At 66.9% G+C, this 110,408-nt stretch carries 111 protein-coding genes, 4 tRNA genes and 1 other RNA gene (2 of these 116 cut by a window edge); 50 read left to right on the top strand and 66 right to left on the bottom strand.

The genetic code is table 11. The features are described from left to right. Both K4G53_RS09545 and K4G53_RS09540 read left to right on the top strand, forming a co-directional pair. Nucleotides 1-679 carry the 3' portion of a DsbA family oxidoreductase gene (locus tag K4G53_RS09545; protein ID WP_221385454.1) on the top strand. 20 nt of this gene lie to the left of the window's left edge, so the window shows 679 of its 699 coding nt (coding positions 21-699); its start codon lies off the left edge, out of view; its stop codon occupies nt 677-679. A 31-nt stretch (nt 680-710) separates the two neighbouring features. Beyond that, nucleotides 711-1,361 (top strand): TetR/AcrR family transcriptional regulator, encoded by a 651-nt coding sequence (locus tag K4G53_RS09540; RefSeq protein WP_221385453.1) that lies wholly within the window; start codon nt 711-713, stop codon nt 1,359-1,361. Nucleotides 1,362-1,388: 27 nt separating this feature from the next. On the opposite strand, the gene K4G53_RS09535 is transcribed toward K4G53_RS09540, so the two are convergent. Then, entirely contained in the window at nt 1,389-2,045 is a 657-nt protein-coding gene (locus K4G53_RS09535) for a LytR C-terminal domain-containing protein (protein ID WP_260323456.1), read from the bottom strand. A 10-nt stretch (nt 2,046-2,055) separates the two neighbouring features. Beyond that, nucleotides 2,056-2,355, bottom strand: coding sequence for a type II toxin-antitoxin system VapB family antitoxin (locus K4G53_RS09530; RefSeq protein ID WP_221385451.1), 300 nt, complete (start codon nt 2,353-2,355; stop codon nt 2,056-2,058). Between the two features lie 148 nt (nt 2,356-2,503). Between K4G53_RS09530 and K4G53_RS09525 the strand changes: the two genes are divergently transcribed. After that, nucleotides 2,504-3,433, top strand: a complete 930-nt coding sequence (locus K4G53_RS09525; RefSeq protein WP_221385450.1) for a hypothetical protein — start codon at nt 2,504-2,506, stop codon at nt 3,431-3,433. 104 nt (nt 3,434-3,537) lie between these two features. Then, complete coding sequence (locus K4G53_RS09520) at nt 3,538-5,175, top strand: stealth family protein (protein WP_221385449.1); 1,638 nt, start codon at nt 3,538-3,540, stop codon at nt 5,173-5,175. Between the two features lie 128 nt (nt 5,176-5,303). Here K4G53_RS09520 and K4G53_RS09515 read toward each other — a convergent pair whose 3' ends face one another. The 3 genes from K4G53_RS09515 to K4G53_RS09505 all read right to left on the bottom strand — a co-directional run bounded on the left by K4G53_RS09515 (nt 5,304) and on the right by K4G53_RS09505 (nt 8,058). Beyond that, nucleotides 5,304-6,233, bottom strand: coding sequence for a phosphodiesterase (locus K4G53_RS09515; protein WP_221385448.1), 930 nt, complete (start codon nt 6,231-6,233; stop codon nt 5,304-5,306). Nucleotides 6,234-6,395: 162 nt separating this feature from the next. After that, on the bottom strand, nt 6,396-6,908 hold the full coding sequence (locus K4G53_RS09510; RefSeq protein ID WP_221385447.1) for a glutathione peroxidase: 513 nt from the start codon (nt 6,906-6,908) through the stop codon (nt 6,396-6,398). Next, a complete protein-coding gene (locus tag K4G53_RS09505; RefSeq protein ID WP_260323491.1) occupies nt 6,844-8,058 on the bottom strand; it encodes a M23 family metallopeptidase in 1,215 nt (404 codons plus the stop codon). The genes K4G53_RS09510 and K4G53_RS09505 overlap by 65 nt, the downstream gene beginning before the upstream one ends. Nucleotides 8,059-8,680: 622 nt before the next feature. Here K4G53_RS09505 and K4G53_RS09500 point away from each other — a divergent pair. Then, nucleotides 8,681-9,604 (top strand): oxygenase MpaB family protein, encoded by a 924-nt coding sequence (locus K4G53_RS09500; protein ID WP_221385445.1) that lies wholly within the window; start codon nt 8,681-8,683, stop codon nt 9,602-9,604. A 91-nt stretch (nt 9,605-9,695) separates the two neighbouring features. Here the strand turns inward: K4G53_RS09500 and K4G53_RS09495 are convergent. Next, nucleotides 9,696-9,780, bottom strand: a tRNA-Ser gene (locus K4G53_RS09495). A 312-nt stretch (nt 9,781-10,092) separates the two neighbouring features. On the opposite strand from K4G53_RS09495, the gene K4G53_RS09490 reads away from it, so the two are divergent. The 5 genes from K4G53_RS09490 (at nt 10,093) to K4G53_RS09470 (ending at nt 16,418) form a co-directional block, all read left to right on the top strand. Next, nucleotides 10,093-10,416 carry a hypothetical protein gene (locus tag K4G53_RS09490; RefSeq protein WP_221385444.1) on the top strand — a complete coding sequence of 108 codons (324 nt, stop codon included), beginning with the start codon at nt 10,093-10,095 and terminating at the stop codon, nt 10,414-10,416. A gap of 44 nt (nt 10,417-10,460) precedes the next feature. Beyond that, an RNA gene (gene ffs, locus K4G53_RS09485) (signal recognition particle sRNA small type) lies at nt 10,461-10,557 on the top strand. A gap of 21 nt (nt 10,558-10,578) precedes the next feature. Beyond that, nucleotides 10,579-14,232: a DNA polymerase III subunit gamma and tau gene (locus K4G53_RS09480; RefSeq protein WP_221385443.1), complete on the top strand. Its 3,654-nt coding sequence runs from the start codon at nt 10,579-10,581 to the stop codon at nt 14,230-14,232. 68 nt (nt 14,233-14,300) lie between these two features. After that, nucleotides 14,301-14,900, top strand: coding sequence for a recombination mediator RecR (recR, locus tag K4G53_RS09475; RefSeq protein WP_221385442.1), 600 nt, complete (start codon nt 14,301-14,303; stop codon nt 14,898-14,900). A 159-nt stretch (nt 14,901-15,059) separates the two neighbouring features. Next, complete coding sequence (locus K4G53_RS09470) at nt 15,060-16,418, top strand: aspartate kinase (RefSeq protein ID WP_221385441.1); 1,359 nt, start codon at nt 15,060-15,062, stop codon at nt 16,416-16,418. 87 nt (nt 16,419-16,505) lie between these two features. On the opposite strand, the gene K4G53_RS09465 is transcribed toward K4G53_RS09470, so the two are convergent. Continuing rightward, nucleotides 16,506-16,721, bottom strand: a complete 216-nt coding sequence (locus K4G53_RS09465) for a hypothetical protein (protein ID WP_221385440.1) — start codon at nt 16,719-16,721, stop codon at nt 16,506-16,508. A 172-nt stretch (nt 16,722-16,893) separates the two neighbouring features. Next, nucleotides 16,894-17,136 carry a hypothetical protein gene (locus K4G53_RS09460; protein WP_221385439.1) on the bottom strand — a complete coding sequence of 81 codons (243 nt, stop codon included), beginning with the start codon at nt 17,134-17,136 and terminating at the stop codon, nt 16,894-16,896. A 79-nt stretch (nt 17,137-17,215) separates the two neighbouring features. Here K4G53_RS09460 and K4G53_RS09455 point away from each other — a divergent pair, with 79 nt between their 5' ends. The 4 genes from K4G53_RS09455 to K4G53_RS09440 all read left to right on the top strand — a co-directional run bounded on the left by K4G53_RS09455 (nt 17,216) and on the right by K4G53_RS09440 (nt 19,587). Then, a complete protein-coding gene (locus tag K4G53_RS09455; RefSeq protein WP_221385438.1) occupies nt 17,216-17,680 on the top strand; it encodes a MarR family winged helix-turn-helix transcriptional regulator in 465 nt (154 codons plus the stop codon). 95 nt (nt 17,681-17,775) lie between these two features. Beyond that, nucleotides 17,776-18,345 carry an SSI family serine proteinase inhibitor gene (locus K4G53_RS09450; RefSeq protein ID WP_221385437.1) on the top strand — a complete coding sequence of 190 codons (570 nt, stop codon included), beginning with the start codon at nt 17,776-17,778 and terminating at the stop codon, nt 18,343-18,345. After that, nucleotides 18,332-19,255, top strand: coding sequence for a 3-methyladenine DNA glycosylase (locus tag K4G53_RS09445; protein ID WP_221385436.1), 924 nt, complete (start codon nt 18,332-18,334; stop codon nt 19,253-19,255). Before K4G53_RS09450 ends, K4G53_RS09445 begins: the two co-directional genes overlap by 14 nt. Further along, nucleotides 19,252-19,587 carry a serine protease inhibitor gene (locus tag K4G53_RS09440; protein ID WP_221385435.1) on the top strand — a complete coding sequence of 112 codons (336 nt, stop codon included), beginning with the start codon at nt 19,252-19,254 and terminating at the stop codon, nt 19,585-19,587. The genes K4G53_RS09445 and K4G53_RS09440 overlap by 4 nt, the downstream gene beginning before the upstream one ends. A gap of 102 nt (nt 19,588-19,689) precedes the next feature. Here K4G53_RS09440 and K4G53_RS09435 read toward each other — a convergent pair whose 3' ends face one another. Both K4G53_RS09435 and K4G53_RS09430 read right to left on the bottom strand, forming a co-directional pair. Beyond that, a complete protein-coding gene (locus K4G53_RS09435; protein WP_308287856.1) occupies nt 19,690-22,821 on the bottom strand; it encodes a S8 family serine peptidase in 3,132 nt (1,043 codons plus the stop codon). Nucleotides 22,822-23,069: 248 nt separating this feature from the next. Continuing rightward, nucleotides 23,070-23,255: a hypothetical protein gene (locus K4G53_RS09430; protein ID WP_221385434.1), complete on the bottom strand. Its 186-nt coding sequence runs from the start codon at nt 23,253-23,255 to the stop codon at nt 23,070-23,072. 265 nt (nt 23,256-23,520) lie between these two features. On the opposite strand from K4G53_RS09430, the gene purS reads away from it, so the two are divergent. The 3 genes from purS to purL are packed head-to-tail and all read left to right on the top strand — an operon-like array spanning nt 23,521 to nt 26,853. Beyond that, nucleotides 23,521-23,772, top strand: a complete 252-nt coding sequence (gene purS / locus K4G53_RS09425) for a phosphoribosylformylglycinamidine synthase subunit PurS (protein WP_221385433.1) — start codon at nt 23,521-23,523, stop codon at nt 23,770-23,772. A gap of 1 nt (nt 23,773) precedes the next feature. After that, the gene (purQ, locus tag K4G53_RS09420; RefSeq protein ID WP_221385432.1) at nt 23,774-24,547 is read left to right on the top strand and encodes a phosphoribosylformylglycinamidine synthase subunit PurQ; all 774 of its coding nucleotides are present in this window, start codon (nt 23,774-23,776) and stop codon (nt 24,545-24,547) included. Next, on the top strand, nt 24,544-26,853 hold the full coding sequence (purL, locus tag K4G53_RS09415) for a phosphoribosylformylglycinamidine synthase subunit PurL (RefSeq protein WP_221385431.1): 2,310 nt from the start codon (nt 24,544-24,546) through the stop codon (nt 26,851-26,853). Before purQ ends, purL begins: the two co-directional genes overlap by 4 nt. 72 nt (nt 26,854-26,925) lie before the next feature. Here the strand turns inward: purL and K4G53_RS09410 are convergent, their stop codons facing one another. The 5 genes from K4G53_RS09410 to K4G53_RS09390 all read right to left on the bottom strand — a co-directional run bounded on the left by K4G53_RS09410 (nt 26,926) and on the right by K4G53_RS09390 (nt 29,569). Further along, entirely contained in the window at nt 26,926-27,753 is an 828-nt protein-coding gene (locus K4G53_RS09410) for a hypothetical protein (RefSeq protein WP_221385430.1), read from the bottom strand. Nucleotides 27,754-27,985: 232 nt separating this feature from the next. Then, nucleotides 27,986-28,279: a DUF503 domain-containing protein gene (locus K4G53_RS09405; protein WP_221385429.1), complete on the bottom strand. Its 294-nt coding sequence runs from the start codon at nt 28,277-28,279 to the stop codon at nt 27,986-27,988. Between the two features lie 16 nt (nt 28,280-28,295). Next, complete coding sequence (locus tag K4G53_RS09400) at nt 28,296-28,613, bottom strand: putative quinol monooxygenase (RefSeq protein ID WP_221385428.1); 318 nt, start codon at nt 28,611-28,613, stop codon at nt 28,296-28,298. Next, complete coding sequence (locus K4G53_RS09395) at nt 28,610-29,119, bottom strand: DUF1990 domain-containing protein (protein WP_308287855.1); 510 nt, start codon at nt 29,117-29,119, stop codon at nt 28,610-28,612. The genes K4G53_RS09400 and K4G53_RS09395 overlap by 4 nt, the downstream gene beginning before the upstream one ends. 36 nt (nt 29,120-29,155) lie before the next feature. After that, the gene (locus K4G53_RS09390) at nt 29,156-29,569 is read right to left on the bottom strand and encodes an MmcQ/YjbR family DNA-binding protein (protein ID WP_221385426.1); all 414 of its coding nucleotides are present in this window, start codon (nt 29,567-29,569) and stop codon (nt 29,156-29,158) included. A 45-nt stretch (nt 29,570-29,614) separates the two neighbouring features. Between K4G53_RS09390 and K4G53_RS09385 the strand changes: the two genes are divergently transcribed. Beyond that, complete coding sequence (locus K4G53_RS09385; RefSeq protein WP_221385425.1) at nt 29,615-30,643, top strand: isopenicillin N synthase family oxygenase; 1,029 nt, start codon at nt 29,615-29,617, stop codon at nt 30,641-30,643. On the opposite strand, the gene K4G53_RS09380 is transcribed toward K4G53_RS09385, so the two are convergent. The 4 genes from K4G53_RS09380 to K4G53_RS09365 form a co-directional block, all read right to left on the bottom strand. Next, nucleotides 30,640-31,065 (bottom strand): CoA-binding protein, encoded by a 426-nt coding sequence (locus K4G53_RS09380; RefSeq protein ID WP_221385424.1) that lies wholly within the window; start codon nt 31,063-31,065, stop codon nt 30,640-30,642. The genes K4G53_RS09385 and K4G53_RS09380 overlap by 4 nt on opposite strands. Before the next feature lie 199 nt (nt 31,066-31,264). Then, complete coding sequence (locus K4G53_RS09375) at nt 31,265-31,624, bottom strand: YegP family protein (protein WP_221385423.1); 360 nt, start codon at nt 31,622-31,624, stop codon at nt 31,265-31,267. A 259-nt stretch (nt 31,625-31,883) separates the two neighbouring features. Then, nucleotides 31,884-33,173, bottom strand: a complete 1,290-nt coding sequence (locus K4G53_RS09370) for an adenylosuccinate synthase (protein WP_221385422.1) — start codon at nt 33,171-33,173, stop codon at nt 31,884-31,886. 247 nt (nt 33,174-33,420) lie between these two features. After that, nucleotides 33,421-34,485: a M14 family zinc carboxypeptidase gene (locus K4G53_RS09365; protein WP_221385421.1), complete on the bottom strand. Its 1,065-nt coding sequence runs from the start codon at nt 34,483-34,485 to the stop codon at nt 33,421-33,423. Between the two features lie 293 nt (nt 34,486-34,778). On the opposite strand from K4G53_RS09365, the gene K4G53_RS09360 reads away from it, so the two are divergent. Continuing rightward, nucleotides 34,779-35,411, top strand: coding sequence for a uracil-DNA glycosylase (locus K4G53_RS09360; RefSeq protein ID WP_221385420.1), 633 nt, complete (start codon nt 34,779-34,781; stop codon nt 35,409-35,411). Nucleotides 35,412-35,509: 98 nt separating this feature from the next. Here K4G53_RS09360 and K4G53_RS09355 read toward each other — a convergent pair whose 3' ends face one another. The 3 genes from K4G53_RS09355 to K4G53_RS09345 form a co-directional block, all read right to left on the bottom strand. After that, nucleotides 35,510-35,932: a DUF3151 domain-containing protein gene (locus tag K4G53_RS09355; RefSeq protein ID WP_221385419.1), complete on the bottom strand. Its 423-nt coding sequence runs from the start codon at nt 35,930-35,932 to the stop codon at nt 35,510-35,512. Beyond that, a complete protein-coding gene (fbaA, locus tag K4G53_RS09350; RefSeq protein ID WP_221385418.1) occupies nt 35,933-36,952 on the bottom strand; it encodes a class II fructose-bisphosphate aldolase in 1,020 nt (339 codons plus the stop codon). Nucleotides 36,953-37,074: 122 nt separating this feature from the next. Next, nucleotides 37,075-37,731, bottom strand: coding sequence for a TrmH family RNA methyltransferase (locus K4G53_RS09345; protein WP_221385417.1), 657 nt, complete (start codon nt 37,729-37,731; stop codon nt 37,075-37,077). An 84-nt stretch (nt 37,732-37,815) separates the two neighbouring features. Here K4G53_RS09345 and K4G53_RS09340 point away from each other — a divergent pair, with 84 nt between their 5' ends. Continuing rightward, complete coding sequence (locus K4G53_RS09340; RefSeq protein WP_188571777.1) at nt 37,816-38,652, top strand: HAD-IIA family hydrolase; 837 nt, start codon at nt 37,816-37,818, stop codon at nt 38,650-38,652. Here the strand turns inward: K4G53_RS09340 and K4G53_RS09335 are convergent. The 4 genes from K4G53_RS09335 to K4G53_RS09320 form a co-directional block, all read right to left on the bottom strand. Further along, nucleotides 38,649-39,689, bottom strand: a complete 1,041-nt coding sequence (locus tag K4G53_RS09335; RefSeq protein WP_221385416.1) for an alpha/beta hydrolase — start codon at nt 39,687-39,689, stop codon at nt 38,649-38,651. The two genes, K4G53_RS09340 and K4G53_RS09335, sit on opposite strands and share 4 nt — an antisense overlap. A gap of 69 nt (nt 39,690-39,758) precedes the next feature. Then, nucleotides 39,759-40,379 carry a hypothetical protein gene (locus K4G53_RS09330; protein ID WP_221385415.1) on the bottom strand — a complete coding sequence of 207 codons (621 nt, stop codon included), beginning with the start codon at nt 40,377-40,379 and terminating at the stop codon, nt 39,759-39,761. A gap of 81 nt (nt 40,380-40,460) precedes the next feature. Further along, nucleotides 40,461-41,207, bottom strand: a complete 747-nt coding sequence (locus tag K4G53_RS09325) for a GAF and ANTAR domain-containing protein (protein WP_260323453.1) — start codon at nt 41,205-41,207, stop codon at nt 40,461-40,463. Nucleotides 41,208-41,268: 61 nt separating this feature from the next. Next, on the bottom strand, nt 41,269-41,982 hold the full coding sequence (locus tag K4G53_RS09320) for a helix-turn-helix transcriptional regulator (RefSeq protein ID WP_221385413.1): 714 nt from the start codon (nt 41,980-41,982) through the stop codon (nt 41,269-41,271). A gap of 64 nt (nt 41,983-42,046) precedes the next feature. On the opposite strand from K4G53_RS09320, the gene K4G53_RS09315 reads away from it, so the two are divergent. Further along, nucleotides 42,047-42,700 (top strand): flavin reductase family protein, encoded by a 654-nt coding sequence (locus K4G53_RS09315; protein ID WP_221385412.1) that lies wholly within the window; start codon nt 42,047-42,049, stop codon nt 42,698-42,700. Here K4G53_RS09315 and pyrE read toward each other — a convergent pair. Beyond that, nucleotides 42,697-44,589, bottom strand: a complete 1,893-nt coding sequence (pyrE, locus tag K4G53_RS09305) for an orotate phosphoribosyltransferase (protein ID WP_374226155.1) — start codon at nt 44,587-44,589, stop codon at nt 42,697-42,699. The genes K4G53_RS09315 and pyrE overlap by 4 nt on opposite strands. A 75-nt stretch (nt 44,590-44,664) precedes the next feature. Between pyrE and nadE the strand changes: the two genes are divergently transcribed. Further along, nucleotides 44,665-45,519, top strand: coding sequence for an ammonia-dependent NAD(+) synthetase (gene nadE / locus K4G53_RS09300; protein WP_221385411.1), 855 nt, complete (start codon nt 44,665-44,667; stop codon nt 45,517-45,519). Nucleotides 45,520-45,608: 89 nt separating this feature from the next. Here nadE and K4G53_RS09295 read toward each other — a convergent pair whose 3' ends face one another. After that, the gene (locus K4G53_RS09295; RefSeq protein WP_221385410.1) at nt 45,609-46,397 is read right to left on the bottom strand and encodes an IclR family transcriptional regulator; all 789 of its coding nucleotides are present in this window, start codon (nt 46,395-46,397) and stop codon (nt 45,609-45,611) included. A gap of 168 nt (nt 46,398-46,565) precedes the next feature. Here K4G53_RS09295 and K4G53_RS09290 point away from each other — a divergent pair, with 168 nt between their 5' ends. Genes K4G53_RS09290 through K4G53_RS09275 form a run of 4 tightly spaced genes read left to right on the top strand, consistent with a single transcriptional unit; the run spans nt 46,566 to nt 50,680 of the window. Beyond that, nucleotides 46,566-47,282, top strand: a complete 717-nt coding sequence (locus tag K4G53_RS09290; RefSeq protein ID WP_221385409.1) for a CoA transferase subunit A — start codon at nt 46,566-46,568, stop codon at nt 47,280-47,282. A 50-nt stretch (nt 47,283-47,332) separates the two neighbouring features. Next, nucleotides 47,333-48,772 (top strand): short-chain fatty acid transporter, encoded by a 1,440-nt coding sequence (locus tag K4G53_RS09285; RefSeq protein ID WP_221385408.1) that lies wholly within the window; start codon nt 47,333-47,335, stop codon nt 48,770-48,772. Nucleotides 48,773-48,815: 43 nt separating this feature from the next. Beyond that, nucleotides 48,816-49,487, top strand: a complete 672-nt coding sequence (locus K4G53_RS09280; protein WP_221385407.1) for a CoA transferase subunit B — start codon at nt 48,816-48,818, stop codon at nt 49,485-49,487. Continuing rightward, nucleotides 49,484-50,680: an acetyl-CoA acetyltransferase gene (locus K4G53_RS09275; protein WP_221385406.1), complete on the top strand. Its 1,197-nt coding sequence runs from the start codon at nt 49,484-49,486 to the stop codon at nt 50,678-50,680. Before K4G53_RS09280 ends, K4G53_RS09275 begins: the two co-directional genes overlap by 4 nt. A gap of 150 nt (nt 50,681-50,830) precedes the next feature. Here K4G53_RS09275 and K4G53_RS09270 read toward each other — a convergent pair whose 3' ends face one another. Together K4G53_RS09270 and K4G53_RS09265 are read right to left on the bottom strand one after the other, a co-directional pair. Then, complete coding sequence (locus K4G53_RS09270; RefSeq protein ID WP_260323452.1) at nt 50,831-51,532, bottom strand: ankyrin repeat domain-containing protein; 702 nt, start codon at nt 51,530-51,532, stop codon at nt 50,831-50,833. A gap of 9 nt (nt 51,533-51,541) precedes the next feature. Beyond that, nucleotides 51,542-52,120, bottom strand: coding sequence for a heme-binding protein (locus K4G53_RS09265; RefSeq protein ID WP_221385405.1), 579 nt, complete (start codon nt 52,118-52,120; stop codon nt 51,542-51,544). A gap of 185 nt (nt 52,121-52,305) precedes the next feature. On the opposite strand from K4G53_RS09265, the gene K4G53_RS09260 reads away from it, so the two are divergent. The 5 genes from K4G53_RS09260 (at nt 52,306) to K4G53_RS09240 (ending at nt 55,794) form a co-directional block, all read left to right on the top strand. Then, the gene (locus K4G53_RS09260; RefSeq protein ID WP_374226154.1) at nt 52,306-53,532 is read left to right on the top strand and encodes a sensor histidine kinase; all 1,227 of its coding nucleotides are present in this window, start codon (nt 52,306-52,308) and stop codon (nt 53,530-53,532) included. After that, nucleotides 53,529-54,155, top strand: coding sequence for a response regulator transcription factor (locus tag K4G53_RS09255; RefSeq protein ID WP_221385404.1), 627 nt, complete (start codon nt 53,529-53,531; stop codon nt 54,153-54,155). Before K4G53_RS09260 ends, K4G53_RS09255 begins: the two co-directional genes overlap by 4 nt. A 131-nt stretch (nt 54,156-54,286) precedes the next feature. Further along, nucleotides 54,287-54,490, top strand: a complete 204-nt coding sequence (locus tag K4G53_RS09250; protein WP_009357211.1) for a cold-shock protein — start codon at nt 54,287-54,289, stop codon at nt 54,488-54,490. Between the two features lie 133 nt (nt 54,491-54,623). Further along, the gene (locus K4G53_RS09245; protein WP_221385403.1) at nt 54,624-54,953 is read left to right on the top strand and encodes a hypothetical protein; all 330 of its coding nucleotides are present in this window, start codon (nt 54,624-54,626) and stop codon (nt 54,951-54,953) included. Between the two features lie 58 nt (nt 54,954-55,011). Continuing rightward, nucleotides 55,012-55,794: a MerR family transcriptional regulator gene (locus tag K4G53_RS09240; protein WP_221385402.1), complete on the top strand. Its 783-nt coding sequence runs from the start codon at nt 55,012-55,014 to the stop codon at nt 55,792-55,794. A 6-nt stretch (nt 55,795-55,800) separates the two neighbouring features. On the opposite strand, the gene K4G53_RS09235 is transcribed toward K4G53_RS09240, so the two are convergent. The 6 genes from K4G53_RS09235 to K4G53_RS09210 all read right to left on the bottom strand — a co-directional run bounded on the left by K4G53_RS09235 (nt 55,801) and on the right by K4G53_RS09210 (nt 62,151). Next, nucleotides 55,801-56,985: an acyl-CoA dehydrogenase family protein gene (locus tag K4G53_RS09235; RefSeq protein WP_221385401.1), complete on the bottom strand. Its 1,185-nt coding sequence runs from the start codon at nt 56,983-56,985 to the stop codon at nt 55,801-55,803. A 14-nt stretch (nt 56,986-56,999) separates the two neighbouring features. After that, nucleotides 57,000-57,653, bottom strand: coding sequence for a DedA family protein (locus tag K4G53_RS09230; RefSeq protein WP_221385400.1), 654 nt, complete (start codon nt 57,651-57,653; stop codon nt 57,000-57,002). Nucleotides 57,654-57,796: 143 nt separating this feature from the next. Further along, the gene (locus tag K4G53_RS09225) at nt 57,797-58,573 is read right to left on the bottom strand and encodes an enoyl-CoA hydratase (protein ID WP_221385399.1); all 777 of its coding nucleotides are present in this window, start codon (nt 58,571-58,573) and stop codon (nt 57,797-57,799) included. Continuing rightward, nucleotides 58,570-59,562 (bottom strand): 3-hydroxyisobutyrate dehydrogenase, encoded by a 993-nt coding sequence (gene mmsB, locus K4G53_RS09220; RefSeq protein ID WP_221385398.1) that lies wholly within the window; start codon nt 59,560-59,562, stop codon nt 58,570-58,572. Before mmsB ends, K4G53_RS09225 begins: the two co-directional genes overlap by 4 nt. Beyond that, on the bottom strand, nt 59,555-60,655 hold the full coding sequence (locus tag K4G53_RS09215; protein ID WP_221385397.1) for an enoyl-CoA hydratase/isomerase family protein: 1,101 nt from the start codon (nt 60,653-60,655) through the stop codon (nt 59,555-59,557). Before K4G53_RS09215 ends, mmsB begins: the two co-directional genes overlap by 8 nt. Then, complete coding sequence (locus K4G53_RS09210) at nt 60,655-62,151, bottom strand: CoA-acylating methylmalonate-semialdehyde dehydrogenase (protein WP_221385396.1); 1,497 nt, start codon at nt 62,149-62,151, stop codon at nt 60,655-60,657. The genes K4G53_RS09215 and K4G53_RS09210 overlap by 1 nt, the downstream gene beginning before the upstream one ends. A 159-nt stretch (nt 62,152-62,310) precedes the next feature. Between K4G53_RS09210 and K4G53_RS09205 the strand changes: the two genes are divergently transcribed. Together K4G53_RS09205 and K4G53_RS09200 are read left to right on the top strand one after the other, a co-directional pair. Beyond that, the gene (locus K4G53_RS09205) at nt 62,311-63,117 is read left to right on the top strand and encodes an exodeoxyribonuclease III (protein ID WP_221385395.1); all 807 of its coding nucleotides are present in this window, start codon (nt 62,311-62,313) and stop codon (nt 63,115-63,117) included. A 34-nt stretch (nt 63,118-63,151) separates the two neighbouring features. Next, nucleotides 63,152-64,036, top strand: coding sequence for a hypothetical protein (locus K4G53_RS09200; protein ID WP_221385394.1), 885 nt, complete (start codon nt 63,152-63,154; stop codon nt 64,034-64,036). Between the two features lie 37 nt (nt 64,037-64,073). Here the strand turns inward: K4G53_RS09200 and K4G53_RS09195 are convergent, their stop codons facing one another. From K4G53_RS09195 to K4G53_RS09175, 5 genes are all read right to left on the bottom strand, one after another. Continuing rightward, a complete protein-coding gene (locus K4G53_RS09195; RefSeq protein WP_221385393.1) occupies nt 64,074-65,126 on the bottom strand; it encodes a LacI family DNA-binding transcriptional regulator in 1,053 nt (350 codons plus the stop codon). Between the two features lie 175 nt (nt 65,127-65,301). Beyond that, the gene (locus K4G53_RS09190; RefSeq protein ID WP_221385392.1) at nt 65,302-65,550 is read right to left on the bottom strand and encodes a hypothetical protein; all 249 of its coding nucleotides are present in this window, start codon (nt 65,548-65,550) and stop codon (nt 65,302-65,304) included. Then, nucleotides 65,547-66,446 carry a carbohydrate ABC transporter permease gene (locus tag K4G53_RS09185; protein ID WP_221385391.1) on the bottom strand — a complete coding sequence of 300 codons (900 nt, stop codon included), beginning with the start codon at nt 66,444-66,446 and terminating at the stop codon, nt 65,547-65,549. Before K4G53_RS09185 ends, K4G53_RS09190 begins: the two co-directional genes overlap by 4 nt. Next, nucleotides 66,443-67,480, bottom strand: coding sequence for a carbohydrate ABC transporter permease (locus tag K4G53_RS09180; protein ID WP_221385390.1), 1,038 nt, complete (start codon nt 67,478-67,480; stop codon nt 66,443-66,445). Before K4G53_RS09180 ends, K4G53_RS09185 begins: the two co-directional genes overlap by 4 nt. 7 nt (nt 67,481-67,487) lie before the next feature. Next, the gene (locus K4G53_RS09175) at nt 67,488-68,780 is read right to left on the bottom strand and encodes an ABC transporter substrate-binding protein (RefSeq protein ID WP_221385389.1); all 1,293 of its coding nucleotides are present in this window, start codon (nt 68,778-68,780) and stop codon (nt 67,488-67,490) included. Between the two features lie 140 nt (nt 68,781-68,920). Between K4G53_RS09175 and K4G53_RS09170 the strand changes: the two genes are divergently transcribed. Next, the gene (locus K4G53_RS09170; protein WP_221385388.1) at nt 68,921-70,726 is read left to right on the top strand and encodes a glycoside hydrolase family 13 protein; all 1,806 of its coding nucleotides are present in this window, start codon (nt 68,921-68,923) and stop codon (nt 70,724-70,726) included. A gap of 60 nt (nt 70,727-70,786) precedes the next feature. On the opposite strand, the gene K4G53_RS09165 is transcribed toward K4G53_RS09170, so the two are convergent. The 9 genes from K4G53_RS09165 to K4G53_RS09125 all read right to left on the bottom strand — a co-directional run bounded on the left by K4G53_RS09165 (nt 70,787) and on the right by K4G53_RS09125 (nt 75,791). Further along, complete coding sequence (locus K4G53_RS09165) at nt 70,787-71,398, bottom strand: hypothetical protein (RefSeq protein ID WP_221385387.1); 612 nt, start codon at nt 71,396-71,398, stop codon at nt 70,787-70,789. Then, nucleotides 71,395-72,033 (bottom strand): hypothetical protein, encoded by a 639-nt coding sequence (locus K4G53_RS09160; RefSeq protein ID WP_221385386.1) that lies wholly within the window; start codon nt 72,031-72,033, stop codon nt 71,395-71,397. The genes K4G53_RS09165 and K4G53_RS09160 overlap by 4 nt, the downstream gene beginning before the upstream one ends. Beyond that, nucleotides 72,030-72,410 carry a hypothetical protein gene (locus K4G53_RS09155; protein WP_221385385.1) on the bottom strand — a complete coding sequence of 127 codons (381 nt, stop codon included), beginning with the start codon at nt 72,408-72,410 and terminating at the stop codon, nt 72,030-72,032. The genes K4G53_RS09160 and K4G53_RS09155 overlap by 4 nt, the downstream gene beginning before the upstream one ends. Next, nucleotides 72,407-72,598: a hypothetical protein gene (locus K4G53_RS09150; protein WP_221385384.1), complete on the bottom strand. Its 192-nt coding sequence runs from the start codon at nt 72,596-72,598 to the stop codon at nt 72,407-72,409. Before K4G53_RS09150 ends, K4G53_RS09155 begins: the two co-directional genes overlap by 4 nt. Then, complete coding sequence (locus K4G53_RS09145) at nt 72,595-73,050, bottom strand: Asp23/Gls24 family envelope stress response protein (RefSeq protein WP_221385383.1); 456 nt, start codon at nt 73,048-73,050, stop codon at nt 72,595-72,597. The genes K4G53_RS09150 and K4G53_RS09145 overlap by 4 nt, the downstream gene beginning before the upstream one ends. Nucleotides 73,051-73,222: 172 nt before the next feature. Further along, complete coding sequence (locus tag K4G53_RS09140; protein WP_221385382.1) at nt 73,223-74,818, bottom strand: glycoside hydrolase family 68 protein; 1,596 nt, start codon at nt 74,816-74,818, stop codon at nt 73,223-73,225. 611 nt (nt 74,819-75,429) lie between these two features. Further along, nucleotides 75,430-75,505: transfer RNA gene (locus tag K4G53_RS09135), tRNA-Phe, on the bottom strand. 48 nt (nt 75,506-75,553) lie between these two features. Next, nucleotides 75,554-75,627: transfer RNA gene (locus tag K4G53_RS09130), tRNA-Asp, on the bottom strand. A 91-nt stretch (nt 75,628-75,718) separates the two neighbouring features. Next, nucleotides 75,719-75,791 (bottom strand) — tRNA-Glu (locus K4G53_RS09125). A 163-nt stretch (nt 75,792-75,954) separates the two neighbouring features. On the opposite strand from K4G53_RS09125, the gene K4G53_RS09120 reads away from it, so the two are divergent. The 5 genes from K4G53_RS09120 (at nt 75,955) to K4G53_RS09100 (ending at nt 81,048) form a co-directional block, all read left to right on the top strand. Further along, nucleotides 75,955-76,971 (top strand): PHP domain-containing protein, encoded by a 1,017-nt coding sequence (locus K4G53_RS09120; protein WP_221385381.1) that lies wholly within the window; start codon nt 75,955-75,957, stop codon nt 76,969-76,971. Nucleotides 76,972-77,145: 174 nt separating this feature from the next. Then, nucleotides 77,146-78,036 carry a DMT family transporter gene (locus K4G53_RS09115; protein WP_374226159.1) on the top strand — a complete coding sequence of 297 codons (891 nt, stop codon included), beginning with the start codon at nt 77,146-77,148 and terminating at the stop codon, nt 78,034-78,036. Nucleotides 78,037-78,045: 9 nt separating this feature from the next. Further along, a complete protein-coding gene (locus K4G53_RS09110) occupies nt 78,046-78,474 on the top strand; it encodes a metallopeptidase family protein (RefSeq protein ID WP_221385379.1) in 429 nt (142 codons plus the stop codon). 10 nt (nt 78,475-78,484) lie between these two features. Next, entirely contained in the window at nt 78,485-79,405 is a 921-nt protein-coding gene (locus K4G53_RS09105) for a cation diffusion facilitator family transporter (RefSeq protein ID WP_221385378.1), read from the top strand. 179 nt (nt 79,406-79,584) lie between these two features. Further along, nucleotides 79,585-81,048 carry a C40 family peptidase gene (locus tag K4G53_RS09100; protein WP_221385377.1) on the top strand — a complete coding sequence of 488 codons (1,464 nt, stop codon included), beginning with the start codon at nt 79,585-79,587 and terminating at the stop codon, nt 81,046-81,048. A gap of 51 nt (nt 81,049-81,099) precedes the next feature. Here the strand turns inward: K4G53_RS09100 and K4G53_RS09095 are convergent, their stop codons facing one another. The 5 genes from K4G53_RS09095 to K4G53_RS09075 all read right to left on the bottom strand — a co-directional run bounded on the left by K4G53_RS09095 (nt 81,100) and on the right by K4G53_RS09075 (nt 88,206). Next, nucleotides 81,100-81,990 carry an ABC transporter permease gene (locus K4G53_RS09095; protein WP_260323451.1) on the bottom strand — a complete coding sequence of 297 codons (891 nt, stop codon included), beginning with the start codon at nt 81,988-81,990 and terminating at the stop codon, nt 81,100-81,102. Then, a complete protein-coding gene (locus tag K4G53_RS09090; RefSeq protein WP_308287854.1) occupies nt 81,980-83,047 on the bottom strand; it encodes an ATP-binding cassette domain-containing protein in 1,068 nt (355 codons plus the stop codon). Before K4G53_RS09090 ends, K4G53_RS09095 begins: the two co-directional genes overlap by 11 nt. Nucleotides 83,048-83,071: 24 nt before the next feature. Continuing rightward, nucleotides 83,072-84,166, bottom strand: a complete 1,095-nt coding sequence (locus tag K4G53_RS09085) for a hypothetical protein (RefSeq protein ID WP_221385376.1) — start codon at nt 84,164-84,166, stop codon at nt 83,072-83,074. A 149-nt stretch (nt 84,167-84,315) separates the two neighbouring features. Next, the gene (locus K4G53_RS09080; protein WP_221385375.1) at nt 84,316-87,132 is read right to left on the bottom strand and encodes a PEP/pyruvate-binding domain-containing protein; all 2,817 of its coding nucleotides are present in this window, start codon (nt 87,130-87,132) and stop codon (nt 84,316-84,318) included. A gap of 33 nt (nt 87,133-87,165) precedes the next feature. Continuing rightward, nucleotides 87,166-88,206 carry a universal stress protein gene (locus tag K4G53_RS09075; RefSeq protein ID WP_221385374.1) on the bottom strand — a complete coding sequence of 347 codons (1,041 nt, stop codon included), beginning with the start codon at nt 88,204-88,206 and terminating at the stop codon, nt 87,166-87,168. Nucleotides 88,207-88,631: 425 nt separating this feature from the next. Between K4G53_RS09075 and K4G53_RS09070 the strand changes: the two genes are divergently transcribed. Continuing rightward, the gene (locus K4G53_RS09070) at nt 88,632-89,255 is read left to right on the top strand and encodes an FAD-dependent monooxygenase (RefSeq protein ID WP_221385605.1); all 624 of its coding nucleotides are present in this window, start codon (nt 88,632-88,634) and stop codon (nt 89,253-89,255) included. Between the two features lie 28 nt (nt 89,256-89,283). Here the strand turns inward: K4G53_RS09070 and K4G53_RS09065 are convergent, their stop codons facing one another. After that, the gene (locus tag K4G53_RS09065) at nt 89,284-89,922 is read right to left on the bottom strand and encodes a copper resistance CopC family protein (protein ID WP_221385373.1); all 639 of its coding nucleotides are present in this window, start codon (nt 89,920-89,922) and stop codon (nt 89,284-89,286) included. 110 nt (nt 89,923-90,032) lie between these two features. Here K4G53_RS09065 and K4G53_RS09060 point away from each other — a divergent pair, with 110 nt between their 5' ends. Beyond that, nucleotides 90,033-91,472: an NCS2 family permease gene (locus K4G53_RS09060; RefSeq protein WP_221385372.1), complete on the top strand. Its 1,440-nt coding sequence runs from the start codon at nt 90,033-90,035 to the stop codon at nt 91,470-91,472. Nucleotides 91,473-91,539: 67 nt separating this feature from the next. Here K4G53_RS09060 and K4G53_RS09055 read toward each other — a convergent pair whose 3' ends face one another. Further along, nucleotides 91,540-92,844: a sodium:proton antiporter gene (locus K4G53_RS09055; RefSeq protein ID WP_221385371.1), complete on the bottom strand. Its 1,305-nt coding sequence runs from the start codon at nt 92,842-92,844 to the stop codon at nt 91,540-91,542. A gap of 202 nt (nt 92,845-93,046) precedes the next feature. Here K4G53_RS09055 and hutG point away from each other — a divergent pair, with 202 nt between their 5' ends. Beyond that, nucleotides 93,047-94,000, top strand: coding sequence for a formimidoylglutamase (gene hutG, locus K4G53_RS09050; protein WP_221385370.1), 954 nt, complete (start codon nt 93,047-93,049; stop codon nt 93,998-94,000). A gap of 38 nt (nt 94,001-94,038) precedes the next feature. On the opposite strand, the gene K4G53_RS09045 is transcribed toward hutG, so the two are convergent. Beyond that, nucleotides 94,039-94,707: a response regulator gene (locus K4G53_RS09045; protein WP_221385369.1), complete on the bottom strand. Its 669-nt coding sequence runs from the start codon at nt 94,705-94,707 to the stop codon at nt 94,039-94,041. Then, entirely contained in the window at nt 94,704-96,284 is a 1,581-nt protein-coding gene (locus tag K4G53_RS09040) for a sensor histidine kinase (RefSeq protein WP_221385604.1), read from the bottom strand. Before K4G53_RS09040 ends, K4G53_RS09045 begins: the two co-directional genes overlap by 4 nt. 243 nt (nt 96,285-96,527) lie before the next feature. Between K4G53_RS09040 and K4G53_RS09035 the strand changes: the two genes are divergently transcribed. Genes K4G53_RS09035 through K4G53_RS09020 form a run of 4 tightly spaced genes read left to right on the top strand, consistent with a single transcriptional unit; the run spans nt 96,528 to nt 100,008 of the window. Further along, nucleotides 96,528-97,538, top strand: coding sequence for a tripartite tricarboxylate transporter substrate binding protein (locus K4G53_RS09035; protein WP_221385368.1), 1,011 nt, complete (start codon nt 96,528-96,530; stop codon nt 97,536-97,538). Next, nucleotides 97,535-98,038 carry a tripartite tricarboxylate transporter TctB family protein gene (locus K4G53_RS09030; protein WP_221385367.1) on the top strand — a complete coding sequence of 168 codons (504 nt, stop codon included), beginning with the start codon at nt 97,535-97,537 and terminating at the stop codon, nt 98,036-98,038. Before K4G53_RS09035 ends, K4G53_RS09030 begins: the two co-directional genes overlap by 4 nt. After that, the gene (locus tag K4G53_RS09025; RefSeq protein ID WP_221385366.1) at nt 98,038-99,576 is read left to right on the top strand and encodes a tripartite tricarboxylate transporter permease; all 1,539 of its coding nucleotides are present in this window, start codon (nt 98,038-98,040) and stop codon (nt 99,574-99,576) included. Before K4G53_RS09030 ends, K4G53_RS09025 begins: the two co-directional genes overlap by 1 nt. Before the next feature lie 39 nt (nt 99,577-99,615). Beyond that, entirely contained in the window at nt 99,616-100,008 is a 393-nt protein-coding gene (locus K4G53_RS09020; RefSeq protein WP_221385365.1) for a universal stress protein, read from the top strand. Between the two features lie 12 nt (nt 100,009-100,020). Here the strand turns inward: K4G53_RS09020 and K4G53_RS09015 are convergent, their stop codons facing one another. Next, nucleotides 100,021-100,902 carry a fumarylacetoacetate hydrolase family protein gene (locus tag K4G53_RS09015; RefSeq protein WP_221385364.1) on the bottom strand — a complete coding sequence of 294 codons (882 nt, stop codon included), beginning with the start codon at nt 100,900-100,902 and terminating at the stop codon, nt 100,021-100,023. Nucleotides 100,903-101,114: 212 nt separating this feature from the next. Between K4G53_RS09015 and K4G53_RS09010 the strand changes: the two genes are divergently transcribed. Next, nucleotides 101,115-101,375, top strand: coding sequence for a hypothetical protein (locus K4G53_RS09010; protein ID WP_221385363.1), 261 nt, complete (start codon nt 101,115-101,117; stop codon nt 101,373-101,375). A gap of 112 nt (nt 101,376-101,487) precedes the next feature. Here K4G53_RS09010 and K4G53_RS09005 read toward each other — a convergent pair whose 3' ends face one another. The 4 genes from K4G53_RS09005 to K4G53_RS08990 form a co-directional block, all read right to left on the bottom strand. Beyond that, nucleotides 101,488-101,733, bottom strand: coding sequence for a hypothetical protein (locus K4G53_RS09005; protein WP_221385362.1), 246 nt, complete (start codon nt 101,731-101,733; stop codon nt 101,488-101,490). A 162-nt stretch (nt 101,734-101,895) separates the two neighbouring features. Continuing rightward, the gene (gene hutH, locus K4G53_RS09000; RefSeq protein WP_221385361.1) at nt 101,896-103,488 is read right to left on the bottom strand and encodes a histidine ammonia-lyase; all 1,593 of its coding nucleotides are present in this window, start codon (nt 103,486-103,488) and stop codon (nt 101,896-101,898) included. 3 nt (nt 103,489-103,491) lie between these two features. Next, nucleotides 103,492-105,189, bottom strand: coding sequence for a urocanate hydratase (locus tag K4G53_RS08995; protein ID WP_221385360.1), 1,698 nt, complete (start codon nt 105,187-105,189; stop codon nt 103,492-103,494). 129 nt (nt 105,190-105,318) lie between these two features. Beyond that, nucleotides 105,319-106,161 carry an IclR family transcriptional regulator gene (locus K4G53_RS08990; protein WP_221385359.1) on the bottom strand — a complete coding sequence of 281 codons (843 nt, stop codon included), beginning with the start codon at nt 106,159-106,161 and terminating at the stop codon, nt 105,319-105,321. Between the two features lie 239 nt (nt 106,162-106,400). Here K4G53_RS08990 and K4G53_RS08985 point away from each other — a divergent pair, with 239 nt between their 5' ends. Further along, on the top strand, nt 106,401-107,888 hold the full coding sequence (locus K4G53_RS08985) for an amino acid permease (protein WP_221385358.1): 1,488 nt from the start codon (nt 106,401-106,403) through the stop codon (nt 107,886-107,888). Nucleotides 107,889-107,963: 75 nt separating this feature from the next. Here the strand turns inward: K4G53_RS08985 and K4G53_RS08980 are convergent, their stop codons facing one another. After that, nucleotides 107,964-108,827, bottom strand: coding sequence for an SDR family oxidoreductase (locus K4G53_RS08980; protein WP_221385357.1), 864 nt, complete (start codon nt 108,825-108,827; stop codon nt 107,964-107,966). Between the two features lie 122 nt (nt 108,828-108,949). Here K4G53_RS08980 and K4G53_RS08975 point away from each other — a divergent pair, with 122 nt between their 5' ends. Together K4G53_RS08975 and K4G53_RS08970 are read left to right on the top strand one after the other, a co-directional pair. Next, nucleotides 108,950-109,342: a helix-turn-helix domain-containing protein gene (locus tag K4G53_RS08975; RefSeq protein WP_221385356.1), complete on the top strand. Its 393-nt coding sequence runs from the start codon at nt 108,950-108,952 to the stop codon at nt 109,340-109,342. A gap of 169 nt (nt 109,343-109,511) precedes the next feature. Next, nucleotides 109,512-109,775, top strand: a complete 264-nt coding sequence (locus K4G53_RS08970; RefSeq protein WP_221385355.1) for a hypothetical protein — start codon at nt 109,512-109,514, stop codon at nt 109,773-109,775. Between the two features lie 11 nt (nt 109,776-109,786). Here the strand turns inward: K4G53_RS08970 and K4G53_RS08965 are convergent, their stop codons facing one another. Beyond that, nucleotides 109,787-110,408 carry the 3' portion of a 3-hydroxybutyrate dehydrogenase gene (locus tag K4G53_RS08965; protein ID WP_221385354.1) on the bottom strand. It continues 128 nt past the right edge of the window, so the window shows 622 of its 750 coding nt (coding positions 129-750); its start codon lies off the right edge, out of view; its stop codon occupies nt 109,787-109,789.

Genomic DNA, 110,408 nt, shown 5'->3' with positions numbered 1-110,408 from the left:
TGACGTTGCCTGCCCCTGGTGCTTCATTGGAAAGCGCCGTTTCGAGTCGGCGCTGGCGGACTTCCCGCACCGGGACGCCGTCGAGGTGGTGTGGCGCAGCTACCAGCTGGACCCCACCCTGCCGGAGCACTACGACGGCACCGAACTGGAGTACCTGAGCACCCGCAAGGGGATGGCGCCCCAGCAGGTCTCGCAGATGTTCGACCACGTGGCCCAGCAGGCCAAGGGCGAAGGCCTGGACTACCACTTCGACAAGGTGGTGGTGGCCAACAGCTTCACCGCCCACCGCCTGATCCATCTTGCCGCCGCACACGCGAAGCAGGACGCAGCCAAGGAACGCCTGCTGAGCGACCACTTCGAGCACGGCGAGGACATCGGCAGCCGGGACTACCTGTCGGCGCTCGGCAAGGACCTCGGACTCCCGGCCCGCGAGGTGGAGGAGCTCTTCACCACGGACAACTATGCGGAGGACGTGCGCAACGACTTCCGCGAGGGCCAGGCCCTGGGCATCAGCGGCGTGCCTTTCTTCGTCATCGACCGCAAGTTCGGCCTGTCCGGCGCGCAGCCCGTCCAGACCTTCACCGCAGCCCTGAACCAGGCATGGCAGGACGCCAACCCCCTGGTGCTGGTCAACTCCGGTGAGGCGGAAGTATGCGGCCCGGAGGGGTGTTCCGTCTAGGTTTACTGACACATCGCGGTAAAGTGTCTGTATGCCCAGGATTTCAGCCGCCAGCAACGCCGAGCAGCGCGCGGGCACCCAGCGCCGGATCTTGACCGCTTTCGGCGAGCTGCTGTTCTCGCACGGCCTTCCCGGACTGACCATGACCGACGTGGCGCGGCACGCGGGCGTGGGCCGGACCGCCGTATACAACTACTACGCGGACATCGAAGAGCTGCTGATTTCCTACGCGCTCGACGAGACGGAGAAATTCCTCTCCGACCTTCGCGACGCGCTGGGCCGGCTGGAGAATCCGGTGGACCGCCTGGCCCTGTACGTCCGTGCCCAGGTGGTGGACCTCAGCCGCCGCCACCTTCCCCCGGGACCTGCCATGGGTGCGGTGCTGTCGCCGTCGTCCTTTGCCAAACTGTCCGACCATGTGGGCGAGCTCAGCCTCCTGCTCCAGGACATTCTTCGCGACGGCATGGAGCAGGGCTACCTGCCCGTGGCGGACGTCGGGCAGCAGTCGCAGCTGATCCTCGGCACGCTGTCCTCAAGCGCGGCCCGGGGCAGCGACGAGCCGTCGGAGCTGGAGGCGCGCGTGGCCCGGACGGTGCGCTTCATCCAGCTCGGCGCCGGCGCCAGGTTCGACGACGGCGGGCGGCCCGTCCGGGTCGGCCCCCTTCCAGCAGCGGCCGGCTGAGCCCGCAGCCAGGCGGGGCGGAGGGCATCAGGAGGTGGGCGCCGCCGTCGGCATGACCGGCCACTTGTCGCTGTCCGCTATCCGCCGACTTTCCCGGGGGCAGCTGAGCTTGCCGGGTGTCTGGTCCACCAGCTCCGGCGGGACGAGCGCCTTGTAATCATGGGCGAGGATGAGGTCGACGCTGGCGTCCGTCCGGCCGTCCTGGAAGTAGTCCGAACCCGGGATATTGCGCTGCACGCTGAAGGCCGCCGCCTGCCCGGCAGCCCCGGACACCACGGCTGCCGCACCCCGATAGCCGGCGTTGATGTTGCCCACCGCCCCCACCACGAACTTCCGGGCCAGGAGCTCGTCCGCCACGGTGCGGGCCAGGCCGGGCCGGCTGGTGGAGTTGTAGACGTTGAGGTTGATCTTGTCGTTCGGCGTGTAGTCGAACATGGACGCCGGGCAGGATGAGACCGGCGTTGGAGCCGTTTCCGCAGCCGGGATCTTGAACCGCCCGTTGATGATGGCGAGCGCCAGGATGATGGCGGCCGCAATCAGGCCGATCAGCAGGACCAGGACCACGCCATGCAGCACGCGGCGGCGCACCCGGACGGTTTCATCGGCATCCCGGGCCGCCTCCATGGCCGCCCGCAGTTCCGGCCCGCTGACTACGTGGTGGCCGTGCAGGATGTCCGGATCCATGGGCCGCCGCCTAGCCATCGAGCACCAGGACGCGGGCGTGGATTGCGGTGCGCTGGTGCAGGGCGGTCCGGACGGCGCGGTGCAGTCCGTCCTCCAGGTACATCGTTCCCCGGTACTGCACCACGTGCGGGAACAGGTCCCCGAAAAACGTGGAATCCTCGGCGAGCAGTGCCTCCAGGTCCAGGGTCCGCTTGGTGGTGACCAGTTCGTCCAGCCGGACCGGACGCGGCGGAAGGGACGCCCACTGCTTCGGGGTGTTGTAACCATGGTCGGGGTAAGGGCGGCCCTCGCCCACAGCTTTGAATATCACCCTGCCACACTAGGCACCGAGCAGCCGCAGGGAAAGTAGCAGGGCGTGCCCGCCGGAGGTTGTAGCCAAACAGTGACCATGCGTCATCCAGGGCCGCTTTCGCGATGGCCCACCGGGCACCTGCGGTTGCTGCTGACAGAATGGACCCATGACAGCCTCCGAGTCCCCCGCCGTGCCCGCGCCCGGAACCCGCCTGCCCTCGACGCCCCCGCTGGCACTCCTGCTGGATGTGGACGGGCCGGTGGCAAGCCCCGTGACCAGGGACGTCAAACCGGACATCATTGCGGACCTCGTGGCCCTCGCCGCAGCCGGCATTCCCGTCATCTTCAACACCGGCCGCTCGGACGCGTTCATCCGCGAGCAGGTCATGGAGCCGATGATCGCGGCAGGGATCCCGGCCGGGACCGTCATCCATGCCATCTGCGAAAAGGGCGCCGTGTGGTTCAGCTACACCTCCACCGGCCCCGGCCCGGTCCACGTTGACCGGGAGCTGGCCGTGCCGGCCGCTTACGGTGACGACATCCGCCGCCTGGTGGCGGAGGACTACTCGGCCCACATGTTCTTCGACGAAACCAAGCGGGCCATGGTGTCCGTGGAGCAGCACATCGGCGTGCCCAGCGCCGAGTACCTCGCCGAGCAGAAGCTGTTCGACGCGGACGCCATGGAGCTGATGGGCCGCCATGGGCTGGGCGTGGTCCGGCTGGACCACCACGCACCGAATTCCGACGACGACGTGGACTACCGCGTGGACCCCACCATCATCTCCACGGACATTGAGTCGGTGCGGCTGGGCAAGGACCTCGGCGCCAGCCGGGCGGTGGAACTGCTGGCCGCGCAGGGCATCACCCCGCAGGCCTGGCGGACGGTGGGAGACTCCCGCACGGATTATGCGATGGCCGACTGGCTGCACCACAACGACCATGCCGTGAAGCACGTGGACGTCCGCCCGGCGGACGGCGTGCCCAGCAAGCCGTACCAGGTGCTGACGGCGGCGGACCTTGGGCTGGAGGCCTCGGTGATCCATGACGACGCCGGAGGGGCCTTCCTGCGCGGCTGGCGGGAAGCGCTGGGCATCTAAGCCGCCGCCCGCCGTCGTACGTTTCTCCTGCCGGCCGGTGGGCCGGCACCTGCGGCTGGTCCCGGACAGCGCCCGAAACCTGCCGTTATCCGGGCAGGACTATCATGCAGGTAAGAATGAACACTTCCACCAGCACGGAGAATCCCATTACAGAAGCACCTGTCCAGGACGAAGTCTATTACGGCGGCCAAGCGTCCGTAGAGGAACAATTCCATTCCGAGATCACCTCGGCGGCCGCTGAGCAGCGCCTGAAGCACCGCCCCGATGTTGTGCGGCACAAGGGCCGCTATGCCCTGATCAACGACACCAGGACCCCCTACCAGGCCATGGTGGAAGACCTGCTGTTCGTGCGCAACATCCTGGTGAACGCGGAGCTGGCATACCTGTTGGTGCGCGGCAACAACGACCGGCCGGTCATCGCCCTGGACTGGAAGGACCGGAAGAAGCTCCGCGCAGCCCTGGTGGAAGCCTGCCGGGACGAACCCTTCTATTCCATGACGGTGGACGCCAAGAAGAAGACGTCCGTCCTGGTGGCCGACGGCGAGCTGTCCTCCAACCGGCAGGCACGCATCTTCCGCCTCTACCGTCCCCGCGTGGAACCGGTGGGCGGCTTTGAGTTCGGCGCCTCAGCCGGCGTCCAGATCGAGCTGTGGTCCTTCGAAGGTGAACAGCTGATCCTCCCCATCGAGAACTCCCTGACCCGCCGCACCCTGCTGCGGCAGGACGCCGTCCGCGGCACCGTGGAGCGCTACGGCCACACCTGGCCCACCATCGAGAACATGTTCGCCGACCACGCCAGCGATATCAGCTTCGACATCGACCTGGTGTTCTCCTGGGTGGACGGCAGCTCCCCGGAATATATTGCCGCGCGCCGCGCCCAGCAGCAGGGCGTGGTCCTGGGCGAGGGCGACGACCATGAAGCCCGGTTCCGGCAGATCAACGAACTCAAGTACGCGCTCCGGTCCGTGTACATGTTCGCCCCCTGGATCCGCCGCATCTTCATCGCCACGGACTCCCCCGCGCCGGCCTGGCTGGCGGAACACCCTTCGGTCACCATTGTGCGCAGCGAGGAGTTCTTCGCCGACCCCTCCGTGCTGCCCACGCACAACTCCCAGGCCGTGGAGTGCCAGCTGCACCACATCGAAGGCCTGTCCGAGCACTTCCTGTACTCCAACGACGACATGTTTTTCGGCCGTCCCGTCAGCCCCGACATGTTCTTCACCCCCGGCGGCATCACCAAGTTCATCGAGGCGGAGACCCGGATCGGCCTGGGCGAGAACGACGCCGAACGCAGCGGCTTCGAGAACGCTGCCCGGGTGAACCGCAAGCTCCTGTGGAACCGGTTCGGCCGGATCACCACCCGCCACCTGGAACACACCGCCGCCCCCCTGCGGCGCAGCCTGGTGGCCCAGATGGAGGAGGAATTCCCGGAGGAGTTCCGGAAGACGGCCGCCAGCCGCTTCCGTGCAGCGGACAACATCTCCGTCACCAATTCCTTCTACCACTACTACGCGCTGCTCACCGGCCGGGCCGTCACGCAGACGGCGGCGAAGGTCCGCTACGTTGACACCACCATGCGGGCCGGGCTGAAGTACCTGCCCAAGCTGCTGGCCAAGCGGAACATGGACTTCTTCTGCCTCAACGACGGCAGCTTCCCGGAGGTCAGTGCCGACGAGCGCGCCGAAGTGGTGACCGACTTCCTGGAGAAGTACTTCCCGATCAAGGCGCCCTGGGAGAAGTAACCGGATCGCCGGCACAACAGCGCGGCGCGCCTCCCTGGCGCGCCGCACTGTCCTGTGTGGTTAGTCTCCAGCGCCGGGTTTAGCGCCCGGTTTCACTGGCGCCTGTTTTTCGCTGGCGCCCGGTTTCGCTAGCGCCTCGTGGGCGCGCCGAGCCGGGCGCCGCCGCGCTGCTTGGTGGTCTCCGGAATCTGGATCCCCGCAGCTTCCAGGCGTGCCGCCGTTTCCTCCGGTGACACGTACTCGCCAACAGTGGGCGAAGTGCCGAGCGGAACCACGGAGTGCACGATCGTGTGCTCGTACACGTGCACCAGGTTGAAGGCCTGCCCGCCGTCCTGCCCGCGGGTACCTCCGACCGGAACATTGAGGTCCTGGGTGTAGCAGGAGGCCGAGGCGACCGAGACGGGAACACCGGCAAACATGGCCGTGGTGGAGTAGTGCAGGTGGCCGGCCAGGATGGTGCGGACGTCGGAGTCCCGCACTACGGCGGCCAGCGACGCCTGGTCCCGCAGTTCCACCAGCACCGAAAGGTCCAGCACGGAGGGCACGGGCGGGTGGTGGAGGGCCAGGATCGTGCCGTCCGGGGCTGGAGTTTCCAGCTGCCGGGCCAGCCAGTCCAGCTGTTCCGGGCTCACCTCGCCGTGATGGAAGCCCGGAACGGTCGTGTCCAGGGTGATGACGCGCAGCCCGTTGATGAAGTAACTGTGGTCCACGGGTTCGGCGGTGCCGGGCTGGTCCAGCAGGCCCATGCGGAAGTTGGCGCGGTCGTCGTGGTTGCCCATGGCCCAGATGACCTCTGCACCCAGGTCCCGGCAGGCGGGCTCCACGATGGCCCGCAGCTTGACGTAGGCCTGGGGGTCGCCCTTGTCCGCGAGGTCTCCGGTGAAGATCACGGCTTCCGGCCGCGCGCCGGAGGCCTTCACTTCGTCAAAGAGCTGGATGAGCCGCGCTTCACTGTCGACGGTTCCGTAGAGGGGTTCTGCACCTCCCAACAAGTGGGGGTCGCTCAGGTGGAGTAGGAAGTGGCGTGGCCGGGGATGTTCGGCCTCGATGTGCTCCATTGCTGCCTCTGTGGTCGGTGGGAAGCCGTTCTTCCCTTCTACCCTTCAGTAATCTTTATCCAATCAGACATTTGGCAAACTTGGGGTAAATCGCCGGAGCTGATGTGGAAAAAGTTCGTAAAACTGCGCATATTCATACTTGATTCGGCGTAGTCGTTTTTATCAGCAGAGTAATTCCTCGATCGCTGCCAGCACCTTGGGCGAGTCCGGTTGCACTGCCGGGGCAAACCTTGCCGCCACCTCGCCGTCGCGGCTCACCAGGAACTTTTCGAAGTTCCACTTCACCAGGCCGGGCAGCAGGCCGGCCTTGAACTTCGTAAGCTCGCCATACAACGGGTGCTGGTTCCTGCCCCGCACATCCGCCTTGGCCGTCAGCGGGAATGTGACCCCGTAATTGCGCTCGCAGAACCCGGCGATCTCGCTGTCCGTACCGGGCTCCTGCCCCGCGAACTGGTTGCAGGGTACGCCCAGGATCTCGAAGCCGCGGTCGCGGAACCTGGCGTAGAGCGACTCAAGGGTTGCGTACTGCGGAGTGAATCCACAGTTGGACGCCACGTTGACCACCATCACCACCTTTCCCCTGAACTGTCCGAACTCAGTCCCCGTGCCGTCATTGAGTGTTAGTGGAATCGGGTACAGGGGTGACGAGCGTCGTGTCTCCGGCAGGTTCTTCATACGTGCTGTTCGTTGCCGTGGCGTCTACGTACGGGTCCGGGCTGGAAGTTTCCTGGCTGGGCGCTGTTTGGGTCACCGTCTCTGTGGGCGTCGCTGTCTCTATGGGGCTGGCTGTCTCTATGGGCGTGGCCGTTTCGATAGGCGCGGGGGCAGGGGCCGGCTCTTCGGTGGTGGGCAACGGCGCAGGCTCACTGGGCGCCGGGGCCGGTTCCTCAGTGGTAGGCGCTGGGGCCGGTTCCTCAGTGGTGGGCAAGGGCGCCGGCTCTTCAGTGGTAGGCGCCGGCGCCGGTTCCTCAGTGGTAGGCGACGGCGCCGGTTCCTCAGTGGTAGGCGACGGGGCCGGCTCCTCAGTGGTAGGCGACGGCGCCGGTTCCTCAGTGGTAGGCGACGGCGCCGGTTCCTCAGTGGTAGGCGCCGGCGGCTCGGACGGCTCAGTTGGTGAAGGCGAAGGCTCAGTGGGCGTGGGCGATGGCCATGGGTCGCTGGTTGAAGGAGATGGTTCAGTTGGCGAGGGTGAGGGCGACGGCGAGGGCTCAGCCGCCCACGGACTGCTGGGCGAGGGCGTCGGGGACGGGAACGCCATGCCCGTCGCCGGAGGTGGTGCCGCCGTCGAATCCCACATGTGGGAATCCACAGCCCGGGATCCAACGTCCGGCAACATCGGCAGTGGGATGGTCCAGCTGACCCTGCCGTCGGAGAGGGAATTTCCACCGGGCCCGTACGCAACCAGATGGTCTGGCAGCAACTGTCCCACGGCCCGCAGCGTGAGGAAGCTCCAGCCCAAGGGATTCGTATACCGGCCCTTGACGATGGTCTCGAAGTGCAGATGGCAGCCCGTGGACCAGCCCGTGGAACCCACCTGTGCGATGGCCTGCCCGACCTGCACCTTGTCACCCGTACGTACGCCAATCGATTCCAGGTGGTTGTAGGTGGTGACGAGGCCATCGCCGTGGTCAATCTCCACCCGGTTGCCGCCTCCCCAGGGGTGCCAGCCCGCCGCCCTGACGACGCCCGAATCCGCCGCGTAAACCGTGGCCCCGCATGGCGCGGCATAGTCCTGTCCCAGGTGGAAGTCTCCCGCAAATCCGCTCAGCGGGCTGATCCGGAATCCGAACGGCGAACTCGGGTAAAGGACCTGCAACGGTGCCATCAGGAACCCGGTGGGAGGCCTGCCAACCCCGGCCGGGCCCACCGCCAGTCCTGGGAATCCGCCATCCCCGAAGGTGCCGACCGTCGGGTGGGGAAAGGAAAGGACCGCGTGGGGGTCGGACAGGACGGGCGCCGCCAACTGTCCCGCTCCCACCTGGTCCGATCCCATGGGGGCAGCTTCAGAGGGCTGCAGCAAATTCGATTCCGGGGCGCTGGCTGATTCCTGCGCTGTGGCGCCTGCCGGGGCCGCGGCGGCACGGCTTGTTCCGGCGCGGGAAACAGAACCCGCCGCCTGGCCGGCTCCTTCCGGACCTGCCGCGAGGTTGACTGCGGCCACCGATGCGGCCAGCACGCCCGCGGCGGCCACTGCACGCGCGACAGGGGGAAAAGAACCCTGTTCCGGCTTGCCCCTGCCCGGCGCCCAATGCTTGCCCAATTGACTGACTCCACCACGTGGCTGACCGCGCGTTGTCTCGACGGTATGTCCCATGGGACCACAGGCCCCCAGGCCTGTGAACCCTGCTGCCGCACAATGCGGGTTTTTTTGCGGGCGTTAGGGGTTCAGCATCCCCTTGGACCTGCGAGAGCCCTTCCGGCGCCGGAAAAATGGGCAACAATAGGTCATGCGCAATGTCCTTCGCATCTGGCAGGACGAACTGAGAAAGACCTTCTCAGGCAAGGCAGACGGTCCACCTGAATGGTCGCTGCGCCTGGCGGAAGGCAATGACGCCGGATACCACCTGCCCGGGTCGGCAGTGTGGGCGGTCCACGGCTCCATGACGCCCATCGTGGCCGGTATCCGCGCTTTGCTCATGCAGTCGCTGCACCCCGGCGCTCTGGCCGGTGTGCACGAACACTCCAACTTCCGTGAAGACCCCCTCCGGCGCCTGGCCAACACCATCCGCTGGATCTTCACCGTCACCTACGGCTCCAAGGCCGCTGCTGAAGACTCGTCCGAACGCGTCCGCCACCTGCACGTGCCTGTCCAGGGGACGTACCGGGACAACGCGGGCGGCCTGCGAACCTACAGCGCCAACGATCCCGGCCTCGCGCGCTGGATCCACGTCGCCTTCACGGACGCTTTCCTCACGGCCCACAAGGTGTACGGACGTCCCATCCCGGGCGGCCCTGACGCCTATGTGCGGGAGTGGGCCCAGGCCGGCAGGCTGATGGGAGTGGAGGATCCACCGCTTACGGAAGCGGAAATGCGAAATGAGTTGGATCGCTGGTACGCACAGGACCAGCTGCGGACGGACGAAAGGGTGGCTGAAACCGTGCAATTCATCCGCAATCCACCGTTGCACCCCCTGCTTCGTCCCGGCTACCGGGTGCTGTTCGCCAGTGCCGTCTACACCCTGGAGCCCAGGTACCGCAGCATGCTTGGACTCTCCGTTCCACGGCTCGGCCCATTCCCCCTCCCGGTGCGGGCGGCAACCAAGGCGGTGCTCGGCGTCGTCCGTCTCGCCTTGGGCCGCAGAAGGCCCAGCGAAAATGCGGCAAGGGAACGCCTGCGGCGGTTGGGTGAGCCCTCGGCCGGCCTTGCGTGACCGTCGCTGCCTGATCATCGCCGCCACCGCGGGCACGCGGGAAAACGAAAGAACCCGGCCCCGGTGTTACCGGGGCCGGGTTCTTGACCGGCGGAGAATGGGGGATTTGAACCCCCGAGGGCGTTAACCCAACACGCGTTCCAGGCGTGCGCCATAGGCCGCTAGGCGAATTCTCCAACTGCTTCTGAATCAAAAGCAGGTACTAGACTACCTGAACTTTCCCGCAACGCCCAATTGAGCGCCGGGAGGGGCGTTTTCGACGCCGGCAGGTGCCGAATGCTGCCTTAAACTGGAAAATGGGCGCCCCCAACGCGCCCATTCCCGCGGGTACGCCGTTGAACCGCTTGGTCCGGCACCGCAAAGCCAGGCCACACAGCTCACAATCTCGAGATTGCCCCAATCGGTGTACATTTCCATGATCGTGCGTCCCGCCGGGATAAGCAATGGAAACCGCAGCGATTGGGGCATCATCGTGCACTATAGGTTCCATGGCTGAGCTGCACGCGCTGGTGGTTTATGTCCCTGCGTCGCACACCGGGCAGGTTCTGGATGCCATCGGCGACGCCGGAGCGGGCCACTTGGGAAACTACTCCCATTGCTCCTTCGTCACGGCGGGGACCGGGAGGTTCACTCCGCACGAGGGCGCCCAGCCCTACCTCGGCCGGCCCGGCAGGCCGGAAACCGTGGCTGAAGAACGCGTCGAATGCATCGTGGAGGAACGAGTGCTGGCCGCCGTGGTGGCTGCGCTGCGGACTGCCCACCCCTACGAGGAGCCAGCCTTCATGACCTGGCCTGTGGAGGGCTGGCGGTAAGGACGCCCGATTCGAGTCGCGCCGAATGTTCGGGTAAAGTATCTGACGGCCCCTCATGTGGCGTCATCCTGTTGAACTCCCCCAGGACCGGAAGGTAGCAAGGGTAGACGGGCTCTGGCGGGTGCATGGGGGGTCTTTACTATTCCCCCACAGGGCGGCATGATGTCAGCCCGGATTGGTAGGGTTTTCTCTGTGACAGTTACTACCGCCCTGTACCGCAGATACCGTCCCGACTCGTTCGCCGACGTTATCGGTCAGGAGCACGTCACCGAGCCGCTGATGACGGCCCTGCGGAAGAACCGCGTCAACCACGCCTACCTTTTTTCCGGCCCCAGGGGCTGTGGCAAGACCACCTCCGCCCGCATCCTGGCCCGCTGCCTCAACTGCGCGCAGGGCCCCACGGATACCCCTTGCGGCACCTGCCCCAGCTGCGTGGAGCTGGCCCGCGGCGGCTCCGGATCGCTGGACGTCATCGAGATCGACGCTGCCAGCCACGGCGGCGTCGACGACGCACGGGACCTCCGCGAACGCGCCACGTTCGCTCCCGTGCGGGACCGCTACAAGATCTTCATCATCGACGAAGCCCACATGGTCACCTCAGCGGGGTTCAACGCCCTACTGAAGATCGTGGAGGAACCGCCGGAACACATCAAGTTCATCTTTGCCACCACCGAGCCGGACAAGGTCATCGGAACCATCCGCTCCCGGACGCACCACTATCCGTTCCGGCTGGTGCCGCCGGAACCGCTGATGGCCTACCTCGAACTTTTGTGCCAGCAGGAAAACGTTCCGGTGGCTCCCGGCGTGCTGTCATTGGTCATCCGGGCCGGCGGCGGTTCGGTCCGTGACTCGCTTTCCGTACTGGACCAGCTCATGGCCGGCGCCGGGCCCAACGGTCTGGACTACGAGCTTGCGGTGGCCCTGCTCGGCTACACCCATGCATCGCTGCTGGACGACGTCGTGGAAGCGGTCGCCGCTTCCGATGCCGCAACGGTCTTCCGTGCTGTGGACCGGGTCATCCAGACGGGCCACGACCCGCGCCGGTTCGTCGAGGACCTGCTGGAGCGCTTCCGGGACCTGATCATCGTCCAGGCCATGCCTGAGAGCGCCCACGTCATCCTGCGCGGGATGCCGGCGGACCAGATCGCCCGCCTGCAGAACCAGGCCCACAACCTGGGGGCTGCGGAACTTTCCCGCGCTGCGGATGTCACCAACACCGCCCTGACCGAAATGACGGGCGCAACATCCCCTCGGCTGCACCTCGAACTGCTGTGTGCCCGGATCCTGCTCCCCAGCGCCGAACAGAATGAGCGCGGGATGGCTGCGCGGATTGACCGCGTTGAACGGCGCCTCAACTATGCAGGCAATGACGTCGGCGCCCCGGCCCTGTCTCCGAACCAGGCCCAGGCAACGCAGGCACCATCGCCCCAGCCCGTGCAGCAAGCGGCTGGCCCCCTCCCTGCAGCAGGCCCGGTTCAACAGGAAGGCCGCGCCGCCGTGACACCGGAGCAACAGCTGCCCGGCCGCACCTCCAACGCGCGCCCGGATAGCAACGCGCGCCCGGAAAGCCGCTCGGAAATCCACCGCTCCGAAACCAGCGGCGCAGAAAATCCCCCGGTTGCCGCTGCGCCCGCGCCCTTGGATGCCCAGGGCGCTCAGGCTCCTGCGGGCCTGCGTACCCCGCTGACGCCGCCGCGGGTGAGCACGAACGATTGGCCGGTTGATGAAACCGCTGCCGGCCATGCACCCACCGCGGAACGGTCGGCCGCCCCTGCCGCGCCGCATGCGCCCGCTGACGGACCGCAGGTTCCGGAAACCCCGCCCCGGCAAGCCCCGGCCCCGGAAACTCAACCCCGGCAGGCCACGGACAGGCACACCCCGGCCCCGGAAACCAGGGATCGGGAAACCCCGGCCCCGGAAACCAGGGAACGGGAAACCCCGGCTCCTGCGACCCAAGCCCACGGAAGCCCGGCCACCGTCAACCCGCAGGCCCAGGACGGACACCGGGAGCAACCCGCCGGTTCCGCGCCTGCCGCACCGTCGGCGATGGGTGATGTGGAAGTCCTGCGCAGGGCCTGGCCTGACGTCCTGCAGACGCTGTCCAAGATCAAGCGCAGCACGTGGGCCCTTGTTGAGCCCAATGCCCAGGTCAGCTCCTTTGACGGCAGCGTCCTGACGCTGTCCTTCACCACCCAGGGACTTGCCGGCGCTTTCGGCCGCGCGGACCACTCGGAGAACCTGCGGCAGGCCATCCACAAGACGGTGGGGATTGACTGCCAGATCAATGCCGTGGCGGGCGGCGCCAGCCAATCGAACGGCCCAAGCCAAACGAACGGCGCCAGCCAACCGGGCGGCGCCGGCCAGCAACGCGGCGCCGGCCAATCGAGCTCTGACCCAAACCCAAAAGCGCCGGCCAGCCCGGTGGTTCCCGCCACTTCAGCTGACGTCGCGTGGGGACTGGCTCCGGCGCCCTCCGCCATGGACACCCCTCGCCGCCCAGGCACCGGCCCGGATGCCGGGGTCCAGGACCTTGGGACTCAACCCGGTGGAGACCGGAGCTTTGGCGAACAGGCCGGCAGTGCGGCTGCCAGCGGCCGGCCCGGCCACCCGGAGGCCCGGGCACATGCCGGGGCGCCCGGCGGCGGACCCCGCGGTTCCGGCAGTTCCGCTGCAGCCCCCGCCCCTGCAGAAGCCACCACGGCCGTCCATGCCGCGGCATCCCAGGCAGCGACATCCCAGGCAGCGACATCCGCCCATGCAGCGCCATCTATCCAGGCAGCACCGGCCAACCCTCCGGCTTCCCACACGCCCGCTGCCCCGGCAACGGCGAACGCGGGAACCTCCAGCCCGGCATCCTCTCCTGCGCACGCAGGTGGGTCGCCGCCCGGCGACGCTTCCAGCGCCGCGCAGCCTGCGCCGGCCGCCGCATACCCCGATGCCGGCGGTGACTACTCCTACTCGGACGATGACTGGGGACCCGCTCGGGACGAGGACGCTCCCCCGCTGGACGAGGAACCTCCCATGGACTGGGAACCGTCACCACGTCCGGGCAGCCGTGCCACCCCACCAAATGCTGCACGGGAAACCCCCCAGCAGTCCGCCGGCGGGGCCAAGGATTCCGTTGAGGCACCTTCCCATGGGGCAGGAATCACCACCGGCACACGGGGTGCAGGCGGCACAGGACAGCCCGCCGCACACGACCCCTGGACACGGGCTGTGGAGCAGGCCCCAGGCGTGTGGGTGGTCGGAGATAAGAGCAACGTGGGGGCAGCTGTCCCTGCTGCGGGCCAGCCCGAATCAAGCGGACCTGTCCAGATTCCCCGCTACGAGCCGGCCACCGCACAGGTTCCTCCATCCATTCCCGTGACTGCGCCCGCTGCTGCGTCTGGAACTGGCTGGGCGTCGCCGGGCCAGCCCACCGCAGCCTCTGCCGACGGCACCCAGGGGTCCCGTCCGCCGTCGACGTCCCAGCCTGCCCCGGCCCCGGAATTTGCGATGGCCTCCGCCGGGTCCGCACCCGCCGTCGCTCCCATACGTCCCGCAACTCCCGGCAGTGCACCCGCTGCGACACGCACGGAAACCCGGCAAAGCCTCTACCAGCGGCTGTCCAACAGCCCGGAGGCTGCTGCGGGCCGCGCCAAGGCGCCCTCCAGCACTGCAGCGTCAACTGCATACGTCCAGGACATACCGAGCGCCGACGACGAAACCATTGAGGAGTCGGGGGTGTTCGGCCGGGCCGCGGTGGAACGCATCCTGGGCGGGAAACTGATCGAGGAGCGGTCCTTGGACGGAAGCCCGGTGCCGCCACGGTACTGACGCCAGGCACGCACGGCTGAACTGCCGATCCATTTACCCGCCATCCATACCAAGCTAAAGAGGGAAACGTGTACGAAGGTGCTGTCCAGGAGCTGATCGATGAGCTCGGACGCCTTCCAGGGGTGGGCCCCAAGTCCGCACAGCGGCTGGCGTTCCACATCCTCGAAGCGGACCCCCAGGACATGAAGCGGCTGGTCGAGGCCATCACCACGGTGAAGGAGCGGGTCAAGTTCTGCACGGTCTGCGGCAACGTTACCGAGCAGGAAAAGTGCAACATCTGCCGGGACCCCCGCCGCGACCCTTCAGTCATCTGCGTGGTTGAGGAGTCCAAGGACGTCCTCGCTGTCGAACGCACCCGATCATTCCGCGGCCGGTACCACGTGCTGGGCGGCGCAATCAATCCCATTGCCGGCGTTGGTCCCGAGCAGCTGCGGATCCGCGAACTACTCACCAGGCTGAACGACGGCGAGATCCAGGAAGTCATCATCGCCACCGACCCGAACCTGGAGGGTGAGGCAACGGCCACCTACCTGGCCCGCATGCTCAAGACGATCGGCATCACCGTCACCCGCCTGGCATCCGGGCTGCCGGTGGGTGGGGACCTGGAGTACGCCGACGAGGTCACGCTCGGACGGGCCTTCGAGGGACGCCGAAACGCACTGGGCTGACGGCTGCCCCCGCCCGTGCGCCTCGGGCGGGTACCGGCATGCGGTCACAATTCAGCGCCGCTCTTCGCACGGCGATAAACTGTCGAAAGGAAGTCGCGCCGGCCCGGCGTCAGGCTGCCAAGCCTCCAGAACTCCACTTGATCCAATGAAGGTATGCGCATGAGTACGCCCACCACCGAAGTGCACAACGCAACACAGCCGCAGGTGCCGTCCGCCGGCAAAGCGGTGACCAAACAGCTCATCGTGCAGAAATTCGGTGGCTCCTCCGTGGCGGACGCGGACGGCATCAAGCGCGTTGCCAAGCGCGTCGTTGACGCCCAGCAGGCCGGCAACGAGGTTGTAGTGGTCGTTTCGGCCATGGGCGATACGACGGATGAACTGCTGGACCTCGCCGCACAGGTCACCGATTCCGCACCTGCCCGGGAAATGGACATGCTGCTCTCGGCCGGCGAACGCATCTCCATGGCCCTGCTGGCCATGGCCATCAACAAGCTCGGCGCGTCCGCACAGTCCTTTACCGGATCCCAGGCCGGCATGATCACGGATGGGATCCACGGCAAGGCCCGGATCATCGACGTCGACCCGCACCGGATCCGCACGGCCCTGGACAAGGGGAACATCGCCATCGTTGCAGGGTTCCAGGGCATGACCCGGGCCACCAACGAAATCACCACCCTGGGCCGCGGTGGCTCCGACACCACGGCGGTGGCGCTGGCAGCCGCCCTGGAAGCGGACGTCTGCGAAATCTACACGGACGTTGACGGCATCTTCACCGCCGATCCCCGCGTTGTCCCTTCGGCCCAGAAAATCGACACCATCTCCAGCGAGGAGATGCTGGAGCTCGCGGCCTCGGGAGCCAAGATCCTGCACCTGCGCTGCGTCGAATACGCCCGCCGGTTCGGTGTCCCGCTGCACGTCCGTTCCTCATTCAGCCAGCACGAAGGCACCTGGGTCATCCCCAGCGCCGAAGACAAGATCACCACTCAAGAGGGAGTTGCCTTGGAGCAGCCAATCATCTCCGGCGTTGCCCATGACCGTTCAGAAGCCAAGGTCACCGTGGTCGGCGTCCCCGACATTCCCGGCAAGGCTGCCGCGATCTTCCAGGTCATTGCGGACGCGCACTCCAACATCGACATGATCGTCCAGAACGTGTCCACCCACGGCACGGGCAAGACCGATATCTCCTTCACCCTGCCGATCGTTGAAGGTGCCGATGCCCTGGCTGCACTGCACGCCGCCCAGGACCAGATCGGCTTCGAGTCGATCGAGTACAACGAGCAGATCGGCAAGCTGTCACTGATCGGTGCCGGCATGCGGTCCCACCCCGGTGTTTCGGCCACGTTCTTCAAGGCGCTGTCGGACGCCGGCATCAACATCAACATGATCTCCACCTCCGAGATCCGCATCTCCGTGGTAACGCATGCGGACCTGCTGGACGAGGCCGTCCGGGTGATCCACAAGGCATTTGGGCTGGACAGCGAGAGCGAAGCCACCGTCTACGGCGGGACCGGCCGCTAAGCCAGGCAGCAAAAAGCCGGGCCGTCCTTTCGTTCCATTGGAAGGACGGCCCGGCTTTTGTGTACTTAAGGGGCCTGGATAAGGATGTCAGCCTTCGTTTTCCAGGTCTTCGCGGCGCACGGCGTAGTGGTGGCCGGATGAGTCGGTTTCAACCACGAAGTGCGAGAGCTCCTCTTCGGAGGCCTGCTCGAATTCGTCGTGCTTGTGTACGACGGGCGTGTCGGCGTCCAGTCGGGTAGCAGGACCGAAGAAGAAACGGAGCCTTTCAGTCAGGCCCATGAAACCACTGAGGACATGTGCCACTGTTTTCCACCCCCTTCCCGAGCCTCGGGCGAAAGTGCCGCTGCCTCCGGCGGGAGCCAGTGCCCCCAGTTTAAACCCGCCGTGGGAAAAAGGCGCCGGCAGGCCGGGGGAAGAATGGCGTCCGCCACGCCCGTCCGCGGTGTTGCAGGGCGGGACGGTCAGCCCGTGCGGATCAGCGCAGGGACCGGTCTTCCGGGTTCCTCGGCACGACGTACGTGCTGCCGTCCGGCCTGGTGACGGTCTCCCACTGCTGGGTTTCGGCCTGCCGCTGGGCCAGCAGCCTGCGGTTCTCCTCCGTCATGTCATGCGCCAGCGAGGTTCGGCTTGCCGGACCGAAGATGGCCCTCAGCTTCCCCGTCGCCCGCATGAAGCGCTGGGAGGCGTTGCCCTTCTGCCCTGATCTGGCCCTGTCCATGAAGCGGTTCCTTCCACTTACTGCGTTTCCTGCTTAGAAATGTACACTAACTATTAGCGCACTAACAATTGGAGGATCAATGACGACGAGCGTCGACACGGCACAGGATGAAGACCTGCTGCTGGAACACCAGCTCTGCTTCGCCCTTACGGTAGCTGCGCGCAGCGTTGTGGGCGCCTACAAGCCCGTGCTGGAGAAGCTCAACCTGACGCATCCGCAGTACCTGGTGATGCTCTGCCTTTGGGAAACAAGCCCGCGGACAGTGAAGAACATCAGTGCAGCCCTTGCCCAGGAACCGGCCACCATCTCTCCCCTGCTCCGCAGGCTGGAAGCAGCCGGGCTGATCACCCGGCGCCGCGCGGACGGAAACGAGCGGGCCCTCGCCGTCGAACTGACTCCCGAAGGCGCCGCGCTGAGGCAGCAGGCGCTCAACGTGCCCGGCACCATGATGGAGCGGCTGGGGCTGAGCCGGGAACAGGTCACCGAACTGCATGCTTCCATGATGGGGTTGATCGCTGCCACATCGGGAGGGAGCGCTTCCTAGCGGGCGCCGGCGCTTGTCGCGGCCGCAGTGGCCCCGGGCGCGCAAATGACTAGAATTAGCGGACGAAAATTATCGCGTGCGGGAGAGGTGGCCTGATGCATAAAGTGCGGCTGTTCGCTGCAGTCCTGGCGCTTGGTGCCGGGCTGGTCTCCGGCTGTTCCGGCACCCCGGAAGGCTCGTCGTCGGGCCCATCTTCCCCGGCCCCCTCCGGTTCTTCCCCTGCCACCCCGCCATCCACCCCTGGCACCCCGTCCCCCGACACCGAGACCTCGGCGCCGGCCCCGGCACCGCCCACGTCCCGGCCGTCGCCCGGACCGGGCCAGGGAAATGCCGAACTGGCCATCACCGTCGTGCCGTCCGAAGGCGCAGCCCAACTCGACTACACCTTGGTCTGCACCGCCGGAACGCCGGCCGCGGAAAGCAGCCACCCCAACGCGGCCGCAGCCTGCGCGGCGGTGAAGGCGAACCCTGCCATCCTGGCGCCAGCCACCCAAGGGAGCGCCCAGGCCTGCACGCAGCAGTACGGCGGCCCGCAGAAGGCGACCGTGACAGGAGTGGTGGACGGAGTTGCCGTTGATGCCTCCTTTGCACGGACCGACGGGTGTGAAATCAGCGCATGGGAAGCCGCCAAGGACGTGTTGGGTACCGCGGGTGGAGCCTCTTAGCCTCCTGGCGGCGGACATCGGGCGGAGCAGGGAGGAAGCCCACCTGCAACGTGTCAGCCGCTACGCCGATCCCTACCTTGCCCGCCGGTCCGCGGGACAAAAGCATCCCGTGGAAGACTTCCTGTTCACCTACTACACGCAAAAGCCGGGCCAGCTGAGGCGCTGGCACCCGGGGGCCGGGACGGTCCTGACCGATGAGCAGGCGGCGCTGCGGCGCAGTTGGAAGCATTACCGGACGCTCGACGACGGCGAGCTTGCCTTCCTGGGGCTGCCGGCGGGAAGCACCGCTGTCACCTTCGACCGGGCGGCCTTCCTGGCCGACCGGAAGGATGCGGTGGCCTTTGCCGGCATCATCCTCCGCGGTACCGCTGCACGTCCGGCCCAGTTTGGCTGCTTCGGCCTGCATGAGTGGGCCATGGTGTACCGCCAGGACAAGTTCGACCTTCGCCACGAATACCTGCAGCTGAGGCTGGGAGCGGCCGGCACCGACAAGGTGGTGGAGGACAACAAAATCCGGTGCACCCACTTCGACGCGTTCCGCTTCTACACTCCGGACGCGCTCCCGCTGAACGAGCTCACACCCACCCGGGAGAGCCAGCGCCACCTGGAGCAGCCGGGCTGCCTGCACGCCAACATGGACCTGTACAAGTGGGCCTACAAGCTGCTGCCGGCGCTGCCAAGCGAACTGGTCATGGACTGTTTCGAGTTGTCGTGGCGCATCCGGGCCATGGACATGCAGGCGTCACCGTACGACCTTGCGGAATGGGGATACCCTGCGATTCCCATCGAAACGCCGCAGGGCAAGGCTGTGTATGTCGAGCACCAGCGGGCATTCGCCGCAGAGGCCTCGGTGCTGCGGGAAAGGCTGGCCCGGGAACTCAACGCGGTCACGGCCTGGCAGCATTCGTGATCGACCTGACTGTCAGCGTCCGGCCGGATGCCGACTCCCCCGAATACGTCTTCCGCCTGGTGGCCAGGGATGGCCGCCCGGCCGACGGCACCACCGTGCCGGATCCGGAAGCGGCACTCGCCGCCGTGGAACAGTTCGGCGAAGCCATCTTTTTCCCGGTGCCGGGTCCTCCGAAGCTGTGCACCCAGCAGTACGGCGGTCCGCAGGTCGCGATGGTCACCGGCACCATCGACGGCCGCCCCGTGGACTCTGTCTTCAGCCGCACGGACGGCTGCGAGATTGCCCGCTGGAACGCCATGGCTCCGCTGTTGGGAGGCGGCACGTCCGCCTGAGTGCATTGCCGCACGCTGCGAAGCCAACACGGGGCCGCAGGGATGAAAAAGGTCCCGGGCGGTTGTCGACCGCCCGGGACCTTCCCCCCAGATCCTGGCGCGTCAGCTGGCGGGCACCGCCTGTGCCAGGCCAAGCTGCGGAGCGCCGGCCGGGGCCGCGGCAGAGCCAGGCCCCACCTGCACGTTCACCCAGGTCCTGACGCCGTTCCCGCCCAGGCTCAGCCGTGAGAGGTAGGATCCCTCGGACAGGCCGGTCCAAGCCAGGGTTGCCGATGTTGCTGTTCCGTTCGGAGCCACGATGGGGTTCGGATCGACGGTGAGGTTGCCGGCATCCCCGGCGAACGTCACCGCCTGGACGGAAGCCGTGGCCGGCCCGTTGTCCGGCGTGGAGTACAGGTTTGCCACCACGTAGTAGGTGCCCGCCCGGGGCGAGTCAATGTCCAGGAACTCGCTGGCGGAGGCCGTCGCCACCTGGGTTGCCGTCAGCCCGCCCGAAGCGTTCGGTGCGTACACCACCATGTCCCAGTCGACGTCGTCCGATTGTGCCTGGACGCCCATCCGGGCAAAGGAGGCGCCGGCCGGCACCTTCACCTGCAGCAGGGCATTGTGCGCGTCGTTCGTCGGAGCATATTCGCCCGGCGTCTTGGTGATGGCCGTCTGGCTCAGCGGTGCCAGGCCCTCCACGCCCACCGCGATGGGGCTGTCCGAGCCGGATACCAGTTCCATGGAACCGCTGCCGGTCCCGGTGGGCGAACTGAAGGAGAACGACGGCGCAACCTGGGCATCAACGGGGCGTACGGCGATCGGTGAGGACACCGTCCTCGGCCCCTTCCAGGTCAGGGTTCCGGTGCTGAACTTGCCCATCGGAGCGCTGGCGTTACGGATGGTGAGGGTCACCTCGCGGGTCTGGCCGGCCTTGGCGAAGTTCAACGCCTGGGGTTCCACCGTCACGTTGAAGCCCGGCATGTTCACCTCAGGGCGGTACAGGCCCGGGACCAGTGCCGTGAGCTTCCGCTTCACCTGGACTTCCCCCACCAGGCTGCCCAGCGCGATCGACGGCAGGTTGAGGTCGCGGGCTGGGATGGAGCCCGCCTGCGGAGCTCCCGTTTCAACACCCTGGCCGTTGAGGAATGCCAGCCAGTCCTGGACGCCCGAGTTGTACACCAGGCCGGGATCGAGCACGCGGGTGGAATCGATGTGGCCCGCTCCGCCCTGGAAGGGATCGGTGTTGGCCGAGCCGTCAGCGTTGACCAGCGGGTAGGCGGTGGTCATCATCGCGGACTTGACCATCGCGGGACCCCATGACGGCTGCTTGCCCAGCACCAGGGCACCGAAGCCGGAAATGTGCGGGGCCGCCATGGACGTGCCGGACATGAATCCGAACTGGTCACCGTCGTTGCCGATGGTGGAGACGCCGGCAAGGACGTTGACGCCCGGCGCGGCGATGTCCGGCTTGAGCAGGTCGCCGCCGGAGGCAAGGGTGGGGCCGCGGGACGAGAATCCTGCGATCTGCGGTGCGGGAGCCGGCGGCAGCCCGGTCAAGTCGCCCTTCACCAGGCTGACGGTCAGCGCCGGGTTTCCTTCCAGCTTGGACTTAAGTTCTAGGCTCTTGGGCGCATTGACGTGGACGGTCGGCAGCACGTGGTTGTCCGCGTCCTCGGAGCTGCTGGTGAGGTTCACCAGGATCATGCCCACGCCGCCTTTGTCCAGGACCTCTTGGCTCTTGGCGGTCCGGTCCACGACACCGCGGTCGCAGACCACCACCTTGCCTGCCACCTTCGCCGGATCCAGTGAGCCCGGGGCACAGAGGTTGGCATTGGTGGCGCCTGCGGCAGCGGCCGCCGCAGCAATGACCGTGGGCTTGTCAGCCACTTCCGTCTTCATGATGGATGCCCCGCGGTACAGCGAACCGTCAGAGACCTTGACGGTTCCGAGCAGGTCGCTGGGGAAAGTGGAAGCAGCCACAGTGGTGAGCCAGGGCGAGGCGTGGTTGACAGTGGAAGCCGCAGGGCCGGAGTTGCCTGCCGAGGCGGAGACGAAGACGCCGGCAGCGGCGGCATTGAGGAATGCCAGCGCCACAGGATCAGTGGTGTTGTTGTTGTTTCCCGAAATGGAGTAATTCAGGACGTCCACGCCGTCCTTGAGGGCTGCATCCACGGCCTCTACTGAAGCAGAGGAGTAGCAACCGCCGGTATCCGGGTTGGTGTCCTCCCAGCAGACTTTGTAGACGGAGACCTTCGCGGCGGGTGCCACGCCCGAGCTCTTGCCGAAGCTGGCGCCGTCGATCACCTGTTCGACATTGGCGTTGCCGGCGGCGGTGGTGGCGGTGTGCGTGCCGTGGCTGCCCACGTCCACGGGGGAAATGAGTTCTTCCGGCGCCCGGTTCTCCGGGGCCACGTACTGGAGGAAGGAATCAGCGAAGTAGCGGGCGCTAACGACTTTTGAGTTGCACAGTGAGCCATCAAACGCCGCCCCGCTTCCTTGGCCCTTTTGGCATTCGCCCTCGAAGGTGGTGCCGTCCGCCTTCAGCATGGCGATCCTGCCTTCGGCGGTGCGGTAAGGGACCCCCACTTGCGGCTTGCCCTGCAGGGGTGCCACAGGTTCACCCTGGAGGAAAGGGTTGTCCGGAGCGTAGCCGGAGTCGATGACACCGACCACCACGCCCTTTCCGGCATTTGCCTCCCCGCCGAACTGCGTTGCCCACATGCCCTCAGGGCCGGTGAGCTTGAGGAAGTCGGTGGTGGTGTAGTCCGGCTTGTTCTCGACGTCGGGCGCCACCACCAGGACCCGGCTGTCCTTCGACAGCGCGGCGGCCTGCGCCGCCGTCAATGCTGCGGTGAACCCGTTCAGCGCAGCGGTGTACTGCTTGGCAGGGGTCACTCCTTGACCGGCAGCGACGTCACGCTGCTGCTGGCGCAGGTGGGCGTCGTAGGCCTTGAAGTTGGCGCTGCCCGCATCCAGCTTCCTGCCCTGCTGCGGCTTGGTTGCTCCAAGCCCCGGGGTCTGGCCTTCATAAGCAGCAGCTGCCGGTCCGGCCAGCACCACAATGTACCGGCCGTCCTTGAACTGAGTGCCCTGGGCGCCGGCGGCCGTATCCCCTTGCCCCCGGCCTTCCGGTGCCGCCGATGCGGGGCCAGCCACCAACGACCCAAGGAGAAGGGGCAGCCCGACGGCAAGCGCCGCAGCCTTCCGGAGTCCCCCAGCCCGCAAGGGGCTCTTTCCAGTTGAATTCACGCGCAACCCTTTCACGAGGTGCCGCCCAGTCAATGAGGGGCGGCCGAACGACTGGCACGCCAGAGGAAATTACAGATCTTGTAATTTGGTGAGACCAGACTGCTCAAAGATTACAGACTGATAGCAAGATATGACATAGGAAACAGAGAACTATCTCTGATTGTCATACGACCCGGCAGCAGCCTCGGCAGGGCACGAAAAAGGGCGCCCCGAAGGGCGCCCGGAAGGGACCGCTACGACTGTTCGCGCTAGGGCCGCGGCGTACGCACTACCTCACTGATCCATTGCCTGGTCTTCTCATCCACCGGCCCGGCTACCTTGCTCTGGCGGGCCACACGGTCAGCTTTGACCTTCTGGAACACCATCCGGCCCAGCCCGGCGAACACAGCCGCGGCAACCATTGGCAACAGGAGGGACTTGGAATTCTCAGCCATGCCGCAATCCTAATGAAGGCAGGCGGGCAACTCCAGAACTCCACCGGCGGCACCAGGCAGGGAGGGTTCCCGCCGTCTCCCGGCCCCGATTTCATGGAATACAAAGGGGTCCGCGCCGCCCGGTAGAATAGGAGGGCAAGCTCGCGGAGCGCCCCACCTCATCGTTGACCACGGCAGTTGCCCAACTGTCCCCAAGATCCTGGTAGGCGTGAGACGGCACCACTCCGCTGCGCCCTTACCCAAGCTCACGCACAGGAGTTACCGGATGCCCCGGATCGTTGTTGACGTCATGCCCAAGCCCGAGATTCTGGACCCGCAGGGGAAGGCAATCGTTGGCGCTCTGCCCCGGCTGGGCTTCACCAGCTTCAGCGCTGTCCGCCAGGGCAAGCGTTTTGAACTGACTGTCGACGGCGAGGTGACGGAGGACATCCTGGCCCAGGCCCGCGACGCCGCCGAAACCCTCCTGTCCAACCCGGTCATCGAGGACGTCGTCAACGTCGAGGTCGTCGAGGCCTGACATGACTGAACTTCCCCTGATCGGCGAGGCCGTGGCCGTCGCGGCGCAACCGCGCCTGGCCGGCGCGCGCATCGGCGTCGTGACCTTCCCCGGCACCCTGGATGACCGCGACGCCGCCCGCGCCGTCCGCCTGGCCGGTGGCACCGCCGTCGAACTCTGGCACGGTGACTCCCAGCTTGGTGACGTGGACGCCGTCATCATTCCCGGCGGATTCTCCTACGGCGACTACCTGCGCGCCGGCGCCATTGCCCGCTTCGCACCCCTGATGTCGAAGATCATCGACGCCGCCAACAGCGACGCGAAGCTTCCCGTCCTGGGCATCTGCAATGGATTCCAGATCCTCACCGAGTCGCACCTGCTGCCCGGTTCGATGATCAAGAACGACCACCTGAAGTTCCTGTGCCGCGACCAGGTGCTGCGTGTTGAGAACAGCAACACTGCCTGGACGCTGGACTATGAGGCGGGCCAGGAGATCACCATCCCGCTGAAGAACCAGGACGGCCAGTACATCGCGGACGAGAAGACCCTGGACGCCCTTGAGGCCGAAGGCCGCGTGGTGTTCCGCTACGTGGGCTTCAACCCGAACGGTTCGCGGCGCGACATCGCCGGCATCTCCAACGCCGCCGGCAACGTGGTGGGCCTCATGCCGCACCCCGAGCATGCAGTGGAACCCGGTTTTGGACCGGAATCCCTCGACGGGATCGGCGGTTCCGACACCGACGGCCTCGGATTCTTCACCTCCGTCCTGAACAAGATTGTGGGAGGCGACAAGTGACCACCGAAACCACCAAGAAGTTCAATATCGACACCGTCGAGAACGCCGCCAAGACCCCGGACACCGAACTGCCCTGGGCCGAGCTGGGCCTGAAGCGGAACGAGTTCGACGAGATCGTCAAGGTCCTGGGCCGCCGCCCCACCGGCGCCGAACTGGCCATGTACTCCGTGATGTGGAGCGAGCACTGCTCCTACAAGTCCTCCAAGAACCACCTGCGCCAGTTCGGCCAGAAGGTCACCGAGGAAATGAAGAAGGACATGCTGGTGGGCATCGGCGAAAACGCCGGCGTCACCAACCTGGGGGACGGCTGGGCCGTGACCTTCAAGATCGAATCGCACAACTCGCCGTCGTTCGTTGAGCCCTACCAGGGTGCGGCGACCGGCATTGGCGGCATCGTCCGCGACATCATCTCCATGGGCGCCCGCCCGGTGGCCGTGATGGACCCGCTGCGCTTCGGCGCGATCGACCACCCGGACACCGCGCGCGTCATGCACGGTGCGGTGGCCGGCATCGGCGGCTACGGCAACTCCCTGGGCCTGCCCAACATCGGTGGCGAGATGGTGTTCGATTCCGTCTACCAGGGCAACCCGCTGGTCAACGCCCTCGCCGTGGGCGTCATGCGCCACGAGGACATCCGACTGGCCAACGCGTCCGGCAAGGGCAACAAGGTGGTCCTGTTCGGTGCGCGCACCGGCGGCGACGGCATCGGCGGCGCCTCGGTGCTTGCCTCCGAGTCCTTTGACGACACCAAGCCGTCCAAGCGCCCCGCCGTGCAGGTGGGCGACCCGTTCGCCGAGAAGGTCCTCATCGAGTGCTGCCTGGAGCTCTTCAAGGGCTCCTTGGTGGAAGGCATCCAGGACCTCGGTGCCGCTGGCATCTCCTGCGCCACGTCCGAGCTGGCTTCCAACGGCGACGGCGGCATGCAGGTTGAGCTGACCTCGGTCCTGCTGCGCGACCCCACGCTGACCCCGGGCGAGATCCTGATGTCCGAGTCGCAGGAACGCATGATGGCCGTTGTCACGCCGGAGAACGTGGAAGCGTTCGAGGCCGTGATGGACAAGTGGGCCGTGGAGTACTCCTGGCTGGGCGAGGTGACCGACACCGGCCGCCTCATCATCACCTGGGAAGGCGACGTGATTGTCGACGTCGATCCCCGCACCGTGGCGCACGACGGCCCGGTCTACGACCGCCCGTTCGCCCGCCCCGAGTGGCAGGACGCCGTCCAGGCCGACACCTTCACCGGCTCCGTGCAGGACGCCGGGCGCCCGGCCAGCCCGGCCTCGCTGGCTGCCGCCGTGACTGAACTCGTGGCGTCGCCGAACATGTGCTCCAAGTCCTGGATCACCAACCAGTACGACCGGTACGTCGGCGGCAACACCTCCATGGCGTTCCCCGACGACGCCGGCGTGGTCCGCGTGGATGAGGAAACCGGCCTGGGCGTTGCCCTGGCCACCGACGCCAACGGCCGCTACACCTACCTGGACCCGTACCACGGCGCCCAGCTGGCACTGGCCGAGGCCTACCGCAACGTCGCCACCGCCGGCGCCATCCCCATGGCCGTCAGCGACTGCCTGAACTTCGGCTCCCCCGAGGACCCGGACGTCATGTGGCAGCTGGCCGAAGCCATCCGCGGCCTGTCCGACGCCTGCATGGTGCTGGGCATCCCGGTCACCGGCGGCAACGTCTCGCTCTACAACCAGACGGGCACCACGCCCATCCACCCCTCCCCCGTGGTGGCAGTGCTGGGCAAGCTCGACGACGTCGCGCGCCGCACGCCGTCGGGTTGGCGCGAGGACGGCCAGGCGATCTACCTGCTGGGCACCACGGCCGCCGAGCTGGACGGTTCCGAGTGGGCGAACATGCGTGGCCACCTGGGCGGCCAGCCGCCGAAGGTTGACCTTGAGGCTGAGCGTGCCTTGGGCGAGATCCTGATCAACGCCTCGCGCGACGGCATGATCGACTCCGCCCACGACCTCTCCGAAGGCGGCCTCGCGGCAGCGCTCGTGGAGTCGTCGCTGCGTTACGGCGTGGGTGCCCGGATCGCCCTGCAGGACGTTATGGACCGGGACGGCGTGGACCTGTTCACGGCGCTCTTCTCCGAATCCCAGGGCCGCGCTGTTGTGGGTGTTCCCCGTTCCGAGGAAGTCCGCTTCACCGACATGTGCACCGCCCGCGGCTTCGCCCACACCCGCATTGGCGTGGTGGACGCAGCCAGCGGCACGCTGGAGATCAACGGCGTGGAGAGCCTGTCCCTTGACGCCCTCCGCGATGCCCACGAGGGAACCCTGCCGAAGTACTTCGGCTAATACCCCCGCCTATCGATTGCTCCGCAGCTGCCCTTTTGAGCCTTCAAAACGGCCGCTGCGGAGCAATCGTTTTTAAGAACCCCGCCGCCAGCCGGCCTGCGCCAACGCAACCAAGACTTTGGCCGCGGCCGGTTTGGCGTCATTGAGCATGTGTCGTTTGGAAATCCTGACCTCCGTCCAGCCCAAGGCGGTGTACCGTTCCGAGCGCGCTATGTCCCTGGCGATCTGGCTTTCCTCACCGTGGTGTTCGCCCTCGTACTCAATGCCGATCTTGTATTTGCGGTACGACAAGTCCGGCTCATGATGCCTGACGCCGTCCCCGGTAATGATCGGAACATTCAGCTCGGGTTCCGGCAGGCCCGCGCGGACGATGGCTAGCCGCAGCATGGTTTCCTGCGGCGAATCCGATCCGACCCGGATGAGTTTCAGAGCCTCCTTCGCCTTCAGGAGCCCCCGCTTCCCCCGGTGCCTGTCGACAACCCCCTGCAGGTCCCTTACGCTGCACAGCGGCGTGTCCCGGCCTTCAAACTCCATCCTGGGCACGCGGACGCAGCTGTCCCCCATCGCTACGAGCTCGTCGACGGACAGCAGCTCAGCCATATCGAGCCAGGTCCGGGTCGGCGTCGTCACCGGAACACCGTCAATTGTGGTGACTTCGTCCTCGTAGAGCTTCATGCGGTGCACGATGACGTGCGGCCTGTCCAGGTGGGCTGCGCCCGCGGGACGGATGATGTGGTAGACGTCCAGGGTCTCGTCCCGGCGCCGTTGCGGCAGCGAGTGAAGCCGCGCAGCCGTAACGTGCGAGGCAGCACAAAGCTGGTTGATTTCAATGAAAGGCCGGACCCGTGCGCTCAGCGGAAGCTCCGCCGTCGGACATCCCGATCTGATGCCCTTCCCCATGCGACGCAACTGACGGTGCCGCAGTTGCTTGGGTGATATCCCGGCGCGGATTGCCTCGCCTGTAGTGAATGGACGGCCCTGAAAATCGTCCGGAAGTGGGCGTGGGGTCTTCATCGGTCCATGACACCAGAAGGGGCCAGAACCCGCAGAAGTTATCCACACCTCTCATCCGCTGCTCCGTAAGCGCCCTTTTGGTGTCTCAAAAGGGCGTCCACGGAGCAATCGATGGGGGTCAGTCCTCGCTGTGGAGCTCCCGCTGGCGCACGCTGAGCAGCTCGATCTCCGGCCGGCCCGCCACGAAACGTTCGACGGCGGCCAGCACCTCCACGAGGTGGGGCCGGTCCGCTGCCACGAGGCCAACGCCAAGCTGCGTGCGCCGGTACTGGCTGTGGTCCCCGACCTCGGCGACGGAGATCTCGAAGCGGCGCTTAAGTTCGGCCAGGAGGGGCCTGACAACGGAGCGTTTCTCCTTCAGGCTGTGCACGTCCCCGAGGAGGATGTCGAACTCACTCCAGCCGATCCACATGCTCCAGGCCTTCCTGCTAGATGGTGAATTCGCCCATCAGGTCCCAGCCTTCGCCCTCGAGTTGCCGGCTGATGATCCGGGGTGTTTCGGCGAGCGCCTGGGGCATGTCGGCCATGGCCTGTTTGAAGTGGCGGCTGTTAACGTGGTCGCCGGCGGCGTCGTCCTTGAACGCCTCCACCAGGACGAACTCGTTCGGGTCATCCACGCTGCGGGACCAGTCGAACCACAGGTTGCCCGGCTCCTGCCGCGTCGCCTTGGTGAAGTCGTCCACCAGGTCCAGCCAGCGCTCCGACCAGTCGGGCTTTACCTTGAACTTAACGACGATAAAAATCATTGGGCGGATCCTTCCTGGGCGAGTCTGCGTGCCCCTTCAATGTACCGGCCCGTCACGAGGCGTTGCGCCGCACGGGTCACCATTCCGCCGGCCGCGTAGAACCAGTTTGCGGGCCGGCTGAAGGCGCGGATCCGGAGCCGGACCTCCCCTTGGCTGTTGATCTCCACTTCGAAGGACTCTTCGCCCCGGGCGGGGTGGCCAGGCAGCGTCCCGTAGCCGAACCCCGCCGACTGCGGCACACCGTCCGGCATGGGCTCGTGGACCCACACCACCTCACAGGGCGCGTTCAGGCGGAGGGGCCCCACGCCGAAGCCGCTCACCACCCGCGCCCCGGGTACCGCCGTGGGTGAATCCGCGCTGACCCGAAGTCCGGCCCGGCGCTGCAGCTCCCAGGCCAGGATGCCCTCTGCCACCCGCCGGTAGACCGCGAGGCCGCTGCCCAGCCGGGCCTCTTCCAGGACACGGTCGAACCCGTCCGGGGCGGTCCCCTGTTCGGTACCTCCCACTCCGGGATAATTCAGTGCACCCAAAACCTGCCCCTGTCAGTCATCCGTTCCTGCCCCGCCCAGGCGTGCCCAGCCCAGCTGCTCCTGCTGTTTCCTGCTCAAACCGGAAACCACCAGGTCGTAGGAGTCTTCCACCATGTCACGGACCATGTCGTCCGGCAGCGACCCGTCCAGGCGGATGCCGTTCCAGTGCGTCTTGTTCATGTGCCACGCCCCCGTGATTTCGGGGTGTGCCGCACGCAGCTGGACTGCCAGGGCGGGCTCGCACTTCAGATTGACGTAGAAGTCGCGCACGTCCATCGACGACAGCGCGAAGAGTTTGGCCTCATGCCTGGCCCCGCCGGAAACCTGGGCACGGACCTTGAACACCGATGTTTCCGGGCCGAAGGGGAAGTCCTCATAGGCGCCGGGAAAGGAAAGACAGATTCTCCTCAAGGCGGCGGGGTCCATGAAGGAAGCCTATAAAGCCCGGCCCCGCGGTGCTAGTCTGCGAGGATGTCACATGACCAGGGAGCCATACCTGTTCTGGATCTGAGTAGCGCACGGCAGCCCTACGGCTCGTTCCGCCCCGAGTTCATCGAGCAGCTGCGGCACGCCACCCATGATGTGGGGTTCTTCCAGGTCACCGGGTACGGCGGATCACCCGGCCAGGCCGAGCACCTCCTGGATGTGGTCCGGCGCTTTTTCGACCTGCCCCTCGAGGAGCGGATGAAGCTGGACAACCGCCTCTCGCCGCACTTCCGCGGCTACACCCGGATGGGAACCGAGGTGACGCAGGGCAGGGCGGACGCGCGCGAACAGATCGACTACTCCCCCGAACGCGCCCCCGTGAAGGACTATCCGGCCGACCAGCCGTACTGGCTGCTGCAGGGCCCCAACCTCTGGCCGGACGAGTCCTTTCCGGAACTCAAGCCGGCGGCGATGGCCTGGGCAGAGCTGATGTCAGAGGTGGGCATGGAACTCCTGAGGGCCATCGCAGTGTCCCTGCAGCTGCCCGAAGACTACTTCGATGAGCCGTTCCGGGACACCCCGGCATGGATGGGCAAGCTCGTGCACTACGTCGGCGGCGTGGTGGAAGCGGCCGGCGACCAGGGCGTGGGTTCGCACGCCGACTATGGCTTCGTCACCCTCCTGCTCCAGGACGACGTCGGCGGCCTTGAAGTCCTGCCTCCGGGCACCACCGAATGGTTGCCCGTGGAGCCCCTTCGCGGTGCCCTCGTGGTGAACCTCGGGGAGATGCTGGAAGTGGCCACCGAGGGCTACCTGGCGGCCACCATCCACCGCGTCCAGGCTCCGCCGCCGGGCGTGGACCGCTACTCGGTCCCGTTTTTCTGGTCTCCGCGCCTCGATGCCGAGATCGGCCCCGTGCCCCTGCCGCCGGAGTTGAAAGCCCAGGCGCGCGGCATCACCGATGATCCGGGCAATCCGCTGCTGTCCACCTTCGGGCTCAACATGCTCAAAGGCCGGATGCGCGCGCATCCCGACGTCACGGAGCGGCACTATCCCCAACTGATGATCCGCTAGAGGTTGTACTTCCACGCGAGCTGGGCGGGGCAGGCGTTCATTACCACGTCCAGGCCGGCTGCCTTGGCGCGCTCTGCGGCGGCTTCGTCAATGACTCCCAGCTGCAGCCATACGGCCTTGGCACCGACGGCAATGGCCTGGTCCACCACATCGCCCACCTTCTGCGAGTTCACAAAGCAGTCGACGACGTCGATGGGCCGCTTTTCCGCCGGAATGTCACCGAGCGTGCGGTAGCCGGTCTCCCCGTGCACCGCATCCCCGGGCAGGTTGACGGGGATGATTTCCATGCCCATCCGGTCCCGGATGAACAGGGACGTGTCGTAGGCGGCACGCCATTCGTTGGTGGACAAGCCGACGATGGCCCACCTCCCCTTGGTGCGCATGAGTCGTTCAATGACTGCGGGATCGTTTGTGTGGCCCATGCGATTAGCCTACGCGGCAGGGAGGGCGGCCCACGGCCCGCGCCGAAAGTGCGTCGCCGAAACCGGCAAAAAGGAAGAGCCGGCCTGGAACGTGATGGGGGACATGTTCCAGGCCGGCGCTACACAGGGGTAATCGTTGGCACCCCCAAAAGGGTTACGCCTTTTCAAAAGTTTTTTAAAAACTTTTTTCCTCCGGCCCTCAGCGGACCGCTGCCCTGGTCCAGCGGGGCAGCGTCGCCTGACGGCGCGGCCCTTTGGCCGGTGCAAAAGCGTGCAGTCGTGAGGGCAGGCGCTGATCGTCGCAGGCAGGAACGACGACGGCGGGCGGCTCCGCGGGAATACCGGCACCGCCGGCCGCCGGACGGGCTACGGCTCCCGGCGGGCATAAGTCGGTGACCAAGCCCGTACCCGCACATTCACGCACCGCAGCGATGCCTGCTGCCACACCCCTTTTATCCTCGAACGCACCGGACACGGCCATCACCGTACCGTCGGGCGCCAGCAGGCGGAACCTGTACAGCGACTCCGGGTCAAGGAAGACTTCGAAATTTCCTGCCACGATGGTTTCCTTCCGGTCTGCGCGGTCCTGCCGGCGGCGGCCCATCCGGGGCGCGCACCGCTGCGCCGTCCATTGGGAGTCTGCTGGAACCGTCTGCTGATCAGTTCAAATGGTGCTAAAAATTCTGGCGCCCCAGCGTGCAGGCTTACAAGACCATGCGGGTTAAGCCTGTGTAAATTGCTGCCCACCGTGGAAACAGCGGCGGCGGCCCACCCGCCAAGGTGCGCCGCCGCCGTCGTGAATCCCTTAAGGGCGGGGATCAGTCGTTGATGAGGTCGTTGACCACGATCGTCTGGTCCCGGTCGGGCCCGACCCCAATGGCAGAGAAGCGGGTTCCGGAGAGCTTCTCCAGGGCCAGCACGTAGTTGCGGGCGTTCTCCGGCAGGTCCGCGAGGGTGCGGGCGCCGGTGATGTCCTCGGTCCAGCCGTCGAAGTACTCGAAGATCGGCTTCGCGTGGTGGAACTCGGTCTGGGTCATGGGCATCTCGTCATGGCGGACGCCGTCCACGTCGTAGGCCACGCACACCGGGATCTGTTCAATGCCGGTCAGCACGTCCAACTTGGTGACGAAGTAGTCCGTGAAGCCGTTGACGCGGGAGGCGTGGCGGGCCAGGACGGCGTCGTACCAGCCGCAGCGGCGCGGCCGGCCGGTGTTGACGCCGAACTCACCGCCGGTCTTCTGCAGGTAGACGCCCATCTCATCGAAGAGCTCCGTGGGGAACGGACCTGCCCCAACGCGCGTGGTGTAGGCCTTGATGATGCCGATGGAGCGCGAGATGCGGGTGGGGCCGATGCCGGAACCCACCGACGCACCGCCGGCAGTGGGGTTGGAGGAGGTCACGAACGGGTAGGTGCCGTGGTCGACGTCCAGGAAGGTTGCCTGGCCGCCTTCCATCAGGACCACCTTGCCCTCGTCCAGCGCGGAGTTGAGGACCAGGGTGCTGTCGATGACCAGCGGGCGGAGCCGTTCGGCGAAGGACAGGAAGTAGTCGACGATCTCGTCCACCACTACGCTGCGGCGGTTGTAGACCTTGACCAGGAGTTCGTTCTTCTGGCGCAGCGAGCCTTCCACCTTCTGGCGGAGGATGGATTCGTCGAAGACGTCCTGGACGCGGATGCCGAGACGGGCCACCTTGTCCATGTAGGCGGGGCCGATGCCGCGGCCGGTGGTGCCGATGGCACGCTTGCCAAGGAAGCGTTCGGTGACCTTGTCCAGGACCTGGTGGTATGGGGCCACGAGGTGCGCGTTGGCCGAGACGCGGAGCTTCGAGGTGTCGGCGCCGCGGGCCTGCAGGCCGTCAATCTCCTGGAAGAGTGCCTCGAGGTTCACCACGCAGCCGTTGCCGATAATGGGGACTGCGTTGGGGCTGAGAATGCCTGCGGGCAGCAGTTTGAGTTCGTACTTTTCACCGCCTACGACGACGGTGTGCCCGGCGTTGTTGCCGCCGTTGGGCTTGACGACGTAGTCAACACGGCCGCCCAGCAGGTCGGTGGCCTTGCCTTTACCTTCGTCGCCCCACTGGGCTCCTACGATCACAATTGCTGGCATGGGATCCTCCCCCATTCGTTCGGGCTGCCCGGGGCCGGCCACGGAGGTGGCGGACCAGACACAGCGCCGTTCATGAGAATGCCCCGAGTGGACCGGCCTCCGCCGTTTCCGCAGCACGGATCGGCGAACGCATTGGCCCCGGGGCTCTTACCACCCAAGTTTAGCCGATGGCGCACTTTGTCCACTTGTTGGGCCGCCGCGGTTCTTGATGCAGGGTAAAGGACCGCGGCGGCCTCCCAGTGGCTGGTTATTCGTCGTCGGCTTCCCCGGCTGGCCGGGACGTCTGTTCGGCGAGGGTGTCCCAGAAGGTGGTGTCGGCGTCGGCAATGGACCCGTCCGCGATGGCTGCGGCCGTGGACGTCAGGGTGGTGACCGTCTGCTTGATCAGGTAGCCGTTGCTGCGCTGCCCCAGCGCATAGCCGTCCAGGTAGTGGTCCGACATGCCCCGCATCTCGAAGAGCAGCGTGGCGATCCCGTACTCCACCGAAATGCCGTTGCGGCTGATGGTCTCGGCGCTGCCGCCCTGGTACTTGCCCAGATGGCCCCAGCCCGTGGAGTCGACGTTGTTGAAGACCACGGCGCCGAGCTGCTTGGACTTTTCGACGACGGCGGGGTCGGCGTTCGGCGTGGTGGGGTACAGGATGGAACCTGACACCAGCTTGCCGTCGCGCTCGGCGCGGGTGCCCTGGTGGTGCAGGTCGATCATGTAGTCGATCCGGTACTTGCGCATCACGTTGTTGTGCAGTGCCTGGGTTTCGGGCTGGATCTTGGCCACGTGGTCGCGGTTCAGGTCCACGCCCTCGGCGTTGTAGCGGGTGAGGTGGCGGTCGCCCTTGGCGAGGTAGTCATCCAGGGAGAAGTTCACGTCCCCCATGGCGCCGTCCGCGTTCAGCATCGGAAGGATGAGGATGTTCACGCCCTTCAGGATGTCCGCCGATTTGCCGGTTCCCAGGTGCTTGACGAACTCCAGCGCACCCTCCGTGGTGAGCTGCTCGTTGCCGTGCTGCTGGGTCAGGTACAGGATGGTGGGCTTGGCCGGGTCCGAGATGTACTTGACCAGGTGGATGTCCCGGCCTTTGACGGTCTGGCCGATGACTTCCAGCTCCATGGCCGGCTGCTTGGCGTCCTGGTCCTTCAGGAACGAGACCATCTGGTCATAGGTTGCCAGTTTTGTGGTGGTGATCTGGCCGTTGCCGTCGTAGGTGGGCCCCTCGCCCACGGCGTGTGCCAAGGGGGCGGGGCCGGCCACGACGGCGAGCGCGAGGGCTCCGGTCAGGGCCAGGTTCCTGAAGGTTGCCAGGGATTTCTTCACGGTGCGGTTTCCTCTTCTTCGAGTGCGGTGGTGCAGGCAGCCGCAATGTCCCTCATTCGGCTGTGACTCGAGCCAACCAAGCTGGACGGATTCTGTCAATCAAATCGACAAACCCTGTAAGTCCATTTTCGGTCGTCCACACCGGCACGTCGCTTCCCGGGGGCTTGGTAAACTGGACGAGGCCGACCAGGAGTTGGTCCACCCCCAATTAACCGCCGCTGACCAGTCGCGCCCCCGCGTGCCGTTTTCGGCGGCGGAAGCAACGCCAATCCCCGCAGGAGAACCAGCACTTCATGACCGCCCTGGCCCCCGAAACATTCCACGAACAGCTCCTGAACCGCCGCTACGAACCCAGCGTCGCAGCCATCAACGAACTGTGCGATTCCCTGCAGGAAGGCCGCCCCGGGACGGTAGTGCCCTACGTCGACCCCATGCATGACGTGGAGGAATGCCGCATTATCAGCCTGTTCTCCAACATCGGCGAGGCCGACAAGTCGGGCTTCATCACCGCCGGCGACCAGGACGCCGCCACCCGCATGCTCGGCATCCAGTGGAAGCTGGGCCTGCGCCCCGAGTTCGTGATGCCATGGAACGTCCACCCCTGGCACGTCCCGGGCGAACCCAACGGAAAGTTCACCCCTGATCAGGTGCAGGCCGGCCTCAAGCCCCTGCTTAAGTTCCTGGCACTGGTCCCGCGCGCCTCGGTGATCGTGGCGCACGGCACCGAAGCCAACCGCCTGGCCAACCTGCTGCTCAAGACCGAAGTTCCCCTGCTGTGGCGCCGCGGCCTGAAGACCTACAAGGTCCGGTCCCTCAGCGGCCGCGCCTTCGCCGGCTCCCCCGCGCGCCAGGAGGAGTACCTCGAGGACATGCGTGCGGCCTACGCCGACGCAATGGCCCGTACCGGTATCGCCAACAAAGCCTAGCCTGAAGAGGTCCAGCCTTAAGAGGTAACGACGGCGGGTGGCCACCTTTCATGCGAAAGGTGGCCACCCGCCGTCGTCCGTTTTAAGTCCCTGTGGCGTCAGGAGCCTTCCATGGCTGCCTTCGCCGTGGGGTCGGAGTCATTGAGGAACTTCTCGATCCGCTCCGGCTCCTCCGCCTCGCCGATGGCCGATGAAGCCCGGCCGAGGGAGTACAGCGCACGCAGGAATCCGCGGTTCGGCTCGTGCTCCCACGGGATGGGCCCCACGCCGCGCCAGCCGTTGCGGCGCAGCGAGTCCAGTCCGCGGTGGTAGCCCACCCGGGCGTAGGCGTAGGAGTCGATAGTGCGGCCCTCCTTCCAGGCTTCCTCGGCCAGGATGGCCCAGAGCAGCGAGGAGGTGGGGTGCTTTGCCACCAGGTCCAGGGCCTCGTGCCCGGCGTCCAGCTGGCCGTAGACCTCGGTTTCCGCAGGCAGGAGCGTGGGCTCGGGGCCCATCAGGTTCCTGCGGAATTCGTCCGACACCTAGAAGGTCTTTCCGGCCGAGCCAAGCTGCTTGGTGGCTTCCACCACGCGGGCTGCCAGGCCGGCTTCGGCGGAGGCGCCCCAGACGCGGGGGTCGTAGGTCTTCTTGTTGCCCACTTCGCCGTCAACCTTGAGCACGCCGTCGTAGTTCTTGAACATGTGGTGCGCCACCGGACGCGTGTAGGCGTACTGGGTGTCGGTGTCGATGTTCATCTTGATCACGCCGAAGGAGACTGCGTCCGCGATTTCCTGGTCCGAGGAGCCGGAACCGCCGTGGAAGACGAGGTCGAACGGGTTGTCCTTGCCGATCTTGGCGCCGACCTGTGCCTGGATGTCCTTGAGGATTTCCGGGCGCAGCTTCACGCCGCCAGGCTTGTAGACGCCGTGCACGTTGCCGAAGGTCAGCGCGGTGATGTAGCGGCCGTTCTCGCCGGAGCCCAGCGCCTCCACGGTGGCCAGGGCGTCCTCAACGGTGGTGTAGAGCTTTTCGTTGATCTCGTTCTCGACGCCGTCCTCTTCACCGCCCACCGTGCCGATTTCGACCTCGAGGATCATCTTCGCGGCGGCGGTGCGCTGCAGCAGCTCGCGGGCGATGCGGAGGTTGTCCTGCAGCGTCTCGGCGGAGCCGTCCCACATGTGGGAGTTGAACAGCGGGTTGCGGCCAGCCTTGACCTCGGCCTCGGAGGCGGCCAGCAGGGGCAGGACGAAGCCGTCCAGCTTGTCCTTGGGGCAGTGGTCGGTGTGCAGCGCGATGTTGACGTTGTAGTTCTTGGCCACTTCGCGGGCGAAGGCTGCGAAGCCCAGGGAACCGGCAACCATGTCCTTGGTGGAGGCGCCCGACCAGTAGGCTGCACCGCCGGTGGAAACCTGAACGATGCCGTCGGACTCGGCGTCGGCGAAACCGCGCAGCGCGGCATTCAGCGTCTGCGAGGACGTGACGTTAACGGCCGGGAACGCGAAGCCGCCCGCCTTCGCACGGTCGATCATCTCGGAGTAGATCTCTGGGGTTGCAATGGGCATGCTGGCTCCTCTGCTGAGTTTCGTCTGTGGGTGGATGACCCTCAAGTAGACCGCTTACGGCTTGGCACCATCCTAGCCATTTCCGCGCCGGGAGAGTGTTTCGGGTCACCGCTCAGTAATACTCAGACGTGCTGGTTGAAGACATGCCGGCGCACCCACGCGTGCATGGCGATGGCGGCGGCGGAAGCGGCATTGATGGACCGGGTGGAGCCGAACTGCTCGATGGACAAGGTGGCGACGGCGGCCTGGTGGACCTCCGGCGTCAGGCCCGGACCCTCCTGGCCGAAGACCAGCACGCAGTCCCGGGGCAGGTCGTACGTCTCCAGCGGCACCGAGTCCGGGAAGATGTCGACCCCGATGATCGCCAGCCCCTCCCCCTGGGCCCACCGGACGAAGTCCTCAACGGTGGGGTGGTGGCGGATGTGCTGGTAGCGGTCGGTGACCATCGCGCCCCGCCGGTTCCACCGGCGCCGGCCGATGATATGCACCTCTTTGGCAAGGAACGCGTTGGCGGTGCGCACCACGGTTCCGATATTCAGGTCATGTTGCCAGTTCTCGATGGCCACGTGGAAGTTGTGCCGGCGCGAATCCAGCTCCGCCACGATTGCCTCGTGCTTCCAGTAGCGGTACTTGTCCAGGACGTTCCGCCGGTCGCCGTCCGCCAGGAGGTCAGGGTCCCAATGGTCGCCTTCCGGCAGTTCCCCTTCCCAGGGCCCGACGCCGACCTCCGCCTTTTCCGGCGCACCCTCCCCGGGTGCGTGGTCGGGTTCGTCTGTCATGGCGGGCGTCTGGTTCACCCCTCAACACTAGACTGGTCCTTTCGGGCTTTCAGCACAGGCGCATTCATCACGTGGAGGACAGGCATGGCAGAAGCAGACCAGGTGGCAGGCAACCCGGCGGTGTACCGCAGCGGCCAGGAAATCGAGTGCTGGCTGACGGACATGGACGGCGTGCTGGTCCACGAGAACCAGCCGATTCCGGGTGCCGCGGAACTGATCCAGCGCTGGGTGGACACCTCCAAGCGCTTCCTGGTGCTGACCAACAACTCCATCTTCACCCCGCGTGACCTGGCCGCCCGCCTGCGCGCCTCCGGTCTGGAGATCCCGGAAGAGAACATCTGGACCTCCGCCCTGGCCACGGCACAGTTCCTGAAGGACCAGGTGTCCGCGGGGGGTTCGGAATCAGGCAACCGCGCGTACACCATCGGTGAGGCAGGGCTGACGACGGCGCTGCATGAGGCAGGCTTCATCCTCACCGACCAGAACCCGGACTTCGTCGTGCTCGGCGAGACGCGCACGTACTCTTTCGAGGCGATCACCATGGCCATCCGCCTGATCCTCGCCGGTGCCCGCTTCATCGCCACCAACCCCGATGCCACGGGACCGTCAAAGGACGGCCCCATGCCCGCCACCGGCGCCATCGCCGCGCTGATCACCAAGGCCACCGGCCGTGAACCGTACATTGTGGGCAAACCGAATCCCATGATGTTCCGCAGCGCGATGAACCAGATCGACGCCCACTCCGAGACCACCGCCATGATCGGGGACCGGATGGACACCGACATCATCGCCGGCATGGAAGCGGGGCTGCACACGGTCCTGGTCCTGAGCGGCATCACCCACAAGGACGACATTGCTGCCTACCCGTTCCGGCCAAACCAGGTCCTGAACTCAGTGGCGGACCTGAAGAACCAAATCTAGAAAATACTCACCCGGGAACCGCCCCGGGGCAGCGGGAAGTACTCGTCCAGCAGGTCCGTCAGGAGCGGCCGGTAGACCTGGGGGTTCCAGCCCGGGCTGGCGTGGGCCGGGGCGGCGCCGGTGGTCTGCAGGTTGCTGGAGACCATGTTGTCCTTGAACACCACAGCCCAGGTTTCCACAGCGGTTTCATAGGCCACCGTCTGGTCCTTCGGATTACCCAGGTAGGCCATCTTGGCCGCGCCGAGCTTGCCGGCAAACTGGCTTCCGTCGAAGTGGTAGATGTATGCGGACTCGGTCTGGACCAGCACGTTCGACGGGGCGATCGGGGACAGCTGCTCCAGGGTCTGGTCCAGGATCTGCCGCCAGCTCCGTTCGTCCTTGTGGATGATCCGCTCCCCCAGCTCGTACCCGCCGCGGAGCGTGGACGGGAACCGGAAGCCGCGCTCGTAGAGGAACACCACGCCGTCGAACCAGCTCTGGTCCAGCACGTCATGTGCGCTGTAGGGGCTGGAATCCAGGAGGATGAACTGCACCTGGATGCCGTTCAGCGCAAGCAGCCGTGCGGCCACCTGGGTGGCGAGCATGCCGCCGAAACTGTGGCCGTAAAAGAACAGCTTGGTGATCTTCTCGGCGGCCACGTAGTCGGTAACCGCGTTGACCACCTCGGTGATGTTCAGCCCCAGGTTGGAATAGCCGACGGCGGCAAGCCGGGCGCGCTTGTTAAGCGCGCCGCGGAGGGTGTTGAGGATCCACTGCGCTTCTTCCCAGCTGGTCTTGTACCCCGGGAACAGGAACCAGCTGGCGTCCGGGTAGTAGGCGTCAGCGAAATCGTCGGCAACCTGCAGGATCCTGGTCGTGCGCCGCTGAGACTGCACTTCACGGGTGAGCAGCATGTCCGCGGCGAGCAGGGAGGCTGCGCCCGCCCCGCCGAGGAAGGAACGGCGCGAGAAGCGTTTCAGGGCAGCCGACTCCGCCAGCAGCCGGGCCTGGGGAGTCCCGCGCCGGTCCTGCGGATTCACTTCTCCCTCAAACGGCACACCACTACCGTAGGCACACCGGAAGTTACCGCCGCAAGGAGCGGGACGTAACCTTTCGGCGACGCCGGGTCAGCTGGCGGCCTGGCCCTCCGCGGCCGGGTAAGGCGCCTGGGGGGTCTGCCGACGGCGGAGGATTTCGAGGCCGATATCGTTGTAGCGGCCCAGCAGGTCAGCGCCGTCGAGCGCCTCCGGGTTGTCCAGCAGTGCAAAGAGGGAGTCGCTGGCCTGGAGCAGTTCCTCGTCCGTGTAGGCGGTCAGGGGGCGGCCGTACAGTTCCTCGATCCACATCACGGGGAGTTGGGGGAATTCACCTGCGAACTCACCCCCGGGGAACAGCTCCCTGACGTCGTCGTCCACCAGGAGCGGTTGGCGGCTGGACTCGTCCTGCAGGCCCCGGTCATGTGAGGAGGGCGCCAGCTGAAGGCCGACCCCGGCGGAAGGAACACCCAGCAAGGAGTTGGCGGCAATGGCGTTCAGGTCTGCGCGCAGCCCGGCCAGAGCGGAGGATTCGACGAGCGCAGCACGGGAGAGGTCAACACAGATACGGCAGCGGATGCCCATCCTCCGGACCCGGCGGATGATGTGGACCAGTTCGGCACGGGAATCGTTGTGAAGGGTCCCCCGGACTTCAATCCGGACGATGTCAGCAGGGACATCAAGGTTAACGAGAGCGTCTAACGCGTGGTCCATAGGTACTCCAAAAGAGGTCTATGGCCGACGGCTCAACCTCGGCAAGCGTAACCCGCGGGAAGGCACCACACAAGCCACACCTCAGGCGGCGCCGCCTGGCCGCGTCTTGGAAGGTTCCTGGTAGTGCGTCCGCGCGCCGGCGCCGCCCACGGAATCCACCAGCGACTTGGCGATGTCCCGCAGCTTCGTGTTGCTGTTGCTGGACGCCTCGGTGAGGATTTCGACGGCGGCTTCCTGGCTGCAGCGGTTCTGCGCCATGACGATTCCCACTGCAATGTCGATGATGGTCCGCGACTCCAGGGTGGCACGAAGGTTGGTGGCGCTGTCAGCGTGCAGCGAGAACCGTACGGCCAGCCGCAGAGCCTGCGAAATTTCCCGGGTGAAGTCCCTGGCCCTCGCGGCAGCGGGCCCGTCGAACTTATGCGGAAAATCGGAATAGAGGTTCAGTGCTGCCTTGGCTTCGCCCTGCAGGTTGAAGGGCAGGGAAAAGACTGACCGCAGCCCATATGAGGCAACCGCGGCGGCGTAGTCCGGTCCCCACCGGTCCTCCTGCAGCAAATCCGGAACGTAGACTTCGCGCTCATCCTTGGCGGCGGTGAGGCACGGACCCTGCGAAAGGGAGTACTGGATTTCGTCCACTTCCCGGGCGACGGCACTGCTCCAGCCAATGGTGGCGGCCTTTCGGTCGCGGAGCAATGTGATGCCGCACAGGGCATCGTCGCCGTCCCCTGCCATCTGGTGGGCAGAGAAGCGGGCGAGTTCGTTGAGGAATTCCTCGAAATCGGCGCTTTCCAGAATAAGGTTCTGGACCTGGTCGGTTGCGCTCAAGGGCTGTTCTGGGGGGAGCAAGATGCATGGTCTCCAAGCAACTGAAAAGTATTACCGCATATCATAATTCAGCGTCAACCGGCGCTCCAAGTACCAACTCCAGCCCACAGCCAGCCAGCTGCCGGCCACCCAGCGGTGTCAGGACGACTGAGCGGGGATGCGATCCGCGTTTGAGCCACCCGCACGACAAGGCGTGTTGAGCGAAGAGGTCGGGCAGCACGCCGGCCGCATGGTCCACCCGTTCGGTCCAGTCCAAGCAAGGCCGGACCAGCGGGCGTGCCGGCTCCTGGGGCAACCGCAGGCCGATCGATTCCGCCCAGTCAAACCCGGCCCCGCTCACGTCCCAGGCCGGGGTGATGAACCCTTGGGTTTGCCAGAAGACGGCCAGTTTGACCCCCATTGCCCCGGCCAAATGCTGGTAGCAGGTGCGGCCGTGTTGCAGTTCCTGCTTATGCTTGCCGCCGCGGTAGGTCGAGGGAACTCCACGGCCGGGCGAAGGACTGAGTCGGACCAGGGCTTCGACAGCGTCTGCTACGTCCTGGTTCTTCAGCCGTACATACCGGTGCCGCCCCTGGCGTACTTCATCCAGCAGGCCGACATCCACGAGATGGTTCAGGTGCGTGGTGGCCGTACCCTTGCTGATCCCTGCACAGCCGGCGAGTTCCGAGGCTGTCCAGGCTCGGGCATCCATGAGGGCGACCAGAATCCGCGCCCGCGAAGCTTCCCCCATCGCCCTGGCTATCAGGGCGAGGTCCTCCGCCCAATACGCGCTCATGTAGCCATTTTGCCCGGCGGACGGTTTGTCCGCCCTCAAACCTTCCACCGGGAAAGATGAATGCATGTTCACCACGATTTCCCCAAGCGTCCACTACTTCGGATCGCTGGTGGCCCTGCTGACCACCAGCAACCCGAATGGAACCACCAACATCACGCCCATCTCTTCCGCTTGGTCGCTGGGCGACCACTACGTCCTGGGGCTGAGCTCCCATCACCAGGGTTACCGCAACCTGATCCGCACCGGAGAAGTGGTACTCAATCTTCCTGAGGAATGCATGGCACCGGCCATCGAACGGATCTCCATGACCACCGGCAGTGAACCGGTGCCGGCCGCGAAGGGCAGCAGCTACCGCACCGAGCACGACAAATGGGCCGTAGCGGGCTGGGACCCGTTGCCGGGCCTGCGCACCGCTCCGCAACGGATTGTGCAATGTCCCGTCCATATCGAGGCGACGCTGGACAACTCGTGGTCACTGGAAGCCGACCTGCATGCAGTCCATGTGCGCGTCCGTCACGTGCATGTCCGTGACGACTTGGTGCTGGATTCTTCGCACGTGGACGTTCGGACCTGGCGGCCCATGTTCTATACATTTCGCCACTATTTCGGCAAAGGGGGCCATCTGGGCCAGAACGCGAGGGCTGAACAGCAGCTTGTGGGCCGGACCGGTAACCAAGCGGACTGTCCCCTTGAGGCTCCGGCCGGCCGCGGAGGCTAGGCGAGTCCCAGCTCGTCCTTGCCGAAGGCGTACAGGTAGGGAACGCCGGTTTCGGCTTCGATCTTTTCCTTGGCCCCGGTATCGCGGTCCACAATCACTGCCACCGCCACCACGTTGCCGCCGGCTTTCCGGACGCCCTCCACGGCTGTCAGCGCCGAGCCGCCCGTGGTGGAGGTGTCCTCAAGGACCAGCACCTTGCGCCCCTCGACGGACGGCCCCTCCACCTGGCGCCCCATGCCGTAGGACTTCTGTGCCTTCCGCACCACGAACGCGTCAACGCTGCGGCCGGCGTAAACGGCTGCGTGCATGACGGCAGTGCCAACCGGGTCTGCACCCATGGTGAGCCCGCCGGCGCATTCGAAATCGATACCGGCCTCGTCTGCCAGTGCCAGCATGACCTGCCCCACCAGCCTGGAGGCTTCGTGATGCAGCGTGATGCGGCGCAGGTCGATGTAATAGTCCGCCTCGGCCCCGCTGGAAAGGATCACCTTGCCGCGGACCACGGCGAGTTCCTTGATCAGTTCGAGCAGTCGGGCGCGGGCAGCGGCCGTGTCTACAGCCGTGTCAGTGGGGGAAGTCATGGACTCCAGTTTAGTGGGTGGCGGAATGGCAGCGGGGCGGGCGAACGCGGGCGCGTGCTCGGGGCGCGGTCCGAAGCCGATAAGCCGGGGCAGGAGGCGCCGCACCACAGGGTTGTGGCGCAGGAAGAAGAAAAGCAGCCGCTGCCAGCTGAACGACGCGCCGGGCCTCTTCCCTGCCAGCATGTCGCCGGACAATGTCCCGGCAAACAGGGGAACGAAGATCACGCGGTGCATCAGCCGCTGCACCGCTTGGACGGCAACCGTGGGCATCCGGCGGCGCCGTTGCACGGCAGCCAGGGTCTTCGCTCTCACGTGACCCCGGAGCAGGTCCGGTGCCAGCCGCGCCGCTGCGGCCACCGCGTCCTGGATGGCGAGGTTGATCCCCACCCCGCCGGCGGGCGACATCGCGTGGGCGGCGTCACCGATGCACAGGAACCCGTCCACGTACCACCGCGGAAGCCGGTCCAACCGGACGTCCAGCCAGTGCAGGTCCTCAAGGGACTGGATGGAGTCCACCCTGTCGGCAAGGTCCGGGCGAAGTGCCGCCACGCGCTGCCTGAACCGCTCCACGCCGCCCGCACGAATCCTGGCATCGGCTCCCTTCGGTGCCAAGTAGCCCATCTGGTAGTAGTCGGTGCGGTTGAGGGCGATCATCGCGTCGCGGTCCCCCAGCGACGGGACCACTCCGGCGATCTCACCCGATTCGGACGCGCGGCGCGGCAGTTTGAACCACCAGGTATCGAAGGGCACCGGATATTCCCTGGGGTGCAGCCCAGCGGCCCGGCGGAGCACCGATTTGCGGCCGTCCGCCGCCACCACGACGTCGGCGGACAGCACCGATTCCCCGGCCGGCCCAGCTGTCCCTGCCGTCCGGTAGCGCACCCCGGTGACGCGTCCGCCGTCGAACGCCAAACCCGTGGCCTCATGGTCCATGAGGAGCGTAAAGCCCGGCTCGGCGGCGGCCTTTGAGGCGAGGAAATCGAGGAGGTCCCACTGGGGCATCATCGCGATGTAGTCGTAGGGAGGCTTCAAGGACGAGAAATCGGCCAGCGTGACCATGCCTTTGCCGGGGACGGGGACCGCGACTCCCCGCAGCCGGCTCTGCGGCAGTTTGCGGAACCCATCGCCCAGGCCAAGTTCGTCAATCAGCCGGATGGTGGACGGGTGCACTGTGTCGCCGCGGAAATCGCGGAGGAAGTCGCTGTGCTTCTCCAGGACCGCGACCTGCACGCCCGCCCTTGCCAGCAGCAGGCCAAGCACCATGCCTGCCGGACCGCCGCCCACAACAGCACACCCCGTCGGTTCCATGCCTGTACGGTACGCCGCCCAACGCCCGGCCGGAACAGTTGAGGGTTGTTGACAGCGCTGGCTAGGCTGGACCACATGCGCGAACTCCAGGCCAAGATCATTGAAGAAATGGGCGTCCAGCCCCGGATCGACCCCGCAGGGGAGGTGCGCAAGCGCGTCGCGTTCCTCAAGGAATACCTGAAGGCCACTGGCACCAAGGGCTTTGTCCTGGGCATTTCCGGCGGCCTGGATTCTTCCCTCGCCGGGAAGCTGGCGCAGCTGGCCGTGGATGAGCTCGAAGCCGAGGGTGTGGACGCCAATTTCGTGGCAGTCCGCCTGCCCTACGGCGTGCAGCATGATGAAGAGGACGCCCAGGCGGCCCTGGACTTCATCAAGGCCAAGACGGAATGGACGTTCAATATCTCGGCTGCCGTGGACGGTTTCGAGGATGAGTTCGAAAAGACCGTGGGCTCGGAGATTTCCGACTTCCACAAAGGGAACACCAAGGCCCGCACCCGCATGATCGCCCAGTATGCGCTGGCTGGCGAGCACAACTACCTGGTCATCGGAACCGACCACGGCGCCGAGTCGGTGACGGGGTTCTTCACCAAGTACGGCGACGGCGGCGCGGACATCCTGCCCCTGTTCGGCCTGAACAAGCGGCAGAACCGTGCCCTGCTGGCTGAGCTCGGCGCGCCCGAGCGGGTCTGGGGGAAGGTACCCACCGCCGACCTGCTCGACGACCGGCCGGGCCGCACAGACGAGGACGAGCTGGGCCTGACGTATGACCAGATCGACGACTACCTGGAGGGCCGCGACGTTCCTGGGTCCGTCGCCGAATCGATCGAACAGAAGTACCTGCGCACCCGCCACAAGCGCACCGTTCCGGTCACCATTTTCGATACCTGGTGGAAGCACGAGGGCCCGGAGGAGCCCCGCGCGGGCCTCTAACGAGCCGAAGCAGCCCACTTTTGGGAAGCACGACGGCGCGGCGCACCGTAAAGGGCGGCGCGCCGTCGTCGTTTCCGGGCAAAGCCGGGCTACTTCGGCGGGGCTGCCTCGCCGCCCAGCTGCTGCGTGATCCGGTGCGCTTCCGCCATCAGGAGCGCGCCCAGTTCGGGCTGCCGCCCAGGCTTGAAGCGCGGTTCGATGCCGGTCAGGGACAGCGCCCAGGCCGGCTTTCCGGACCGGTCAAACACCGCGGCCCCCATGCCCCAGCTGCCTTCCAGCACCATCCCGGGATTCACCGAGTAACCTGCCAGCCTGGTGCGGACAAGGTTCTCCCGCACCCGCGCCGGGGTGTGGTTCGCTGCGAAGCCTCCCGCGTGCTCCGGCCACCGGGCCAGCAGTTCCTCCTGCTCATCCTCCGGCAGGAAGGCCATGATGGCCGTCCCCGCCGACGCCACGCCCAGGGGAAACCGGACGCCTTCGTGCAGCACGAAGGACCGCACCGGAAAGCTGCCCTCCTCCCGCAGCAGGCAGACCGTCTCCCCGCCGCGCCGGATGGAAAAGAAGGCGCTCTCCCCCGTCGCTTCGGCAAGCCGGCGCAGGCTGGGGCGGGCGATGTCCTCCAGCGGAAAGCGGGCGGACGCCACCGAACCCATCAGGAGGACTTCCGGCCCAAGCACCCAGTTGCCGGTGATGGGGTCGTGGTCCAGCAGCCCCTCGGAGGCGAGTGAGGACAGGAGCCGGTGGACGGTGGGCCGCGTCAGCCCTGATTCCCGGACCAGGCCGGCAAGCGGCATGCCCTCGGGGCTGCGGCCCACCAGCCGCAGCAGTCCTGCGACGCGGGCCACTACCTGGGCCCCCTGCACCGGCGCCGACGTCATGAAAACCTCCCTGATTGTCCATATTGTGGATGCATTCAATCCTACCGTCCACACTGTAAAAACCGGGCATTCGCCCGCTTGACAGCGGAATCAGGGCACCCGTAGTCTCCACGTGCAGAAACCATCGTCCATAAAATGGACTGGCCCATCGCTCAACGAGGAGTCGACATGAAGAAACTGCAGCCCTCCGCCGCCGCCGCCCTGGAAGGGGCCCTGCGGGACGGCATTACCCTCGCCGTGGGCGGGTTCGGCCTCAGCGGCATTCCTGCCGACCTGATCGAAGCCGTCCGCGATTCAGGCGTCAAGGACCTCACCGTGGTGTCCAACAACATGGGCGTGGACGGCAAGGGCCTGGGAGTCCTGATCGAGGCCGGCCAGGTCCGCAAGGTCATCGCCTCCTACGTGGGCGAGAACAAGCTCTTCGCCGAACAGTACCTCGCCGGAAAGCTTGAGGTGGAGTTCACGCCGCAGGGCACCCTCGCCGAACGCCTCCGCGCCGGCGGCGCCGGCATTCCCGCCTTCTACACGAAAACCGGGGTGGGCACCCTCGTGGCCGAAGGCAAGCCGCACGAGGTGTTCGACGGCGAAACGTACGTCCAGGAGCGGGCCATCCGGGCCGACGTCGCGCTGGTCCACGCCCACACCGCGGACACTGACGGCAACCTCATCTACCGCTACACCGCCCGGAACTTCAACCCCGTGGTGGCCACGGCAGGTCAGCTGACCATCGCCGAGGCCGAGGTGATCGTGCAGCCCGGCGACCTGGACCCGAACCACATCGTGACCCCGGGCGTCTTTGTCCAGCGGCTGGTGCGGGCCACGGACCGCGTCAAGGACATCGAACAGCGGACCGTCCGGCAGCGTCCCGACCTCGTTTCCGCCTAGGCCGCATCCAGCGCCACCGTTCCGATTACTCAATGGAGAGAAACGCCCTCATGACCACCGCGCAACTCAACCGCCAGGATGTCCCGCAAAAAGGCCTGGCCCGGATGGCGGAGAAGCTGGCCGGATGGACCCAGAAATGGTTCCCGGACGCCTACATCTTCGCCTTGGCCGGGGTGCTGCTGGTGGCCATTGCGGCGCTAGCCATCGGCGCTTCACCCAAGGCCGTGGTGGATTCCTTCGGCAACGGCTTCTGGGACCTCACGGCCTTTACCCTGCAGATGGCGATGGTGGTGCTGACCGGCTACGTGGTGGCCACCGCACCCCCGGTGGCCCGTTTGATCGAGCGGCTGGCACAGGTGCCGGGCTCCGCGCGCACTGCCGTGAGCTTTGTGGCCGTCATGTCCATGTCGGTGTCCTTCGTGAACTGGGGGCTGAGCCTGATCTTCGGCGGACTCCTGGCACGCGCCATAGCGCGCCGCCGGGACCTCCAGGTGGACTACCGGGCCCTGGGCGCAGCGGCTTTCATGGGGCTGGGAGCCGTATGGGCGCTGGGCATGTCCTCCTCGGCTGCCCAGCTGCAGGCAACAAAGGCGTCCATTCCCCCGGCGCTGCTGAAGATCACCGGCGTCCTGGACTTCGGCACCACCATCTTCACCTGGCAGTCCCTGCTGACGCTGGCCATCCTCATGCTGCTGACAACGGTCATAGCGCACTTTTCGGCCCCCACGGGCAGCGCGATCAGGACCGCTGCCGATCTGGGCGTGGACCTCAATGACCAGCCCGAACCTCCGGCGGAACAGTCCCGTCCAGGCGAATGGCTCGAATACAGCCGCGTGCTGCCCGTACTCGCCGGCGTCCTGACCCTGGGCTGGCTGGTGTCCCAGCTTCTGACGCTGCCCATTTTGAGCGTGGTCAGCTCGCTCAACGGGTACCTGCTGGTCTTCCTCATGCTGGGGCTCGTGCTGCACGGGACGCCGCGCCGGTTCCTGCAGTCAGTCAGCAAGGCTGTCCCCGCCACAGCGGGAATCCTGGTGCAGTTCCCCCTGTATGCGGCGATGGCAGCGATCCTGACCAAAGCCGCCGGCGCAGGCGGCCTCTCGGTGTCCGAGCACCTCGCACACTTCTTCACCAGCATCGGCGGCAACGGCGCGTTCGCCGTCATCATCGCCCTCTACACGGCGTTCCTCGGCATGTTCGTGCCGTCGGGCGGCGGCAAATGGCTGGTGGAGGCGCCTTACGTGATGCAGTCCGCCACGGACGTGAACATGAACCTTGGCTGGACCGTGCAGATCTACAACATGGCTGAAGCGCTGCCCAACCTCATCAACCCGTTCTTCATGCTGCCCCTGCTGGCGGTGCTGGGCCTGCGCGCCCGGGACCTGGTGGGCTTCACCTTCCAGCAGTTCCTGTTCCACCTGCCGGTGGTCCTCCTGCTGGCCTGGCTGCTGGGAATGACCTTCGACTTCGTGCCACCGGTTATACCGAACTGACCTCAACGAATACTGCGGTAAACAAGACAAAAGGAGAAACCCCATGGCATGGACCAGGGACCAGATGGCTGCGATCGCCGCCGAGGAACTGAACGACGGCGACTACGTGAACCTGGGCATCGGCATCCCCACGCTGGTGGCCAACAACCTGCCCGAGGGCGTGCGGGTTGTCCTGCAGAGCGAGAACGGGCTGCTGGGCATGGGCCCGTTCCCGTACGAGGGCGAGGAGGATGCCGACCTCATCAATGCGGGCAAGCAGACCGTGACGGTCCTGCCCGGCGGCAGCATCTTCGACTCCGCCACTTCCTTCGGCATGATCCGCGGCGGCCACGTCAAGGTGGCCATCCTCGGTGCCATGCAGGTCTCCGGCAACGGCGACCTGGCCAACTGGACCATCCCGGGAAAGATGGTCAAGGGCATGGGCGGGGCCATGGACCTGGTGGCCGGCACGCCGCGGGTGGTGGTCCTCACCGAGCACAATGCCAAGGACGGCACCTCCAAGATCGTGCGCGAGTGCACCCTCCCCCTGACCGGGCTCAGCTGCGTGGACCGGATCATCAGCGACCTGGCGGTCTTTGACCTGGTGAAGGAGTACGACGGCGGGCGGCGGCTCACGCTGACCCGGCTTGCCCCAGGGGTCACCGTAGAGGACATCCAGAGCAAAACCGAAGCCGACTTTACGGTCCGGCTCGAGAACGAGGAAGTGGCAGCATGAGCTTGAAGGAACAGTTCGGCAAGGACGTCCTGATCACCGGTTGGGGGCACAGCAAGTTCGGCAAGCTGACAGAGGAGACCCTTGAGTCCCTCATCGTCCAGGTGGCCACGGATGCCATCAACACTGCGGGCGTGGAGCCGGGCCAGATCGACGAGATCTACGTGGGACAGTTCAACTCCGGGATGATGCCGTTGGCCTTCCCGTCCTCGCTGGCGCTGCAGGTTTCACCGGACCTGGCCAACGTCCCCTCCACCCGGGTGGAAAACGCCTGCGCTTCCGGCTCCGCGGCATTCCAGCAGGGCACCAAGTCGCTGCTGGCCGGCACCGCAAAGACTGTCCTGGTCATTGGCGCCGAGAAGATGACCCACGCCGGCGCCGACGTCGTGGGTGCCGCCCTGCTCGGTGCTGACTACGACATGGCCGGCAAGCCCTCCACCACCGGCTTCACGGGCCTCTTCGCCGAGGTCGCCAAGCACTACGAGAAGCGCTATGGCGCCCGCGCAGGGAACCTCTCCGACGTGCTGGGCACCATCGCAGCGAAGAACCACCGCAACGGCGTGGACAACCCCTATGCCCAGCTCCGGAAGGACCTTGGCGAGGAGTTCTGCCAGACCGTCTCGGACAAGAACCCCATGGTCGCGGACCCGCTGCGCCGCACCGACTGCTCCCCGGTCTCCGATGGTGCCGCCGCCGTCGTGCTGTCTGTGGCCCCAACCGGCGGAGCCACCGCGCCGGTCCGGCTGGCCGGTTTCGGCCAGGCCAACGATTTCTTCCCCACCGATCGCCGGGACCCCACCGCCTTCGCCGCAACCCGGGCCTCCTGGCAGCGCGCCATGGCAATGGCCGGTGTGGGACTGGAGGACCTTGACTTCGCCGAGGTCCATGACTGCTTCACCATCGCCGAACTGCTCATGTACGAAGCCATCGGGCTGACCGAACCGGGCCAGGGCGCCCGCGCGGTGAAGGAAGGCTGGGTCTTCAGGGACGGCAGGCTTCCCATCAACGTATCGGGAGGCCTCAAGGCCAAGGGCCACCCGGTGGGAGCCACCGGCGTCTCCCAGCACGTCATCACCGCGATGCAGCTCACCGGAACCGCCGGCGACATGCAGCTGGCCGGCCCCCGCCGCGCGGCTGTGCAAAACATGGGCGGCGTGGGCATCGCCAACTACGTGAGCGTGCTTGAAGCCGTCTAGCTGGCACCCGGACGGTGGCACCCGGGGCGGTGCCGCCGTCGTGGGGCGCTTTGAAGCCGTCCGGAGCCGTCTCGGGGGATGACGACGGCGTGTCCGCGCCAAAGTGCCCCGGGACGGCCGCGCATGGTGATTGCGGAGGCACGGGCAGGATCAGCCGGCACCCCGGAGGAGGGCCGCGATGTCCCCAAATCCCAGCCGCTCAGCATTCTGCAGTGCGGTTCTGCCTTCCGGATCTCGGATGCCGGGGTCGGCACCGGCGTCCAGCAGCAGCCGCACGACCTCCTGCTGGCGCGGGCCGCCGTCGTTCAGCAGGATGGCCTCCTGCATGGCGGTCCAGCCCAGGTGGTTGACGTGGTTTACCGGGACACCGGCTGCGATGAGGATCTTCACGGTCTCCACGTGGCCGTGCTCGCTGGCTGGGATGAGCGCCGTGCCGCCATAACGGTTGGTGCTGGTGACGTCAGCCCCGGCAGCCAGCGTCAACTGCAGCACCTCGTTGAACCCCTCCGCCCCGCTGTAGAGGAACGCCGAGTCCTGGATGGAGTCCTTGGCGTTGACGTTGCCGCCGCGGCCGATCAGTCCGGCAACCCTGGGCGCGTCGTTGGCCTTGGCCGCCGCGATCAGTTCCTGGTCGAGCCGCGCCTGTGCCTCCGGGCTCAACGGGAGTGCCGGTGCTGCCGGGCTGGAGGGGGCAGCGGGGCTTGCTTGCGGGGAGCCGGTTTCCCCGCCCGGGCCGACGGATGAAACAGGCGGCGGGGAACCAACTTCCTGCGGCTCCCCTGGCCTTGCCTGGCACGCAGCGAGGAGTATTCCGGCTACGGCCATCAGGGCTGCTGTGCCGCCACGCCTCATGCCTGAACCCTACTTCGTGGCTGCTGCGATAGCCTCGGCGCCGGCGGTGGCGCAGGCCTCATCGAGTGCGCCGTCGGGGGCGCCGCCCACGCCGATGCCGGCCACCGAAACACCGTTGACCTTCAGCGGTACCCCGCCGGCCAGGAACAGGGTGCCGGGGAGGTCGGCGATGGAAGGACCGTTTCCGTTAATCCGCTTCGCCAGCTCACTGGTGGGGGCGCCAAAGGCTGCCGCCGTGTAAGCCTTCTGCTTGGCTGCCTCGATGGTGTGTTCGGCGGCATTGTCGCCGCGGAGCAGCGCCTGGACCGTGCCAAACCTGTCCACGAGCGCAACGGTGACGAACGGCAGCTTGTCCGCCTGGCACTTGGCGAGCGCCGCGCTGACGGCCTGCGCCGATGCCCCTACAGTGATGCGGTTCTGCTGCACCACGGTTTCCGGGGCCGGCTGCACGTCCACGGCAGGCATGACTGCGGGTGCCTGCGTGCCACTTGCGCCAGCCGTTCCAGCGTTCGCGGCGGCGGTTGCCCCGGCAGTGACCAGGAGGGCTCCGGCGGCCGCGGCGGCAAATACCTTGTGGGACTTCTTCATGACGTTTCCTTCGCTTGGTCGGGATTGCTGTTTCCATCCTTCCCGGCAGTACGGTGCCTGGCATCGGGCGTTTGGCGGATCCCTGCTCCATCAAAAGGCCGGCCATATCAGCCAAAAGGCTGAGGGACGGGACAGTGCGGGAGCCCTAGCATGGAAGGCAGCGTTCCCCACCAGACCCGGATGCCATGCCCGCCACAGACACCAGTACAAACCCCGGCCCCGCGGTACCCCCTGCCGGCGGCAGCCGCCGCCTTGGCATGGATCCGCTGACCCGGGCCGGCCCCCTGGGCAGTATCGGATTGACTGTCCACGCGGGCTTCGCCCTGCTCCTGGTGGCGTCGGCTGTCCGTTACGTCATGCGCCACAGCCCCGCGGACAACCTGGTGGTCCTGGGACTTGCCGCTGCGGCGTGCCTGCTCTACGCCGTCGTAGCCCTGCTGTCCGCACGGGACCGGGCCGGGGTGCCGTGGGTCGTCGTCCTCGTAGCTGTGTGGGCGGTGCTGGTGGTGGCAGCGCCAAGCTTCGCGTGGTGTTCCTTCGCCCTGTTCTTCCTGTGCCGCAGCGCCCTGCGAGGTACGACAGCGTACGTCCTGGCTGCTGCCATCACGCTCGCCACCGCCGTCGGACTGTTCCGCCTGGGCAGCGGCACCGACGTGGCGATGCTCCTGGGACCGCTGGCGGTAGGCACCATGCTGACGCTCATCTACGACCGCATACAGCGTGACGCCGAAGAACAGCGCCGCCTGCACGCGGAAGTCAGCAGCGCGCAGGGGCAGCTGGCGGCCAGTGAACGGCGGGCCGGCACCATCGCGGAACGCGAGCGGGTCTCCCGGGAAATCCACGACACCGTCACACAGGGCCTGGCAAGCAGCCTGCTCCTGCTCGAAGCCGCGGACCGGGCGTGGCCGGATACTGCAGCACGCGATGATGTCCGCCAGGCCACGAGCCTGCTCCGTGCCAGCCTGTCGGAGACCCGCAGCCTGGTCCACGAACTGGCGTCCCCCGGGCTGGACGCCGCACCCCTGCCCGAGGCGGTGCTGCTTGCCGCACGGCAGTACGTGCCCGAAGCCCGCCTCATGGTGACCGGTGAGCCGCGTACCGTGTCCCCGGAGGTCCGGCATGCCCTGCTACGGGTGGCGCAGAGCGCGGCTTCCAATATCCGGCTGCATGCCTCCGCGTCGGTGGCCACCGTGACGCTGGGTTTCCTTCCGGACGCCGTCACCTTGGACATTTACGACGACGGCGCCGGCTTTGATCCGGCGGCGGCAGCACCGCCGTCGGACGCCGGCGGGTACGGACTGCGGGCCATGCGGCAGCGGGTGGAGCAGCTGGGCGGCCTGTTTTCGGTGGAGAGCGCTCCAGGGGAAGGGACTGTCGTGGCGGCGCAACTGCCCCTGGAGGCGGAGACATGACCCCCGTCACCGTGCTCCTCGTTGACGACCATCTGGTGGTCCGGAGCGGATTGCGCGCACTGCTGGGCACACAGCCGGACATCGAGGTGGTGGCCGAGGCGTCCTCCGGCGAGGAGGCGCTCCAGCTGGTCCGGCAGCATAGCCCTGCAGTGGTGGTCATGGACCTCGCCATGGGGCCGGGAATGGACGGAATCGAGGCGATCAGGCGGCTTCGGGAAAGCGACGGCAGCCAGGCGATCCTGGTGTTCACCACGTACGACTCCGACGCCGACATTGTCCGCGCGGTGGATGCCGGCGCCATGGGCTACCTGCTGAAGGACGCTGCCCCGGAGGAGATCTTCACGGCGATCCGGGGCGCTGTCCAAGGCAAGAGCGTCATGAGCCCGCCAGTTGCATCCAGGCTCTTCCAGCAGCTGCGGAACCCGGACGCCATCCTGACGCCACGGGAAGCGGAGCTGCTCAGCCTGCTGACCGAAGGACTCAGCAACCGCGAGCTCGGGAGGCGGCTGTTCATCTCCGAGGCCACGGTCAAGACCCACCTGGCGCACATCTACGCCAAGCTGGGAGTCGACACCCGGGCCGCCGCGATTGCCACTGCCATACGCCGGGAGGGCATGCGATGACCGTGTTTATGGCGCTTACCCTTGCACAGCGGCCCCGCGCCCCGTACTTTGGGGACAGTGGGGGACGAACTCCTGCGCACTCCGGGATGATTCCTGGGGAGAGAATCAGAGTCACATGAAGGAATGCAGCCATGGCAACAGGCACAGTTAAATGGTTCAACGCCGAAAAGGGTTTTGGCTTCATTGCCCCCGATGACGGGTCCGCTGACGTTTTCGCCCACTACTCGGCAATCGCCACCAGCGGCTACCGCTCATTGGACGAGAACCAGAAGGTCGAATTCGATGTGACCCAGGGCCCGAAGGGTCCGCAGGCAGAGAACATCCGCCCGCTCTAAGTCTTCGGCGGCCTCCGGCCCATGCCGGGACCCCAAACAGCGGCTCCTCCAACCTTGTTGGAGGGGCCGCTCTTTTTATGTCCCGCGCAGCCCGTCCCACCCGCCGCAAGCTGCTTTTCGGGATAATTGACTTATGACCGGACAGGACCAGGACCCGTGGGAGGAGTTCGACAGGCTTGGGCCCGCCGCACCTGACCGTGTGCCCGGGCAACCCGGCGGTGAACCCCACGGATTCGGCTTCCGCACCGGCGTCCGCAGTGCGCGCGTCGCCGCTGGCTTCGCCATCTACGCCCTGGCCTTGGGAACCATCCTGGCGATGACGGGGTGCATTGTCTTCATCACCCGGCAGCAGTGGCTCCTGGTCGGCCTGATGCTGCTGTTCGAGGCCGGCTTTATTTTCGCGTTCCTCCGGCTGCTGGCACAGGCCCGCAACCGCAGGCCCCACAACCGTCCCGCCCGCTGAACCAAGGCCGTCGGCCTGCCCTTGACCTTGACGCTGCGTCAACCCTTACGCTCGGGGCATGGAAGAAATCCGGGGCGACGGGAGGATCTGGTCCATCCAGGACGTGGCCAGGATCGCCGGCACCACCAGCCGCACGCTGCGGCACTACGACGACATCGGACTGCTGAGACCCACCCGGGTGGGCAGCAACGGCTACCGATATTACGACGGCGCCGCCCTCCTGCAGCTGCAGCGCATCCTCCTCCTCCGGGAGCTGGGCCTGGGATTGCCCGCCATCGCGGAGGTCTTCCAGCGTCAATCGGACCCGGTCGACGCACTCACCCGCCACCTGCGGTGGCTGGAACAGGAACAACGCCGGCTGACGGTCCAGATGGAATCCGTCCGCCACACTATCCAAACGGTAAAGGCAGGAGGCCACCTCATGGCAGAGGACATGTTCGCCGGCTTCGACCACACCCGGTACAAGGACGAGGTCGAGGAACGGTGGGGCAAGGACGCGTACGCAAAGGGCGACGCGTGGTGGCGCGGCATGGATGCGCGGGCGCGGAAGGAATGGCAGTCACGGGCAGCGCAACTGGGCCGGGACTGGATCGAGGCCGCCGGTGCAGGAGTCCCGGCCGATGGACCCCAGGCGCAGGACCTGGCCAGGCGGCACGTCGACTGGCTCCGCTCCATTCCCGGCACCCCGGCTTCCGGAACCGGCGGCGATATCAAGGGATACGTCGTTGGCCTCGCGGACATATACGTAGCCGATCCCCGGTTTGCTGCCAACTATGGAGGTGATGGCGGCGCCCGCTTCGTGCGGGACGCCCTGCTCAGCTTCGCCGACAAACACCTATAACCAGGGTCAGGGGAAGGCGGAGATGCCGGTGACAGCGCGGCCCACGAGCAACGAGTTGATCTCGAAGGTGCCCTCATAGGTGTAAAGGATCTCGGCGTCGCCAAACAGCTTGGCCATTCCATAATCGGTGCTGATGCCATTGCCGCCGAGGAGGGACCGGCCCATTGCCACCGAAGCACGGGCCAGGCGCGTGGTGGTGGCCTTGGCCATGGCCGCCTGCGCCATCTCCAGTTTTCCCGACTCCTGGATGCGCGCCAGTTCCACCATCAGCGCGAGCGAGGCCGAGGCATTACCCAACATGTCGGCCAACTGCTGCTGGACCAGTTGGAAACCGGCAAGCCTGCGGCCGAACTGGCTCCGGGCCAGGGAATAGCCTCGCGCCACGTCGAATGCGGCCAGCTGGATGCCCGCCGCCTGCCAGCCCACCCAGGCGCGGGAGTCCCGGAGCAAGTCGTTTGCAGCCGCGAAGCGGTCCGCCCCGGGCAGCAGGTTGCCGGCGGGAATGCGGACGTCCGACAAGGTGATGTCGGCGTTCTGCATGATCCGCAGGCCGATCTTGTTGGATATTTTGGTGGCCTCGTAGCCCGGCCGGTCCGTCTCCACCAGAAAGCCCTTGATCCCGCCATCTGCAGTGTCCCGCGCCCAGACCAGGGCAAAGTCGGCAATGGTTCCAGCACCGATCCAGCGCTTGGCGCCGTTGAGCACCCAATGGGCGCCGTCCCGGGTGGCAGTGGTCCCGAGGGCACGGGAAATGTCCGAGCCGTGGTCCGGCTCCGTCAGGGCAAAAGCTCCCAACGTGCTGAAATTCCGCAGGCCCGGCAGCCACCGCCGCTTCTGCTCATCGGATCCCAGCTGGCTGACCATGCCCACGATCAGCTCGTTGTGGATCCCTGCCAGGGCGGACAGGGAGACGTCTGCCCTGGCGAGCTCCACATACATCAGTCCCTTGAACAGGATGGAACTGCCGTCCAGCTGCAGCGCTCCCAGCCCCTGCTTGCCCATTTCGGCCACCAGGTCGAAAGGGAACTCCTCCCGGTTCCAGTACCCCACGGACTGGTCCCGGACGGAGGATTGCAGGAATTGCCGGGTCCGTATGTACCGTTCCCGTTCAGGCGCGGCCAGGAGGTCGGTGACGTGCATCAGGTCGGCATCCTTGAAGGCCGGCCCGCCGGCGGATTCCTGGTCATTCATTGTTGCCGCCTCCGTCAGCGACGCGCCTTCGCGCGCCTGGCCCGCCGGACGATGAGCAGTGCCAGCGCGACAGCGAGGGCCGCGTACACCGCGTAGTTGAGGAACCGTGAGTATTCCTCGATGAGCCGGTACTGGGTGCCCAGGGCATATCCCAGTCCGATCAATGCAGCGTTCCACAGGCCGCTTCCGGCCAGCGTGAACAGGGTGAAGGTGCCAATCGGCATGGATGCAGCGCCCGCCGGGAGTGAGATCAGGCTCCGCACCCCCGGCAGGAGCCGGCCGAAGAAGATGGAGGACCTGCCGTGGCGGCGGAACCAGGTGGCGGCGTGCTCGAAGTCCTCCCGGTCCACCAAGGGAAGTTTGGACAGCCCCCGGATGGAACGTTCGAGACCGAGTTTGGCCCCCAGCCAGTACAGGAACAGTGCACCCAGGTAGGCGCCCAGGGTGCTGGTGGCAAAGACGAAGACCAGACTCAGCGACCCCTGCTTGGCCAGGTAGCCCGCAAGGGGCAGGATCACCTCACTCGGGACGGGGGGCACCACGGTTTCCGCCAGCGTGAAGGCCCCCACGCCCCACTCGCCCAGGGTGTCGATGGCCCTTGCCGCCACCCCCACGATCCCGGTCAGGCCCTCGGTGGGGTTCGCCGCACCGGCCATTGATGTCCACATAAGCCCGTCCCATTCCGCTGCTTGCGCCGTTCATTGGCCGGTCTTTGTCCACCTTACGGGGCCTGGCGGGCTTCCGTGGCAGGACAGGCTTCCGTGGCAGCACAGGCTTCCGTGGAAGGGCAGGGGCGCCGCTGCCCTGCGGCTTACCGGTGCTTGAACTCGGGCTCCCGCTTTTCCGTGAAGGCAGCCATGCCTTCCTTCTGGTCCTCGGTGGCGAACAGGGAATGGAAAAGCCTGCGCTCGAACAGGACGCCCTGGGCCAGCCCGGTTTCAAAGGCGGCATTCACGGCTTCCTTGGCTGCCATCGCCACGGGTTTCGACTTGCCGGCAATAACCGCGGCGGCTTTGAGGGCCTCGTCCACCACGGCCTCTGCCGGAACCACCCGGGACACCAGGCCGCACCGGTCTGCTTCCTCGGCGCCGATAAACCGGCCGGTGAGGATCAGGTCCATGGCTTTCGCCTTGCCCACGGCCCGTGTGAGCCGCTGGGATCCACCCATGCCCGGGAGCACGCCCAGGTTGATTTCCGGCTGGCCGAACTTGGCGTTGTCACCGGCGATGATGAGGTCGCACATCATGGCCAGTTCGCAGCCGCCGCCGAGGGCAAACCCGGCCACCGCGGCTACAGTGGGTATGCGCAGGCGGGTGAAATCCTCCCAGCCCCGGAACCAGTCCGCAGCGTACATATCCATGTAGCCCTGGTCCGCCATCTCCTTGATGTCGGCTCCCGCGGCGAACGCCTTGCCCGAACCGGTAATCACCACCGCTCCCACCCCGGGATCGGCATCCATGGCGGTAACGGCGGACACCACCTCTTCCATGGTGGCCTTGTTCAGCGCATTCAAGGCTGCGGGGCGGTTCAGTGTCACCAGCCCCACTCTGTCCCGTTGCTCCACCAGGATGTTGGTGTATTCGGTCATTCGGGGCTCCCGTCGTCGTGTGCCAGTGTGGGCGCAGGGCCGGCGTTTGAGGCCTCCCCTGCTGCCGCCGCGGCCTGCTGCCCGGATTTGTTCCGGATATCGGTGATAATCGCGGAAAAATCCCGGCCGGCGCCGCCTTCCGCGGCAAACCTATCGTAGATTTCGGCTGCCAGCGGACCCATCCGCGCGGCTACATGGGTGGTCCGCAGGGCGTTGGCGGCGAGGTTGAGGTCCTTGGCCATGAGCGCCCCCGCGAATCCCGGCTGGTAATCCCGGTTGGCGGGGCTGCCGGGAACGGGTCCCGGCACGGGACAGTTGGTGGTCAAGGCCCAGCACTGGCCCGAGGCGGCCGACGCCACGTCGAACAGGGCCTGGTGGCTCAGGCCCAGTTTTTCGCCGAGCACGAAGGCTTCACTGACCGCAATCATGGAGACGCCCAGGATGAGGTTGTTGCAGACCTTGGCGGCCTGGCCCGCACCGTGTGCACCACAATGGACCACCCGTTTACCCATTGCTTCCAGGAGCGGCAGGACCTTCTGGAAGTCCTCCGCATCACCGCCCACCATGAACGTGAGGGTGCCCGCTTCGGCGCCCACCACGCCACCGGAAACGGGGGCATCCACAGAACGGTGGCCGGCCTCCACCGCAAGGTTGGCAGCTTCGCGCGCTTCCTCCACATTGATGGTGGAGCAATCCAGGAACATCGTCCCGGGAGCGGCAGCCTGCAGCAGCCCCGGCTGGCCATCCCGGCCGCTGTAGGCGTCGAGCACCTGCCGGCCGGTCTGGAACATCGTCAGGACGACGTCGGCGCCGGCCGCCGCGTCAAGCGCACCTCCGGCCACCGGCACGCCCCGCTCCCGGGCCGCTTCCACGGCTGCAGGCACCACGTCGAAACCAGTCACCCGATGGCCCGCCCACACCAGGTTCAGGGCCATGGGCGCACCCATGTGCCCCAGCCCCAGGAAGGCTACTGTCAGCATGTCAGGCATGGCCTGCCTCCTTCTCCAATAGTTCCGGGCCAGGCTGCAGGTCCAGCTCTGCGCCGTCCAGCGGTAGGAAGAACCGGTCCACCTGGGACGGAAGGACCTCCCCCAGCGTGGCTGGTTTCCACTTCGGGTTCCGGTCCTTGTCCACCACCTGCGCCCTGATGCCTTCACGGAAGTCCGGGCCAGCCAGGAAACGCAGCCCTGCGCGGTACTCCTGGGCCAGGGCTTCGTCCAGGGTCAGGTTTTTGGCCCGGCGCAGGGATGCCAGGGTGACCTTGACCGACGTCGGCGACTTGGCTTCGATCGTGTCCGCCGCGGCGGCTGCCTCGCTGCTCCCCGGGCCCTTCCAGGCGCGGAGCCGGCGGACGATGTCTTCGGCGTCGTCGGAGGCGTAGCAGGCGTCGATCCACTCCTGCTGCCCGGCCAGGACCGAGGCGGGAGCCTGTGCCGTGTAACGCGCGACGGCGTCTTCCGGGCTTTCGTCTTCCAGCGTGCCCACCAGCCGCGGCAGCGCCTGGGACGGGACATAGTGGTCCGCGAGGCCCAGGAACAGGGCGTCCGCGGCATCCAGGTGTGCCCCGGTGAGGGCGGCATGGGTTCCGGTTTCCCCGGGTGCGCGCGAGAGCAGGTAGGTTCCGCCGACGTCGGGCGCGAACCCGATGGTGGTTTCCGGCATTCCCGTGCGGGTCCGCTCGGTGACAACGCGGACATCCCCGTGCGCGGAAATCCCCACCCCTCCGCCCAGGACCAGCCCGTCCATGAGGGCCACATAGGGCTTGGGATACCGGGCGATCAAGGCGTTGACGCGGTATTCGGTCTGCCAGAAATCCGCCGTCGCGCTCCCGCCGTGCAGCATGTCCTGGTAGATGGCCACGATGTCTCCACCCGCGCAGAGGCCCCGCTCCCCGGCGCCCTGGACCAGGACGGCGGAGACGCCGTCGTCCTGTGCCCACGCGGTGAGCTGCTCCAGGAGCATCCCCACCATCCCGGCGGTGAGGGCGTTGACCGCCTTGGGCCTGTTGAGGGTGCACACTCCAAGCCGGCCACGGCGTTCAAAGAGTACTTCGGTGGTCCCGTTGCTTTGTCCTGCGCCCATCAGCTTCCTTCCGGCATCACGAAGCTCGCTCCGTGGCGTATTCCCGAGGGCCACCGGGTGGTGACCGTCTTGGTCTTGGTGTAAAAACGGAAGGCATCGGCGCCGTGCTGGTTCAGGTCGCCGAAGCCGGACGCCTTCCAGCCGCCAAAGGTGTAGTAGGCCAACGGCACCGGGATGGGTACGTTGATGCCCACCATGCCCACGTCCACCCGGGTGGCAAAGTCCCGGGCGGCGTCGCCGTCGCGGGTGAAGATCGCCACGCCGTTGCCGAAGGGATTGTCGCTGCAGAGCCGGAGCGCTTCGTCGTAGTCGGCGGCGCGGACCACCACCAGGACAGGTCCGAAGATCTCGTCGCGGTAGATGGCCATGTCCGGGGTGACGTGGTCGAAAAGGGTGGGCCCCAGCCAGAACCCGTCCGCGTGGCCGTCCACTGCCAGGCCCCGGCCGTCCGCCAGGAGGGTGGCTCCCGCCTCCGCGCCGGCCTCGATATAGCCCTCGATCCGCTGCTTGGCAGCCGCGGTAACCACTGGGCCGAAGTCCACCCCGGGGTCCAGGCTGGGTCCCACCTTCAGTGCTTTGATCCGCTCCTGTAGCCTGGCCACCAACTGGTCCGCCGTCTCCTGGCCCACGGGCACAGCCACGGAAACAGCCATGCACCGCTCCCCCGCTGACCCGTAGCCGGAACCGATGAGGGCGTCCGCCGCCTGGTCCAGGTCGGCGTCGGGCATGACGACCATGTGGTTCTTGGCCCCGCCAAAGCACTGCGCCCGCTTTCCGGCGGCCGCCGCTGTGGCGTAGATGTACTCGGCGATGGGCGTGGACCCAACAAAGCCCACTGCTTTGACCGCCGGGTCCACCAGCAGGGCGTCCACCGCTTCCTTGTCCCCGTTGACCACGTTGAATACCCCGTCCGGAACGCCGGCCTCGCTGTACAGTTCGGCCAGCCGCAACGGCACCGACGGGTCCCGTTCGGAGGGCTTGAGGATGAACGCATTGCCGGCCGCGAGCGCCGGCCCCGATTTCCACAGCGGAATCATGGCGGGGAAGTTAAAAGGAGTGATGCCTGCCACCACGCCCAGCGGCTGGCGCAGCGAATGAATGTCGACTCCCGGGCCGGCCTCGCTGGAGAACTCTCCCTTGAGCAGGTGTGGCGCCGCGGCAGAGAACTCCACCACCTCCAGGCCCCGCTGGATGTCGCCCCTGGAGTCTGCGAGCGTCTTTCCGTGTTCGGATGACAACAGCCGGGCAAGGTCATCCATGGTGCGGTTCACCAGGTCCACGAACCGCAGCAGGACCCGCGCCCGGCGCTGCGGGTTCATGGCGGCCCATTCCGGCTGGGCCTTCGCCGCCGTGGCAACAGCGTCCGCCACCTCGGTGCCACTGGCCAGCGGCACCCGTGCCTGGACCCGGCCGGTACAGGGATCGAAGACATCGGAGAAGCGGCCGGACGTTCCCTGCACGTGGTGTCCGCCGACATAGTGGGAGAGTTCGCGCATGGCTGGTGCTCCTTTGCATGCCCGGGTGGGTGGTCCAGGTCATTGTGGTTGCGAATATACCCGCCCTGTCCGCCGAAGTCCTCCCCGTCCCGGCCCACTTCGGGCGAGGGTTCCGGGAGGCTTTACCCGCCGACCGGCTGCCAAGGTAAGTTAGAAACCGTGAAGATAGCTACGTGGAACGTGAACTCCCTCCGCGCACGCGCCGACCGCGTGGAGGCCTGGCTGCAGCGCAGTGACTGCGACGTCCTGGCCATCCAGGAAACCAAGTGCAAGGACGACAACTTCCCGTGGGAGCTCTTCGAGCGGATGGGATACGAGGTTGCCCACTTCGGCGTGAACCAGTGGAACGGCGTCGCCATCGCCTCCCGCGTTGGGCTTGAGGACGTTGAGCGGACGTTCCTGGACCAGCCTTCCTTTGGCAAAGCGGGGAAGGACCCCGTACAGGAGGCCCGGGCCATGGCCGCCACCTGCGCCGGCATCCGGATCTGGAGCCTGTACGTCCCCAACGGACGGTCCCTGGATGACGAGCACATGCCCTACAAGCTCAAGTGGTTGGAAAGCCTCAAAACACACGCGCAGGGACTCGTGGCGGAGGACCCGCAGGCGCAGGTGGCGCTGATGGGCGACTGGAACATCGCGCCCTTCGATGAGGACGTCTGGGACATCGACCTTTTCATCGCCAACCGGTCCACGCACGTCAGCCCGCCCGAGCGGGCCGCGTTCCATGCCTTCGAATCCGCCGGCTTCACGGACGTGGTCCGTCCCTACACCCCCGGGCCCGGCGTCTACACCTACTGGGACTACACGCAGCTGCGCTTCCCCAAGAGGGAAGGCATGCGGATCGACTTCGTCCTGGCCTCCCCCGCCCTGGCCGCCCGGGTCACGGGCGCCTCGATCGACCGCGAGGAACGCAAGGGCAAGGGCGCCTCGGACCACGCCCCCGTGCTGGTGGAACTGGCGGACTGATGAAAACGACCTGGACCCATCCAAGGAGACCGTGATGACGGGCAACCTCTACCGGGGCCAGGCCGGCCTGCCTTTTTCCTCCACGCTGCGCGTCTACGAACCCCTGGAAGCCTTCCCGGAGGAGCAGCGAGCCGCGATCCAGGCGGCGGGGGCCCGCGCAGCCTCGCGTGCCGCCGTCGAAAATGCCGAACTGCTGGCTTCGCTGGGACGCATTACCCGCTCCGGTGGAGACCCGTTCCCCACCGGCCGTACCGACCTGGTGCGCGTCACCACCGCCCCGGCCCCCGAAGCTGGAGCGGCCGACGCCGGCGCTGACGCCGGGCAGGTGCTGCTGTACTGTCCCAGCCAGCTGGTCCTGCGCGCCGGGCTGGCAGCCAACGCCCTGATGGAGGGCATCCACGGACCACTGGCGGAACTGCTCATCCCCGAGGAGCAGCGCGACCGGCACCAGGAACGGATCGACCTGGTGAAGGCCCGGGACGGTTCCATCCGCGTCCACACGCGGGCGTCCACCTGGGGAATCCCGTTCAGCTGGTTTTCCCTGTTCATGGAATCCGACCGCAAGGACGTGGTGGAGGCCGCCGGGCGGATCCTCACGGTGCGCGTCTGGGCTCCCATCACCGATGCGCTGGAGCGGGCCCGGTATGCGGTGGCGAACCTGGCGCTGGCCGCGCCCGACCTGGACATGCTCGATGACCTGGCGCAGCTGACGGAATGGCTGGAGCTGTTCCACGTGGACTCGATGGTGGAACTGGACTACGGCGCCGTGGCGGACAAGGTCTATCCGGACGAGTCCCCCATGGACATCAGGCTGGGCATCGAGTGCCTTGCCGAGGGCGACATGACCGGGGCCGCGGCCGCATACCGGCGGCTTGCCTCGCGTTGGATTCCCATCCGCCAGCTGGCCCGGGCATCCTGAACCGCCTGCCTGCAGTCGTCGGTTTAGCCCAGCCGTTTTAATGCGTCGGAGGTGCTGTGCTGCGGCGGACAATGAGTTCGTGGGGCGCGACGGCGGAATGCACGGCCCCGATTTGGCCGTCCAGTTCGTCAAGGAGCATCTTGGTGGCCAGCTCGGCCTGATCATCCGGCCGCTGGCCGACTGTGGTCAGTCCCATGGCTTCGGCAAAGTCGTGGTTGTCGATGCCCACCACGGACAGGTCCTCCGGAACCCGGATGCCAAGGCGGTTGGCCTCAAAGATCACACCCATCGCCATCTCATCGGACGCGCAGAAAATCGCGGTCGGCTTTTCCCCCTCCCGCGACCACAGCCGGCGCAGGGCTTCCTGGCCGCTGCGGACGGTGAAGTCGCCCCATTCGTCCCATTCAGGGCGGGTGGGGAGACCCGCCGCAGCCATGACGTCCTTGAAGGCCAGGATCCGCACCCGCGGAACATCGAAGTTCAGGTCGGTCTCGTCATCGCCGTGCAGCAGGGCGATCTTCTTATGGCCGAGGTCGATCAGGTGCCGCACCGCGGTTGAGGCGGCTGCGTAATCGTCGATGCCGATGTACGAGCACTCCTCGACGTGGCCGCCCACGACGACGAGGGGGATGTCGATCTTCTGGAGATGGTCCAGTTCGTCATGGCTGAGCGCCATGCACAGGACCAGGAGGGCGTCGATCTGCTTGTAGACCATCGTCTTGCTGAAGAGCCGCTCCCGGTTGCTGCCGTGGCCCCCGAGGTTGAAAAGGGACAGGTTGTAATTGCGGGCATGCAGTTCCCGGTCCGCCCCCTCGATGGCCTTCGAGAAGAACCACCGGCTGACGAACGGCGCCAACACTCCGATGGTCCTGGTGCGGCCGGTGGCAAGACCGGAGGCAGATGAGGATGCAACGTAGCCCAGGTTCCCGGCCACCTCAAGGATCTTCTCCCGCGTGGCCGGCGACACCCTGGGCAGCCCACGTACGGCCCGGGACACAGTGGCGGTCGATACTCCAGCGGCTGCCGCCACGTCCTCGATGCTGACGCCGGTATGGCCTCCCCGCTGGGACCTTTCTGTTGTCCGTGCCACCGTGTCCCCTCATCCGCTCCCTTGCCGCGCGGGGAACAAGCCCCGCGATACCCCCAAACCCTGTATCTTTTCATTCCGCAGCCGCGCAGTGATAACTGTGGCACGCGAACAACTGCGGCGTGCCCAGCACCCTGCCGGGCGCCCTTCACGGGACAGTCTTGACCACCGCGGGCAGCTACCTGCGGGCGGGGAGTTTCCGCCGGAGCCGCACCATGCCGTACAGCGCCAGCAGTGTGGCCAGCAGTCCCAGCGCCCAGCCGAGGGCTGGCTGGGCCGTCACTTCCATCCAGACGGTCACCACCAGGAGGACAACCGCCCAAAAGCCGAGGAACCCGATGATGATGTCAAAATCCTCGCCGGACCGGACCAGCCGGCTCCGGTTTCCCGCCCCCTTGGCCTGGGGGCGGGAACCGTTCGCCGTCACTTGACTGCACCTGCCGTGAGGCCGGCGACAATCTTGCGCTGGAACACCAGCACCAGGATCACCAAGGGAATGGTGACGATGGTGCCGGCGGCCATGATGGCCGTGTAGGGAATCTGGTTGGGCTGGGCACCGGCGAAGTTCGCGATGGCCACGGTCACCGGCTGCGTCGCGTCGCTGGACAGCTGGCTGGCGATCAGGAACTCATTCCAGGAGGAAATGAATGCCAGGATGGCGGTGGTGAAGATCGCCGGCGCTGCCAGCGGCATGATCACCTTCCGGAATGCCTGGCCCTGGGTGCAGCCGTCCACCCTGGCCGATTCCTCCAGTTCCCATGGCATCTCGCGGAAGAACGAGGTCATGGTGTAGACGGTCAGCGGGAGCACGAACGAAATGTTTGGAATGATCAGCGCCTGGTAGGTGCCCATCCAGCCGATGTTGGTGAACAGCTGGAACAGCGGGGTGATCAGGGCAACGCCGGGGAACATCGAGGCTCCCAGGATGAAGCCAAGTACCAGGTACTTGAACCGGAAGTTCAAACGGGCCAGGGCATAGGCTGCGAACACACCGATCAGCAGCGACACGATCGTCACCACACCACCGATGAACACACTGTTACCCAGTGCCTGGCCAAACCTGTTGCCGAATGACGTGTCAAAGGCGGTCCTGAAGTTGTCCAGGGTCACGTGGGTGGGGAGGATCGAGGTGTCGTAGGTGAAGCCGACCTCGCGGAAGGCGGTCACCACCATCCAGTAGGCCGGTGCCAGGCACCAGATCAGGATGACGATGGCACTGATGTAGGTTCTGCCCTGCGCCCATTTTTCCCGGTTCTGGGCAGCCTTGCGGCCCTTGTCCTGGCGGGCACGAAGCGCTGCGGCGTCAGCCGTTGCCGAGGTCATTTCTTCCCCTTTCCTGTGGCGCCGCTCTGTTCAACCACGTTTGCCCCAAGGAAGCGGACGAAGATGAAGGCGACGAGGAAGATGATGATGAAGGTAATGGTGGACAGCGCGGCCGCAGAGTTGAAGCCTTGCCTGATTTGGTTGATGACCAGGATGGACAGCGTGGTGGTGTTGTTCGCGCCGCCGGTCAGGATGTACGGCAGGTCGAACATCCGCAGCGCATCCAGGGTGCGGAAGAGGATCGCCACCATCAGCGCCGGCTTGACCAGCGGCAGGGTGATCATCCTGAACCGCTGCCACGCGGTGGCGCCGTCCACCTTGGCCGCTTCATAGACGTCCGCCGGGATCATCTGCAGGCCGGCGAGGATCAGCAACGCCATGAACGGCGTGGTCTTCCAGACGTCGGCGATGATCACAGCCCACTTGGCCGGCCACTCGCTGCCCGTCCACAGGATGGTGGTGTTGAACAGCTTGTTGGCGATGCCCTCGAAGGCGAAGATGAAGAACCAGAGCTTGGCCGTGACGGCGGTGGGGATGGCCCACGGCACCAGGACAGCTGCCCGGACCATGCTGCGGCCGCGGAATTCGCGGGCCATGATCATGGCCATCCAGAAACCGAGGACGGACTCCAAGGCGACCGTCACGATGGTGAAGAAGAACGTCGTGGCGGTGGCGGACCAGAACTGGCCACCCAGCGTGCCCGGCGGGCAGGCGACGGTTCCGCCGTCCGGCGCCGCACATTGCTGCGCCAGCCAGTTCACGTAGTTCTGGATGCCTGCCGAGCCGCCTGCGGTGAAGAGGCCGGTGGCCGGATCCAGGCCGGCGTCCTTCTGGAAGGACATGACGATGGCGCTGATGATCGGGTAAACGATCACAATACCCAGGGCGACGACGGTCGGGGCGAGCAGCCAGGCCGCCCAGCGTCCCTGGCTGGCGATCCTGTTGTCCTCCCCAACACCCTTGGGGCCGTGATGGACGGGGGTGCCGCCCGACGCCGGTGCTTTGACCGGCGTCGGGCCTAGTTCGGTTGCCATGGCAGAACTACGATCCCGCACCGGCGGATTCGATGGACTTCTGCATGTCGGAAAGTGCTGATTCCACTGACTTCTCTCCCTTGATAGCGGAGTATGCGTTGTCTTGGATTGCCTTGGTGACAGCCGGGTAGAAAGGCGTTACCGGACGCGGAACCGCGTTCTCGATGGACGTCTTCAGGACCGGCAGGTAGGGCAGCTTGGCTACCAGTTCCTGGTCCTCGTAGAGCTTGCCCAGGACCGGAGCAAGGGAACCCTGCGTAGCGTAGAACTTCTCAGTTTCCTCGGAGGTCATGAACTTCAGGAAGTCCAGGGCCGTGGCCTTGTTCTTGGAGTAGACGCTGACCGCCAGGTTGTGGCCGCCGAGCGACGATGCACCGGGGCCATCCTTGCCCGGCAGGGCCGCCAGGCCGGTCTTGTCCTTCACCGCGGACGAACCTTCAGTGGTGATCAGGTTGAAGGCGTAGGGCCAGTTGCGCAGGAACAGGAGCTTGCCGCTCTGGAATGCCTGGCGGCTGTCCTCTTCCTTGTAGGTGATGGCTTCCTTGGGGATGTTGCCGTCAGCGTAGGCCTTCGCCAGGTTCCCGAGGCCGGCCTTGGCCTCGGCCGTGTTCAGGTTGGGCTTGCCATCCTTGTTAAGGACGGAGCCGCCGGCCGAGTTGATGGCTTCGGAGGCGTTCACGGTGAGGCCTTCGTACTTGCTGAACTGGCCCGCGTAGCACCCGATGTTGTTCGCCTGGGCAATGGAGCACATGCCCATCATCTCGTCCCAGGTCTTGGGCGGGGTGGGGACCAGGTCCTTGCGGTAGTAGAGGATGCCGCCGTCGGAGGTCTGCGGGGCAGCGTACAGGGTGCCCTTGTAGGTTGCGCTGTCCACGGTCGGCTTGAGCATGGCGCTGGTGTCGATCGCCATCTTGTCCTTCAGAGGCTGCAGCCAGCCCTTGGCTGCAAACTCCGCGGTCCACACGACGTCCACATCCACAACGTCGTAGTCGGACTGCTTGGCCTGGAAGTGCTGGACGATGTCGTCGTGCTGCTGGTCTGCCTGGTCGGTCTGTTCCTTGAAGGTGACCTTTTCATTGGGGTGGGCGGCGTTCCACTTATCCACGAGGGGCCGGACGACGTTGCTGTTGTCTTTGCCCTGGACGTAGGTGATGGGCCCGCGGCCGTCGAGGTTGGCGTCAGCGTCGCTGCCTCCACCGCCACCGCTGGTGCCCCCTCCACCTCCGCCGCCACAGGCGGACAACGTCAGGGCCAGAATGCCGGCAGTGGCAGCCGGAAGCAGGAATCTAGGGGTTTTCATTAGCTTGAAGCTCCTCGCTGAGTGACAAGTAAGTCGACAGTGCGCTTGCTAGGTGAGGTTGATGTGGTGACCATCACACTAGTAAGGTTGCTGTGACCAATGCAAGCGTTTACATCAAAAAGTTATCTGAGGGGAACCAAATGTCCAACCCGCCCGTTCCCGCAGCGTCCGGGGCGTCGAGCCCCTGGTGGGCCGACGCCGTCGTCTACCAGATCTACCCCCGTTCCTTCGCGGACGGTAACGGTGACGGGATGGGCGATCTGCGCGGGGTGATGGACCGGCTCCCCTACCTCGAGCAACTGGGAGTCGACGCCATCTGGCTGTCCCCGTTCTACCAGTCGCCGCAGGCCGACGGCGGATACGACGTTGCGGACTACCGCCAGGTGGACCTCCTCTTCGGTTCGCTGGCCGACTTCGATGCGATGTTGCAGGATGCCCACCGCCGCGGGATGAAGGTCATTGTGGACCTGGTGCCAAATCACACTTCCGACGAGCATGCATGGTTCCAGGCAGCCCTCGGTGCACTCCCGGGGAGCCCGGAACGGGACCGCTACATCTTCCGGGAAGGCAGGGACGAAGTTTCGGGCTCCGGGGATGGGAAGCGGGCGCCAAACAACTGGAAGTCCGTGTTTGGCGGCCCTGCCTGGAGCCGCGTGACCGAAGCTGACGGCTCCCCCGGCCAGTGGTACCTCCACCTCTTCGATACCAGGCAGCCGGACCTGAACTGGGAGAACCCCGACGTCCAGGAGGAGATGCGGGCCGTGCTGCGCTTCTGGCTGGACCGTGGCGCGGATGGGTTCAGGGTGGACGTCGCCCACGGCCTGGTGAAGGAGGCAGGGCTTCCCGACTGGGAAGGGGTAGCCGCGATGGTGGAAGGCACCGCCGGGCCCCGCCCGGACGGCCACCTGCCCGGTGACGCCCCCGGCGCCCACACCGATGCCGAGGAACCGCACCGTGCCGTTTCCCCGATGTATCCCCCCTCGCCGTTCTTCGACCAGGACGGCGTTCACGACATCTACCGGGACTGGCACCGTGTCCTGGACGAATACGGCGGCGACCGGATGATGGTGGCAGAGGCGTGGGTGGAACCGGCCGAACGCCTGGCCCGGTACGTCCGTCCGGACGAGATGCAGCAGGCCTTCAACTTCGACTTCCTGCTGGCAGGCTGGGATGCCGAACGCATGTCCGAAGCCATTGAAGCGTCCTTGGCGGCGGCAGCGTCGGTGGGTGCTCCCAGCACCTGGGTGCTGAGCAACCATGACACCGTCCGGCACGCCTCCCGGTTCGGGCTCAAGGACCCCACCACCTTTCCCAAGGGCATAGCGGCCGACGACGAACAGCCAGATGCCGCCCTGGGCCTGGCACGGGCCCGCGCCGCCACCCTGGTTGCGCTCGCGCTCCCCGGGTCTGCGTACATATACCAGGGCGAAGAACTGGGGCTGCCGGAGCACACCACGCTCCCGGCCGAGGCGAGGCAGGACCCCACCTTCTTCCGCACGCGGGGCGCGGAAACCGGACGGGACGGATGCCGGGTCCCGCTGCCCTGGGCAGAGGGCCAGCCCGGATTTGGCTTCTCCATCACGCACGGCGGCCCTGCCGCCGAGCCGTGGCTTCCGCAGCCGGAAAGCTTCGGCCCGCTCGCCGCCGACCAGCAGGACGGCGAGGAAGGCTCAACCCTGGAGCTGTACCGGGCCGCGATCAGGTTCCGGTCAGCCAGGCGCCTGGGCCTGGGATCCCTGGAGTGGACGGACGAGCATGCCCCGGACAGCGGCCTGCTGGCGTTCCGGAACGGGGACGTCCTGGTGGTGGCCAACATGGGGTTCGCTTCGGCTCCGGTGCCCGAGGGATACTCGGTGGCGCTCTCCAGCGGTCCCGAACCCGCCGAAGACTGGGCGGGGATGCGGGAGGTTCCCGTGGACTGCACTGTCTATCTGCAGCCGGAGTAGCTGGCCGAGGCGGCACAGCCGGGTGAGGCCACCGGAGGCTGCACAGCGGAAGTAACCCGCTCAGCGCACGCGCTCGGCCCGGCCGAAGCGGGTCCGGGCACCGGCTCCGATATGGATCAGGACGGGTGTCTCCTTGCCCACGACGGATTCCAGGGCATCCAGGAGCCCGGACACCTCGGCGGCGAGCAGGTGCGGCGCCACCCCCTGCCGCGGCATCAGCCGGACTTTCAGCGCGGGCGAGCCCTTGACTTCGTAGGTGGTAACGGCAGCGCCGGCGAGGTCAGGGCGCCCTTCCAGGGCGTGCTTGAGGGCCTGTTCCGCCACCCCGCCGCCGATCCGGACGTCGCCGGGAATGTCACCTGGATCGTATTCGGCGGCGAGCAGGTTGGATCGGCCCTTGCCCTGCTGGGCCACCCAGGCAACCATCAGCCCGATCAGCACCAGCAGCGCCAGCGCAATGACGATCCACAGCCAACTCTCGCTCCGCCCCGGGAACCGGGTTGAGTTAAAGGCCTGGCTGGCTCCGCTCCACAGGCCACCCGACCAGTCATGCCACCAGGGGCCCACCGCCGGTACGGTGGCCAGCAGCACCAACAGGACGCCGGCCGCCAGCAGGATCAGGCCCAAAACAGCGAGCAGGATGCGGTTAAGCAGTGCGGGTGTGCTGTTCATGCCCCGATCACCCCGGACGACGTCACGTTAACCTGGACTTCGGGATCGGGATCGAGCATCATGTGGTCCAGTTCCTCGCGGACAGCCGCCAGCACCACGTCCTGGTTCACCGGAACGCCGGACGTGGGGCGGACATTCACCAGCACCGTACGCTGGGAGACCACCACCATGACCTGTTCCGGGGTGACGTTGGCCGCCAGCCGCGCCCGGCGGGCCAGCGAGGACGCGATGACTTCATCATCCACGACTACGGCCGGAAGGCCCTCCCCCTCCGCGCCCAGCAACCGGTGGCGGGCACGCCTTCCGGGCAGGATGCCGTTGAGGAGGAATATCAGTCCGAGCATGGCCAACACCGCGCCGATGGCGGCCAGCAGCAGCGACGGCATACCTGCTGGAAGATCCACGATGCGCTGAGCAGCCACCTGGGGCTCGATCAGCCAGGCCGGCTGGCCCACGGCGTGCACTCCGGCCTCAAGAACCCCGTAGGCGGCCAGCACCATGACCAGGATGGCAGCAGCCGTTGCTACCGCCGCCCGTGACGAGTGGGTTTCGCGGTACAGGATCCGGCGCATGTCCGGCCCCTGGCCTTTCCGGTGACGGGTGTCCTGCGGGCGGTTTTCGACGCTGCTGCTCACTGCACCCTTCCTCCGTGGCTGATCCTTGCTCCGCTGATGCGGATGTCCACCCGGCTCAACCGGGAACCGCTGAGTTCCGAGACGGTTGCCAGGATGCGCGCTTTGGCCGCAACCGTGCGGTCCCAAATGGAACCTCCGGCCGCCGTGACTTTTGACGGATCAAGCTGCACGGACGGCAGCGGCGGGATGCTGATGGGCATGACGAGGGACAAGGCCAGCAGGCCGTCGTCGTCCGACCACTCGGCCCGCACGTCCTGTGGCTCGACGCCAAGTGCGTGGGCAGCGGCCACCTTGGCGAGGCTGGTAAGTGCCTGGGTGCTGATCCGGTTGTGGCCGCTGAACGCCTGCCCCCCGGCAGCCGGCGCGGGCGCGCTCATGAGGACGAGCGCCGGCCGGTGATGGCGTCGAACACGCCGCGCAGGTCCAGCTTCCCTTCCGCAGCGCGGCCCAGGAGGGCGCCGATGGCCATGAAGAGCAACGAAACGAGGAAGCCCCAGAGCCCGAACTGCAGGGACATGAATGCCACGAAGGCCCCCAGCGCGGTGCCGGCCACAGTGAGGTTCACAGCAGCGCCTCCCTTTCGGAAGCACCGGAGGCGGTGGTTTTGACCGGGGGCGGCACGTAGACATCGGTAATTTCGACGTTCACCTCGATGACCTGCAGCCCCACCAGTTCCTCAACGGCACGGTAGACGGCGGCACGGACCTCGTTGGCCAGTGAGTGCAGGGGCGTGCCGTAGCTTGCCACCAGGCTGATGTCCACGGCCACCTGGGTTTCGCCGACCTCGGCGTGGACCCCGGCGGCGTGGTCCGAGCTTCCGACGGCGTCGCGGATCGCTCCCAGCGCACGCGACGGCCCCGAGCCCAGGGAGTAGACGCCGGGAACGGCCCGGGCCGCGATCCCTGCCACCTTGGCGACGGCTGTCTCGGAGATGACGGTGCGGCCCAGGCCAGGCACCGGGTTGCCGGCAGGACGGCGCTGCACCACGGCATCGGGTTGTGGGTTCTGGTATTCCATCAGGCACTCCCCCTTCTGTTGCTTCCACCCTATCCCTAGCCTGCGACAGATGTGCTGGAAACTCAGACGGCGTGGCAACGGGAAGCGCAGCTGCCGCTTTAAAATGACCCAGGCGGGGAAGCCCCCAAGGACATCCCCGCCTGGGCGGTGTGTTGCAGCAATCAGTGGCAGCCTACTTGTAGTGGCCTTCGCCGCCGACCCTGACGTTGGTGGGCAGGTAGCCGAACGGGCCGAGGCCGTTCTGGCCGAAGCTGCGGTCAACCTGGGTCACACCGTTTTTGAAGTTGATCTTCACGGTCGGGGACAGCGACCCGCCGCGCACGCCGTTGACGTTGTCGATGAACGACTGCACCAGGCCGCCCGGCTGCACGTAGTGCGAGTAGGCCTGGAACTGGCGTCCGTTCTGCTGGCCCGAGATGGTCCCGCTCGGGTTGTTCGCGGGCAGGTTCAGGTCCGTCGGGGAACCGAGGGCCAGGCCGGAGTTGTTGACGGGCTGGAAGTCGGAGCGGACGCCGTCGCCAACGAAGCCGTAGACGCCGTCGGGGCCGCGCATGCCTGCCGCGTAGGTGAACTGGTGGCTGATCGTGTACAGGTAGTACTTGTTCTTGCCGTTTTCGTTCTGGATGAAGATCTGCGGACGCTCGGTCTGGTCGTTCACGCAGTTGGCGGAGAGGATCGGCGGCAGGAAGGACCATTTGGTCAGGTCCTTGTTGTCAGCCACTGCCAGGCCCACGTTCGCAGTCTGGTAGTGCGCGCCGCTGTTCTGGACGTCGGTGACGCTCTCAGCGTGGGGGTCGCCCGGCCGGTAGCCCAGGTCCTCGCCCTTGCACTGGTAGTCGCCGCGGTTGCCGGCGGTGTTGCCCTCGAAGACCATGAAGGTCTTGCCCGGGTGGGCGGGGTCGGCAAAGGTGTACGGGTCGCGGAACGCGAAGCCCGGGTTCTGCGCCTTGGTCTGGTACATCTTTCCGTCCGGCTCCAGCAGCTTGGTGTGCTCGAAGCCGTCGAAGGTCACACCGTTCTGGTCGGCGTGGATGTTGCCCAGGGCCTTGGCAATGGCTGCGTCCGGGGCGATGCCGCCGCCGCCTGCGTTGCGCTCAGCCACGTCGTAGAAGGTGGTGGCGGTGTAGAAGACGTTGACGTGGTTGCCCTGCATCAGGCGGGTGGAACCGGACCACTCCGTGTTGCCGATGGAGGTGTTGTCAAGGAACAGGTGTCCGCCGTAGTTCCACTTGTCCTTGGCCGGATCGGCGTTGGTCTTGCGGAAGAAGTAGCCGATCCGGGCATTCCAGTGGCGCTGGTCGAAGCCGTATCCGGCGTGGCGGTCAGCGACGAGGGAGAAGACGACGTCCCAGCCCTTGTAGCTGATCTGGTTGGCGTTCTCGTCCGTCAGGGACCAGGTGTCCCAGACCCAGACGTCGTCATTCATGGCCGGGAAGTCCTCGGGGATTTCCGGCATGGAGACATCCGGGCTCATCGAGTTCTGGCCCGGCGCGACATTGGGGTTGCTCTGCGCCATGATCTGCTTGGCATCCGCGCGGGTCCACTTGGAAGTGAAGTCCGACGCCGGATCGAAGGCCTGCTGCGTGTGTTCGGTGGGGAGCGCGAACCCTGGAGTGGGCGCCGGCAGCTCCTGGCTGGCCGGCGGATCCGCCGGCTCATTGGCCTGGGCGGAGGGGACGGCCAGGAAGGCGGAGGCCGCTACGGCCGCTGCCAGTGCTGCGGCGGCAGGGCGCCACCGCAGCATCCGGTTGTGGGGGTGCTTGTGCATTATTGCTCTTCTCGCGGAGTGGTAACTGTTCGGGGAAGACGGGCGGATGCCCTTGGCCCTCGGCCACTCCGGCGGCCCCAACACCGCAGGCGGCATCGGGGACGCCGTTGTGTGTCGAGGAAGCAGGGCCTGGGTAGGACCCTGGGAACACCCGGGAAGGACAAGCCATCCCGGGCCGCGATCCACGCTAGGCGGCCTCCGGTGGGCATTTCAAACCGTGTTTCGACGGGCAAAACCAGCTACCCACCAGTAGCGTGCAAGCGCTTACGCAAGCCAACACGTGCGCGTGCCACAACGGTTTGGCATGAGTCAAATGTTTCGTGGGCGTTCAAATTTTTTAGTCAGCAAGCGATGGATTGTTGCGTTGGCCACTTCCGGATCATGCTGCCGGCGGCGTTGCGGCGCATCATCAGAAGCTTGTTCGCAGGGCCGGACATTCAAGATTCTGACTGGCGAACGGGCTTAGGATTCAGGGTTTTGGCCAGGGGGGCCGGCCGCACGCACCATGTCGTCAGCCGCATTGGCGGGGCGCCTCGTCCCACGCCCCGCGATGGAGGGGATTCTGGTTAAAAGAAGAAAAGCACCAGTTCCGAAGAACTGATGCTTCCCAGTGGTGGCTCCGACCGGCGTCGATCCGGTGACCTTTCGATTTTCAGTCGAACGCTCTACCAACTGAGCTACAGAGCCTAGGTGACTAGTCACCATGAGAGCCGGAATTGCTTCCAACAATCAGAGCGACCCTGACGGGACTTGAACCCGCGACCTCCGCCGTGACAGGGCGGCGCGCTAACCAACTGCGCTACAGGGCCTTGCGTTTCTTGCTTCAGCAGTATCTCTACCGCTTTTTTCAAGGCTTCCAGCCTACCAGACTTTTTTAGCCTGTTTGACCAGTTCCTTGCGTACCCCCAACGGGATTCGAACCCGTGCCGCCGCCGTGAAAGGGCGGTGTCCTAGGCCGCTAGACGATGGGGGCCAGAACCGTTCGGAACAAAATAAAAGGCGTAAAGCGGGGCTTTGCGTCTTTGTCCTTTGCGTTTCTCCGAACTGGACTCAACAACTATAGGGGCTAACGGGGAATAATCCAAAATCGGCCGAAAACACCGCCAACAGGCCGGCCCGAGGGTGAAGATGGACGGATGGATGCCGTTGCAGCGCTCAATGAGATTGCTTTCTGGCTGGAGCGCGGACGCGCCGCCACGTTCAAGGTCCAGGCCTTCCGGAAGGCGGCGGCGGCCATCAGTGCCCTGTCCCCTGACGAGGTGGCCGAACGCGCCCGGACGGGCCGGTTGAAATCCATGAAGGGCATCGGGGACCGGACGTTCGCGGTGATCCGGCAGGCAGTGGACGGGCAGGTCCCGGACTATCTGGCCGACCTCCGCGAAAAAGGTGCCCAGCCGCTGGCCTCCGGCGGAACCGGCATCAGGGAAGCACTCCGGGGCGACCTGCACAGCCACAGCGAGTGGTCCGACGGCGGCTCCCCCATCGAACTGATGGTGGACGCCGCGGGCGTGCTGGGCCGGGAGTACCTCGCCCTGACCGACCACTCCCCCAACCTCACGATCGCGAACGGCCTGTCCGCCGGGCGGCTTCTTGACCAACTGGACGTGGTGGAATCCCTCAACAGCAACGGCAACCGCACACGGCTCCTGACCGGGATCGAGGTGGACATCCTCGAATCCGGCGAACTCGACCAGGAACCCTACCTGCTGGACCGCCTGGACATCGTGGTGGCCAGCGTCCACTCGAAGCTCCGCGCAGACCGCAAGACCATGACCAAGCGAATGCTGGGCGGCATCACGGACCCGCACACCAACATCCTGGGCCACTGTACGGGGCGCCTGGTGGAGGGCGGCCGCGGAACACGGCCGCCCTCGGAATTCGATGCCGGGGAAGTATTCGCGGCCTGCGCGGAACACAACGTCGCGGTGGAGATCAATTCGAGGCCGGAGCGGCAGGACCCGCCTGATGCGTTGATCCAGCTGGCCCTGGAGGCAGGGTGCCTGTTTTCGATCGACAGCGATGCCCACGCACCCGGGCAGCTGGATTTCCTGCAGTACGGCGCCGAACGCGCAGCCCGCAACGGTGTTCCGGCGGAGCGCATCATCACCACCTGGCCCGTGGAAAAACTGCTCGGCTGGGCGTCGACAAAGTAGGGCACCAGCAGGCAGGGCTGGAGAACCAGGCACCGACGACGTGGCCGATTTCCGCCAGTGGAGGTTTCCGCCGCCGGTTACATTGGCTTCATGCCCTCCTCCGAAGCCCCACGCCAATCATTGACTGCCACGCCTTCCCCGCCCTCCCCCGTCAAGGCGCTGGGAGTGGCGGCCATGGCGGTCACCGTCGTGCTGTGGGCTTCGGCTTTCGTGGGCATCCGCGCCATCGGCCCGAACTTCTCACCCGGCTCCCTGACGCTCGGCCGGCTGGCGATTGCCGCCGTCGTCCTGGCCTTCCTGGTCCTGCCCCAGCTGTGGAAGAGCCGGACGCTGCCCCGGGGCCGTGAATGGCTGCCCATCCTCGCCTACGGCGTGATGTGGTTCGGCGGCTACAACGTGGCGTTGAACGCCGCGGAGCACGTCCTGGACGCCGGGACCAGCGCCCTGCTGATCAATGTGAATCCCATCCTGGTGGCCATCATGGCCGGGATCTTCCTCAAGGAAGGCTTCCCGCGGTGGCTGCTGATCGGAAGCACGGTTGCCTTCGCCGGGGTTGCCCTGATCGCCCTGGGATCCGGACAGCCCCGCAACGCGGGGGAAAGCGCGACGGCGGACCTGGCGGGTGTGGCGCTTTGCCTCCTTGCCGCCGTGCTCGCCGCAGTCAGCGTCATCATCCAGAAGCCCGTAGTGCGGAAGATCCCCGCCGCCCAGGCGACCTGGTTCGGGATCGTGGTAGGTGCGGTGTGCTGCCTCCCCTTTGCCGGACAGCTGGTGTCCGAGCTCCAGGCCGCTCCGCCGCAGGCCACGTGGGCGCTGGTATACCTGGGTGTGTTTCCCACAGCCATCGCGTTCACCACCTGGGCGTACGCGTTGTCCCTCGTAGACGCCGGAAAGCTCGCCGCTACCACCTATCTGGTTCCCGGAACCACCGTGCTGATCTCGTGGCTCCTGCTGGGCGAGATCCCCACCGCCTGGGGCCTCGTCGGCGGCGTGGTGTGCCTGGTGGGGGTGGCACTGACCCGGCGGCGGACCCGGCCGCCACGCAACCGGCAGCTCCGGGGCTAGAGTCGGGGTATGCCAGCCAACCTTCCGCCGGGCCTGCCCATCATCCCCGGCGGCCCGCACGAGCCTCCCGGCTTCAGCATGTCGGCGGACGAGTTCGAGGCCGCCGTCGAGGACGCCCTGCAGAGCATTCCGGAGAAGCTGGCACGTGCCATGGACAATGTGGCCGTGTTCATCGAGGACGACTACGTGCCTGGTCCTGGCGAAGATCCCGAAACCGTGCTGCTGGGACTGTACGAAGGGGTCCCGCTGACCGAACGCGATGCCTGGTGGGACGCCGGCTCCCTCCCGGACCGCATCACCATCTTCCGCGAACCCATCCTGGACATCTGCGGCTCACGGGATGATGTCATCCATGAGGTGGCCGTGACGGTGGTCCACGAAATCGCGCACCACTTCGGCATTTCCGACGAACGGCTCCACCAGCTGGGCTGGGGCTAGCCTTGTAAGCATGGGACACGACCACAGCCATGCGCACGGCATCACCGCCACCGGCAGGCACCGGAAGCGCCTGCTGGCCGTCCTGGGTATCACACTGGGCGTCGTCGTCATCCAAATCGTTGGTTCCGTCCTGTCCGGGTCGCTCTCCCTGCTGGCGGACGCCGGCCACATGCTCTCTGACGCGGCGGGCGTCACCATCGCCCTGCTGGCGACGTGGATCGCGGGACGACCGGCGAGTGACCAACGGACGTACGGCTACCAACGGGCCGAAGTGCTCGCCGCACTGGCCAACGCACTCGTCCTGATCGTGATCGCAGTGGTCATTTTCACGGAGGCAGTCAGGCGGTTCGGGGCGCCGCCGGAGGTGCAGACGGGCATCATGCTGTTTGCCGCCATCCTCGGCGCTGTAGCCAACCTGGTGTCGTTGTTGATCCTGCGCGGAGCACAGGAGGAAAGCCTGAACGTCCGGGGCGCCTACCTGGAAGTGCTGGGTGACCTGCTGGGGTCGGCCGCGGTCATCGTCGCGGCGCTGGTCATTATGCTTACCGGCTTCGAGGCGGCGGACACCATTGCTTCCGTCCTGATCGCGCTGCTGATCCTGCCGCGGGCCTGGAGTCTGCTGCGGGACGTGGTGGACGTCCTCCTCGAGGCCAGCCCCAAGGGCGTGGAGGTGCAGATGATCCGGGAGCACATCCTGTCCGTCGACGGCGTCACCGATGTGCACGACATCCATATTTGGACCATCACCTCCGGCGTCCCCGTCTTCTCGGCCCATGTGGTGGTGGAGGACGGGGTGCTCAACGCCCGGGGCGCCGACCAGCTCCTGGACAAGCTCATCAGCTGCCTTGGCTCGCACTTTGACACCGACCACTGCACGTTCCAGCTGGAACCTGCCAGCCACTCCGAGCACGAGACCCATCAGCATGCGTGACCGCGACACGCGGCGGCGAGCGTCCGTCGAAATGACACAGTTGTGGTTTATGTTATTGATGTGACTGCTGTTGCTAAAGTGCAAAAGCTCACGTAGCCTCGGACTGCTGGCGGGCAGCTGAGGGGCACACTCGTGCCAAATCCAGGATCTCCCAGCCTTACGTTGCGAGGTCTTTGCAGATGGCTTTATCCGGACTGGGACGCAGGACGGCCGTGCTGTGCGCCGCCGTCGTACTTTTTGCCTCCGCCACAGCGCCGGCATCCGCTGTGGCGGCGCTGCCACCTGCCTCTGCTGTCCCTGCGTCGCCTGGCATTCCATCGCCGGAGGACATTGCCGCAGCGAAGGCCAGCGAGGCCGCCACGGCAGACCAGGTGACGGCGATCGAGCGCATCCTTGCTGACGCGGCAGCGGCCCAGCAGGCCTCGTTCGCGGTAGCCATGCAGGCCAACAACGCCTACAGCGAGGCGCTCGTGGAACTGCAACAGAGGACCGGCGCAGCCTCGCTCGCCACCGCGCGGGCTTCCGCCGCACGGGAGCAGCAGGATAAGACCCGGAAGCAGGTAGGCCAGCTGGCCGGGGATCTGTACCGCAATGGCGGCCTGAACCCCACCCTCGGAACCCTCGCCAGCGGCGGCGAGAGCCTGCAGCAGGCGGCCACGCTCGAGGCACTTTCGGCCAGCCGCAGCCGCGCCTTTGACGCTGCAGACGCGGCCGCCACCGCGTACCGCTCCCTGACCGCGGCCGCCGAGGACGCCAGCAAGGCCGCGGATGACGCTGCCAGGACCGCGGAGCAGCGCAAGACCCAGGCGGAGCAGGCCAATGCCGCGCAGGCGAAGGCCGTGGCCGATGCGAAGGCCCAGCGGACGGTCCTGGTGGACCAGTTGGCGCAACTCCGCAACACCACGGTGGCGCTGGAGTCGGCCCGGGTGGATGCCCTGGACCGGCAGCGCGAAGAGGCCAGGCTCGCGGCGCTCTCCGCGGCTGCGGACAAAGCGGCTGCCGACAAGGCGGCGCAGGCCCAGGCGGCCGGGGATGCAGCAGCGGGGAATACTGCAGCGCCGCGGAATTCCCCCGCACAAGGCGCGGCACCAGTCGCGCCTGTCCCGGCACCGGCTGCTCCCGCACCTCCTGCCCCGGGCCCGGCACCTGCTGTTCCTGCGCCGGCTGCCCCTGCACCCGTGGCACCCGCGCCTGTAGCCCCTGCGCCGGCTCCTGCCCCCGTTGCCCCCGCCCCCGTTCCTGCCCCCGCGCCGGCGCCGCCGACCGGGACCGGCTCGTACGAAGTGGCCATCTCCGTAGCCCTTGGAAAGGTTGGCGCACCGTACTACTACCAGTGGGGCGGCACGGGCCTGTACGGCTTTGACTGCTCAGGGCTGGTCCAGAACGCCTTCGCGGCGGCCGGGACCTATCTTCCGCGCACGGCCACCCAGCAGTACGCCGCAGCCCCGGTACACGTTCCCATCTCGCAGGCCCGCCGTGGCGACCTGGTGGTGTGGGGTTCGGCGGGCAACTTCTACCACGTGGCCATCTACCTGGGGAACGGACAGGTGGTTCAGGCGCTGAATCCGCAGGAGGGCATCACGGTGTCGTCCATCAGTTCCATGGTGGGGATGGACCTCTACCCGTACGCAGCCCGGTACTGAACCGCCCCTGGGAGGCCGGTTTCCGCGAACCGGCCCCAGTGAGTCCGTGCCTCAGCTCAGGATGTCCTTGCTGACGAAGCGGCCGTAGGCGAGCGCGCCGAACACCACGATGTATCCGGCTTGGAGCAGGGCGTTGCTGGCAAACGAGTCCCACAGCAGCGGCTGGCGCAGCATGTCGCCGAACCCCAGCCAGTAGTGGCTGAACAGCCAGGGGTGCAGCCACTCCAGCTGGGGAAGCTGGTCCAGTACCTGCGAGACCACCGACACCACCACGGTGGCCGCCATGGCACCGACGGGAACCACGGTCAGGGTGGACAGGAAGAGCCCTATGGCGGAAAGACCAGCCAGGGACACAGCGAGGTACGCAGCGATCAGCACAATGCGGAGGGCGGCTTCGGGCGGCTGGACCACGCCCCCGGAAAGCAGCGTCACAGGGCCCACCGGGAAGAGTGCCGCCCCAATCGCCGCCCCGGCAAGGCCCACGGCCAAGGGTGCCACCAGGCCAAAGGCGAGCGCGCCGGCGTACTTGACCAGGAGCAGCCGCACCCGCCCGGCCGGTGCCACGAGCAGGTACCGCAGGGTCCCCAGGTTCGCCTCCCCCGCGATGGTGTCCCCCGCCACCACCCCCACCGCGAGTGGCATGAACAGGGGGACTGAAACCAACATGGCCGTGAAGGCGACAAACAAGCCGTTCTGGGTGATCCGGTCCAGGAAAGCAGGCCCGCGCCCGGGCGGGACCGGCGAGGAAACCCGCACGGCGATGGCGATGAGCACCGGGATGGCAGCCAGCGCCAGCAGCAGCGCCCAGGTCCGACGCCGGCCGAACAACACCTTCAGTTCCGAGCCCAGCAGGGAGAGCCCGGAGCTGCGCGGTGCGGGCACCGGTGCGGGCCGGGCTGCTGCGTCCGCATCCGGGGTATCGGCGGGTACGCTACTGGGCAACGTCGAATCCTTCCCCCGTGAGGGCAACAAAGCGGTCTTCCAGGCTTTCACGCTCGACGGCGAAGCCCCGGACGCGGACGCCGGCGTGGACAAGCTGCGCCACCACTTCCTCCGGGAGGAGAGCGGATCGCCCGGCCTGCCCATCCAGCCTGCCCTGCCCATCCAGCCCGCCCTGCCCGTCCAGCCCGGCGACAATGCTTTCGCCGTCCGGCTGCCCCAGCGCCTGCCCCTGCGCCGACGGCGCTGCCCGCCCTGAAAGGTCCGGTCCCGCGCCCGGCTCCGCGTCCAGGCCAAGCCGTGCCAGCACCTGCCGTGCCCGGCCGCCGTCGGGGGTGACAAGCCGGATCCGGGTGTTTCCTGCCTGCCGCAGTTCTGCCAGCGGCCCCTGGGCCACCAGCCTGCCGGCGCTCATCACGGCAGCATGGGTACACATCTGGTCCACCTCGGCCAGCAGGTGGCTGGACACGAAAACGGTGGTTCCCTCGTGGGCCAGTGACCGCACCAGGTGGCGGACCTCGCGGGTCCCCTGCGGGTCCAGCCCGTTGGTGGGCTCGTCCAGCACCAGCAGGTCACGCGGCGAAAGCAATGCGTTGGCTATCCCCAGGCGCTGCTTCATCCCCAGGGAATAGGCGTGGACGCGCTTCGCCGCTGCATGCCCCAGGCCGACGCGTTCCAGGGCCCGCTCCACCCGCGCCTTGCGCGTGGCAGGGACGGTCTGGGGGCTGGCGGAATCGAGCCGGTGGAGGTTCGCCGCGCCAGAGAGAAAGGGATAGAACGCGGGGCCCTCCACCAGGGCACCGACGCGCGGAAGCACCTCATGGAGCCTGCCCGGCATCTCCAGGCCGAGCAGGCTCACCGTGCCCGCAGAGGCGGCCGCAAGGCCAAGCAGCATCCGGATGGTGGTTGTCTTGCCGGATCCGTTGGGGCCCAGGAATCCGAACACCGATCCATGCGGAACGGCCAGGTCCACGCGGTCCACGGCGAGCTGCTGGCCAAACCGCTTGCTCAGGCCGTGTGTCTCGACCGCCAAGCCGGCGGGCCCCAACGCCACGCTCACTGTGCCATGCTCACTGCGCCGTTCTCACTGGGCCCCAGCTGCCACGGCCTGGAGCCTTTCCGGCGGCACCATCCCGGCAAAGATGCGGCCGTCGTCCATGATGAGCACGTTCAGCAGCGCGGTGGAGAGCAGGTGCCCGCCGGGAACGACGACGGCGGCCTGGGACAGGAGCGGATCGCGCAGCAGCGTTTCAGCGGGCGAGCCGGAGGAAGCCTGGGCGGGCAGGCCCACCACGGCATCCCAGGACTTGCCCGTCACGGAGGGGTGGCCGTTGGCTGCCATCTGCGCGAAGAATTGTTCGGGCGTGATGGCCATGCCGGGCTCGTGGAAGCTGGCGGGCAAATGGGACTTATCCGGGACCTGGATCTCCTTGACGGTACTGCCCGGCGGTGGGGCAAAGGTGAACAGCGACGGGTCCGGGGCGTCAAGGGAAAGGCTGGTGAAGCCGGAACGGAAGGCGGGCTTGTCGGCTCCGCGGGCGGTCACCTGGACGGAGAGGGGCATCCCGCTCTTGCCGTCAACGGCGACGGCTACGCGGCCCACCAGGGTTGCATCTGTCCGCGGTTCAAGGACCAGGTTGTAGGCTGCCCGGCCGGCGACAGCTACGTCCGGGCCGACCGTAACGGCCGTGGTGGGCTCAACCTTCGCCAGCAACTTCCGGGCCAGCTCGCCGGGAGTGGGCATGGCGTGCATGCCACGCCCGTCATCCGGGCGGGCGGTGTCCCCGGCGTGTGCAGGGAGGGCCAGGTGTGCCGCACTGTTGTCCTTCGATGAGTAGAACCACACGTCGTTGCCGTGGTGTATCACGTCCCGCTCGGCCAGTTGGTCCACCACCTGCAGACGGGCATTGTCTTTGCCGTCCACGTAGATGCGGGCGGTGTGGTCTCCGGACAGCAGTTCGATCACCGAGGCTGCACCGCCGGCGGACGCCGGCCCGGTGGGCTTCCCTGCGGCGGGCAGTTCGGGCAGTCCCAGTTCCGAGGACTGCTCCACGGTCCCGGAGAAGGACTGCACCTGGTGGCTGGCCAGCAGCTCAAGCACCTGCGCCGGGGTCTTGGCGGGAAGAGGGTCACCGGCGCTTGCGGGGATGGACCCGGCCAGGACACCCGCGGCGATCACTACTGGCGCCGCGGCAGCAGGTAGCCACCGAAGCCATGCCCGGCGGCCTAACGTGCTCCCTCGCTGGAGCTGTTCACTGGAACCCGGTCCGTTGGAGCCCATAGGTCAAGCGTACGCCGGTGCAGGCGGTCCATACCCGCAGGAACCCCCTAATCCTGCAGTGCTGCCGCACGCTCCCGCACGACGGTCCCCGATCCGCCGTCGACCGTTATTGTTTGTCCGGTGGCTATCACACGGGTGGCGCCCGGTACGCCCACGACGGCAGGAATGCCATATTCCCTCGCAACCACCGCGCCGTGCGAATTGGGGCCGCCCATCTCCATCACCAGGCCGCCCGCCGTCAGGAACAGCGGTGTCCACCCGGGGTCCGTGGACGGGGCAACCAGGATCTCCCCCGGCTCAAGGCGGGCGCCCACAGGGTCCAGGATGACGCGTGCCCGTGCGGTCACCGTCCCCGCGGAGGCCGGGCTGCCCGTGAGGGTTCCTTCGGCGGCATTCCCGACGGCGGCCCGCACCGCTTCGGGTTCCGTTCCGTCCGAGAGCAGCACCCTGGGGATGTGGCGGCGCCCGAGCTCACGGTCGTAGTCCCCACGCCGCGCCGCCACGAGCGGCCGCAAGTCCGGGACCGGCGTTCCTGCATCTCCCGTGTTCGCTGCGGTCCCAACGGTCCCGGTAAGTGCCTGCCGGACTTCGTCGAAGGCCAGGAAGAACACGTCATCCGGCCGCTCGAGCCTGCTTGAGTCCGCCAGTTCCGACCCCACCAGGAGTATCTGCCGGCGGACCTCCGCCAGGCCCACCACGAGCTGGTATTTGGGCAGCTCCCGGAGGCCGGCGAACAGCCGCGCCCTGCGCAGCGCGCCCCGCACCAGCATTCCCCGGACCCTGCCACGGGCGGCGGCGCGGGCGACGAGCAACTCCACCTGCGCTTCCGCTTCCTCCGCTGCCTTGCTGAACTGCACGTCGGGCGCGAGGGCAGGGTTGTCCAGCCGCAGATAGTTGGCCAGGATGCCCAGGATGTGCGCCGGTTCCTCCGACCAGCGCGGCTGTCCCACGTCGATTTCGGCCACGGCCCGGTGCCCGTACCTCTCCAGGAACCGGGTCAGCCCGGCCTCCAGGCGGGCCGGCAGCTGCCCGGCGCGGAAAGCTTCCGCCAGGACGGCCGTGTCCCCGGCCATCAGGGCGCTGCGTGACTGGGCGTCGTCCCGGATCGCCTCCGCAAGATGCCACAGCTCCAGGTCCATCTGCGTGGTGATGTTGTTCGGCAGGCCGCGGATCACCGGCTGCAGTTCATTCCACGGGTTTCCGCCCAGCAGTTTTCCCGCCACGCCCAGCATGGCGAACCCCAGCGCTGGAAGGGGAAGAACGGCCGGAACAATCAGGAACAGGCGTGAGCCCAACAGTGACTCGGCGTGGTCAAGGCGCGCCTGCGGGGCGGCCCCATCGTCAAGGACAAGGGAGGCATCGAATTCCCTGGTGAAGCGGTCCAACCGCCGGAGGGCCGCCTCCGGCCGGACCAGCGCACGCAGGAGGGTGGCGGGAACCCTGGCGCGGGCTGCCACGGGCGCCACGTGGCGCAGCAGCCCGAAGGGTGTCCCCGTAGTCACCGAAAACGCCGGATCTTCGAACAGTTGCCGCATGACCGCCGCTGTCCGGGCCTCCATGATGTCGAAAACCCGGGGAACGATCCGGCGGCCCACGGCGCTGCGTATGGGAGTGGTGAAGTCGACGTAAATCCGCTGCCCGGCCTCGGCGTAGGGCGACGGTCCGCGCCTCGGGTCAGGCACAGGGAAGCCTGCGGCCATGGCGACGGAAGAGGCGATAAGGCGGACAGACGCAAGGCCCATCGGCGTGAGTGGCCGGGTGAGCCCCTGGGCGAGGCTGAAGCAGAGGTAGGCCCGGGTGCCGCCGACAGGCTTCCCGCCGGCAGGAAGGTTGCCCGCGGCGCCGTTGCTCTTCGGGACCGGGTAGAGCGTGGTGATCGGCCTGGACTGCGTGAGCCACAGGGCGCCGGCACTGTCAATGGCCCATTCGGTGTCCTGCGGGGCGCCAAAATGCGCTTCGGCCTGCTGCCCCAGCCGCACCAGCCCGGCCACCTGGGCATCCGTCAGGCACGGAGTCCCGCCGGCTGCGCGCGACTCCCTGACCTCCGTCCCGCCGCCGGGAAGGGGCCGGATCTCCATGCCCTTGTCGCCGGTCTTCCGTTCCAGCACCTTGCCGGTCAGTGCATCCACCACGAAATGGTCCGGGTTGACGGCCCCGGACACCACGGCTTCGCCGAGCCCCGGGCTGGCGTCGATGACAGTCTGCCGCCGGCTGCCGGTGAGGGGATTCGCCGTGAACATGACCCCCGCCGTGTCCGCATCCACCATCCGCTGGACCACCACGGCTAGGGCCACACCGGCCGGATCCATCCCCAGGCCGGCCCGGTACGCGGCCGCCCGGTCAGTCCACAGCGAGGCCCAGCATTTCTGGACGGCGTCGAGGAGCGCAGGCACCCCCACCACGTTGAGGTAGGTCTCCTGCTGGCCGGCGAAGCTTGCGAACGGCAGGTCTTCAGCAGTGGCCGAGGACCGGACCGCCACCGGCACATCCGGTCCGAGTGCCGCATAAGCCTGCGCCACCGCGCCGGAGACTGCTGCCGGAACGGGCGCCGCCAGGACGGCCGCGCGGGCCGCTCCCGCCAGGCCGCTCACGTCAGGAGGTTCCTTGGCGTCCGCATCCCCTGCGGCTCTGAGGGCGGCGTAGACGGCGGCCAGCCCGGGAAGCACGGTTCCCGAGCCGGAGACCACCTCCCGGTAGGCCGTGGTGGTGAGGCAAAAGCCTTCCGGGACGGGCAGGCCCGCAGCGAGCAGTTCCCCAAGGTTGGCCGCCTTGCCGCCCACCAGCGCGAGCATTCCGGCGTCGAGCCTGCGCAGGTCCAGGACAAGCCCACCGGGCTCGCCGCCGGGTATCCCTTGCCGCTGCATGTCCGCAGTTCCTTGTGCGGGAACAGCGGCGGCTTAGGCGGCGTCTCCGAGCATCGGCCCGAAACGGGCACGGTCCGCAAGGCGCGGGTCTTCCCGGTCCGGCACCACCATGACCGGCCCCTTGGCGTGGTGGAGGACGCCGTCGGAGGTCGAACCAAGCAGCATGCCGGTGAAGCCGCCGCGGCCGCGGGTGCCCACCACCACCAGTTCGACGTGCCGGCTTTCCTCCACGAGCACGTCCACCGGCGAGCCGTCCTTGAGCTCGTAGTCGGCCTGGAGCCGGGGGTAGTGGCTGCGGAGCCACGCCATTCCGGCGTCCAGGGTGACCCGGATGTCGTCGAACAGCGCCTTCCGGTCCATCGGCGCGGGGACCCACGCCAGGGAACCGCTGTACTGGGGAACGGCGCAGACGACGCGGAGGGCGGCGCCGAGGCGCACGGCCTGGTCGGCGGCTTCCAGGACGGCAACCCGTGCCTGCTCCGAGCCGTCAACGCCGACCACCACGACGTTCTCCACCTGCCGGTGCCCGGCTTTGGCCTGCTCAGCCTTGATGCGCCGGTCCTCGGTGGTCTCGCCCAGCCGGTCCGCACAGAACAACGGGACGGTGACGGTGGGGCACTTGGCGTGTGCGGGCAGGGCGCTGCTCACCGAACCAAGGAGCCTGCCCACGAAACCCCCGCGCCCCCGCGTGCCCACCACCAGGAGTTCGGCGCTTCCGGACATCTCCAGCAGCACTCCCGCGGCGTCGCCGTTTTCCACCGAGGAACTGGCGTCGATGTCGTACGTGGAAACTTTCTCGAGGGCCTGCCTGGCGATTGCCTCGGCGCCTTCGCGGATGACGGAGTCGTCCACCGTGGCGTAGCCGCCGTCCAGGCCGGACGCGGCAAAGATCGGCACGGAGTAGGCGGTGACGATGTGCAGGGGACGACGGCGGCGCTGGGCCTCACGCGCGGCCCACACCAAGGCGCACTGGCCGTGTTCGGAGCCGTCAACGCCCACCACGATGCCCTCCGGAGCGGCCGATGCCCCACGACCGTCCTGTGCAGGGTCCGGATGCAACTCTTGTGCGCCCATGGGGGCCGCCTCCTCGCGTTACTGCCTGATGTTGCGGCTATTCTGCCAGAAAACGGGCCCCTCCCCGTGCACCCGGTCCGGAGCCGCAGCCGCGGGGAAAAACCTGCCTCCCAGTCCTCACTATTCTCCGTACCATGCGGCTTAGCAAGCGTGGTCAGGCCCGGGAAAGCGGGTTATCCACAGCCTCCGGGCCCTGGCACGGAAAGCGCCTTCACCCCGGGAAGAATCTTGGCGTTTTGGGCTACCCACGGGCGGGATTGTTCTGTAGTCTTCAGGACATTGTTGGTCCGGGACGCCGACTGCCACTTCCTGTCAGCACGCTCCCGGCCATGCGCTGCGGCCGTGCGTGGGGGCACCGGCAGGCGCGCCGGCGAGGATGCCGGCACCTGACGAAGCTTCGAAGGAGGGAAACTGTAGTGTCAAGCATGCCTGGGAGTGCCGGGACCGAACAGACCACCACTGTCATCATTGGCACGGGCCTGTCAGGGCTGGCTGTTGCCGCCGAATTGCGGCGACATGGAGTGGACTCCATTGTGGTGGACGGACTGGACCTCCTGGGCGCCGGGCAACCCGCGAACACTACCTCCCTGCAGCGCTGCGACGCCGCGGATTCGGACACCCTGCGCGAACGCAACGAGATCCTCCGCCACCTGCGCAACTATGCCGCCAGCCACAGCGTGGACATCCGGAACACAACCCGCGCGGTGCAGCTCACCATGCTGGGATCAGCGGACGGCACCGGTGCGCCGCAATGGCAGGTGCACACCCCTACGGGCGTCCTGGTGGCGGACCACATCGTCCTGACCCGATGCGCCCACAGCCAGTTGCGGCGCATGATCAACGACTTCGGCCTGTCGGTAGGCCGGAACGTGGCTGCGGCCATGCGGGCCATCGGCATCTACCTTGTGGGGGTCGGGGAGCTCATCACGCCCTCGCCCAAGGAAGTCCTTCGCCAGGCCAAAACCGTGGGCCAGGCGATCTCCGCCAGGGTCAACCCGAATGGCGGAGGGTTCCCGGCGACGGGAAGCCTTGCCATGCTGGGCTGCTGACGTCCGCGCCGGAACCCGCTGCCGCGGGCTACTCCCCGTCCCCGTTGTCCCCGCCGCTGTTATCGGCGTCGCCGGTGAGCCGCCGCCTTGCCAGTATGCCCAGGGCGGCGAGCAGCCCCACCGCTACGGCCGCAAAAATCACGATGCTCCACTGGAACGGCTCACCCGCGCTGGCCGGCGCGGACGGCTCCTCCGTCACGCCGGGCCGGGCGGTGCCCATGCCCGGGACTGTGCCCGCCGTCGTCGAACTTCCTGCCGTGGGTTGCCCGGAAGAGCCCGCAGCGCCGGAGGCCGCGGTGAAAGTGAATGTCCCCTCGATGGGGTGGGAGTCGGAGCTGACGACACGCCATGCAACCGTGTACGCGCCGGCCGGGGCGCCGGGGCGAAGCTTCTGGGTGGCCACGTTGTCCACGATCTGCACAGACCCGTCAGCCCATTCGGTGCCGGACGCGTCCCTGACTGAGAAGGACGCGCCGATGCCCAGCGGCTTGTTGCTGAACGTCACCGAAACCTCGTCCGGCGGGGCCGCGAGCGTTGCCCCCTGCGCCGGGCTGGTGGACTCTGCGGCGTCGTGCGCGGCCGCCGGGCCGGCCAGGCCCAGTGCCGACGCGGCAACGATGAGGACACCGAGCAGCAGGCTCAGGAAAGGGCGGCGGGTGGAACGCATGTGGGACTGCTCCTTGTGTTGGCTTCCTTACAGACTAGGCGAATCTGCGCCCCCCACCGCTGCCGCTCCCTTAGGATGCAGGTATCCCCACACACTCCCCCGGAGGACTAATGCTTAAGCAAGGCTCTGCCCTGGACCGGTATTTCAGGGTCACGGAGCGCGGCTCCAACCTTTCCCGCGAGATCCGCGGCGGGTTCGCCACGTTCTTCGCCATGAGCTACATCGTGGTGCTGAACCCCCTGATCCTGTCCGGGCCTGACTCCAGCGGCACCACGCTGGGCTTCACCGCAGTGGCAGCGGTGACCGCCTTCGTCGCGGGCCTGCTCACTATCCTCATGGGCGCGTGGGGCCGGCATCCCTTCGCACTCGCCACCGGCCTGGGCGTCAACGCCTTCGTCGCCGTCACCGTGGCCACAAACCCCGGGCTGACATGGCCGGACATGATGGGCCTGGTGGTCCTCTCCGGCCTCACCATGCTGGTCCTGGTGCTCACCGGCTTCCGTACCGCGGTCTTCAAGGCCGTCCCGGACGGGCTCAAGACGGCCATCGTGGTGGGCATCGGCCTGTTCATCGCCCTGATCGGGCTGGTGAACGCCGGGTTCGTCCGGCGCATCCCGGACGTTGCGGGGACCACCGTGCCCGTGGGGCTCGGCTTCGAAGGCAAACTGCTGGGCTGGCCCACCGCCGTCTTCGTTTTCGGCCTGATCCTGACCATCGCCCTGGTGGTGCGGAAGGTCAAGGGTGCCATCCTGATCGGCATCATCACCTCCACCGTACTGTCCGTGATCCTTGAGACCACGCTGCACATCGGCCCCAGCTTCGACGGCAAGAACTTCAACCCGCAGGGCTGGTCCCTGGTGGCACCGGCGTTCTCCGGCTGGGCAGCCCCGGACCTTTCCCTGATCGGCAAGGCCAACCCGTTCGGCGCCTTCGAGCACCTGGGCTTCGTGGCCGCCACGCTCCTGGCCTTCGTCATCCTGCTCAGCATCTTCTTCGACGCCATGGGCACCATGGTGGGCCTGGCCAACGAGGCCGGCACGGTGGACGAGCACGGCAACATTCCCGACGTCGACCGGGTGCTGCAGGTGGACGCCCTCGGCGCCATTATCGGCGGCGGTGCGTCAGTATCCTCCAACCAGATCTACGTTGAAGCCGGCGCAGGCATTGGCGAAGGCGCCCGGACCGGCATCGCCTCGATCGTCACCGGCCTGCTGTTCCTGGTGGCAATGTTCTTCACCCCGCTCATCAACCTCGTTCCGTTCGAGGCCGTGGCCCCGGCGCTGGTGGTGGTGGGCTTCATGATGGTGTCCCAGGTGGGCAAGATCGACTGGCAGGACTGGGGCATCGCGATCCCGGCGTTCCTGACCTTCACCCTGATGCCCTTCACGTACTCGATCGCCAATGGCCTGGGCGCCGGCTTCATCGCCTACGTCCTGATCCGCACCGTGCAGGGCCGGGTCAAGGACATCCACCCGCTGATGTGGGCCGTGGCCGCGGCGTTCGCGCTGTTCTTCGCCATTGGCCCGATCGAGGCCGCGCTGGGAATGTAGCTCCTTCCGGCGCGAAGGGCTGGTGCGGCAACTGCCGTACCAGCCCTTCGTCGTCCCATGGGATTGCCTATACCGGGGTGTTCGGCGCCAGCCCCTCGTCGCCGGACACCGCAACCGCCTTCTTCTGCCGCAGCAGGTCCAGCCGGTTCATCAGCGGCGACGTGGTGGCACCATGGATCACGATGGACAACGCCACCACCAGCCCCACGAAGGACCAGAGCCGTTGCCCCTGGTCCGCGAAATGGCCCTCGTCCAGCGCGAACGACAGGTAGTACAGGGACCCGATCCCGCGGATGCCGAAGAACGACAGCGCAATCCGTTCCCGGGGGCCGGTCTTGCCGCCCAGCAGCCCCACCCAGCCCGCCAGCGGCCGGACCACCAGCAGGAAAGCCAGCGCCACCAGCAGCTCCGCCAGGCCGATCCCGGACAGCAGGCCACGGGCGATGGCCCCGCCAAGCAGGACCAGGATCACCACCGTCAGGAGCCGTTCGAGCTGCTCCACGTAGGAGTGGAGCACGCGGTGGTAGCCATGGGTGCGCTCGGCTGCACGGATGGTCAGGGCGCACACGAAGACTGCGACGAAGCCGTACCCCTCCACCATTTCCGCCAGGCCATATGCCAGGAACGTCGCGGACAACGCCACGAAACCCTCCGAGTGGTTGGACAACCGCAGGCTGTCCCGGCGGGCTGAAAAGAACAGCGTGGCCAGCAGCTTCCCGGTCAGGAATCCCACCAGAAGGCCAAAGGCCAGCCGCCACACCACGTCCATCCCGAGCCACCCGGCCAACCAGCCGGACGACGATCCGCCGGCAACGCTGATGGCGATGGCCAGGTACACGAACGGGAAGGCCAGGCCGTCGTTGAGTCCGGCCTCCGAGGTGAGGCCGAACCGCACCTCGTCTTCCTTGTCGGCGCTTTCGTCGTGGTCCGCCGGCTCACCCACTTGCACTTCGGAGGCCAGGACCGGATCCGTGGGCGCCAGGCTGGACGCCACGAGCAAGGCGGCCCCAAGCCCCAGGCCCAGGAACCACATCCCCAGCAGCGTGAGTGCAACGATGCACAGCGGCATGGCGATCCCCAGCAGCCGCCACGTCGTGGCCCAGCGCTTGCGGCCCACGGGCCGGTCCAGCGCCAGCCCCGCGCCCATCAGCGAAACAATCACGCAGATCTCCGCCAGGTGCATCACGAAGTTGCTGTGCTCCACGGGGTTCGGATTGGGGAGCGTCGGAATCAGCGCGAACGCAGCCATCCCGGCGCCGAGGAACACCATCGGCATGGACAACGGCATGTCGCGCAGGAGCTTCGGCAGGACCGCGGCGACGAAAACCGCCACGCCGGCCGCGGCGAAAAGAATGTCGGGTGCTTCAAACATGGGCTCTCCAGCCTGGAATTGTTGCGTGGTCCGGCGCAGGAGCCTCCTGCTGCTTGGGGCGGACTGGTCCCACCCTATCCCCCGTACCCATCGCGGAGGCCGTTCCCCGCAAAGCCTGCCGTTCCGCCGGAGTTCTTGGATCCCGGACAGGACGACGGCGGCGGCGCTGGTTTTCAGGGCCGGCATGCGGTGAGCTTGAGGCATGGTCTTCACCCTCCCCGCCGTCGACGTCCCCCCACAGCCCTGGACCGGAAGGTTCGACGGCGACGGCCCCGGACACCGCCGCTGGTGGCAGGCAGTGGCCGCGTTCGACCCCGCCGCCGAACCTGGGGCGGGCACCAAACCAGTGGCCCTGCTCGGCTTCGCAAGCGACGAGGGGGTGCGGCGCAACAAGGGCCGCACGGGCGCGGCCGCCGCTCCGGCCGCGATCCGCAGGGCGCTTGGCCCCCTGGCCTTCCATCCGGACCGCACGGTACGCGACGCCGGCGACATAGTCGTCGACGGCGATGCACTGGAAGCGGGGCAGGAACGGGTCGGCAGCGTGGTCGCCGCCCTGCTCGACGCCGGCCACCTGACAGTTGTCCTGGGCGGCGGCCACGAAACCGCCTACGCCAGCTACCTCGGGGCCAGCGCCTCGGCCGCGGTGCGGGGCGGGCAGCGGCTGGGCGTACTCAACCTCGATGCGCACTTCGACCTGCGGGACGAAGCCGTACCCAGCTCCGGCACGCCGTTCCTCCAGATGGCCCGCGCCGAAGCGGACGCCGGACGCGAATTCCGCTACGCCGTCGTCGGAATTTCGGAACCCAACAACACGAAGGTCCTGTTCGACACCGCGGACAGGCTGGGCGTCCGGTACCTGCTGGACGAAGACTGCGGGGCGGAGCGGGTCCGGGACTTCGTGGCCGGTTTCCTGGCGGACATCGACGTCCTTTACCTGACCATCGACCTGGATGTGCTGCCCGCCGCCGTGGCGCCCGGCGTGAGCGCCCCCGCAGCGTACGGGGTACCGCTGCCGGTCATTTCGGCCGTGTGCCGGCAGGTGGTGCAGAGCGGAAAGCTGCTGCACATCGATGTGGCGGAACTGAACCCGGCCTTCGACATCGACGGCCGGACCGCCAAGACGGCGGCCCGGCTGCTGGACACGCTGCTGCGCTGATCCGCGCCGCGAAACCGGCCGCGGCAAGGCCTGCCGGGTCAGGCGCCCTTCAGGACGTACCGGCGCTCCGGCCGTCCCACACCGTACTTGAGCCGCACCTCCGCCAGGCCTTCGTCGTACAGGTACTCCAAGTACCGGCGGGCGCTGACGCGGGAGGTGCCCAGTTCCTCGGCCACCTCGGCCGCCGACAGGTCTCCGGCGGCAGCATTCAGCGCAGCCTCCACCAGTTTCAGCGTCTCGATGCTGCAGCCCTTCGGCAGCGGACGCTTGGCGCGGTCCAGGCCGAACACCCGGTTGACGTCCGACTGTTCGGCCACGTCCTTGGACGCAGCCAGGCTTTGGTAGGCGCTGCGGTAATGTTCCAGCCGCTCCTGGAGGTCCGTCTGGGAGAACGGCTTGATCAGGTAGTGGACGATGCCGCCGCGCAGGGCCTTGCGCACGGTTTCCACTTCGCGCGCCGCACTGATCACCAGCACATCCAGTTCCGGGGCCACCGCCCGCAGCCGCTGCATCAGGTCCAGGCCGTTGATGTCCGGCAGGTGGATGTCCAGCAGCACCAGGTCCGGCTGGAGCCGTTCAGTTTCGGCCACGGCCTGGGCGCCGGTGTGCGCCGCGCCCACCACGGCGAAGCCGGGCGTGCGCTGGATGAATCCGGCGTGCACCTTGGCCACCATGAAGTCGTCATCGACTATCAGGACCTTGATCATGGCTTGTTACTGCTTCCTTTCAGCACGGCGGTGAAGACTGCGCCGTGGTCGTTGGCCACCGTCAGGTTCCCGCCGCTGCGGCGGCACACCACCCGGGACAGCGCCAGCCCGAAGCCCCTGCTCCCGGCCGGGCCCGGGTCCTTGGTGGTGAAGCCCTGGCGGAAAATATGCTCGGCGGACGGTCCGGGAATGCCGGGACCGGTGTCCCGCACGGTAACGACGACGTCTCCGCCTTGCCTGCCTTCCACCCGCACCGTGACGGCTGCCTGCGGGAGCCCTGTGACGGCGTCGAACGCGTTGTCCACCAGGTTACCCACCACGGTGGTGAGGTCGCGCGACAGCTCGTCGTCCACCTTCTCCAGGGTGGAGTCGGGGTCCAACTGCAGGACTGCGCCGCGCTCCGTGGCCAGGCTGGACTTGGCGATCAGCAGGGCAGCCAGCGCGGGATCCTTGATCCGGCTGGTGACCTCGTCGTTGAGCCGCGTCCGGTCCAGCGTGGCGCCGTTGACGAACTGGACCACGGAATCGTACTCGCCGATCTGGATCAGGCCGGAGATCACGTGCAGCTGGTTGGCGAACTCGTGCGCCTGGGCCCGCAGCGTGTCCGTGGCGGTGCGGGTGTTGCCCAGCTCCCGCTCCAGCTCGGACAGCTCGGTGCGGTCGCGCAGCGTGGTCACCGAGCCGATCACCCGGCCGCGGGAGTGGATGGGCACCCGGTTCATCACCACCAGCCGGTCGCCCACCAGCACCAGCTGGTCCGGTCCGGACTGTTCGCGGGTGAGGACTTCCTTCAGGGCAGGTTCGACGGCGAGGCCGGCCACCCGTTTGCCGACACAGTCTTCCGGGAGCCCGAGCAGGGAACGCGCGCTGGCGTTGGCCACGGTGATCCGTTCATGCGGGTCCAGGGCCACGACGCCTTCCTTCAGGCCCTGCAGCATGGCTTCACGGTTCTCCACCAGGCCGGTGATCTCACTGGGCTCCATGCCCAGGGTCTGCCGCTTGACGCGGCGGGAGAGCAGGAAAGAGCCTGCGACACCGAGGACGCTGGCGACCCCGAGGTACGTGAGCAGGTTCGGGACGGCATCGCCCAGCCGCTCAAGGACGGTGGGATAGTTGCGGCTGATGGAGGCGATTCCGATCATGTGCCCGGTGTCGTCGAGGACGGGGACATGCGCCGACAGGAGCGGGGCGGGAGTGGCACCTACCACCCCGGTCCACGCCCGGCCTTCCATGACCCTGCTGGCACCGAGCTCCAGCGGCTGGCCCAGCAGGCTGGGATCCGAGGACGCCACCACTGTGCGGTCCACGGTGGCCAGCGCCACCCGGGACGAACCGGAGACGATCCGCACTGACTCCGCCACCGCCGGCAACACTGCCCCGCCGCGCGTCTCGCTCTCCGGGAGGAGCTCCCGCACCACCGGGTTTCCGCCCAGGGCTTCCGCGGCCGAGAGCGCGCGACGGCCTTCAATGCGTTCAAAGGCTGCCGCCGACTGGGCCAGCGAGATGGCAACCACCCCCACCAGGACTGCCAGGACGATCAGCAACTGCAGCAGAAGATACTGCCCCGCGAGGGACATTCCTCGACGTCGAGTCACAATGGTCTTCCTGGAGATTGGGCGGGTGGTAACGGGAACTATATCCCAAGCCCCGCTGGCAGGACCTTCGGTGGGTTCGACGAAACGTGAACGCAATGAACACAACTTTCTCTGCGTACACAAGAGTGATCACGGTCACTGCCGCCCCTAGCATCAAAACACAAGGCATCGGAACCACGAATGAGTCGGTGCCGACCACGTTTGCTTGATGAGAAGAGGAACACCATGCGCCAGATCCGCGCATTGCGAGTCGCCGCCGTCGCCGCCGGCCTCGCCCTGATGGCCACCGGTTGCGGTGCCACCGGCAAGAGCTCCACTGGTTCGGAAAGCACCGGCGCTGCCGCCGGTCCCATCACCGGCCTGCAGATCATGGTCCCCAACACCCCCGGCGGCGGCTACGACACCACCGCCCGCGCCGCTGCGAAGGTCCTCGACGACGAGAAGATCTCCACCAACACCGAGGTCTTCAACCTCGCCGGCGCCGGCGGCACCGTGGGCCTGGCCCGCGTGGTCAACGAAAAGGGCAACGGCGACCTGGCCATGCTGATGGGCCTGGGCGTCGTGGGCGCCAGCTACACGAACAAGTCCGAGTCCAAGCTGACCAACACCACGCCACTGGCCCGCCTCATCGAAGAGCCCGGCGCCATCATGGTCAGCAAGGATTCCCCGTACAAGACCATCGACGACCTGGTCACGGCCTGGAAGGCCGATCCCGGCTCGATCGCCGTCGGCGGCGGCTCCTCCCCCGGCGGCCCCGACCACCTGCTGCCCATGCAGCTCGCCGGCGCCGTGGGCATCGACGCCACGAAGGTCAACTACGTCGCGTACGACGGCGGCGGCGACCTGCTGCCCGCGATCCTCGGTAACAAGCTCGGCTTTGCAGCCTCCGGGGCCGGCGAATACCTGAAGCAGATCGAATCCGGCGAGGTCCGTGTCCTGGCCACCAGCGGCGAGAAGCGGCTGGACGGCGTGGACGCCCCCACGCTGAAGGAATCCAACATCGACCTGGTGTTCACCAACTGGCGCGGCATGGTGGCCCCTCCGGGCATCAGCGACAAGGACAAGGCTGCCCTGATCGCCGCCCTGGAGAAGATGCACGGCACCGACGGCTGGAAGGAAGCGTTGAAGACCCACAGCTGGACCGATGCCTTCATCACCGGTGACGAATTCACCACCTTCCTGACCGAGCAGGACAAGCGGGTTGCCGATGTCCTGACCAAACTTGGGTTGGCGTGACCTCCCAGACCACAGGTCTCAAAGGCCGCTCCGAGCTGGGAGTCGCACTCCTGCTCGGGGCGGCCGGCGTCATGGTCTTCCTGGACGCCAACGGCCTGGTAACCCCGTACTCGAAATCGGACCCCGTGGGACCCAAGACCGTGCCGTTCATCGTGGCCGGCCTGCTGGTGGTCTGCGCGGTGCTGCTGGCCATCAACGTACTGCGTGGCGGCAAGGGCGAAGCTGAGGGCGGCGAGGACGTCGACCTGACCCACCCCGCCGACTGGAAGACCATCCTGCCGCTGGCAGGAGCGTTCGTTGCCAATATCCTGCTCATTGACTGGGCCGGCTGGGTCATCTCCGGGACCGTCCTGTTCTGGGGCAGCGTCCTGGCACTCGGCAGCCGCCGCTACATCCGGGACGGGCTGATCTCCGTTGCCCTGTCCCTGCTCACCTTCTACGGCTTCTACCTCGGCCTGGGCATCGCACTGCCGGCCGGCCTCCTGGAAGGAATCCTGTAATGGACGTCTGGTCCTCCCTGATGGACGGTTTCGCCACCGCCCTGACCCCCATGAATTTCCTGTATGCCGTGATCGGCGTCATCCTGGGCACCGCCGTCGGTGTCCTGCCGGGCCTCGGGCCCGCCATGACCGTCGCATTGCTGCTGCCGGTCACCTACGCACTGGAACCCACCAGCGCCTTCATCATGTTCGCGGGCATCTACTACGGCGGCATGTACGGCGGCTCCACCACCTCGATCCTCCTCAACACACCCGGCGAATCCTCGTCGGTGGTCACCGCCATCGAAGGCAACAAAATGGCCAAGGCGGGCCGGGCTGCGCAGGCGCTGGCGACGGCGGCAATCGGCTCGTTCGTCGCGGGCACCATCGGCACGGCGCTGCTGGCCGTCTGCGCACCGATCGTCGTGAAGTTCGCCGTCAGCCTCGGCGCGCCCAGCTACTTCGCCATCATGGTCCTCGCCCTGCTGGCCGTCACCGCCGTCCTGGGTTCCTCCCGGCTGCGCGGTTTCGCATCCCTGGGCCTTGGCCTGGCCATCGGCCTGGTGGGCATGGACTCCGTCACCGGCCAGCGCCGCCTGACCTTCGGCCAGCCGCTCCTGGCGGACGGCCTGGACATCGTGGTGGTGGCCGTGGCCATCTTCGCCGTCGGCGAGGCCCTCTGGGTGGCGGCGCACCTGCGCCGGACCCCCATGCACATCATTCCGGTGGGCCAGCCCTGGATGGGCAAGAAGGACTGGCAGCGTTCCTGGAAGCCGTGGCTCCGCGGCACGGTCTTTGGGTTCCCGTTCGGTGCACTGCCTGCGGGCGGCGCCGAGATCCCCACCTTCCTGTCCTACGTCACGGAAAAGCGCCTCACCAAGCACCCGGAGGAATTCGGGAAAGGCGCCATCGAGGGTGTGGCCGGTCCGGAAGCCGCGAACAACGCGGCGGCGGCGGGCACCCTGACCCCCATGTTGGCCCTGGGCCTACCCACCAACGCGACGGCCGCCGTCATGCTCGCCGCGTTCACCAGCTACGGCATCCAGCCCGGCCCCCAGCTCTTTGCGAGCGAAGGGCCCCTGGTGTGGGCGCTGATCGCCAGCCTCTTCATCGGCAACCTGCTGCTGCTCCTGATCAACCTGCCGCTGGCACCACTGTGGGCCAAGCTGCTGCAGCTCCCCCGCCCCTACCTGTACGCAGGCATCCTGTTCTTTGCCACGCTGGGGGCCTACTCGGTGAACCTGCAGGCTTTCGACCTGGTGATCCTGCTGGTCCTGGGCGCGCTCGGGTTCATGATGCGGCGCTTCGGGCTCCCTGTCCTGCCGCTCATCCTCGGCGTGATCCTGGGCCCGCGCATTGAAGGGCAGCTCCGCAAGACACTGCAGTTGAGCGCAGGCGACCCGGCAGGGCTCTTCAGTGAGCCGATCGCCGTCGGTATCTATGTCATCATTGGGCTCATCCTGCTCTGGCCGTTCGCCTACAAGCTGTTTCGGCGGACGCGTCCTGCACGCACCCCGCTGGTTCCCGCCAATTCCGGGGCAGCCGACTACAGCGACTGACCGCCCATCCACCTACCCCCAGCAGAAACAGGAGAGACCATGACCATCGTGGTGGGATACGTCCCGACGCCCGAAGGCGAAGCTGCCCTGGCCCAGGCCATCACCGAGGCCCGCAAGAACAACAGCACCCTGGTGGTGATCAACTCCTCCAAGGGCGAAGCCGCAGTGGATAACCGCTTCGCGCAGGACGACGACATCCAGGGCATCGAGCAGCGGCTCGCCACCCAGGGCATCCAGCACGTCATCAAGCGCCCCGTCCGGGGCCATGACGCCGCGGCAGAGGTGCTGGATGCTGCCGAGGAGCACAAGGCCGACCTGATCGTGATCGGCCTGCGGCGCCGCACCCCCGTGGGCAAGCTGATCATGGGCAGCACATCGCAGCGCATCCTGCTCGAGGCAGACTGCCCGGTCCTGGCCGTCAAGGCGGGTTAGGCGCCCGCCTGGTCAGCCCACCGGGGCCGGCTGCGCCCGGAACAGCTCCTGGCGCTGCCGGCCCAACCCCTCGACCTCTACCTCCACCACATCCCCGGGCTGGAGGTAGGGGAAACGCCCGCTCAGGGCCACCCCTTCAGGCGTTCCCGTCAAAACGACGTCGCCCGGTTCGAGCCGCATGTACTGGCTGCAGTGGTGAACCAGGGTGGCGGGGTCGAAGATCAGCCCCGCCGTGGACGAATCCTGGCGGGGCTCGCCGTTAACCCAGCTGCGGAGGGTGAGCTTGCCGCCGTCGACCTCCTCCGCCGGAACCAGCCACGGCCCCAGGGGCGTTGAGCCGGGAAGGGACTTGCCCTTGGTCCACTGCCCGGCTGCTCCCGGCAGCTGGTATTCACGCTCGGAGAGATCATTGGCCGTGACGTAGCCGGCAATGCACTTCGCGGCCTCCTCCGTGGAACCCAGGTAGCTGGCTTCCCTGCCGATCACGACGCCCAGTTCCACTTCCCAGTCGTATTTGCTGGAACCCGGCGGAACGGGCGCGGAATCAAAGGGGCCGGCGACGCTGTTGCTGGGTTTGAGGAACACCACCGGGATCGTGGGCGGCTCCGCGCCGGATTCGGCGGCATGGGCAACGTAGTTCATTCCGATCCCCACCACTGAGCCGGGCCGCGCCACGGGGGAACCAACCCGCAGGTGGGCAGCCCCTTCCAGGACGGGCAGGCTGCCTTCTGCCAGCGCGCGGCGGACCTCGCCCAGGCCGCCGGCCGCCAGGAACGGACCGTCCACGTCGGCCGTGAGGGGCAGCAGGCTGAAGTAGCGGGATGAGCCGTCTTCCGCGGCAACCATCACGGCCGGCTGTTCGCTTCCGCTTTCGCCCAGGCGCATGATTTTCATCCAGGTTCTCCTTCGGTTCTTGGACGTCAATGTCCGGCGACAGGGGCCCGGAGGGGCCTTCATTCCATGGTGGTTGATTCCCTCGCGGCCTGCCGAAAATGCCGTTTGTGACTGGCGTCCGGAAGGGCAAATAGGGCAGATATCTGACATGTATGGGGAGCAGTCGATAGAATAGTGCTGCCCTTAGGCAGTAAACACAGAAAGTTCAGCACATGAGTACAGCCACTTTGGAGCGCCTTCCGGCCGCTGCCGAGCCCGTCGAAGCACCGACGGTCCGGTCCATCAGCCTGGAATTCTCCAGCGCCAGCGAGGTGCACGCCGGACTGGAAGAGGCGGTTGCGGAGCTGATTAAGGTGGCAGCCAGGGACGCCGCCTGCGGCATCCTGGTCACCCGGATCCACCCGGGCCGCTACACGGTCGCCCTGGACGAGTCAGTGCCTTTCGGCGAGACGTACGAGTCCTTCGCCGCCTGATCCGCCTGCGCCTGCAGGCCCGTGCGGCGCCCGGCCACACCGCGCATGCAGCAAAATCCCCGCCCAGCCACAAGGCTGGACGGGGATTTTTCGATTGGTGCTGGTGGGACCGCTAGCCGCGGCGGACCTGGACGCCGTCGGACTTCAGGAAGAGCTCCTTGTCCGCCGAACCTGATGGCCCGGCCGGCACGAGCCACAGGACGTTGCCGCTCTGCGACACCTCTTCCACCTCCCCGGCTGCCACCACATGCGCATGCTTGATGATCTCGACATGGTCCCCGGCCTGGAGGGATTTCCAGTCGGACACCGTAGCGGAATGGGCATTGCGCCTCGACAGGACCGCCCCACGTGCTTTCATTTGAACTTCTACCCCTTTGTATCGTTCTGCCGCCACAGCTTCTTTGATGTGACTTTCACTACATCTTCAGTTCTACTACACTCCCGGCGCCGCGGGGGGCCGCGGCGCCGGAAATTCCACTCCTTGGACTGACGGGAAGCGGCAGCTGAAGATCCTTCGGTATCAGGCGAGGGTGCCGACGGCGGATTCGGCCGCCGCGCACACGTCCCCCAACGCGACCAGGCGGTCCGCCGCTTCCAGTTCGGGCGAAAGGAACCGGTCGGTTCCCGGCCCGTCCACCACCGTCCGCAGCACTTCCACCACAGCGGTGCCGGCCGGTCCGGGCACCAGCTTCCCGCCGGAAAGCTGGGTCCGGATGTCCAGGGCCCGTGCCGCCGTCACCAGTTCGATGGCGAGGACGCGGCGCAGGTTCTCCACTGCCTTGCGGAGCTTGCGTGCCGCGTGCCATCCCATGGACACGTGGTCCTCCTGCATGGCCGAGCTCGGGATGGAATCCACCGACGCCGGGACGGCCAGCCGCTTGTTGTCCGAAACCAGCCCCGCCTGGGTGTACTGGGCGATCATCAGTCCGGAGTCCACGCCGGGGTCGGCCGCGAGGAACGCGGGCAACCCGTGGGAGCGTGCCGGATCCAGCATCCTGTCCGTGCGGCGTTCGGCGATGGAGCTGAGGTCCGCGACGGCGATGGCCAGGTAGTCCAGCACGTAGGCCACGGGGGCGCCGTGGAAGTTGCCGTTCGAGCTCACCCGGCCGTCCGGCAGCACTACCGGGTTGTCGATGGCGGCAGCCAGTTCGCGGGTGGCCACCAGCTCGGCATGGTCCACGGTGTCGCGGACGGCGCCTGCCACCTGCGGGGCGCAGCGCAGCGAGTAGGCGTCCTGCACCCGGGAGTCGCCCACCTTGTGGGAAGCCACGATCGGTGAATCCGAGAGCACGCGGAGCATGTTGTCGGCGCTGGCTGCCTGGCCGGGATGGGGGCGCAGGGCCGCATGCAGTTCCGGCAGGAACACCTGGTCGGTGCCCAGCAGCGCCTCGATGCTGAGCGCAGCGGTGATGTCCGCCGTCGTCAGCAGCCGACGAAGGTCCGCAATGGCCATGAGGAGCATGCCCAGCATGCCCTCCGTGCCGTTGACCAGTGCCAGCCCCTCCTTTTCGGCGAGGGTGACCGGCTCGATGCCGTGCTCCGCCAGCAGCTCAGCGACGGGCCGTTCTCCCCGCCCGCCGTAGGTCACGCCGTCGGGCCCTTCAGCCTCACCTTCACCCATGAGCACCAAGGCGCAGTGCGACAGCGGGGCGAGGTCGCCGGAGCAGCCCAGCGAGCCGAACTCGCGGACCACCGGGGTGATGCCTGCATTGAGGACGTCCACCATGGTCTGCAGGACCACCGGGCGCACCCCGGTGCGGCCGGAAGCCAGGGTCTTGGCACGAAGGAACATGATTCCGCGGACCACTTCGCGTTCCACGGCCGGACCCATGCCGGCAGCGTGGCTGCGGATCAGGGATTTCTGCAGCTGGGTGCGCAGGTCGTTGGGGATGTGGCGGTTGGCCAGCGCGCCGAAGCCGGTGGAGATGCCGTAGGCGGGGATGTCGCTGGAGGCGAGGTCGTCGATGTGGGCGCGGACCTTGGCGACGGTTTCCAGGGCTTCCGGCGCGATGGACACCTTGGCGTTGTGGCGCGCGACGGCGAGCACACCCCCGGGCGTGACGCCGGCGGGACCAAGGGTGACGGTGAGCGGTTCGTGGGTAATCGTGGTCATTGTTTACTTGCTCTCATTCATCGGGATGCGGACGCCGCGTTCCTTGGCGACGTCGAGGGCGCGTTCGTAGCCGGCGTCGGCGTGGCGGATGACGCCCATGCCCGGGTCGTTGGTGAGGAGGCGTTCGAGTTTCTGCGCGGCGAGGTCGGTGCCGTCGGCCACGGAGACCTGGCCGGCGTGGATGGAGCGGCCGATGCCCACGCCTCCGCCGTGGTGCAGGGACACCCACGTTGCGCCGGAGGCAGTGTTGAGGAGGGCGTTCAGCAGCGGCCAGTCGGCGATGGCGTCCGAGCCGTCCGCCATGGCCTCCGTTTCGCGGTACGGGGAGGCGACGGACCCGGAGTCGAGGTGGTCGCGGCCGATCACGATGGGGGCCTTGACCTTGCCTTCCTTGACCAGCTGGTTGAACAGCAGCCCGGCCTTGTGCCGTTCGCCGTAGCCGAGCCAGCAGATGCGGGCCGGCAGGCCCTCGAACTCGACACGGTCCTGGGCGGCGTCGATCCAGCGGTGCAGGTGCTTGTTCTCCGGGAAGAGCTCCTTGATGGCCTCGTCAGTGACGCGGATGTCCTCCGGATCGCCGGACAGGGCAACCCACCGGAACGGGCCCAGGCCCTCGCAGAACAGCGGACGGATGTAGGCGGGAACGAAGCCGGGGAACTCGAAGGCGCGGGCGTAGCCGCCCTTGCGGGCCTCGTCGCGGATGGAGTTGCCGTAGTCGAAGACTTCGGCGCCCGCGTCCTGGAATTCCACCATGGCCTGCACGTGCCGGGCCATGGACGCCTGGGCCTTCTTGGTGAAGCCTTCCGGGTCCGCTTCGGCCTCGCGGTGCCACTCGGCGACGGAGATGCCCTCCGGGAGGTAGGACAGCGGATCGTGGGCGCTGGTCTGGTCAGTGACGATGTCCACGGTGAGTTCGCCTGCCTTGTGGCGGCGCAGGATTTCCGGGAAGACTTCGGCGGCGTTGCCCACGTAGCCCACGGACCAGCCGCGGCGCTCTTCCTTGGCCTTCAGGACCTTGGCGATGGCTGCGTCGAGGTCCGTTTCCACCTCGTCCAGGTAGCGTTTGCCGGCGCGGCGGCGCAGGCGCGTTTCGTCGACGTCGACGATCAGGCAGGCGCCCTCATTCAGGGTGACGGCGAGCGGCTGGGCGCCGCCCATGCCGCCGCAGCCGCCGGTCAGCGTCAGGGTGCCCGCGAGGGTGCCGTTCTCATCGCCGGTGAGCTTGCGGGCGATCGCGGCGAAGGTTTCGAAGGTGCCTTGCAGGATGCCCTGGGTGCCGATGTAGATCCAGGACCCGGCGGTCATCTGGCCGTACATCATCAGGCCCTCGGCCTCGAGCCGGCGGAATTCAGGCCAGGTGGCCCAGTCGCCCACCAGGTTGGAGTTGGCCAGCAGCACCCGGGGAGCCCATTCGTTGGTGCGGAAGACGCCCACGGGCTTGCCGGACTGGACCAGGAGGGTCTCGTCCTTCTCCATGGTTTCCAGGGTGCGGGTGATGGCGTCGAACGCAGCCCAGGAGCGGACGGCGCGGCCGGTTCCGCCGTAGACCACCAGGTCGTCCGGGCGCTCGGCGACCTCGGGGTCCAGGTTGTTCATCAGCATGCGCAGCGGCGCTTCGGTCTGCCAGGACTTGGCGGTGAGCTCAGTGCCGCGGGCTGCTTTGACCGGGCGGGCACCGGTGGTGAAATCGGCGGGTGCCATGATGGCTCCTTCTCGTGGTGTGTGTCTGGTGGAGGAAAGAAGTTCTGTATCAACTAAAGCCCCTTGGAGGAGGCCTTCACAGGGGATTTGCAGGCCTGCTGTCCGGGATTGCAGACAACCGGACCGGCTCTATTTGCCAGGGCGGCCGTGGAGCCTGAGGGACAACTCGTCGGCCGCTTTCTGCACCCTCCCGGCCAGGGCGGGCCATTCATCCGCGGGCATCTTGTCCTCGAGGAACGTGACGGCAACGGCCGCCGTCGGCCAGCCCAGGTGGTCCGTGACCGCGGCCGCGATGGACCCGAATCCGGGGGTCACCTCCCCGTGTTCGGTGGCATAGCCGCGCTGCCGCACCTGGTCCAGGTGGGAGGACAGGGACGAGTACTTCATGATGGCACCCTCCACCTCGTGCCGCGCCGAGAAGGCCGCGGCGTTCGGATACAGGGCGCGGACCTGGGATTTGGGCAGCGCCGCCAGGATGGCCCGCCCGCTGGCGGTGAGGTGGCTGGGAAGGCGGACGCCGACGTCGGTCACCAGGGACGGGCGGTTCTTGGCCCGCTCCTCGACGATGTAGAGCACGTCCCGTCCGTGCAGTACCGCGAGGTGTGCGCTCTCCCCGATGGCGTCCACGAGGCTGGCCAGGAGCGGCCGGCCCAGGCGGGACAGCGGCTCCTGCCGTGAGTACGCGGAGCTGAGCTCAAAGGCGCTGATCCCGAGCCCGTAGCGCTGTTCCTCGTGGAGGTGGAGGACGAAGCCGTTGGCCTCCATCACTCCCAGCAGGTGGTAGACACTGGAACGCGGGAGGCCCAGGCTCGACGCGATCTGGGACGCCGCCATCGGGCCGCGCCGCGAAGCAAGGAGCTTGAGGATGCGCAGGGTGTTCTCCGCGGCCGGAACCTTCGAGGACACCTTGGCCGCCGCGCGGGGTGTCTTTGTTTCGGTGCCGCGCGTTTCGGGGCTCAGTGAAGTGCTCATGGGCTGGAAGAATCCTTCCGGGTAGCTGTGTCCGGTATCCCGTACTTAAGCTTGCGCCCTCAACGGCGACCCAAGTGACCTGTTGCCAGCCAAACTGTCTGAAATACCAGACAGAACGCGCCATTCATCAAAGACAGTCTGGAATGAAAGACACCAAGGCGGCGTGAGCCCCATCACGGCGGCCACCGGAATGGTCTGCTGGTTAGCGGCCCCCTCCCCAATGACGAGAAGGTATTCGCATGCAACCAGCCCCAACCCCCACCCGGACCGAAGGCGAGGCCGGAACGCACAGGCTCCCAGCCGCCGTCGGAAGCGTCCTGAACCGCGGCCTGAACGTCCGGCACATCCGCTTCATGGCCCTCGGCTCCGCGATCGGCACCGGCCTCTTCTATGGCTCCGCCTCCGCCATCCAAAAGGCCGGCCCCGCAGTGCTGCTCGCCTACATCATCGGCGGTGCGGCCGTCTTCATGGTGATGCGTGCCCTCGGCGAGATGGCCGTCAGGCACCCGGTGTCGGGCTCCTTCAGCCAGTACGCAAGCCGCTACCTCGGCCCCCTGGCCGGCTTCGTGACCGGCTGGACCTACGTGTTCGAAATGGCCATCGTGGCCATCGCGGACGTGACGGCGTTCAGCATCTACATGGGCTTCTGGTTCCCGCAGGTGGACCGCTGGATCTGGATCCTCGCCGTCATCTGCTTCCTGGCCGCCCTGAACCTGCTCAGCGTCAAGGTCTTCGGAGAGCTGGAATTCTGGTTCTCGCTCATCAAGGTCGCTGCCATCATCGCGATGATCGCCGGCGGCGCTGCCATCATCATGTTCGGCTTCCAGGCGGCCGGTTCCACCGTCGCGCCGGGGCTGGGCAACCTGGTGGACCACGGCGGCCTGTTCCCGAACGGCTTCGAAGGCCTCCTGGCATCCTTTGCCGTGGTGATGTTCGCCTTCGGCGGGATTGAGACACTCGGCATCACGGCCGGCGAAGCGGCAGATCCCAAGAAGGTCATCCCCAAGGCAGTGAACACCGTTCCCGTCCGCGTGCTGCTGTTCTACGTCCTGACACTGGGCGTTCTCATGAGCCTCTTCCCTTGGGACGAGGTGGGCAGCAACGGCAGCCCGTTCGTGCAGATCTTCAGCGGCCTTGGCATCCCGGCTGCCCCGCACATCCTCAACGCCGTGGTGATCACGGCCGCGTTGTCGGCCATCAACAGCGACATCTTCGGCGCCGGACGCATCCTCTTTGGGCTTTCCAACCAGGGGCACGCACCGCTTGCTTTCGGCAAGGTGTCCCGGCACGGCGTCCCCTGGATGACGGTGGTCATGATGGCCGGGATCCTGCTGGTGGGCGTGGTCCTCAACGCCGTCATTCCCGAGGATGTGTTCCTGCTGATCGCCTCCATCGCCACTTTCGCCACCGTCTGGGTCTGGGTGATGATCCTGGCCTCGCATGTGGCCATGAAGCGGGAAATCGGGCGGAAGGGCCTTCCGGCGTCGGAGTTCCCCTCGCCATGGTGGCCGGCCGCCTCGATCCTCACCATCGCGTTCATGGCGCTGGTGATCGCCGTCCTGGGCGCTTTCGAGGACACCCGGATCGCGCTGTACGTGGGTGCCGCGTGGCTGGGGCTGCTGGTCCTGGCATACCGGCTGTGGACCAAGGGTGACGGACGACGGCGGGCCCACCTTGTGGACGAAACGTCACCGCTCCCTGTGGTCCGGGCAGACCGGAGCAGCTAGGCGGCAAAGGTACCCCGGCGGGCACCAAAGGCGCCCGGCCCAGGAACAGGCCGGGCACCTTCTGGTTCTACCGCGCTACGCCGACGCTGCGGCGGACCTGACCGCTTCGGCGAGGGACGTCGTCGGACGCCCAATCAGCCTGCGAAGATCGCCGCTGCTGACCAGCAAATCGCCCCGGGCGATGCCCAGGTCTGAATCGGCAAGGATTCCCGCGAACCCCTCGGGAACGCCCACGGAAGCGAGCAGGCCTGCGTAGTCTTCAGCGGGCAGGTCGTTGTAGGTGACCGCTTTGCCCGTTGCAGCGCTGATCTCCGCGGCGAGGTCAGCCATGCTGAAGGCGTCGTCGCCGCCCAGTTCGTACACCATCCCGGCCTGGCCGTCCGCCACGAGCACAGCGGCAGCGGCGTGGGCGTAGTCCACCCGCGCGGCGCCGCTGACCCTGCCGTTGCCGGCACTTCCTGCCACGGCCCCCTGGGCCAGGGTCCCGGGAAGCTGTTCGGTGTAGTTCTCCAGGTACCAGCCGTTCCGCAGCAGTACGAAGGGGACGCCGGACTCGCGCAGCAGGGCCTCGGTGGCCTTGTGCTCGTCGGCGAGCTTCATCCCGGTGGTGTCGGCGTTGGCGATGCTGGTGTAGGCGAGCAGTTCAACCCCTGCAGCCTTCGCGGCGTCGATCACTGTACGGTGCTGTTCGACGCGCTGGCCCACTTCGCTTCCCGAGATCAGCAGCACCCGCTTGGCGCCCTTCAGCGCGGCCTCCACGGAACCGGCATCGGTGTAGTCCATGGCCTGGGCCCGCACACCGCGTGCGGCGAAGCCTTCGAGCTTTTCAACCGACCGCCCGGCAGCCACGATGTCCCGGGCGGGAACGCCGCGTTCCAGCAGTGCTTCAAGGACGTGGCGGCCGAGCTGCCCGGTGGCGCCTGTAACAACGATGGTCATGATGGTTCCTTTTCGTTTGGTATCGGTCTGTCACGGATTACAACTGGCGGCAGCGGGCGATACTTCCCGAAAGAGAGTACGCACTTTGAAGTAAGGTACTGACCAAAAGGTAAGCTGGATCCATGCAGGCAGCACCGCACCCCTCTCCCCTGCCCCTGGGTTTTGCCGACGGCGTGTTCCCGGCCGGATGCCCCAGCCGTACCGTGCTGGACCACATCACCAGCAAGTGGGGCGTCCTGGTCCTGGTTGCGCTGTCCGAGGGCGAGCAGCGGTGGAGTGACCTTCGGCGCCGGGCCGAGGGCATCAGCGAAAAGATGCTGGCACAGACCCTTAAGACCCTTGAGCGCGACGGCCTGGTACGCAGGACGGCCCAGCCGGTCATCCCGCCGCGCGTGGATTACAGCCTGACGGAGCGGGGTTACGCCCTGAGCGCGCTCCTGGTGCCCCTGGTGGCCTGGGCGTTCGACAACGCCGAGGAAATCCTTGGCGGACAGGGCTCCACGCCGGCCAAGTAGTGGCCCTTCGTAAAATCGGGTACCTGTTACTGATGTGGCTGGTGTGAATAGCGCCTAGCGTAGCCGTACGGTGGCGGCCGGAATGGGAGGACCATCCTCCGCTGGGAGCGTTCCGCCAACCAGCACCGTTAGCAGGCGGCGCACTGCCCGCCGCGAGGAGTTGGTTCCCATGGTCAAGGAGTACATAGAGGACCTGTCCGGAATGGGCCGGCCGGTAAGCCTCGGCTCTTACCTGGCGCGGATTGGCGGCCGTGCAGCACGCGCCCTGGCCCCCCGCTGCCCTTACCGGATCGGGGACACCGTCACGGCAGACGACCCCTTCAGCGGCAGGCGCGAAGGGGTCGTCGTGTGGCAGGACCGCCGGTCAGTGGGGGTGAAGACCCCCTATGGCGTCTTCTTTTTCGACCACCGGCTGGTCAAGCCCCTGGACTAGGACGGAGGATTTCAGCGGGCGGACCAGCCGCCGTCCATCGTGTAGCTGGCTCCCGTGACCATGCCTGCACTGTCGGAGGCCAGCCAGCCCACGAGGGACGCCACCTCCTCCGGCTCCACCAGCCGCTTTATGGCTGCCTCGGTGAGCATGACCTTGGCCAGCACTTCGGACTCCGGGATGCCGTGCACCTGCGCCTGGTCCGCGATCTGGCTTTCCACCAGGGGCGTGCGCACATACCCGGGGTTGACGCAGTTCGAGGTGACCCCGTGCGGACCGCCCTCCAGCGCCGTGACCTTGCTCAGCCCTTCCAGCCCGTGCTTGGCCGAGACGTAGGCGCTCTTGAACGGGGACGCCCGGATGCCGTGCACCGACGACAGGTTGATGATCCGGCCGAACTTGTTGGCGTACATGTGCGGCAGCGCCGCGCGGACCAGCAGGAACGGCGCCTCCAGCATCAGGGTGATGAGGCGGCGGAAGTCCGCGGGGTCGAACTCCTCGATGGGGCTGATGCGCTGGATCCCGGCGTTGTTCACCAGGATGTCGCAGTCCAGGTTCAGGGTGGCCAGCGACTCCACGTCCAGCAGGTCAACGGCCCACGCGGTGCCGCCCACCTCGTCGGCGAGGGCCGCAGCG

The sequence above is a fragment of the Arthrobacter sp. MAHUQ-56 genome (genome assembly GCF_019710585.1).
Taxonomy (GTDB): Bacteria; Actinomycetota; Actinomycetes; order Actinomycetales; family Micrococcaceae; genus Arthrobacter.
Note: the sequence above shows the minus strand (reverse complement) of the source record. Positions and strands in the feature narration are given on the sequence as shown.

Bases quoted from the DNA above. Each gene is read 5' to 3' on its own strand.
- K4G53_RS09540 (WP_221385453.1), top strand. From the start codon at position 711: ATGCCCAGGATTTCAGCCGCCAGCAACGCCGAGCAGCGCGCGGGCACC.
- K4G53_RS09535 (WP_260323456.1), bottom strand. From the start codon at position 2,045: ATGGATCCGGACATCCTGCACGGCCACCACGTAGTCAGCGGGCCGGAA.
- K4G53_RS09525 (WP_221385450.1), top strand. From the start codon at position 2,504: ATGACAGCCTCCGAGTCCCCCGCCGTGCCCGCGCCCGGAACCCGCCTG.
- K4G53_RS09520 (WP_221385449.1), top strand. From the start codon at position 3,538: ATGCAGGTAAGAATGAACACTTCCACCAGCACGGAGAATCCCATTACA.
- K4G53_RS09515 (WP_221385448.1), bottom strand. From the start codon at position 6,233: ATGGAGCACATCGAGGCCGAACATCCCCGGCCACGCCACTTCCTACTC.
- K4G53_RS09510 (WP_221385447.1), bottom strand. From the start codon at position 6,908: ATGAAGAACCTGCCGGAGACACGACGCTCGTCACCCCTGTACCCGATT.
- K4G53_RS09505 (WP_260323491.1), bottom strand. From the start codon at position 8,058: ATGGCACCGTTGCAGGTCCTTTACCCGAGTTCGCCGTTCGGATTCCGG.
- K4G53_RS09500 (WP_221385445.1), top strand. From the start codon at position 8,681: ATGCGCAATGTCCTTCGCATCTGGCAGGACGAACTGAGAAAGACCTTC.
- K4G53_RS09490 (WP_221385444.1), top strand. From the start codon at position 10,093: ATGGCTGAGCTGCACGCGCTGGTGGTTTATGTCCCTGCGTCGCACACC.
- K4G53_RS09480 (WP_221385443.1), top strand. From the start codon at position 10,579: ATGTCAGCCCGGATTGGTAGGGTTTTCTCTGTGACAGTTACTACCGCC.
- K4G53_RS09470 (WP_221385441.1), top strand. From the start codon at position 15,060: ATGAGTACGCCCACCACCGAAGTGCACAACGCAACACAGCCGCAGGTG.
- K4G53_RS09460 (WP_221385439.1), bottom strand. From the start codon at position 17,136: ATGGACAGGGCCAGATCAGGGCAGAAGGGCAACGCCTCCCAGCGCTTC.
- K4G53_RS09455 (WP_221385438.1), top strand. From the start codon at position 17,216: ATGACGACGAGCGTCGACACGGCACAGGATGAAGACCTGCTGCTGGAA.
- K4G53_RS09450 (WP_221385437.1), top strand. From the start codon at position 17,776: ATGCATAAAGTGCGGCTGTTCGCTGCAGTCCTGGCGCTTGGTGCCGGG.
- K4G53_RS09430 (WP_221385434.1), bottom strand. From the start codon at position 23,255: ATGGCTGAGAATTCCAAGTCCCTCCTGTTGCCAATGGTTGCCGCGGCT.
- purS (WP_221385433.1), top strand. From the start codon at position 23,521: ATGCCCCGGATCGTTGTTGACGTCATGCCCAAGCCCGAGATTCTGGAC.
- purQ (WP_221385432.1), top strand. From the start codon at position 23,774: ATGACTGAACTTCCCCTGATCGGCGAGGCCGTGGCCGTCGCGGCGCAA.
- K4G53_RS09410 (WP_221385430.1), bottom strand. From the start codon at position 27,753: ATGGGGAAGGGCATCAGATCGGGATGTCCGACGGCGGAGCTTCCGCTG.
- K4G53_RS09405 (WP_221385429.1), bottom strand. From the start codon at position 28,279: ATGTGGATCGGCTGGAGTGAGTTCGACATCCTCCTCGGGGACGTGCAC.
- K4G53_RS09400 (WP_221385428.1), bottom strand. From the start codon at position 28,613: ATGATTTTTATCGTCGTTAAGTTCAAGGTAAAGCCCGACTGGTCGGAG.
- K4G53_RS09390 (WP_221385426.1), bottom strand. From the start codon at position 29,569: ATGGACCCCGCCGCCTTGAGGAGAATCTGTCTTTCCTTTCCCGGCGCC.
- K4G53_RS09385 (WP_221385425.1), top strand. From the start codon at position 29,615: ATGTCACATGACCAGGGAGCCATACCTGTTCTGGATCTGAGTAGCGCA.
- K4G53_RS09380 (WP_221385424.1), bottom strand. From the start codon at position 31,065: ATGGGCCACACAAACGATCCCGCAGTCATTGAACGACTCATGCGCACC.
- K4G53_RS09370 (WP_221385422.1), bottom strand. From the start codon at position 33,173: ATGCCAGCAATTGTGATCGTAGGAGCCCAGTGGGGCGACGAAGGTAAA.
- K4G53_RS09360 (WP_221385420.1), top strand. From the start codon at position 34,779: ATGACCGCCCTGGCCCCCGAAACATTCCACGAACAGCTCCTGAACCGC.
- fbaA (WP_221385418.1), bottom strand. From the start codon at position 36,952: ATGCCCATTGCAACCCCAGAGATCTACTCCGAGATGATCGACCGTGCG.
- K4G53_RS09345 (WP_221385417.1), bottom strand. From the start codon at position 37,731: ATGACAGACGAACCCGACCACGCACCCGGGGAGGGTGCGCCGGAAAAG.
- K4G53_RS09340 (WP_188571777.1), top strand. From the start codon at position 37,816: ATGGCAGAAGCAGACCAGGTGGCAGGCAACCCGGCGGTGTACCGCAGC.
- K4G53_RS09330 (WP_221385415.1), bottom strand. From the start codon at position 40,379: ATGGACCACGCGTTAGACGCTCTCGTTAACCTTGATGTCCCTGCTGAC.
- K4G53_RS09320 (WP_221385413.1), bottom strand. From the start codon at position 41,982: ATGAGCGCGTATTGGGCGGAGGACCTCGCCCTGATAGCCAGGGCGATG.
- K4G53_RS09315 (WP_221385412.1), top strand. From the start codon at position 42,047: ATGTTCACCACGATTTCCCCAAGCGTCCACTACTTCGGATCGCTGGTG.
- pyrE (WP_374226155.1), bottom strand. From the start codon at position 44,589: ATGGAACCGACGGGGTGTGCTGTTGTGGGCGGCGGTCCGGCAGGCATG.
- nadE (WP_221385411.1), top strand. From the start codon at position 44,665: ATGCGCGAACTCCAGGCCAAGATCATTGAAGAAATGGGCGTCCAGCCC.
- K4G53_RS09295 (WP_221385410.1), bottom strand. From the start codon at position 46,397: ATGACGTCGGCGCCGGTGCAGGGGGCCCAGGTAGTGGCCCGCGTCGCA.
- K4G53_RS09290 (WP_221385409.1), top strand. From the start codon at position 46,566: ATGAAGAAACTGCAGCCCTCCGCCGCCGCCGCCCTGGAAGGGGCCCTG.
- K4G53_RS09285 (WP_221385408.1), top strand. From the start codon at position 47,333: ATGACCACCGCGCAACTCAACCGCCAGGATGTCCCGCAAAAAGGCCTG.
- K4G53_RS09280 (WP_221385407.1), top strand. From the start codon at position 48,816: ATGGCATGGACCAGGGACCAGATGGCTGCGATCGCCGCCGAGGAACTG.
- K4G53_RS09275 (WP_221385406.1), top strand. From the start codon at position 49,484: ATGAGCTTGAAGGAACAGTTCGGCAAGGACGTCCTGATCACCGGTTGG.
- K4G53_RS09270 (WP_260323452.1), bottom strand. From the start codon at position 51,532: ATGAGGCGTGGCGGCACAGCAGCCCTGATGGCCGTAGCCGGAATACTC.
- K4G53_RS09265 (WP_221385405.1), bottom strand. From the start codon at position 52,120: ATGAAGAAGTCCCACAAGGTATTTGCCGCCGCGGCCGCCGGAGCCCTC.
- K4G53_RS09260 (WP_374226154.1), top strand. From the start codon at position 52,306: ATGCCCGCCACAGACACCAGTACAAACCCCGGCCCCGCGGTACCCCCT.
- K4G53_RS09255 (WP_221385404.1), top strand. From the start codon at position 53,529: ATGACCCCCGTCACCGTGCTCCTCGTTGACGACCATCTGGTGGTCCGG.
- K4G53_RS09250 (WP_009357211.1), top strand. From the start codon at position 54,287: ATGGCAACAGGCACAGTTAAATGGTTCAACGCCGAAAAGGGTTTTGGC.
- K4G53_RS09245 (WP_221385403.1), top strand. From the start codon at position 54,624: ATGACCGGACAGGACCAGGACCCGTGGGAGGAGTTCGACAGGCTTGGG.
- K4G53_RS09240 (WP_221385402.1), top strand. From the start codon at position 55,012: ATGGAAGAAATCCGGGGCGACGGGAGGATCTGGTCCATCCAGGACGTG.
- K4G53_RS09235 (WP_221385401.1), bottom strand. From the start codon at position 56,985: ATGAATGACCAGGAATCCGCCGGCGGGCCGGCCTTCAAGGATGCCGAC.
- K4G53_RS09230 (WP_221385400.1), bottom strand. From the start codon at position 57,653: ATGTGGACATCAATGGCCGGTGCGGCGAACCCCACCGAGGGCCTGACC.
- K4G53_RS09225 (WP_221385399.1), bottom strand. From the start codon at position 58,573: ATGACCGAATACACCAACATCCTGGTGGAGCAACGGGACAGAGTGGGG.
- mmsB (WP_221385398.1), bottom strand. From the start codon at position 59,562: ATGCCTGACATGCTGACAGTAGCCTTCCTGGGGCTGGGGCACATGGGT.
- K4G53_RS09215 (WP_221385397.1), bottom strand. From the start codon at position 60,655: ATGGGCGCAGGACAAAGCAACGGGACCACCGAAGTACTCTTTGAACGC.
- K4G53_RS09210 (WP_221385396.1), bottom strand. From the start codon at position 62,151: ATGCGCGAACTCTCCCACTATGTCGGCGGACACCACGTGCAGGGAACG.
- K4G53_RS09200 (WP_221385394.1), top strand. From the start codon at position 63,152: ATGACGGGCAACCTCTACCGGGGCCAGGCCGGCCTGCCTTTTTCCTCC.
- K4G53_RS09185 (WP_221385391.1), bottom strand. From the start codon at position 66,446: ATGACCTCGGCAACGGCTGACGCCGCAGCGCTTCGTGCCCGCCAGGAC.
- K4G53_RS09180 (WP_221385390.1), bottom strand. From the start codon at position 67,480: ATGGCAACCGAACTAGGCCCGACGCCGGTCAAAGCACCGGCGTCGGGC.
- K4G53_RS09175 (WP_221385389.1), bottom strand. From the start codon at position 68,780: ATGAAAACCCCTAGATTCCTGCTTCCGGCTGCCACTGCCGGCATTCTG.
- K4G53_RS09170 (WP_221385388.1), top strand. From the start codon at position 68,921: ATGTCCAACCCGCCCGTTCCCGCAGCGTCCGGGGCGTCGAGCCCCTGG.
- K4G53_RS09165 (WP_221385387.1), bottom strand. From the start codon at position 71,398: ATGAACAGCACACCCGCACTGCTTAACCGCATCCTGCTCGCTGTTTTG.
- K4G53_RS09155 (WP_221385385.1), bottom strand. From the start codon at position 72,410: ATGAGCGCGCCCGCGCCGGCTGCCGGGGGGCAGGCGTTCAGCGGCCAC.
- K4G53_RS09145 (WP_221385383.1), bottom strand. From the start codon at position 73,050: ATGGAATACCAGAACCCACAACCCGATGCCGTGGTGCAGCGCCGTCCT.
- K4G53_RS09140 (WP_221385382.1), bottom strand. From the start codon at position 74,818: ATGCACAAGCACCCCCACAACCGGATGCTGCGGTGGCGCCCTGCCGCC.
- K4G53_RS09120 (WP_221385381.1), top strand. From the start codon at position 75,955: ATGGATGCCGTTGCAGCGCTCAATGAGATTGCTTTCTGGCTGGAGCGC.
- K4G53_RS09115 (WP_374226159.1), top strand. From the start codon at position 77,146: ATGGCGGTCACCGTCGTGCTGTGGGCTTCGGCTTTCGTGGGCATCCGC.
- K4G53_RS09110 (WP_221385379.1), top strand. From the start codon at position 78,046: ATGCCAGCCAACCTTCCGCCGGGCCTGCCCATCATCCCCGGCGGCCCG.
- K4G53_RS09105 (WP_221385378.1), top strand. From the start codon at position 78,485: ATGGGACACGACCACAGCCATGCGCACGGCATCACCGCCACCGGCAGG.
- K4G53_RS09100 (WP_221385377.1), top strand. From the start codon at position 79,585: ATGGCTTTATCCGGACTGGGACGCAGGACGGCCGTGCTGTGCGCCGCC.
- K4G53_RS09080 (WP_221385375.1), bottom strand. From the start codon at position 87,132: ATGCAGCGGCAAGGGATACCCGGCGGCGAGCCCGGTGGGCTTGTCCTG.
- K4G53_RS09075 (WP_221385374.1), bottom strand. From the start codon at position 88,206: ATGGGCGCACAAGAGTTGCATCCGGACCCTGCACAGGACGGTCGTGGG.
- K4G53_RS09070 (WP_221385605.1), top strand. From the start codon at position 88,632: ATGCCTGGGAGTGCCGGGACCGAACAGACCACCACTGTCATCATTGGC.
- K4G53_RS09065 (WP_221385373.1), bottom strand. From the start codon at position 89,922: ATGCGTTCCACCCGCCGCCCTTTCCTGAGCCTGCTGCTCGGTGTCCTC.
- K4G53_RS09060 (WP_221385372.1), top strand. From the start codon at position 90,033: ATGCTTAAGCAAGGCTCTGCCCTGGACCGGTATTTCAGGGTCACGGAG.
- K4G53_RS09055 (WP_221385371.1), bottom strand. From the start codon at position 92,844: ATGTTTGAAGCACCCGACATTCTTTTCGCCGCGGCCGGCGTGGCGGTT.
- hutG (WP_221385370.1), top strand. From the start codon at position 93,047: ATGGTCTTCACCCTCCCCGCCGTCGACGTCCCCCCACAGCCCTGGACC.
- K4G53_RS09045 (WP_221385369.1), bottom strand. From the start codon at position 94,707: ATGATCAAGGTCCTGATAGTCGATGACGACTTCATGGTGGCCAAGGTG.
- K4G53_RS09040 (WP_221385604.1), bottom strand. From the start codon at position 96,284: ATGTCCCTCGCGGGGCAGTATCTTCTGCTGCAGTTGCTGATCGTCCTG.
- K4G53_RS09035 (WP_221385368.1), top strand. From the start codon at position 96,528: ATGCGCCAGATCCGCGCATTGCGAGTCGCCGCCGTCGCCGCCGGCCTC.
- K4G53_RS09025 (WP_221385366.1), top strand. From the start codon at position 98,038: ATGGACGTCTGGTCCTCCCTGATGGACGGTTTCGCCACCGCCCTGACC.
- K4G53_RS09020 (WP_221385365.1), top strand. From the start codon at position 99,616: ATGACCATCGTGGTGGGATACGTCCCGACGCCCGAAGGCGAAGCTGCC.
- K4G53_RS09015 (WP_221385364.1), bottom strand. From the start codon at position 100,902: ATGAAAATCATGCGCCTGGGCGAAAGCGGAAGCGAACAGCCGGCCGTG.
- K4G53_RS09010 (WP_221385363.1), top strand. From the start codon at position 101,115: ATGAGTACAGCCACTTTGGAGCGCCTTCCGGCCGCTGCCGAGCCCGTC.
- K4G53_RS09005 (WP_221385362.1), bottom strand. From the start codon at position 101,733: ATGAAAGCACGTGGGGCGGTCCTGTCGAGGCGCAATGCCCATTCCGCT.
- hutH (WP_221385361.1), bottom strand. From the start codon at position 103,488: ATGACCACGATTACCCACGAACCGCTCACCGTCACCCTTGGTCCCGCC.
- K4G53_RS08995 (WP_221385360.1), bottom strand. From the start codon at position 105,189: ATGGCACCCGCCGATTTCACCACCGGTGCCCGCCCGGTCAAAGCAGCC.
- K4G53_RS08990 (WP_221385359.1), bottom strand. From the start codon at position 106,161: ATGAGCACTTCACTGAGCCCCGAAACGCGCGGCACCGAAACAAAGACA.
- K4G53_RS08985 (WP_221385358.1), top strand. From the start codon at position 106,401: ATGCAACCAGCCCCAACCCCCACCCGGACCGAAGGCGAGGCCGGAACG.
- K4G53_RS08980 (WP_221385357.1), bottom strand. From the start codon at position 108,827: ATGACCATCGTTGTTACAGGCGCCACCGGGCAGCTCGGCCGCCACGTC.
- K4G53_RS08975 (WP_221385356.1), top strand. From the start codon at position 108,950: ATGCAGGCAGCACCGCACCCCTCTCCCCTGCCCCTGGGTTTTGCCGAC.
- K4G53_RS08970 (WP_221385355.1), top strand. From the start codon at position 109,512: ATGGTCAAGGAGTACATAGAGGACCTGTCCGGAATGGGCCGGCCGGTA.